Raw genomic sequence first — 115343 nt, 5'->3', positions numbered from 1 at the left:
ATTTTTGAGCTGAATGAGATCCATCCACGACCCAATGATGTTGTAGCCATCAACTAATAAGATTGCCTGAGAAGAGCTGTCAGCCATAGCAAGGACTAACGATAGGAACGTGAGGTATCTATACTTTTCATATTAGGCGATAGAACTCTGTAAGTGTGTCTGCATTGCTACGGCTGTTGAAGTTTGTGTTTGAGCCTTTGAGGGTCACCGCTATCGCTGAGCGTTCCCTTTTCTAATAGAAAGGCGCGATCGCAATAGTCTAATTCCGCTAATCGATGGGTCACCCATAGGGCGGTGAGTCCTCTACTTTTGACCAGCGACTGTACCTGCCTAACCAAGTCAAGCTGACTATCTGGATCGAGCAGAGCAGTGGGTTCATCTAGCAATAGAATTTCGCAGTGCTGGGCAATGGCCCCGGCAATCGCAACCCGCTGTTTTTGACCGCCGCTAAGTGCGTAGATCGGCCGCCGCTGAAACCGTAATAAGTTCACTGCCGAGAGTGCTTCTTCTACCCGCCGTCGCACTTGCTTGACAGTTAGCTTCTCTTTGACTAGGCCAAAAGCAACGTCTGCGCCTACAGTAGGCATCACCAGCTGATGGTCTGGGTTTTGAAACACAAAGCCAACTGGACCAGAGGTTTTGATGCTACCGGTTTGTCTTGGTAGCAGCCCGGCTAGCAGCCTGAGTAAAGTGGATTTGCCACTGCCATTGTTACCCAACAGCATACAAAATTCTCCAGGTGCGACGCTCAAAGAACAATCGCTCAGTACGGTCGCACCCGAAGGCCAGTTGAAGCTGACATGCTCAATCGCGATCGCCAGATTACTCACCTGCTAAGGCAAAAAAGCCAGGTGCTCGGCCCGAAGCGCCAGAACTCCCTGACTTTTCATAGATTTGCACAGCGGCTAGCTCGCTGACGGCGATCGCGACCTTTTTATCTGTTACCTTGTCGCAGGTCAGCTCTAATGTCACTGGATTACCAGACGAGAGCGCAGAGAGCACTTCTTTATAGGCTGCTTCAGCCCCTTCCTTATCTTGCTTTTGCACAGTTAAGGGAAGGGCGGTGTGCTTTAGCGCTAGTTCAACGATGTACATACAGTTTTACTTACAAATTTAAGGTCTGTTGAGTCCGCCCTCTAGTATAGCTATCGTGCGTATAAGCCTCCTCTTTCCCAGAGCTTTATGTCTTATTTAGAAGATTTTTAGGGAAAGTGATCCTATAATAATGAGAACAAGGGTAAAGATTAGTAAACGACCTTTATATTTTTGGTGACTCAATGGTATTTATTGCGTTCATCAGTCTTAGGCCGTGTCTTTACCCTGTCCTATATAAATGATCCAATTAGGAGATCCTTTTTATGACCATAGCAATGGGCCAAGCGCCCGCCGCGCGAGGACGGTTCGACGTTCTCGACGACTGGCTAAAGCGCGACCGATTCGTTTTTGTAGGCTGGTCCGGTTTGCTTCTATTCCCCTGCGCCTTTTTGGCTATCGGTGGATGGATGACCGGCACTACCTTCGTCACGTCGTGGTACACCCACGGCTTGGCTAGTTCATACCTAGAAGGCTGCAACTTCCTAACGGTTGCAGTCTCTACCCCTGCTGATAGTATGGGCCATTCGCTCTTGCTACTGTGGGGCCCCGAAGCCCAAGGAGACTTCGTTCGCTGGTGCCAGATTGGTGGCCTATGGGCGTTCGTTGCCCTACACGGTGCCTTCGGTTTGATTGGCTTCATGCTGCGCCAGTTCGAGATTTCTCGTCTAGTCGGCATTCGGCCATACAACGCGATTGCCTTTAGTGGACCGATTGCGGTGTTCGTCTCTGTGTTCTTGATGTACCCGTTGGGACAGTCATCGTGGTTCTTTGCGCCGAGCTTCGGGGTAGCGGCCATCTTCCGCTTCCTATTGTTCTTGCAGGGCTTCCACAACTGGACGCTGAACCCGTTCCATATGATGGGCGTAGCCGGCATCCTAGGTGGTGCGCTACTGTGTGCAATCCACGGAGCGACCGTAGAGAACACGTTGTTCCAAGACGATGAGAACGCGAACACGTTCAGAGCGTTTGAGCCGACTCAGTCAGAAGAGACCTATTCGATGGTAACTGCGAACCGGTTTTGGTCGCAGATCTTCGGGATTGCGTTTAGCAACAAGCGCTGGTTGCACTTCTTCATGTTGTTTGTTCCGGTAACGGGGCTATGGATGAGTTCGATTGGTATTGTAGGATTAGCTTTGAACTTGCGAGCGTATGACTTCGTATCGCAGGAGATTCGGGCAGCCGAAGACCCTGAGTTTGAAACGTTCTATACGAAGAACATTCTGTTGAATGAAGGTATTCGTGCGTGGTTGAGTCCGCAGGACCAGCCGCATGAGAAATTTGTATTCCCTGAGGAAGTTCTTCCTCGTGGTAATGCACTGTAAGCCTTAGTCTTTGATTGACTAGTTACATAATCCCTTCTAACCTCTTAGCTCTGTATTGGGCTAGGAGGTTTGTCATATTTGGCCTAGCGAATCTGGCCGGGTATAGCAGTGGCCGGATGCATATTCTGCGAGATGGCAAAGCCTACGGTCATTGCTGACCACTTAGCTCTTCATGCATCAAGGGTTTCAGCCCTAGAAAATGTGTAGATAGTTTATGTGCTTTCACATCGTTCTTTGAGCGCTTGGTTAAAGTCAAGATATTTTTGATAGCTCACGCAATAGATGCCTCGCAAAGCTAGATAAGGAATTAGTAGCCCAAAATTCTTGTGGCTTTGACTAAAGTAAGTTTCCTCTTTACTGATAGCTTCGAATGTAAACGTATGACGAACTGAAAAGAGGAAGGATGCTCCGAAATATCCCTTCCAGACAAAAGCGTTATATGGATCTATTGATAGAAAGGTGGCTTCCAACCAGTGCTGTCCGAACTGCTCAAGATCTTCTAGGAACTGGATCTTCTTTCCTACAACGAATTCAGCTTGAGCCTTACGTACAAAAGGATTCCACTCTGAATAGGCTTCAAAGTTGGTTACCTGATCCCAAACCATTTCCCGAGGGGCGTTAATCACAACCTCTGTCTCCCATCCATTCATTAGGGCCATTCGCTGGCGGAAATTAGGGTGTTGTTTAGCAGTTGGTGCTGGTTGCGCCATGGTGTTACCGCCACTTGTTCTTTCTTATTGAATATTGGACTGTTTTTATGTTCGTTCTATCGAAATACTTTCTACTTGACCAATTGAACAAAGGAGTCGTTGAAGATGAGTGGGTCGGACAGTTTCGGCTGAAATTGGCCTTCATAATGACTGTCATACCGAATAGCCTGCTGAGCTGATGCCATCTTCTTAGGACAGTCATGCTTTAACTGTGCGATCGCGCCTTCGAATCGTAAATGGTTTAGCTGAACAACCCCATCAGCTCCCCAGGCCGCTTCAAATGTCATACCGCTTCCTCTGGTTCTTTGCTGCAACCCCAAACGATCATACACATCAATCTCTGTACCTTCCTTGGTGTGACCAACGCCATCACCGCAATAATCAGCACGTACCATGCGGGTGCAGGCTTGGTGATAGTCCCGGAGCGATTCACCATCAATGCGCTTCCAGGGCATATAACCCCAACGAACACATTTAGCTAAGGCTCCGCTAGTGCAAGCAAATGTGATGCTGCTATCGTTGAGATGCGCTCCTGTTCTATCCCATCGTCCAGACAGCGGAATGGCTTTTGCTATGCCTTCACTGTCTGGGAAACACAGGTTTTGCCACTGTCCGTTAGCTTGCTGATACTCAACGGTATAGAGATAGATTTCTTCAGATGGATCTCGACTATCAATCTGAACATCTTTGATGTTGAGAATTTGCGCCTGCCCTTCCTCATTGAAGCTCGCAAGTGTTGCTCCAACTACTTCTTTTCTATATACAAAAGAATCACGGCTCGATCCTACAATAAGCAAGACCAACAGTATGAAAAAGATGCGTTTCGTCTGCATATGAGTATAGCCAAAGCAGCTGGTATTACTGAAAGGAAATTTTACTGCCATCAAGAACAACATTCTCCATCTCTTTGCTGGACATATTGATACTTGTATTGTCTGTATCGATCCAATCAGAAGGTATCTGTTCAACAGGTTGAGTAACGCTATTACGCAAAGAATCTCTATTCATTTCGAGTCCGTTTAGCTGTAGGCCGTTTAGCTGTAGTCCGTTTAGCTGCAGGCCGTTTAGCTGCAACCCTTGATTCACAGACTCTTTCTGATGATAAGTCCCAAGACTTGTTAGTTGAGCTACGGTGAATAAAAGACCTAATCCAATACTGAGATACAGAAACTGTTTTACATGTGCGATCATGATGCTCTCTCCACTTAAGCAGTATTTGCTGACTAACTTTTGTATGTATCTTAAAAGCTACTCTCTTGATGCAAGAAAGTAGAATAAATAGCTAGTGTCCGTTAGCGCAGCTTCTTCTACAAGAAAATGTATTCAACGGCGGCTACAGAAACCACGTGTCCCCATAGCTTTAACTCACGGCTGCATGTAGTCTTATTGCCGTATACAGTCATACATTAAGAGCCAATCGAGAAGAAATAGAGAAGTTGTCGTTTGTTTATCTCCTGCATTGTGAGCTGTATTGTTGCTCTGTGTACGGGCAGCAGCTGGTCTACTAGTGGCACGATTGGCATTGCGCTGATTGCAATTGGCAAAACGTTCAACGTTCCAGTAGGGATGATTGCTGGCGCAGTGATTTCAGGCGGTTACTTTGGCGATAAGATGTCTCCCCTATCGGATACTACTAATCTGGCACCGGCAATGGCGGGGACTGATTTGTTCACCCACATTCGTCATATGGTTTACTCATCAGGGCCAGCCATTGGACTATCTCTGATCGGGTTTCTGGTGCTCGGATTTTTCTATCAGGGTGATAGCTTGAGCGGGAACGCCATTGCTGATGTACAGACGGTCATTCAAAGCAACTTCAATCTGAATCTATTGCTGCTAGCGGTACCGCTGTTGGTCGTAACGATGGTGGCGCTACGGGTACCTGCTCTACCTGCTCTAATTTTTGGAGTGCTTTTAGGATGTTTGGCAGCGCTGCTTTTTCAGCGAGGCCTGCTAACTACGATGCTCGATGGAAACTTTACTTTGGGTGGAGCCTACAGGCTATTGCTAGAGATAGCTGCTGACGGCTTTAGCATCGAGACCGGCAATGCGGTGATTGACGATCTGTTTTCTAGAGGGGGCATGAGCAGTATGCTCAACACGATCTGGCTAATTATCACCGCGATGTTGTTCGGCGGCATGTTAGAAGCGTGTGGCATGCTACAGAAGCTGGCTAGCACTATCCTTGCAGGTGCAAATAGCGCGGGTACCTTGGTCGGATCAACCGTAGTCACCTGCCTGTTCATGAATGCCACTGCGTCGGATCAGTACATCGCGACACAACAACAGTGCCTTACTTGTCTTTTATCGCTGCTAGAAGATTGTAAGTCGGCATGCCAATCTCGATGCCCTTTTCGGTGAAGGCTCGCCGTACACGCAAGCGCAACTCTCGTCCGACCGCCCATTGCTGTAACGGTTCTGTTTGTATCCAGATGGTGATTGTTATACCGCTGTGTGATATCCCATCGATTCCTAGAACAGTTGGCTCAGCCAATATCTTGTCATGCCAGTCGGGATCGTCGTATAGCTTTTGAGCAACCTCTTTAAGTGTGCTCAAGGCTTCGTCGGGGTTTGTCTGATAGGCTACATCAACACTGAAATTAACTCGCGACCAGCTTCGGGTTAGATTCTTGACCTGAGCAATGCCGCTGTTAGGAATGGTCACTAGCTCACCGTCGCCGCCTCGAAGTTGCGTTACCCGCAAGTTCAGAGCTTCGACCAGCCCAGCGGCTGTACCGATATCAATTACATCACCGATGGCATACTGATCTTCCGCCAAGATAAAAAAGCCGTTCACCAAGTCTTTAACTAGGTTTTGGGAGCCAAAGGTAATAGCTAGGCCTGCCACACTACCAATGGCTACGACCGATCCTGTTGGCAGCCCCACTGCTGAAAGAGCTGATAATAACCCCGCTAAGATAATGATAACAGTGACTAATCCTTTAAGCGCTCCAGCAATGGTGGAAGCTCGCAGGTGACGTCGTTGAGCATCTCCGTAGGTCAGAAGGTCGCTTAGGTCAATTCCCTTTCTCTCAGTTGTGAAGTAGTCTATTAGAAAGCGGCAAAGGCGAATAGCCAACCCTGTGATAAACCAGATGGTTAACACCTGAATCAGTGACTCTAAGAACCCAAGGTAATTCTCCAGTAAGTAAGGTGAAACAATCGCAACTGTAGTAACCCCGCCATACCAAGCTAGAATAATCAACCAAAGCAGCAGCCATTGCACAAAGTCTAGTACAGAAAGCTGACGGTCTAGGTTAAACACTCGCTGCATTCCTTGCACGAAACTGGCTCGCTTCTGTTCTATCTGCTCTGGTAAGAGGCTGGGTTTAGTTTCCGCAATCTCGTTCCATTCAGCTTGCTGCGAGGCGGCTTGAACTACTTTTTTTCTCTGTCTAAGTACGCCCTGGCGCCTAGATAAGCTGTACTTTATTGCTACTCCAACGAACGTAACGAGGAGCAGACCTAGAACAATTTGAGTGACTTGTCTCTCTGCTGCTGGCAGTTTCATCAGACCGCTGCGGATATCTTCTTCTAAGATGTCGCGCCATTCGTTGGCTAGCTCATCGATGGGCTGACCGTTAAAATCAGCATCATTAGCAGTTACCGAAACTAAAACCAAAGGCCGAGGGTATTGCTCATTCTTAACATCGATAATGGCGATGTTATTCAGTTTTGATACCTCGAATACAAGCGTATCCGGGTTCATTTCCCGCCTTAGCAAAAGTAGGAGCTTGGCCTTAATTTCTTCAGCACGTTGCTCTACAGGTCGTTGTTCTAACGATGCATCGCTCTGTCGGTTATAAACTGTTGGCGAAGCGATCGTGAACAGCGGGTCAGGATTGAGCGGAGACCTTACGAGGATAGTTTCAATATGGCCATAACGGGTAACCTCTGACGGTGGACCTACGACGTCGCCTTGTCCAAACCCGTCGGGTAAAGAGAATTGGGCAAAGCCAGGTTGCCCAGTGAATCCAGCGACGACTAAGGCTAGCACAAACGCCAATCCTAGCTTGAGCCAGTGTCTAGACGGTAAACGCATTAATAGCATTAGAGTTATTTCTTAGGGCTCGAGTTTCTTTGAGTTCGGGTGTGATTTTACACTAGAGTGTGAACGACTAAAGTGTGATAGATGCGTCGAAGTAGGTAATAGGTAGACTATCGGTGAGCCCATTAGTCGCTCACAAGATGCATAACTCAATATCAAGGTGCGATCGCCCAAATTCTCTCGTTTTCGAAAACCGCTAGCTGCCCGCATAAAATAGTTTTAGCGTTCCCTTCTACGTCTAGAGATTGAATCAGCGCAAACAACAGCAGAGATTGCTTGAGTACTTTTTCCCAAGAACCCGCTGAGAAGGTCGTAATAAACCCTATTGGTGCGGTGGTTGGTACGGTGTAATTAGAGGCTTCAAAAGATAGACGACAGACGATCAAAAAAGTAGCTTCAGATGCTTACAGAGTACCTTCATCAACATCGCTGTATTGATAGTTGTAAAGCTCATCACCACTAACAACATTGATAATGGCAATGCGGCTCTGATCGCGATAATAAACTACCCTAACTTGTCCTTGCTGAGCGATGAAGGTGTCGGGCGCTGTCTGCTCTAGCGTATCGCTAAAGGCAAAGCCTCCATCTGTCACCTGAATATCGATCTCATCAGCATTTCGAACAGTAGTATAGGTTGTTGGAGAGGATGTACTACTGCTTGAACCACTCGAACTTTCTGAGAAAGTGTAGTTGTAGAACTCTTCTCCGGTCTCGTCACTGATGACCGTAACCCGTCCGGTATCGCGGTCATACATCACCCTTAGGCTGCTACTCGTTGCCTGAAACAGGTTGCCATATGAGCGTTGCAATATATCGTAGAAATAGAAATTACCGTCGGTAATCTGTACCGCAATTTCATCTGCGTTCTGTGGCGTCATGTACGTAACGGGCGTACGCTGCTCAATCATTTGCGCGATCGCAGTCTCTACTACCTGATCTGGCAGGTTTACTGCTGTTAGTCCACCTATTAAGGCACTAACTGAGAGCAGAGCAGCTCTAGAGAGATTTGTGTCAAGAGTTTCGTTGTATCTCATGTGTGGATTCGCCAAGCGATATAAAAATGCACAATAAGGAAGGGATTAAGCAGTTAGACCTTTTAGTTCTTGGAATCTTTGAAGTCCTACAATCTGCCATCGCTCGGAAAGATGATGAAATCACTGCGAATCCAGCCAATCGCGCCTGATTCTAGAAACTGCACACGACACCAGTTGAGATCGCTCGTAGCTGTATCAGTATCCTGTTCACAATTGAGAATATCGATCTGATCTCCAGCCAAACCGTAACCCAGCGCCCTTGAATAAATAGTGGGTTCACTCCGCAAGTTGATCTGAGATCCGCGCTCATGGGCAACTAACGTACCAACGCGATCGCCTGAAGCCGAAGACGTGCTTCCATAAGAACTGCTACTATCCCAATACAAATAAAGATGCGAGCCATCAACAAACTCAAAAATATTGCCAGCATCGCCTAGTCCGGCCTGTCGATAAACTGGGTTCCCATGCTGATCAATGTAGTTCCCTGGCTGGTCACCTATCGGATCGAATTCGTAGCGTACGCCATTTGCCTGTAGCTGAATGCCAATATAGCCCTGCCTTTGCGAGAACGTACAGTTACTAGAAAGGTAGGCATAGTCCTCTCCAGGTGCATATAGATCGCAGTGAGCAGCGGCGGTGTCAGCTTTTGCCATCAGCCCGAAACCAGCTACTAGCCCGGTGGCTATAGCAGACAGTAAGCCAGTCTGAAATGTCTTCTTCGTGTGTAGAGCCATAGCAGGGGGAGATTAGAACGAAAAGAAATAGGAGAAAGAGGTTACGGAATCAGGCACTAAAAGGAGTTCAAGTGCGAGCTTACGATGTGTAAAAACAGACTTGCACTACTTAGTAACAACCTTGAAAATTTTGTTCCAAGTATGACTATCACTAGCGACATCAATCATACTTGCACAATTTTTCCTGGTAAGAAGGGTAACTGTATTGGAGACACCTGCCTAGATAGAAGCATCTGTTTGAAGTGGTTAAGGGTTTATGTGATAATGCCGACCGGTACTTAGGGCTGTGATTTGTGGGGAAGATTATCGTGAAGATCGTATCATCATTAGTAGCGGCGATCGCAGGCAGTTGTCTGATTGGCTTAGGAGCGAGTGTATATGCTCAAGACCCGGCCCCCGGTTTACAGAATCTTGTGGGTGCGCGGGGCCGCGATGGTGAAATGTCTCTGCAAAACCAGGGCTATGAATTTCGTTGGGCCGATAACTCCAGCGGAGAAGCCGTCTATAGCTACTGGACCAACTATCAAACTGGACAATGCATTTCAGTACGAACAGAGGAAGGTCGTTACGCGAGCATTGTGACCTCCCCCGCCTTTGACTGTGACCAGGGGGACCCTGCCCATGTGGAAGATACTGGAAATACGGTAGATCGTCGGCTCGCTGACTTAATTGGCGTACGGGCTTCCTCTGGTGAAGCTGCTCTACAGGAGCGTGGATACAGTTACGTCAGCGGAGAAGAGTTTGATAGTTCTGTTGCAACTTATTGGATTGAGGGCAGTACCGGAGATTGCGTCGAAGTGATTACTTCTGATGGAGTTTATCAAGAAATTTTCGAAGCAGAGTGGTACTACTGTCAATAGCCTCGCTCTCTAGCTGACACTCTGATCTAAGCTATGCTGATACGGTTGCGCTCTCTATATCTTTCTAATTTCTATATCTTTCTAATTTGCTAGAGAGAAACAATCTACAAGAGTTCTTTCAATCTTGTTGTAAGTTTGTTTCTCTCTAAGGTAGAAGAGCTTAGAAAGCAGGACTTCAAGCACAGTAGTTCTTCAAGATCGGTTTCTTGTACTAGCTACCATCGAATATATAGTTAGAGAGATAGGCATAGGCCTAGTATGGTGCCCTAGCTTCAGCAAAATTCTACCTGCTATATTAGCCTCTTAGTCTTTCTGTATTCTGAAAAAGACTTTTGACAAAAGCGTCAAGTCGTTGCGATAGTTTCTCATCTTTGAAATTGCCCTCCGAATCGAAGGCATTCCACGCCTGACCGATGGCAACTTGCTCAGGAATCACCCAGGCATGAACCCATCTCATGATCACCCGCAGGTCATTGAGCGCATTGCTGTTTGACTGTCCGCCAAGCACGCTAATCATACCGGTGACTTTGCCATCTAAATGATCGAAGCTCATTAAATCTAGGGCGTTCTTGATAACGCCGCTAACGCTGCCATGATACTCAGGCGTGGCAATCACAAGTGCGTCTGATTCAGTTACGTGCGATCGCATCACTTCAACATCTGGATACTCAGGATAGTCGCTGCCGCCATCGCAAAAGGGCAAGGTCATTTCTTTAAGATCCAAAACGGTTACTTCAGCACCTAACAAACGCAGCCGCTCGGCGGCTAGCTCAAGCGCCTGCATGCTATAAGAATCTTCTCTCAGGCTACCGCCTATACAAACTACTTTCACGATTCAATCAGTCCTTTATCTTGATATGTCTGATAGCAGGTCGTTTCTAACAGGTGTGTCAACGTTTTTGCGATGCTTCAAGTTTGACCCACCTGACTACGAATCAACCGACAGACTTGCCTTTTGGAGGTCCATAAAATAGCACCGATCACTGCTAGGAGCACGCCTGTTAGACCATAGGTTGCGGTTAGGCCAAGGGCGTTGCTCACGGGGGCGGAGACAATCGGCGATAGAAATTGGCCTAGAAACATAAAGGTTGTTAGTCCGCCTAAGGCTCTTCCTCTCAGTGCATTGGGCACTTCGTTAGACGCCCAGACGTTGAGGTTTGGCATCACTAACCCCAGACCAATTCCAATAGGGACCAACACCAACAGCATTAGCTGATAGCTGCTGACTAGCCCAATCCCAATATAGCCTATCCCCATTAGTCCAAAGGCGATCGCCAAAATGCTAATAAAGCTGAAGCGCTGTTTGAACTTGCCATAGTTCATTGAGGCAAAGGCGCTGAAAAGTGTCGAAAGTGCGATCGCTAATCCGGTTTGAGTAGCCCCTGCACCTGTCAACTGCTCCAGATAAAACGGCATCTGCACCGGAATTAGGTAGAAAGCCAGCATTTGTAGAAAGGTTGCACCATAGATCAAGATCAACAACTTTACCGGAAACGCTACTTTGGCAGCTGGTTCTAGAGTATCTACTGGCTTCTTTGGGGTTCGATCTGGCTCGTACAGCGCAGAGAGTATAGTCGGCACTATCAGCCAAGAGAGTAGATAGATTAGGAACGGGAAGCGCCAGCTAAGATCGGCGATAAACCCACCGACCGAAAGAAATAGAACACCTCCAAATCCCATGAAAGCAGCTTGCAAGCCCATAAAGTTGGCTCTATCATCGCCTTGATAATAATCAGCGATCAGCGTTGTCGCACTGACCATAACTCCAGCCACCGCAATCCCTAGAAACGCTCTACCAACCAAAATCGCGAACACAGAATCAAGCCAAACGCCAGAGCTACCTGCTAGTCCATACAGAAGCGCTGAGCCGAACAAAAGCGGCTTTCGCCCTACCTTATCTACCATCTGTCCAGCAATCGGCGAACCAACCACAATAAACAGCGCAGGGACTGTCAGCACCAGCTTCACCCAAAAGTCAGCGTCGGTAACATCTGAGAAATGTGTCTGCATCGCCGGTAATGAAGGGGCAATAGTTGCACCTGACATTACCGTCAGCGTACTTGCTAGTAACAGAGTCGCTTTTATTAACCACGAATTTGATCTATTGTCTTTGGATCCGTCTATAGATCCACTGGAGGCGGATTCTGTCATAAGCGATGAATTGAAAGCTGATAGATGTGTTGTCACCACCTCTGATTAGTTATATCGATAGTCGCAGATTCTCTACTCTCTCCAATGGCATATGCATCAAGTGAATAGAAGCGTTTTTAAAGATAGAAATTTGTATGAATATAGAAAAGCGAGCGGCCACCCATGATTAGTAACCGCTCTATTCACGTATTCAGCTCGCCTATCTCGAAGACAGAGATAAAGGTTAGCCTTTGGTCTAACTTTCAGTAGCTAGTTCAGTACTGCCGCGACGCTGACCGCCTGTCAAGCTATTGAACAACATTACACCAACTGCCTTGATCAAGTTCCCTTCTAACTCTTTGAACAAAGCCATATTGATACCAAATGCATCATTTGCCTCTTCTACAATCGCATCGGCCATAGCATCGTCTACGGGCGCTTCACTCAATGAGGCTCGGTAGTTGTTCTTAAAAGCCTTCTCATCATCGATCGTTGGAAACTCGTAGAAAGCAACCCCGTCGCTACCTGATAGGTTCATTGCTCGCTGAGAGATAGTCTTTAGAATCTGTCCACCTGATAAGTCGCCCAGATAGCGAGTATAGGAGTGGCCCACTAGCAACTCAGGCTGAGTCGCAGAAATCTCACGAATACGATCGACATAGCGCTTACCAGCTTTGGTTAGCTGAATCTCATCACGCCAGTTAGGGCCGTAGTAAAAAGCGAGATCTTCTTCTAAACTCTTCTTACGGTTAAGTTCTGGAAAGTAAATCTTAGAAACAACAGGATGATCCTTGTGCTTTTCTAGTTCTTCTTCCATCGCGCAATAGATGAAGTAGAAGTTGCCTACTAGCTTGCGGTAAGACTTTTTCTCTACCACACCACGCAAAAAGCATCGAACAAACCCGACGTTCTCGGCCATAGTGTGAGCTTTTTTAGTGCCCTCACGGAGCTGGGTCGCTAAATTGTTGCTCATGTTTTTTAAAATCTCTAACTTAGTTGAAGAACTCAGTGGAGCTATCTACTTTTGGAAGTCGCGCCTATGAGCGTCGCATGCCAAACGACCGATTGAAAAAGCGCGAAGGTAGAAAAGCAGGTCAGCATTTTCGCTTAGGTTTAAAGCTTAGAATGCGCCTTGATCCTGAGAAAGATTTCGCAACATTTTGTCACGTTGAGCAAAACAAATGTTGCTTCGATCACAATGTTGCTTCCGTAGCTTAACGTTGCCTATTGCGAAGCCTCTCTATTCTTGCTAAAGCGCTTCAGTCGAAAGTAGATGAGCTTCGCAATAGATGAGCTTTATCAGTAGTTGAACTTTCCGCAGGCACTTGTCGTAGAAGCGCCTGCTTTCTTCTAAATATCAAGATCGGCCATATTTAATCTAGGACCGTAGGTTTCAATGAAATCGCGACGCGGGGCAACGCGATCGCCCATCAGTACGGTAAAGATTCGATCCGCTTCAGCCGCATCTTCGATCTCTACTCGCTTCAGCGTTCTGGTTTCAGGGTTCATGGTGGTATCCCATAGCTGCTGCGGCATCATCTCACCCAGTCCTTTGAATCGCTGAATGTTGTACTTCGCGTTTGTGGGCATAGCATCGATGCCGTCTTGTAGCTCTTTTTCGCTGTAGCAGTAGGTATGATTTTTGCCTCGCTCTAGCTTGTACAGCGGTGGACAAGCAATGTAGATATAGCCTTGGTCAACCAAATCACGCTGATAGCGATAGAAGAACGTCAGCAGCAAAGTGCGAATATGGGCACCGTCTACATCTGCATCTGTCATCAGACAAATGCGATGATAGCGCAGGGTGTCAGGCGCGAAGTCTTCGCCCTTAATACCGAGTCCTAACGCGGTAATTAGCGACTGGACTTCATTGTTCTTATAGATCTTAGCGTCGTCGGTTTTCTCAATATTGAGAATTTTGCCTCGTAGCGGCAGGATGGCCTGGAATCTGCGATCGCGCCCCTGCTTAGCGCTACCTCCCGCCGAATCCCCTTCGACAATAAAGATCTCCGATTCACCCGGGTCGCGAGAGCTACAGTCAGAAAGCTTACCAGGCAGTGTCGAAGACTCTAGGACTGACTTACGCCGAACAAGATCACGCGCTTTCTTCGCGGCCTCAGCCGCGTTGAATGCCTGAATTGCTTTTTCTAGAATCGCATCTGCCACACTAGGATTAAAATCTAAGTATTCAGTGAGCGCCTCTCCAACCAAAGAGTCAACAATTCCGCGTACTTCAGTATTGCCTAGCTTCGTCTTTGTTTGACCTTCAAATTCTGGGTCAGGCACTTTCACCGATACGACAGCTGTTAGTCCTTCTCGGATATTTTCACCTGCCATGTTCGACTCGGTATCCTTACGCTTTTTACGCTTACGCGCAATGACGTTCATCGTTCGCGTCAAAACAGTTTTCAACCCTTCTAGGTGAGTACCGCCATCGACAGTGCGAATGTTGTTGGCAAACCCCATCAAATTGTCAGAGAAAGCATCGCCGCACCACTGCAACGCGGCTTCTACCTGAACGCCATTCTTATCTGAGTTAACGTAGATAACATCGGGATGGAGCGGCTCTTTTTCATTGTTGATATATTCGACGTACTCTCTGATTCCGCCCTCATAGAAGTAGTGAGAAACTTGGGGCTTGTCAGCTTTAATCAGGTCGAGTCGATAGTCTGTGAAGGTGATATCAACACCTGCGTTTAAGTAGGCTAGCTCTCGCAGGCGTCTAGCAATGGTGTCATAGTCGAATTCGACCGTATGCGTAAAGATCGTTGCATCTGGCTTGAACGTTACCTGCGTGCCTGTCTTGGTGCTACCTTTGGATGTCTTGAGCTTACCGATGGGGTTACCTTGTTCAAATCGCTGCGTGTGAACTTTACCCTCGCGCCAGACCGTAACCTCTACCCATTCAGAAAGAGCGTTGACGACCGAAACCCCAACCCCATGCAAGCCACCTGATACCTTGTAGCCACTATCGCCGCCGAACTTACCGCCAGCGTGAAGGACAGTCAGTACGGTTTCTAGCGCTGATTTACCTGTGGTCGGATGAATGTCTGTAGGGATACCTCGACCATCATCAGTTACGGTGACTGAGCCGTCCGCATTTAGAGCAGCAGTAATATGTGTACAATGACCGGCTAGGGCTTCATCGACTGCATTGTCAACGACCTCATATACCAGGTGGTGCAGGCCACGCGGACCCGTACTACCGATATACATGCCTGGGCGTTTTCTAACAGGTTCAAGTCCTTCTAGTACCTGAATCTGCTGAGCGCCGTAGTTGTTTGCCATACGTGTTCTCCTGAGGTCAGTGGCGACCGGTTTCCTTAGGCTGGGTTTCCTTAGGTTGGTAGGTTCTGTGTTCTTTGCGATCTCTTCTAATAGCAGGCTGTTGACAGCAAGGCTGTTCTCAAGAGCTATCTCAATCTGTCAGCTCTACTAGGCCCTGATTGATCTCATTAAGGAGTCTAATTAAGCCCTTCTTATTTAGAGGTATTGAAGAGATATTTAGAGGTCATTATGAGTTTATAAGGAGTTATAATCGCTAATGCCTCGAGCGTTCTAAAACGGTTTTAACGGCTCATAAGGATAATGTGCCTATGAATTCTAGCACATTGGCGTTAAAAGCGATTTTAGAGCGGTTTTAGCACATTGATTAACAGAGGGATGCAACCCCTCATTTTAGAAGGGCAAAACTGTCCCGTAAATCTGACCTTATATATGGGCTCCAAATGCATGTATCTAATTAACCCCTCGATGCCAGTGCAGTTACCTACAGAATGCTGCTAAAATGCTGCCAATATAGTTCTTTTGTACTATACTAAACCACATCTAATCATTATTGTTGGACCTACGGCTTCCGGGAAATCAGGGCTGTCGATGGCGCTGGCAAGTCAATGGCCAGCAGTGATTTTGAGTGCTGACTCTCGGCAAGTTTATCGAGAGTTCGATATTGGGACTGCGAAGCCTCCGCTGGTAGATAGAAGGCAGGTGAAACACTACTTTGTCGATATCTGCGAGCCGACTGAAACGCTGACGGTAGCAAATTATCAGCAACAGGCGAGGGCGGTCATTGCGTCGATGCATCAGGCACAGAAGAAAATACCTCTACTAGTAGGTGGAACTGGGCTATATGTGAACGCGATCGCCAAAGGCTTAAAAATACCTAGAGTCGCTCCTCACCTAGAATTGCGATCGCAGCTCCAATCGCTCGGACAGCTACATTGCTATCAGCTTTTGCACCAGGTAGATCCTGAAGCAACTAGCCGGATTCATCTCAATGACCAAGTTCGAACATTGCGCGCGCTAGAAGTTTTTTATATCAGCGGTCGGACGATCTCTAGTCAGCAGGGTGAAAATCCACCGGACTATCCGATCTTATATATAGGACTTGCTTGCCAGCCAGAGGCACTGCGATTACGCATAGCCACTCGTACCCATCAGATGATAGAAATGGGCCTGGTTGGCGAAGTCTCTTCGCTAATCGAAAAATATGGCGTTGATCTACCTCTACTAAAAACCCTAGGGTACGCTGAGATAGTGCGCTACCTAGCCAGAGAATGCTCTTTAGACTCAGCTACTGAGGCGATCATTCAACACACTTGTCAGTTTGCCAAGCGTCAGCGCACCTGGTTTCAGAAAGAAAAGCAGATTGAGTGGTTCCCAGCCGAAGATCCAGAGCTGATAGAGAAAGTAAGTAAACGGGTCGAGGAATTCAGGCGAGAGTTATGCGTTGACTCTGCTTGATTTCTGATACAGCCAATATTCTGATACAACCAATGGTGAGCTGCACCCATCATCTGTAGTCATCTAAGGTCACAGTTCCTCAGTTTCTAGCTCAGGGATCACAACTGCCTGCCGCTTCAACGGCTCTAGCTCTTCGTTCTTTGCAGGGACCAATTCCTTTTGACGCTCTTCTAGCTGCTGTTTTTCTTCTAGTTTCAACGGTAGTTTGAGCGGTACTTGAGTCTCTACCTTCTTCGTCTTCGGTAGGCTTCTTTCCAGAGCACTTAGCGGTCTAGGAATAACCATAACGGAGTTCAGCTCACCAATGCGTTCGGCCTCATTCATTCCGGCTTCGACCGCGATCGCAACATTAGAAAGCGAGCCTTGAATAATAATCGTACACAGCCCACCACCAATCGTCTCGTGCGAGATCAGCGTGATCTCCGCCGACTTAGTCATCGCATCAGCCGCCCCAACCATCGCTGGAAAGCCCCTGGTTTCCAGAAGTCCGATGGCTTCACCTCCCATTAGGCTACCTGCCCCTTCCAAATCTTCTATTCGAGGCAGTAGCGGCAGCACCGCTTCAAGATTAGCAGGTGGCCTTGGGATCATAGAAGATGAGACAAACTGACCAAATTCTTTTGCCATCCGTTCACCCGCGTGAACTGCCATTCTGATATCAGCAACGCCTCCTCGAACGATCGCCGTACAGTGTCCTCCACCCGTTTTCTCGTAGCCCACCAAAAACACGTTAGAAGATTTAATCATGGCATCGGCAATGCCAATAATCGCTGGGAAGCTAGTAGTAGACACCATTCCAAGCGCTGTGTCCCGTAATGGATTACGCCGCTTGGCGGTTATTCTAGTGGCCTGATTTTGCGGAGAAGGGGTGGCGTCTGAGCGCATGACGAGCCTCTAAGGTGGCTAGCTGTCGTTGGGATAGTAGCTGTCGCTTTAGCGATCTAGCTTGCGGTTGTTGAGGTGCCCTGTAGATTATGAGCCTTTCAACGGATTATGAGTCCTTCAACGACTGCCGATTAGGAAATAAAGTGGATATAAGCTGACTGACCTGTTTACGGCCATAGATATAGCCATTCGACTGACCATCTGATTGAACAGTGATTGAGGACGAGCCGTTTTGTGACAGTCCGTAACTAGCGGCAGGACTGCTACTAGTCGAGCTGTTCAATTGTACGCCATTCGTCAAGGTACCGTAGCCGTTTTGAGTAGCGATTGACTCTCGGTATCGACCATCCTGATCGCTTAGATCTGGCGTTTCAATTGGCCTAGGTCCAATTGGAGGAGGTTCTACAAAGGTATTGGTAGACTCAGACAGCTCTGCGTATGCTGATCCTCCCCGAACACCTATCGGCTGGTCGAGCGGCTTACCTGAGGGTGGGGCTGCTACCCGGTTGAGCACAGAACAAGGCGGCACAATCGCACTTGGCTCAATTTGTGGATCGATCACAGTGCTGCTAGGGCTTACACAGGCATTCGTTCCCACTACCCCATGTCCAATAATGAGGACATTTGCCCCCAAACTAGCGCCTGCACAAATTGTGAGAATGCCCTGACGAGACTGCAAGCAGACGCCACCTGCTAAACACGCTCCTTTTTCGATAACGATGCGGCTGCCTGAAGATGCCTGCAAGACGACACCGGGTGCGATCGCTGCTGTCGAATCCACAGTCACATCACCCACCACACAGTAGTGAGTATCGCTAAGTGATCGTGGCGGCTGATATAGATGAGGATTCGACGGTTGCATTACGACCACACAGCATTAATCAAGCAATAGTAGGCTAAGGACGCTGAATAGTAGCCTCTAGAACGCGGCGCTTAGCTTGGGGGTCTATGCCCACTAACCGCACATACTCCCCCTGATGCCGAGCTAGCTGCTTACCCAGTGCGGAAATCGCTTCAGCGGGACGGCGCGCATCAATTGCTTCGCCTGTTTTCCAGATACCGCTGCGATAGCGCCGCTTATCGGCATATTCTACCGAGATCCTATGGCCCTGATTAATTAGCTGAGTCACCTGATCCATTACATTAGACTCTAAGCCACCGCTACTATGGCTATTGTAGCCGCTGCTCTGGCCATTACTATTGTAGCCACCACTTTGACCATAGCTGCTAGGCTGACCGCGAAAAGCCGGATCGTCATAGTGAGGGGGATTGCTGTTTATCGGATCGCGGCCTGTAGAAGTGACTCCACGGAAACTCGATCGGTTGTTTCGACCACCGCTTTGAACAGCCTGTTGACCCGGTCTTTGAATGGTTAGTTCTACGACCCGCCGCTTAACATTGGGATCGACGCCCACCAAACGCACGTAGTCGTTATTGTGCTGTGCCAGCTGCTTGCCTAAAGCAGAAATTGCTTCAGCCGGACGCCGCGCATCGATTGCAGGCCCGGTCTTCCAAATACCACTACGATAGCGCCGCTTATCGGCATATTCAATCGAAATTTTGTGCCCTTGATTGATGAGCTGAGTCACCTGATCCATCACTGTAGCGTCTATCCCACCGCCATTACTATGATTTAGGTAAGCCGGGTCGTCGTAATGGGGTGGATTCGCATTAATGGGTCCGCGAGCTGCCCTCCTACCGCTGGTCGAAACACCACGGCTAGAATCAGACTGTGAGCCAGATTGAGCACCGTTCTGGCCCGACTTTTGGCCGGGCTTGTGAATCGTAGTTGCCGCCCCACGTGTCTTGGTCTGAATATTGACGCCAAAGATTCGTACATACTTATCGGCGTTTTGATCTAGAAACCGTTGTAGCTGGTTAACTGCCGCAGACTCACTGCTAGCATTGATAGAAGGGGCTGTCTGCCAAATGCCGCTACGATAGCGCCGCTTATCGGCAAATTCTACTCCGACATGGTTGCCGCTGCGGATGATTCGACCCACCGCTTGGGCAACTTCGCCGCCTGCGTTTCCTCCACTTTGAGCGTAGCTTTGGCTCGGCTGGGCGTATCCGTTTCCATTACCCTGAGCCTGACTAGAAGCGTTAGCAACAGGTCTTGGATCGACTTCGATTGGCCTTCCATCCGCTCTTTGAATCGTGGTCGTAGCTGTACGGCTATTTGAGCCAGAATCAATCCCAAACATGCGAACATACTCACCACTGTGCTCATCTAAGCAGTGTTCTAACCGTGAGAAGACTTCTCTTTCGTTCCTAGAGTCGATAGGGGAACAGACTTTCCATACATTGCTGCGATAGTGACGCGGGCCTGCGTGCTCTGTTCCGATCAGGTAGCCACCACTGAGTAAATTACGAACTTCTTGGACTACGCCAGCAGGTAATCCTCCTTCGCTCTGGCTGGCCCCACCGCCACCGCTGTAAGACTGACTGCTATAAGACTGGCTGCTGTAGGATTGGCCACCATATGAGCCACCCGAGGACGCTGTTTTAGCAACTGGCGCATCGCCTGGTCGTTGCACAGTGACCATACCTACCCTTTGCTTTCTCGCTGGATCGATGCCGAACATCCGCACGTACTCGCCGGTGTGTTCTGCTAGACAATTTTCTAAAGCGCTAAAGACTGCCTGCTCTCTTGTGTCCTTGATTGGCGTACAAGTTTCCCAAACACCACTGCGATAGCGCCGCTTGTCTGCGTGCTCCATACCGACGCGATACCCTTGAGCAAGGTACGAGCGCACCTGCTGAACAATTTCGGATGAGAGTCTTTGGGCTTGCATGGCTGCTCCTTCAGTGGCAGTAGAGAATTGATTAGATTGGTGTGATGTATTTTTTGCTGCGTACCTAGATGTCTGTCCAGATGTCTGTTCAGACAGATTGCTAGAGACGTTTCTATAGCGGGCTCTAGACGATGAAGATTGACCCAAGCCGATGACCTCTCTGGCACATTCGAGATCCTCAGAGCGGACTTTGGGTAGCTGATCGGCTTGGTGTTGTGAGGTGATGATACTGCCGGAGGGCACACACCGACCAGGCGGAATCTCGACATCTTGGATGAGAGTGTGCATCATCACGATACAACCATCACCTAGTCTGGCATTAAATAACGTTGAGCGAAATCCAATGAAGCAGTTCGCACCAACAAAGGCAGGACTGCGGACGATCGATTTGTGGGCAACAACGCTGCTAGCACCTATGTAAATCGAATAGGCTTTACCCGCTTGGGAGGCGTCGTTAGCGTTCATTACCTGCGTACCCGCGATGCCTTCGACAAGCACCCCTGGCAACAGTTTGACGCGATCGCCTATCAAAACAGAAGCGCCCTGCTCTGCTGTAACAGCAGTTCCAGGCGCAACCATCGTCCCTGAACCGATACTGACATTGCCTTCTATAAAAGAGAACTCGTGTATATCGGCAGAAGACCCTACTTTTGGATTAGCAGAAAGGCTCAACCGTGGGATAGCGGGAGCCGGACTTTGCTTTACTCTCTGGGCGACCATTTGCCCCTTTAACCCCAACTAGAACGTCTTACCTAAAACTTTTGGTTACCTAGAAGCTAGCGATCGCTTACCTAAAATCTTCTCGCTTATCATAGAGCAAGCCCGTATCTAGACTAACCGTATCGATAATGGCAACAATTGCCGCATCAATCGGCTTTTGAAGGTGTCTCTGTTGCTGCCTAGCCGCACTACCACGGCTGACTAGCACCCACTCACCAACGCCTGCTCCAACCATATCAACGGCAACTTCACAGTCATCTTGGAGATCTCCAGAATCACTAATCAATTGGATTAGCAGCAGCTTAATCCCCATCAAACTATCGTCTTTTACGGTACTAACTACCGTCCCTCTCACCTTCGCTAGGCGCATAAACTAGAGCCTATCTACCGTAGGGACGAATACCACTAACGCTTTCACGGAACTGCTCTACCGCTTCTGTATAGCGAATTGGCAGTACAAACTCAAGATTCTCGTGTGGACGAGCAATGATGTGAGTTGACAGCACTTGACCACCGTTCACCCGCTTGACGTTCTCAACGCCCGCCGCGACAGAAGCTTGAACTTCAGAGACATCACCCCGGACAATTACAGTTACCCGACCACTACCAATCTTCTCATAGCCCACCAAAGTCACACGGGCTGCCTTTACCATGGCATCAGCTGCTTCAACCACTGCTGGAAACCCCAGCGTCTCAACCATACCTACTGCAATTGCCATACTCTCTTCCTAAATAACGATTTAATGCAACAAACGAAATGCTCTGCTGATCTCTCACAGACAGTCAAAGGCTACCTACACATGCCATCGGTTAGCACAAAGCTAAACATCGTGCTAACCCTACAAGAAATGCGTATTCGATACGCTTTTGAATAAACTTTCGAAGAAATTTGAACCAAGAAGTTTCTCAAAAGAATCTGCTATCTACGAACGGAATTGTTCTACTGCCTCTGTGTATCGAATTGGCAGAACGAATTCTAAGTTCTCGTGAGGGCGGGCAATGATGTGAGTAGAAAGCACTTCACCACCGTTGACGCGCTTGACATTCTCAACACCCGCAGAGACAGAAGCCTGAACCTCCGAAACATCACCACGGACAATGACTGTAACTCGACCACTCCCGATCTTTTCATAGCCGACCAACGTAACGCGAGCAGCTTTCACCATCGCATCAGCCGCTTCAACCACTGCGGGGAATCCTTTAGTCTCAATCATTCCAACAGCAATAGGCATTATCCAAAATCTCCCAAAATAGAGAAGCTACCAGGCGAATTTTTGATAGAAAAACCTTCGCTTGACCACGGAGATTCTAGTAGAGAGTGCGTACAAAATCAGCTGTTTCTACTTTTTAAAATTCTTTTAAGATCGCCTGGACAACTTCTTTGCGTCATAACTCAGAATAAAATGATGCTGCCGCTTTGACAATATAAGACTCAATGATTGTCCCTGATAAGCCTCATTGTTAAAACTTATGTAAATATCATTTCAATCCATGTTTATTTGTGAAGTTAAATGAAGAAAATTTGCTAGCCCGATAGTAGGGCATGCTTGAGCGCCCCAGCACTCAGGTATTATAGAACGGTATAGAGGAAGCTCTATGTGTAGGTTTAGTAGCTTACTGCCTTCCGCCAGTCGGCTTTCGGTAAGACGCTTAAAAGACGTCTAGTTTTTCTTTACTAGACGAATTAGCTAATACTAGTGATCTAGTCACAGAAATCTAAAGCACTGAAAGCAAGAGTATATAAAGCACAGAATTAAGAACAAAAGATTGAGACAAAGCCGAAGGTTTGATTTTTATAGAGCTGTCTTTAAGGCAAGGCCATCTTCTGGTTGTGGAATTTTATTTTCTTACGAGCTTCAGTCGAGTTTTAGTTATCTGTGCAGTTCTCTTTCCTCGATCTAAATGGATGGCTTATGAGCCTATTAGCTAGCTATCCAATTAGCTATCAGCGGTTGTGAACGACCGTTTCACGATTAACTATACGAACGGTCAAGCCTCTAGAGAATCGGGGCGACAAGTGAACTGATCCTTGGCAATCACTAAGTGCTGGTGAATAAATGCTGGCGAATAAGCGCTGGCGAACTGTTGAGCAGTTTGTGTGACCTCAGTCTCTGTGACCCCAGTCTTGGTGACATCAATGAGCTAGTTCCAATCATTTTACCCATACCGAGCTGGCCATCAGCTACTCGAAGTCAGTCAGTCGAGCCAAGTGTTGGTTTGGAGCGCTTGTCTGAAAGCCTTTTTAAGAAGTAATCACAATGCAGTTTTTAATTCAGTGGAGTTGGCTAATTCCAATGTACGGACTAGTAGGAGCACTACTAGCACTTCCCTGGGCAACTCGTTTGATCCGTCAGAGTGGGCCGAGGCCGGCGATGTACATAAATGTCTTGATGACGGCATTAGCTACCTTACACGGGTCCTTACTACTACAGGCTATTCAGTATACGGGGCCTCAAGTCGTCAGCTATGAGTGGCTGCAGGTCGCTGGACTTAATCTTTCCGCCTCTCTCGATCTTTCTCTGGTCAATCTAATTTTTTTAGAGCTAACTGCCGGACTAAGTTTGCTTGCTCAGATATACGGCATGGGCTACTTAGAGAAAGATTGGGCTCTGGCTCGATTTTTTGCGTTGATGGGCTTCTTTGAAGCTGCGATTAGTGGCGTTATTCTAAGTAGCTCTCTATTTTCTACCTATTTTTTGCTAGAGATGCTAACGCTTTCTACCTACTTACTAGTAGGCTTTTGGTACGCTCAGCCGCTGGTAGTCACGGCTGCTAGAGATGCTTTTTTAACTAAGCGGGTAGGAGATGTACTGCTGCTGATGGGACTAGTTGCTCTAAGTGCCTATGCTGGCAGCTTGAGGTTTGACGATTTGTACATCTGGGTCAAAGAATCCAACCTTGCTCCGATTGCAGCAACATTGACAGGGTTAGCTTTGATTGCAGGGCCAACGGGTAAGTGCGCTCAGTTTCCGCTCCATCTGTGGCTAGATGAAGCCATGGAGGGGCCTAGCCCAGCCTCTATCTTACGTAATTCGGCGGTGGTCACCTGTGGCGCTTACGTCTTGATTAAACTGCAGCCAGTGGTGGTGATCTCGCCGATTACGCTGGACGTTTTGATTGTGATTGGAGCGACCACAGCGATTGGTGCGTCTTTGGTAGCGCTGGCTCAAATTGATTTCAAGCGAACGTTTTCCTACTCTACTAGTGCCTATATCGGCTTGGTATTTGTTGCCGTTGGCACTGAATGGCCAGGAGTAGCGCTGCTATTGCTTTTTGCGCATGCGGCTGCTAGAGCGTTGATATTCATGAGTATTGGCGCGGTGGTTTACACCACACATAACCAAGACCTTACAGAGCTAGGTGGCATCTGGTCGCGGATGCCCGCAACCACACTGACCTATCTCACCGGCGCTCTAGGACTCACCGGGGTTCTCCCTTTTGGCTGTTTCTGGGCGTTTGCACTGGGCATCGACTTTCTGTGGTCGGAGCATCCCGTGCTGGTGGGAGTGTTTTTAGTGGTGAATTTCTTGAGTACGCTTAATCTCGTGCGGGTCTTTCGACTGGTGTTTCTAGGAGAGCCGCAGTTAAAAACCAGGCGCACCCCTGAAGTTGGCTGGCTAATGGCAGTACCGATGATGACGCTGTCTATTTTCGTACTAATATTGCCGGTTGGACTACAGCGCCTATCGTTACTCCCTCCGTCTGAATATTTCAATATGACCGCTCTGGTGCTCCTCATAGGCTCTGGCGTTTTAGGGACTGGGCTGGGATTCTATCTACCTTTGAACCGAGCGTGGTCGCGCTCTAGTGTGGCGCCGCTTCGTTGGTTTCAAGATTTACTCGGTAATGATTTCTATACCGAGAAGCTATACGAGCTGACGGTCGTGAAACTAGTCTCACAGCTATCCGCTCTAAGTAGCTGGCTTGATCGCTACGTTGTCGATGGAGCAGTCAACCTGGTTGGCGCGGCGTCTCTATTTGGAGGCGAAAGCTTGAAATATAGTGTATCGGGACAATCACAGAGCTACATTTTGACGATTGTGGCAGGGGTTGGGCTACTGGTTTTGATGACGACTTGGACTATGTGGTAGTGGAACAGGGTAGTTGAACACAGCGTTCACTCTTATGGCTTGCTTGCGAGGGAGCTGCTATGTCTATGCTGCTAGAAATACGCTCCGAAAACAGATGATCAAGAACAGAACTATTCAGAAGGTTAAGGACGAACAGTGATACTGAGTGCGCTGATATTGACTCCACTGGTGGGCGCTTTGCTCATTAGCGTTTGGCCTCAAAAAATCGAGAGTGATCAGATCCGAAAAGGTGCCCTGATTACGCTGGGTGTCAATTTGGTGATGACGACCGCGCTTGTCGCTCAGTTCGATATCACCGATTCTGGGTTTCAGTTTCTAGAAAAGATAGCTTGGATAGAGCCGTTGGGACTGACCTATTCACTAGGGGTCGATGGGATTGCGCTGCCTTTGATTGTGATCAATAGTCTGTTGTGTTTTGTCTCTGTTTATATCAGTCACGGTGTGAGGCGGCCCCGGCTGTATTATTCCTTGTTGCTGTTAATTACTAGCGCAGTGGCCGGGGCATTTCTAGCACAGAATCTGCTGCTGTTTTTCTTGTTTTACGAGCTAGAGCTAATTCCACTCTACTTATTAATCGCAATTTGGGGTGGAGAGCGGCGCGGTTACGCGGCAACTAAGTTTTTAATCTACACAGCGTTCTCTGGAATTTTGATCTTAGGAGCGTTTTTAGGACTGGTATTGCTATCTGGAACGGGGTCTTTTGACTATGACCCCTCATTGGCGCAGACGCTGAGTGTGGTTCAGCAGACGGTGCTGATGGGGGTTTTGCTCATCGGGTTTGGGATTAAGATTCCGCTGTTTCCCTTTCATACCTGGCTACCGGATGCTCATGTGGAGGCATCAACGCCTTTGTCTGTGCTGCTAGCAGGCGTGTTGCTAAAGCTAGGAACCTATGGGATGTTACGCTTTTGCGTCGGGCTGTTTCCACAAGCATGGATGGAATTATCGCCACTATTGGCCTGGTGGGCGGTGGTAAGTGTGCTATACGGCTCCCTTGCTGCGATCGCCCAAACCGATATGAAGAAGATGGTGGCCTACAGCTCGGTAGGTCATATGGGATATATCTTGCTAGCTGCAGCAGCGATTACACCGCTGAGTATTTTGGGGACGGTGCTACAGATGGTCAGTCACGGGCTGATTTCGGCGCTGATGTTTTTACTAGTAGGCGTTGTCTACAAAAAAACAGGCACTCGCGACCTAACGATCCTGCGAGGGTTAATGGCACCAGAAAGAGGGCTACCTTTTATCGGTTCACTCATGGTCTTAGGGGCGATGGCTAGCGCTGGCATTCCAGGCATGATTGGCTTCATCTCTGAATTTATCGTCTTTAGAGGAAGCTTTGAGAGTCAAGCGCCGCAAACGCTATTCTGCATGCTGGGCTCTGGCCTCACGTCGGTATACTTTTTGCTGATGATCAACCGGGTGTTTTTTGGCAGGTTAGATGCCGCACCTGATGGAACTGGTGGGACGATAGAAGTGACACTGCCCAAAGTTAGCTGGCGCGATCGCGTCCCGGCGATGACGCTTGTGCTGATCATTTTTGCGTTTGGGCTACAGCCAGCATGGCTTACCCGCTGGATGGAATCAACAACGAACAGCTTCGTACCAAACTATACCAACTATGCTAATAACCCAGGGAGGTTGGTAGGGAGAGGGTCAAATGACGCTGTGATTGCTGAATTGTTGCCACTCAATCAGCCGCTTGACATGCCAATTACTGTCTTACCAACTCACTAAGCCACTCACTAAGCCAGCTGACTAGCAGCTCCGTCTTCTCTAGCTTCCTATTTTTTCCTGCCAATGATCGCGACTTTCTCAGCCCCTCCTCTGCAGCCCGCCCCTCAGTATTCCATCGGCGACTATATCGATCGGCTGCTATCTGGCGGTACGCTACTACCTAACACGCCTGAGAATTTGTTAGAAGTAGTCGGTGTGCTACATGCCTATGGCATTGTGCTAGACGCCTATGCAATCAATTTGCAGCACATTGCTAACACCCAGTTTCTCAACCTTTTTCCAATTTTCAAGTACTTCGATGGCAAGATTAGCCTTAAAAAAATAGTCAAGCACTTGTGGCATGACCGCATCAACTACGAGTACGCAGAGTATGTTATGCGCACCATGATGTGGCACGGCGGTGGAGGACTAGATGCCTATCTAGATTCTGAAGCTTTTTTAGCCTACTGTAGCCCTGCTATTCAAGCCAAAGCTAAAACTAACCCGATTCTGCTAGTTTTTAACAAGCTTTTTCCCGACTATCTACCAGAGCAGGTTCGTCAGCTCGCCTACTATTCTGGTCTAGGACAGTTTTGGCGGGTGATGAGTGACATCTTTATGGATCTTTCAGCCACCTATGACCAGGGCAAAATCAAGACCATTGATCAGGTGATTGAGCTGATTAAAGCTGGACTAGTGGCGAATGCTAGCAAACCTATTGTCTACAAAGTCACAATTTCTGGCACTGAGTACGACATTCTTCCTCAGGAGGCTGAGCTTTCTTTCTTGTTTGATACCGCGGTTCCCTACGTCGAGTCGATTTTCTTTAGAGGCACTCCCTTTTTTGGAACCATTTCTTACAACGCTCAGGCACATCAAATTCCTATCGACCAGGGCCACTTTGACTATGGCGCGCTCTATGCCGATCCGCTACCGATTGGTGGGGCGGGCATTCCACCGACATTGCTAATGCAGGACATGCGCCACTATGTGCCCGACTATCTGCAAACAATCTATGCAAAGTCAGTCCGCGGGAAGGATGATGTGCGCGTACAGCTAGGACAAAGCTTTCAAAAGTCAATGTTCTGTGTCACTGAGGCGGCTGTGCGTGGGTTGATGCCCTTCCCAGCAGATACAAATAATCCAAAGGAACAGACGGCCAATCGAGATTATCTCAACGGGTGGATGAAACGGTTGTTCCAGTCGAGAATGAACTTGATTCAATAGCAAAAGCTGGTTGAATGCCGATAATTATCGATAGTTAGAACGACTAGCCGATTTCGCGCCGCCAAATAGAGATCACTTCGTCGCTACTAGCGGTGATCAGTGTTCTGCTATCTGGGGCAAAGGCGATCGCCTCTATCCCCCAGTCATGAGCTAGCTTCGCAACACAGTCATTACCCTCTATATCCCAAAGAGTCAGAATGCGATCCTCACTGCCAACCGCCAGATAACCATTGGAGCCCAGATAACCACTGGGACTAAGAGCGATCACCGTAATCAAATAGGAAGACCGATAGAGCGTGATAGGCGCAGAAATTTCTAGATGTCCATCAACGCTATACCAGAAAACTTCATTAGCAGTTGAGGCAATCACTCGATAGCCAGCAGCGTGATTGAACGATTGGATTGCCAGTGCTATCACGCTTTGGCTTATATTTGTCTGCGTCGCTACAGCCAAACTTTTAGCGAATCGAAATCGCCATTTCCCTTCTACTTGCTGACGTTTCCACAGTTTGATAGTCCCATCATTACCAGCACTCACTAGCAGATCACCTCGAGTAGAAAGCGCTGCTGCTGTTACTCGTTTTTGATGCTGTGTTAGCCGCTCAGACGGTAGCAACGTCTGAATATCCCAAACTACGATTTGGCCGTCGCTGTTCGGACTCACTAACTGAGTACCCTCAGGGGTTACTAATAAATCTGTGGGTGTCCAGCCAGAGGTCGGCATCGTATTGAGCAAACATCGCCGCGCACTGTCCCATTCCTTCATCGTGCCGTCTTCGCTAGCACTATAGAGGGCTCTGCCATCTGGATGGAATGCAAGCGCGGTCACTGCCGCCGCATGGCCTGAACCAGTAAGTAAGCGACGGGCAAACGTATGCACTAGCTCTCCACTCGATAGGGACCATAGCCGTACAGCACCATCTATGCCACCACTTGCAAAAGTTTGGCCATTTGCGCTGACAGCGAGCGATCGCACTAGCCCAATTCCCGGCGCTAGTCTATGTTGCTGTTGCCAAGTCTGGGGGCGAGTAATCACAGCAGGCGATGCTGCTTTAGAAAATCGCTGTTGGCTCGCAGACCACAAGCGCTTTAGAGCAGTGCCGCTTTCCAAGCTGAGGATACTTTCAAGACGTGGAACAGATTTCTTAGCGCGAGCGATAATGTCTTGAGAGCCCTTGATCAAAAAGTTTTGAGAAGATTGTAAGCCGAGGGCGACCTGGTCCATACTTTCGTAGCGCTGCTGTAAGGAACGCGCCACCATTCGGTTTAGCACCTGGGTAAATCTACTTTCAATCGGCGTCGGTAGGTAGTCTTGCCAGACCCAGCGATCTTCCATGGCAGAGTACAGATCAAAAGGGTGTAGCCCGGTTAATAGATAAAGGCAAGTTAGCCCTAGACCATACACATCGCTAGCGAAGGTTGCTTGGCCCATCGATTGTTCTGGAGCCGCATAGCCAGCACTGCCGATCACGGTTTTAGCGTCGCTGTGGCGAATGGACTTAGCTGCGCCAAAATCAACTAGCATCGGTAGCTTTGCTTGCCTACCATCAGCGCTATTGTCTGGGATTCTAGCAATGACAATATTGGCAGGTTTGATATCGCGGTGAATAATCTGCAAGCTATGAACGTATTGCAAGACGCCTACTAGCGAATCTAGCAGCGATCGCACCTGTGCTTCTGCCCATGGCCCATCGGCTTCTACCTGCTGCTGTAAGTTCTGGCCCGCTGCGTACTCCTGCACTAGAAAATGACCTTGCTCAGAGGCAATCGCTTCAAACAGTCTAGGGATTTGAGGATGCTCTCCTAATCGCCGTAGCCTTTCAGCCTCTGCGCTAAATTTAGCGTTTGAAGAGTCTGAGCTAGAAGGACTTAGATAGATCTGCTTGATCACACACCGCGATGGGCGATTTTGACCAACCGGCGCTGTCGTCAGCTGCGTGGCTAAGAAGGTCCGACCAAATCCACCTCTCCCTAAAAGCGACTGCAAGCGATAGCGATCGCCTACCGTCAGAGCACTTCCACAAGTCTGACAAAAAATCGCGCCGCCAGGATTCTCAGGCTCTGGACAAACAGGATTAGGACAATAGACCATTATCCTTCCAGCATGCCACGTATCTTCGTCCTACCGCTCTTGCTTTTCTATTGCTCTTGTCTAATATCGCTTGATCTTTGCTAGCTACTGTTCTACCAACGCTTGTCTAACAGCGCTTACAAAATAGCCACTAGGTAGGAACTGCTTCGCCAGGACGTAGCCTAGCCCACTTCCCCATATCCTTAGAAAAGCTATCGCAGCCTACGACGTCATATTCAAAGCCAAACTCGTTTTCCTGAACAATCTGATCACCGTTTACCTCTACCTTTGGCAGCATGATGTTGGCATTGATTGTGGGATTGTTAGGTTCAAAGCTAGGTAGTTCGCTCAAGTGAGGCTGCTGGTGATTAGTCTCTACCGCATGGTAGGTAACACAGCTATCGACGTAATGGCAGTTCACGCAAATACACATAGGCCCAGACCTCTGGTCGCTTTGTTTTACTTTAGCGTAAGTTTTTCTGGAATAGCGCTCTCTCTCCACGGTTCCATAGACGATGGCGATAGAATAACAAACTGTTGTTTATGATGGCGGACCACAGACGCTGTGGTTACTGTCCTTGCATGTCTCCTTTTGTTCCTGAAACTTGGCCTTTTTCTATCGACGAGCTGCCTGATGAAACCTATCTAGTCGGCGGTAGCGTTCGCGATCAGCTTCTGCAACGGCGCTCTAACTATCTAGATTTAGATTTAGTGCTGCCCTATCAGTCGATAGAAACCGCTTTAGCCTTAGCCAAGCGATACAAAGCAGGATTTGTGGTTTTAGATGAAGCCAGACAGATTGCCAGAGTCGTATTCGACCAGGTGACGATCGACTTTGCCCAACAGCAAGGTGATCACATCGAAGACGATTTGCGACGACGCGATTTCACCGTTAATGCGATCGCCTTCGACCCCCATAGCCAGGAACTGATCGATCCACTCGATGGTCAAATCGATCTCGATAACAAGATCCTACGTATGGTCAGCTACCAAAATCTAGCTGACGATCCCTTGCGATTGATGAGAGCCTACCGTCAGGCCGCTCAGCTAGATTTCACATTAGAAAACGAGACTCAAACTGCTATTGGACAGCTCTCACCTAAGCTGCAGCAGATATCAATGGAGCGAGTTCGAAGTGAGCTTGATGCACTACTTAGCCTTTCAGCTAGCAGCGCTCAGCTTAACGCTATCTGGGAGAATCGACTATTAGCGTTCTGCCTACCCCATTTTGATCGCAGCAGTATTCAGCGGGTTATGGCAATTGAGACGACGATTGCGCAGCTTCAAGCAACTTATCCCGCTTTCGCTCAGAGATTAAGCGGTTGGGTTAAGCCCGTTCCGGTGGGCTGCTATCGTAGCTGGATAAAAGTGGCTAAACTTAGCTGTTTACTTAGCCCGGACGTTGCTTGCGCCGCTCAAGAACTTGCTCAGCTCAAATACAGCCGCTCAGAAGCGAAGAGTATTCTCAAGCTTGTACAAGCCGGCCCAGCGATTACTCAGCTTTGCAGCGGCCCGATGGATAGAGCCCAGCAATTCTTCTTGTTCAAGCTAGTAGGGGATGCTTTTCTAGCAGTTGCCTTACTCGCTTTAGCTCGGGGTGTGAAGATGCCGGTACTAAAGCCGATGATCGATCGGTTTCTAGATCCAGAAGATACGGTTGCTCATGCGCAGTCTCTACTGAATGGAAATCTATTGATGCAGCAGCTAGGAGCCTCGCCCGGCCCTCAAATTGGCAAAATATTAGCTGCGGTCGAGCAGGCTCAGGCAGAAGGTCAAATCAAGACCCAAACAGAGGCGATCGCCTGGGTTAAAAAGCACTATATCCTAGATGCCTAGCTGTCATTAGAAGGGGCTAACTCTCTAGCTCTATTAGGCCCTAGTTCTATAGCGCCTTAGTTCTATAGCACCTCAGTTCTACAAATTCGAGCTTGCTAGAACCGTTCATACACCGCAGGTGCGACCCTATGTACGATACCGTACTTGGATGGACTACATCGCAACTACATCGCCGACCGATGACGCACATCCATCTCATGCGCCAAACTCTTCTCACTCCAGTCCAGGGCATGCATCTCGCTAGCGGGTACCACACTGACCACTGGCTGTCGACGCCGACTAACCGCACGGCGAGTACTTCTCACGCTAGGTCGTGACTGCTGCGAGCGCGTGTTAGAACGCGCCACCGTTGCTCGAGATACCAAGGCCCGCTTACTCTTCCTGTTAGATCTAGCTGATGTTCGAGCTGCTTGTCCGGTCGTAGAGCGTGTTCGTTGCTTCGAACGAAGCTCAGCAGCAAGACTTCTAAAGTTTGGCAGAGAAACGTCAGCGGCTGTTTTAGCTGTTGTCCTAGCAGTCGGTTCAGCGTTTGTCATACTGCGTATCGGCGCCTTTCTAACTGGATAGCCCGCAGCACTCCCGGCTTTACTACCCAATTTACTAGCAACAGATTTACCAGTCGCCGCTTGGTTGACACTACGCTTGCGACGAGTAGGCACACTCATGTTTGAACCGCTGCGCAAACCGCTATGGGCCTTGCGAGCTCGCGCTCTAGCAACGGCCATCTTCATCGCTCGTCGCCTTGAGATTACAAAGCAACCCACCACACAGGAGCTAATTAGTAAAACAAAGGGCAGCGCCAAAGACAACTGTTCGCTAGTTGCCGTGTCGGAAGGTGATAAACCAGCATTCCTTTCAGTCGCGCTTTGAACAGTATCAGCAGGAGCAGGCTTTGGAAGCGCCTTAGTCAGTCTTACCGGACTTAGCATGCCTCCTAGTGCTAGCGTGCCAAGCCCCACTGAAGATATCCAAAAGCCCAAGACTAAAACCCAAGGTCGAACTAACAGCAGCGTAAGTACTATTCGATAGGCACTTTTTTCGTTCTTTTTCCTTTCAATCTTGCGGTTTTCGTCTTTGGTATGAGTGGGCCTTCGGGGATAACCTAGGTCAGCTTTTTCAGAAGGAGATAGCCTTCTAGCAGTTCTCCGGGCAGTTCTCTGGAAAGGGCTGAGGCATAGAAGCTTCACTTTATTAAAGTTGGCTATCGTCGGAAGCTTCATACGTTTTAATCTCTTTTTTGCCTGCTAAGGTACCGTACAAAGAGTTTCTATAGAGAGCCTCTTTCCTATAAAGTTATCGGAATTGTAAAGGTATATCGAACGATTGGCTAGTTTTCGATCGGGTTTTCTTTGGAATAACATCAAAACGCTCCAAAACCACTCCGTAAAATTAACGGAGTTCTAAAGCCGGAAGATAATCACCAGGATCTTGAGCAACCCATCCTGAGGGTGAATTGCGACGGACCTCGAAATACAGATAAGTTGGCTGACTATCTCCAACCTCGCCTACCGTTGAACCAGTCGATACAGACTGTCCCACAGAGACTGAAATCTCATTTAGATTGGCATATCTGGTCTGCAACCCCTGCTCATGGTTGATTACCAGCAGTTGTCCATAGCCTTCACGCTCCCCCGCAAATGCAACAATGCCCGTTCCTACCGCCTTCACTTCAGTCGGAATAGGCACACCAAACGCTAGACCGCTGTTAAATACGACTTCGTCTCGGACAGGATGCGGCTGCCAACCATAGCTCAGTTGGATAGCGGCAGGCTCGGCTAAGGGATAGCCGGATAGCTGTGGTGCGATCACATCCTGGTTAGCCGCTACCGTTCTACTCATACCTCTACTAGCACCGGGGATAAAGACGCGGCTAGGCACTTGGCTAACGCAGCCGTTTAGCTCAAACAATAGATCTGGTTGGCTGTCGTATCTTTCAGCTAGGCTCTGCCAGGTATCGCTAGAAGCACCAGCGACCACTTGACCATCAAAAGGAGGAATGACTACCTCGTAGCCGCCAGGCACAGCAGCACTTGGGGAAGGATTTAGACCTCCATTGAACCTAGCAAGCGTGTCGGAGCGCAAACTGTAGCGCTCAGCTATCGTTGCTAAAGTTTCACCAGAAGTAGCTTGGTGACGCTGCAATCGTGAGAGTGCTGCTGGACAGCTAGCCGCCACAGCGGAAGCCATCACTGACGAGATAGATAGCTGTGCGATCGCAACAGAAAAGATAGTCAATAGACGCCGCATAAACATTTTCGGTCGAAAGCTAATAATGGAAACAGGTAGTCATTCTGATGGTAGCTAATCCCTAATTTGCTAAATTTAAGTCGAGGAACGAGCGAAGAGCTTGTGATGCACTGACTTGATGCCCTTAGCTCAACGCACTGGACTGAATGCACTGGAATGAACGCACTTGACTAGGCAGCGCCGGATTGAACGCCCTGAACTCAGCGTAAGAATCCTAAGAGAGCCTAATCTTATCTTCAGTGAGCGGCCTTGTCTATCAGGAAATAGAAGATAGAAAACGTCGGCTGATGGTCACTCTCAAAGACGACAGAACTCGTTAAAGTAGTGGGAACGCCTTCATATTTTTGGCATCAAACATCGTTTCTAGGCAGTGAGCATGGGGATTTCTCCTAAACAATTAGGGCTGGGTGGATTCCTATTACTGCTAGGCTTAGGAGTAGGCTGGACAGGGCATGCATATGTTCAACAGACAGCGTCTGAGCCTTTCAATATCTTTGAGCCGGCGATCCCTAATCAGGTACAGAACCCTACTACCATTCAAACTGCTCAAGAAACTGTCACTACGCTGCCAGTACCTGCTAGCACCCTGCCTAGTGAAGCCAACTTTATTGCTAGCGCGGTCGATAGAGTCGGCCCTAGCGTCGTCAGAATTGATGCCTCTCGATCGGTTAGCAGCTTGAGCGATCCCTTCGAGCGTCGTCTGTTCAATCGTTTTTTTGAAGAAGAGGATAGCAATTCTCAGCTTCCTCGTACTCCCCAACTTCCAGAGCGATTAGAACAGGGAACTGGCTCTGGCTTCATTTTGAGCCCCGATGGCAAGCTGATGACCAATGCCCATGTCATCGAAGGGGCTGACAGGGTAGAGGTTACGCTTAAGGATGGCCGCACCTTCACAGGAGAAGTCATTGGCGCTGATCAGATTACCGATGTCGCAGTCATCAAGATCGATGCCAATGACTTACCGAGCGCACCATTAGGGACAACAGACAATCTATCACCCGGACAGTGGGCGATCGCCATCGGTAATCCGCTCGGTTTAGACAATACGGTCACCGCTGGCATTATTAGTGCTCTAGATCGATCGAGTACTCAAGTTGGTATCGCCGACAAGCGTGTCCAGTTCATTCAAACTGATGCAGCAATTAATCCAGGAAATTCTGGTGGTCCATTGCTCAATGCTAGTGGTGAAGTCATCGGGATGAACACGGCAATTCGAGCGAACGCGCAGGGGCTTGGCTTTGCAATTCCTATCGAAACGGCTAAGCGAATCTCAGATCAGCTGTTTGAAACGGGCGAGGTGCAGCATCCTTATCTTGGGATCCAAATGGTGGATCTAAATGAGCAGATGCGCGATCGCCTTAACCAGGATGAAGATCTTGACGTCAATATTAGCGCCGTTCAAGGCGTGGTTATCGTTCGAGTGATGCCTGGTACGCCAGCCGAATCTGCTGGCTTAAAGCGAGGCGATTTGATTACGAAGATTGGCGGCAATGCAGTAGAGAACGTTACCGACGTGCAGTCCCAAGTCGAAAACGGTGGCATTGGCGAAGAGCTAGAGGTTAGCGTTATTCGCGCCGGGAAGACTCAGCGGATCAGTGTTAAGCCAACCGCTTTACCGGAGGACCTGTAGCCGCGCTGATCTCGTAGCACTTCTCGTACTCGCTGGGAAAGAGGCAAATCCAAGTTGCACTTGGTATCGCACCTGGTATCGCATCTGACTGGGAGAGGCTAGTGTCACAAGTGGAACTGCTATCGCGAGGGGAACTACTCTTCAGCTTTGCGTTTATCGGTTGGATCTAGGTCTGGGCCCAAGGAGCCGGAAAGGTTGGTTTCTAGTTCCATCCTTTGCTCCATTCGTCGTAAGAAATAACCTGTCATCATTGCTGAAGCCAGTAAGCCTGCGAGGTTTTCTCTATCGGTGCTGACCTGCACGTTGAACCCGTCCGCAGGTAGCACGCCTACCAATCCTTGAACGTTGTGAGAAATAATTTGTCGGATTTCACCGCTAACAGACTGCGCCACTCTGCTTAGCACTTCGGGAGGCTGATGCTGTAGGTAGTCCAACAGCTCATTCGTCATACTCTCTTCCGAGTTGAGATTGGTGAAGTCTGCGCTCTCAGGATTGAAAACCATATGAATGAGGAATAACTAACCTTAGCTTAACCGTGGGAAACGCTCTTAAAACTGGTATGTTCCCCCACAAATGCCCTGTCTATAAAATTTCCTATGAACTATTAAGGAAATCTATGGTTACTAACTATACACAGCTTAACGAATAATACTGTGCTTAGGTAGCTTCTGGAGCTTCTGAAGCAGCCTCTTCTGGCTTCTTCTCTTCTGCTCTAGCTGCTAGCATCGCTTGTGAAGCTGAATCAACAGCGCTAGGATCACGGCTTTGGCTAGCCTCATGCGTTGCTTCACTATCGGGGTGGTGATCTTGGTGGGTAGCTGGCTCAGCTTTCTGCTTTGGCAGCCGCAGCGTCGAAATCTGAGGTAGCTTATCAATCTCGAAATGCTGGTAGAACTTTTCAGTCACCTGTAGCCAAGAAGAGCGGCCATCTGCCTGACGCCTTTTTTTGACAAAACCCTGATCGACCAGATCGGGAACATGTTGATATACACCTGAGCCACGCACGTCAACTAACTCACTTTGAGCGATCGGCCCACGTAACGCGATCGCAGCGAGTGTCCGCAGAGCCCCTAGGCCAATGTCCAAAGGCACAATGGTATCGACCAAAGGTTTATACACTTCTCGTAGCTGTAGCGCATAGCCTTCTTCTGTCTCAGCAATCTCAAGCGCGCCTTCACGATGGGCGTACTCATTCATTAAGGCAATCAAGCCTTCTTCTGCTGTTTCGCGATCACAGTGAGCAAATTCCGCAATCTGGCTAATCTTCAAAGGCTGAGCCTTCAAATATAGAATTGCCTCAATCTTATTTGCTAGCTGAGACATCACTCACCTCTCTTCTCATATACTCGCACTCAGTTGCGCGGGCTACGCACTTAGTTACACTCGCCGTTATACTCGCCTCTGTTACACGCCTTTCTAAACTCTATTCAACCTTTGGCCTAGAGTAGTTGTTCGTAGCTGTTCTCAGTTCTGCTCGCCCAGAATCAGTCTAGGTTTCGCCCAGTCAGCTCTACAAAGATGTCTTCTAAATTGGCAGGCCGTGTCATCATTCCTGTTTTGTCTGGCTGCTGATCTAGATACTGGTTAGCTGCAGCTAAAGAGGGGAAAAACAAGTACTCCCATCTATCGCCTTTTTGCTTCATAACAATACCTTCGCCATGCTTCTGCCGTAGTTCACCCAAGGTGCCGCTTTCAATCAGTACGCCTTTGTCCATAATGCCGATGCGATCGCACAAGTATTCCACTTCTTCCATGTAATGCGTCGTTAGCAGCATCGTCATCTTGTGCTCACGGTTCAGCTCTAGGATAATTTCCCACAGTCGCCGCCTAGTCTGCGGATCTAATCCTACTGTCGGCTCATCTAGAAACAAAATGCTAGGCTGATGCAGTAGCGCTCTGGCAATCTGTAAACGGCGCTTCATCCCACCAGAGAGCGTTTTCGCTTTATCATTGGCGCGATCACTTAAGCCTACATACGCTAGCCAACGGCGAATTTCCGCTTGTCGCCTGGCCGCTGGGAGATGATGCATCCGTCCGTGGAACTCCATATTCTCCCAGACGGTCATGTCGGCATCCACGCTAACCTGCTGTAGCACGACACCGATTTGACGGCGAACTTCGGTAGGCTGACGACTGACGTCATAGCCCGCTACTACAATATCGCCTTGCGTCTGCTGTGCCAGGGTTGTCAGCATCCGAATCGTCGTTGATTTGCCTGCCCCATTGGGTCCTAAAAGTCCGAAAATCTCTCCTGGCTCAATCGCTAAGGACAGATCGTTTACCACGCAAATATTGTTATAGACTTTGTGAACGTTTTGCAGAGAGACTGCTGCAACCATCAGTTTGAAGCCCTATCAACTTACCTACTCAGCCTATCTCAATCGGCTAGACTTTCTTCTACTTCCCTACTACAGATATCCATCGCCTCATGCGAGCTAGAATAGAAAATGGTGTCCTCTTTGTACGTAACGAAGATGTCCCGCCCTACAAAAAGACCGGATCAGTGGTCCGTAATAGCTATTTTTGGGCACTTAAATCCATTGCTGATCGCGCTCCGTTTCGAAAAGATTGGGAATTTGAAGAGCGCGTATGGATTGCCTTAACACGGATGCTCACTTCATTTGCTGAGTCGGGCTACTTAGGCCTCAAAGAAACTCAACTAGAGTTTTATTTGGACGAAGAAATTCCTGCTGAATTGAAAGCTATGTCGACTTGGCTAGCGCCTGATGCCGAACAAGCGGACACAGAATAGTTAAGAAGACTAGAGATAGTCAAGAAGACTAAAGTAGACGAACATTCGAAGGCTTGACCTGACCTGGCCCATATGCAGTAGCCTCTGTGACGTAAGATTGCGGCTGTGTCGAGCGCAGTGGCGAACGCGATATCTCAAACAAAACCTTGAATAAAGTCTTGAATAAAAAGGGACTCGCAAAGATTACGAGTCCCTATACCTTTTTAAGCTCAATTTTTAAACGTTCTATTTATTGTATTTAATGCGTTCAAACGAATCTCTACATCAAGCCAAGCTGACTCAAGATACCTTTGCCAGTTGCAAATTCGACTGCGATCGCAGAGACGAACCCAATCATTGCTAGTCGACCGTTCCAGGTCTCAGCAAATTCCGTGAATCCTAACTTAGCTGGTTCGTTTGTAGTAGGTGAATTTTCCATTGTTCGTTTCCTCAATTAGCTATTTCCTTCGCCTCAAGATTTGGAGCATTAGCACCAACATCTTTAAGCAATGTAAACACATGTTAACGAATTCAACAAAACCTAACTGTATCTTCCGATATATTTTGGGATATCGAAGGACATTCACTCTGCAGTATGGGGTGCAATCAGGCTAGAAGACCGCTTTTTTGCAGAAAACTCCTCAGTTTTTCCGACGCTATCTTTTCAACTCTGTTCACGACATCTGCTCAGAAACAGCTAGCTCAGCCACTTCGCGCTCCTTGTCTAATCTACGCTTTCGGGCATACAACTGAATCGTGATCACGAACGATAAAATTAACCCTGCTATCAGCCATGTTGTCGCATTCGTCGGAAAGCTGTTTTGAAAAACGACTAACATCACTATCGTTACTAGCAGCAGCGTAGGGGCTTCGTTGAGCGCTCGCAGCTGCTTCGGGCCCCAACCACATTCACCAGCCGCTAGCTGTTTACGAAGCCTGGCGCAGTACATGTGATAGGCGGCTAACAGCACCACAAATCCCAACTTAGCGTGCATCCAGCCCTCGTGCAGGACATCTGGACGCTGCCATAGTAGTCCTCCCGCCATTGCTAGTGTCAGCAGCATACCCGGCGTTGTAATGATCTTCAGCAGCCGAGTCTCCATAATCTCGTACTGCTTTTTCAAAATGCTACGAGCAGGTTCTGGCTCTTCTTCTGCTTCCACATGGTAGATAAATAGGCGCACCAGGTAAAACAAACCTGCAAACCAAACCACCACACCAACAAGATGAAACGCTTTGAACCAGTAATAAGCCATTGAATATCTTTGCCTGTTTCATTAGGAGAGCGATAAGAGCACCAACGAAAGCCTGGACCACTAACTCCAACTGGCAGCCAAACTTTCTTCGGGACTGTGCCCTTTATTTTCCGCTAGCAGCTTATATTTTGATCGCATAGCTCATAGGTTCTTAACGTTACTATTCATTTGGACACTTACTCATGCCTGGACCCACGCCCAGCCCAGCTCACGACTCGCATTCTGTCTCCTGGAAACCGATCGGGACATACGAAGATATTCTGTACCACAAAGCTGATGGCATGGCGAAAATCACTATCAATCGCCCCCACAAACGCAACGCCTTCCGCCCCAAAACAGTCTTTGAAATGTACGATGCCTTTCATGACGCAAGAGAAGATACGACTATCGGCGTCGTTTTGTTGACTGGGATGGGACCACACACTGATGGTAAATACGCCTTCTGTTCTGGCGGCGATCAAAGCGTTCGTAGAAAGGCAGGCTACGTCGGAGAAGATGGTATCCCTAGGCTCAACGTCCTCGACCTACAAAAGCTGATTCGCTCTATGCCTAAGGTTGTCATTGCGCTAGTTGCAGGCTACGCCATCGGTGGTGGACATGTACTACATTTGGTCTGTGACCTCAGTATCGCAGCTGATAATGCCATTTTTGGCCAGACTGGACCAAAGGTGGGCAGCTTTGATGGTGGGTTTGGCGCTAGCTATCTGGCCAGAGTCGTTGGGCAAAAAAAGGCACGTGAAATCTGGTTTCTTTGTCGTCAGTATGATGCCCAGCAGGCCTTGGATATGGGTCTAGTTAATACTGTGGTGCCAATCAACCAGCTAGAGAGTGAAGGCATCAAGTGGGCACAAGAGATTCTGCAGAAAAGTCCCATTGCTATTCGATGCCTAAAGTCGGCATTCAACGCTGACTGCGATGGACAGGCAGGACTGCAAGAGCTGGCGGGAAATGCAACTCTGCTCTACTACCTCAGTGAAGAAGGTGCTGAAGGGAAACAAGCCTTCTTAGAAAAGAGACAGCCGGATTTCAAAAAGTTTCCTTGGCTACCCTAAGCAGTCATCAAGGAAGAATTAGCTGCTCTTAAAAATACAGTTAGCCCTAGCTACACAGCTACAAGTTAGCGAAGAATCAAAGTTAAAAAGATAGTTTCTATTAAAAACGACTATGTCGTCATGAGAGACATAGTCGTTCGCTGTCTAATTTCGACCTAACTTAATCTTGATCTCACCTAATTCTTGATTTGCGATCGCTAAGGTGATTAGACAATCAAAACTAAGCAACGGGATCAGGTGGCTAGATTAGTCAGTGATCGCTGAACAAACGGTCTTTTTAAAAGTACTTGTAGAAGCATTAGCAGAAAATAAAACTGAATTAATCTGTCTAGAGCTAATCTGCTCAGGTGGTGTCATCCACTCTGCGATCCCCGATGGGGGCTGTGAGCTGTCTGCAAAAGGAGCATCCGAGAAGCAGCAGGCACTCCAGCGAGCATTCACAGGGGCACTCAGTCGACTGCATTGTCCGCCGCGTCTGCCTTCATGGGAATAGAATCTGCACAGCCCACAGCGACTTATTTCACAGTTTGAAGCAGCCATAATTGAGTTTCTTAAGTTTATAGTCTCGAACTTCATAATGACTTAATTAAAGAAGCCATTTTCCAACATAAAAAAACCCGAATCTATTGCCAGCATGAGTGAATCAATAAGAAAAGGACTTGTTCTATGTTTACATTTTCTTCAGATTTCAGTAAAGAAGTGAAACATGGTTGCCCACGGGAGTTTCAGCCATCTTGAAGAAACAGCCATCCTCGGGGATCACCTATTTAGACTTGCCATTCACAAGAGAAAAAGCTCATAGATTAGAAGAACTGTAATCTTTCGCAATGAGGGGATTCTTATCATTAAAATCAATCAAAAATATGCCCAGGAAGGGATGATTTTTAATTGGCTTAATAGAGATCGATGAAAAAATACAAACGGCTTTCGATGGACATATAGCAAGGTGCGGATGCATTCGCACCTTGCGAGTCACTTAGCCTGTTGAAACACAAGGGTTATAGCCAGTGACTATGCCGTAAGCTAAGTGACCAAAGCTATAGTACGTAGGTAGAGTACTAGACGTCGGGAAAGTACTACGGCATGATCCCGCTGATGATAGACTTACTGCCATTGTTTGCTTGCACATAGGGCACAAACAGACCACCGATCTAATTCTCCTTGTGGGCATCGGCACCGACAGTTAGGGCATAGCGACTGACTCTGCTGCATTCGTTGAATCAGGTGAGCCCATCTTTCATACGCTTCCATAGGGGTCGTTGCTTTAGTGTCGAAGGGCTGAGTTGTTTGTCCGGTATGGCTAGGGTGTTGGAGGCTGGTTTGATTAGGTAGGCGCGATCGCGCTGATTTGGCTTCAGGCGTAGTCCATTGCGCTGTAGAGAATCGGATGTTTTTGATAGGTTGGCTCTGATAGCGATTTAGCTTTCGTAGAATTTTGAATCGTTCGTAGGTAAGTGTTTGAGCCCATACAGGCGTAGCCGTTGCAACGTAGAGTTCTGCTCTACATATTCTGACGGGTTTGGTTTGTCTAGCCACGGCAAAGCCAACTGCCTTCGGCCAATGCGCTAGCACTAAGCGAAACTGTCGTTGCGTCTGCCAGCTATCTTGAGTCTCTAGCCCCTTGATTAGGCTATTTAGGCCTTCTAGTCCCATAGTTAAACTGGGTTTAGATGTATTGGTTTTTGGGTTGGGTTCAGCATTGATACATCAAGATATGATGTTATTTCGCTTGGTCACATAGGGCACCTTCTATTAACTATTACAAATGAAGGGGTCTGTCATGGCGACGCAGCGTACTACTCATGAATTATCGGCTCGGCTAGGTGCTGTACTAGGCAGCGTTGATATCAGTCTAGACGCTGAGCTAACTCGGTATCGTCGTAGTCGTCGGCTCACAGGATTGAGTGGAGAAGATATCTGCCGAGAAGATGCCTATAGAAACACACAGAGCGATCCGGCTTCTGATGTGGAACCAGTCGAGGCGACTCTAGTAAGTACCCCACCGCCAGTTCCGCCTAATAGAAAGCTAATGGCCGCTGGTTACTATGATCGTGACAGCCAAGACGCTAATCCGCCATCGATCCGCTTCTGGGCGCAGCAAAAATCTAGTAACTCATCTAATGAGCTAACCAGTCATTCAGCAAGCATATCCACATCCGCCTTACTAAGCTCACTGACTGAAGCCGATCAGACTAAAGCCAAAGCTGTCGGCAGTGGAATAGTTCCTACTATCGCTCCACAAACTCATTCCCCACTAAGTCAGGTCACACAGGCTCACCAGCCGGGGGAATCTGCGCAAACTCTATCTGGAATAAGCACGCCTAGCAGCTACCTAGCCTCTTCTACAAAACTCATCGGAAGCCTAGAGGACAAATCAGCACAGCCCAACCCAGCTGAGCTTGCAGCTACTGGTCAATCTAGACGTAAAACCGTTTCTCTACTAGCTGGCGCAGTGCTGGGCTGCTTAGGACTCCTAACCGGATTGGGGGCTAGCTACGTCATGTCAAATTCGCTTGCCGAGCAGCGTCTAGCCAACGAACTGGCTGATCCTAGTCCGGTTCTTGGTATAGAAAACACCGCTGCTGCGACGTTTGACCCGCCTGGACCAGACCTATCGAGCGCTGAATTCGTCCAACTTAAAATTGACAATCTTAGCTCGCTGCAGATGCCCAAAAGTGACCCTATCATTCCTAGTACTATTAGCGCAGGGCAGCCACCGACGACGCCTTCTCATCCATCAGGGCTATCTTCGGCGGGACCAGTAGAGACCGTCATACCGTCTGTGGCTAGACCTAACTCAGCTTCAGTAGCGACTGAGACACAGGCCGCTGTATTGCCGATTGGGCAAACCTACTACGTCACGGTTCCTTTCAGATCAGAGCAGGGTCTCTGGCAAATTAGACAATCTATCAGTGAAGCTTTTGTCCGTCGGTTTGCCGATGGTAATCGGATTCAGGTAGGAGCTTTTAGCAACGCTCAATCCGCAGAGCAGTTTCTTGAAAAATTAAAAGAGAATAACATTGTGGCTGAAGTGTATGGTCCTACGACAGAGTAAAGAAACTTGCCATATAGCGTACGAGTGTATCCAGCGCTATCTTTAATTCAGTAAGTTCACTGGAGAGCTCTACCGATGGGACTGCTTGATCGCATTTCGCGCTTGGTTCGCTCTAATGTCAATACGCTAGTAAAGGGGGCTGAAGATCCTGAAAAGATCCTGCAGCAGACGCTGCAGGATATGCAGCGTGATTTAATCGCTATGCGTCAGGCGGTGGCTCATGCGATCGCCACCCAAAAGCGCACTGAAAGGCAGTATGAGCAGGCTGGGCGTACGGCTCAAGAGTGGTACAACAGAGCCCAGCTTGCCCTCCAAAAGGGGGACGATCCCCTCGCCAGAGAGGCCCTCGAACGCCGCCAAACATATAGCCAAACCGTTCAAACGCTCGAGCCCCAAATCGCTCAGCAAAAAGAAATCGTTCGGCAGCTAAAGTCTAATATGAGCCTATTAGAACGAAAGATTTCTGAAGCCCGTACAAAAAAAGATATGTATATCGCTAGGGCTAGAGCTGCTCAGTCGAGCGTTCGACTACACGAGATGCTGATGAGTAATTCGCCAGGATCTACCGGCGCGTTCGAAAAAATGGAAGCGCGAATCATGGACCTAGAGGCGCAGGCAGAAGTTGCCGGAACGTTAGGCGCAGACGATGTCGAACGACAGTTTGCACAGCTTGAAGGACAAGGCAGCATCGACGCGCAGCTAGCCGAGATGAAGACAAAGATGATTGAAGGGCACTAAGCCCTGCGTGTAACTTCCAAGCATGTATAGCGATCTGCACTGAGCGTATAGCCTGTTCAAACGCTACAACCCTTAACCTACAAAGCGTCGTATCAACTCCCATTGGTTCCTCGATACACAGGCAAGGTGAAGTGAAAACAGCTGCCCTCGCCCTGCTTGGAATCAACCCAAATTTCTCCATAGTGGGCCCTGACTACTTGCTGACAAAGCGCTAGACCCAGACCATATCCATCTTCAGCGCGATCGCGTTTTAGCCGAAAGCTTTCCTCGAAAATTTTCTTCTGGTTTTCTCGAGGAATTCCCGGACCATTATCTCTAATGCTAATTTGCACCTTTTCGGTTGTTCGATGCAGGGCTGCGATGCCAATTTTTCCTGCCACAGGCGTGTATTTAACTGCGTTGTCGACTAAATTACTAAGGACTCTTTGTACTTGATCCGCATCGGCATAAACGTGGGGCAGATCCTGCGGTAGGTCAGTCTCGATAGTCTGCTTTTTAGCCGATAGTTTCGGTGCAAAAAACTCGATTACTGTCATGCACAGATCGTTTAGGTCTAAATCTTGTGGCGAAACTTCTATGTTGGTATCAGAGCCTCTAGCAGCCTTCAAGATCTCGGTAATCATGCTGCTGACCGCTCGAATCTGCGTCTTAGTGCTCTGGAGCAGGTGAGCAATTAGCTCTGGCGTAAACTTATCTGCTTTCGCACCGTTCGGTTCAAAGGCTAGCTCCAAAGTTTCTAAGGCAATCGAAGCTGCTGTCAGTGGGTTTCGTAAATCATGAGCCATCATCGCAATAATGCGATCTTTAAACTCGATCTGAGATAATAGCGTTTCTTTTTCCTGTTCTAGCCGAAAGATGTCATCAGAGAGCCTAATCACCTCGGTGGATTGATCGACCGCATTGACTTTGACACCATCAGATCCAGATAAAGACAAAAGGGAAACCACTTTGTCGTTTTCTGACGACTCATCGAGGAGCTCTTGATTCCACCGTGGCCACCAGTGTGCCAATTTAGTAGCCACATCACCACCCGCCAAGATTTGGTAGCTGTCCTCTGAAACCTTAATCAGTGCAGGCGTGGCCACCAGCTTGAATCGCTCCGCTAAATAAGGTTGGTTATTGACATCAACAATCTCTAGACCAACCTCATCCGGTGCACAGAGCGCCTTTACCTGAGCGCGAATTTGCCGAATTTGTTCGGCTGAGTTCGGTCGTTTGTCAACAAAGAACAATAGTTTGAAGGGTCTACTATCCTTAGGCAAAACCGGAGTGCGCCCCTCCATTCAGCTTCCTACCATGACGTGTTTGGATAAGTCTACATGATACATTCCACAAAATGAGTCTACAAGCACTGGGCTAAGAAGCCGATGAAAAGCCCAGAAGACATTGATAGATCGCCAGACTAGGATTAATTGGAATTGCAATCACTAGTTACTCACGAATATTTGGCCGCTACAATAAATGAACTGAATTCAGTGAGGTGATGTGAACGCAGCCGAACAAGCATCAACAATCGAATTTGCTAGTAAGATTGCAGCAACGATTGGACTCTTTAAGTCCGAGTTACCCGACCTAAGAGCAGACCTCAAACCCTGGTTGAACGATTCTACAACGCGAGATTTAATCGACCCGGATTCAGTCGATATCGGATTTCACTTTCCAGGCGTTAGTCGTCTATTTCAGTGCCGTAGTCTATTGATTCAAATTCGTCTTCATCAGGATACTGAAAGCGATCGGCGCCGTGCCATCGGCCTTGAAATCGCAGGATTTGATCATCAGGGGCAACGGTGGCGGCTATCTACCATCGATAACTGGCAGTTTGAAGGCGCTATCATACCCGATCCAGCTTCAGGAGAATCTTTGAGAAACTGCTGTCGTCGGGTGTTCGAAGTTTTCAATCAAGAACTACCGGCAGCTTGAGTAGAGTACCATCACAACCAGGCCATTGATCTGCAATGTTGCCACCAAGCGCGATCGTCAGCATTATGATCCGAGCGTCTACTGCCTTACTTTCCTGCTGGGACGCTCCCGTTCCAAGGTTGATTGAAAAAGCAGGATAGCAGGCGGCGCTTAGGCTCAGGCGCAAAGACTCTCCAGGAAAGAGGCTAAAGCAAGTGGGGTGTAGTGGTAGTGAGACGGATCTTCCTTTTAAGCTCTGGCCGGGTGAGTTCTGGCCTACTAGCTCCCGGTCTGCCAAGTGCTGAAATCGCCCGTACCCTTGTGTGAGATTGTAGACGTTGCCCCGGACGACTCTAGAGAGTATGGCGCAAAGATCGTAGCTGGTCGTTGACGCGGCGATCGCAATCACTACTTTTGGCACGCCTACCACCCGCAGTTCCTCGGCGAATGGCGCTGATGTATAGGTCAGTACATCCCCTCGCGCATCCACCGCCGTGCGCTCAAACACCCCGGCAGGAATTGAGCTGTGACCACCCGCAGCAGGACAAGGATTCCACGGATCATGTACGAGCGTATCGAACTGCGGCATCTGGGTTAATGACTCACTGAGCACGCCGCTGTCCTCACGAACATTTGCGAGTCCATCGCTATAGAGAAAATAAGTTATTGTGTTGTTTTCTGGCTTGGTTTTGTCTTCTGATCTGGAGACTGCTGAGTTTACCGCCAGCTGCTCAGTCGTTTGCTCAGTCATTTGCTCGGTTGGCCAGGCATCGAGCGATCGCCACTGATTTCGGCCCATCTCAAATAGGTTCACCGGCGGCGACTGCCGCAGCTTAGCCATATTCTCTCCTTTCAAAATTCCATCAAACCACTGGAGCTGTAGTCGATCAATTGGACTAGCCGCAGCAGGACCAAAATCCATCGCGCCTACTTTTCGGCCCCAGGGGATATGAATCCAGGGTCCAACCCAAAAATGATGCAGATATCGACTACGCGCTGCCATCTCCAGGTATCGCCGCAAGTCCCCTCGCAAATACGGATCAAACCAGCCTCCCACATGCAGCATGGGTAGATCGACTTGGTCGAGCTGCGGCGTTAGCTGCTGCCAATAGCGATCGCCTTTGGGCGCACTCACCCAATCGTGAAAAAAGGTGTCTACATCCGCTAGGACCTCACGCCAACCTGGGGTGGACTCATCTGTCGGCAGAGTGCGAGCCGCCGCTACTAGCTTCTGATAAGTCTGACTATCGCCCTCTATTTGAGCAGTTTGCGCTGCTAGCTGGATTGCCCACACTAGTCCTAGATGAAAGCACAGCGCTCCATTTTCATAAGCCCAATCTTCATAGAGATGATAGCCAGTCATTGCTGGCACGATTGTCTTAAGCGCCGGGTGAGCTGACTGCGCCGCCTGTAGCTGAGTCATACCTTGGTAAGAGAAGCCGTACATCGCTACTTGGCCATCGCTCCCTGGGAGCCGCGCAGCCCATTCAACCGCGTCTTCCCCATCTAAAACTTCGTAAGCAAATAGTGAAAACTCACCCTCAGAGGTTCCTCGCCCTCGAACGTCCTGAATGGCGACGATATAGCCATGCGCAGCGTACCAGCGAGGGTGGGCATAAACAACGGTAGAAGCGATCGCTCGCCCGTATGGCTGCCGCATCAACAAAACCGGAAACGGACCGGCTCCTTTGGGGAAGTAGACATCTGCATCGAGCCGCACACCGTCGCGCGTATACATAGAAAGGGTCTGCTGCGCCTGAATAGAAATCATAGTTTGGGGTATGGTTTTGAATACTGAGGAGATAATAGGGATAAGCAAGGGGATGGCATGGAACCCATTTTGATCATTAGTAACCTGGTGCTAGTTGGATTAACAGGAGCCTATGTATGGCTAACCAATAAAAACCTCAAACAGCTAAGGCAAGAGAGCAGCTACTATCGCAACGTCGTAGAAAAACGGCTCAGTCTCACTGCCCTGCCCCATCTTTACTGGGACTTACAGCCAACTACAGACTCAGAAGGGCATACTAGTCTTGCCCTTGAAGTCTTCAATATCAGCAATGTTCCTGCCTACGATGTTCACGTCAGCCTAATTGGCGCGTACACCGAGGAAGCACTTGGCATTGCTACCTTTATGCGAACTTATGTTCAGCCCCGCCACCGCAAGTACCCGCTTCAGCCAGATAAAGTCGGCTACTATGGTGTGCGTAAGGCTGTGCGTCTCTCGTTCCTACCAACCCAGCAGAAAATTGCGCTTTCGCTGCCCTTTCCTATTCAGCCTGCCGATGTCTATACCCTTGTGCAATACCGTGAGCTCTCGGGAGAAAACTACTATCAGGTCTGCTGCTTTAGTGCTATCGATGAATCAGGAGCCTATAGAGCCAACATTCTAGAGCCCTTTGAAGTCGATACGATGGAGCGATTACACTTATTTGATCTAGAAGATTTTGTCATACCCGAAAGAAAAACAGATGGCTCGGATGAGCTGCCCTACTACTTAGTCGATTTCGTTGACTTGTGGAACCATTCTATTTCCAGCCGTCTTATTTTAGAAGCGCCTCACACTCCGTCTAGCTCGTCGGAAGAGGATATTCCTGTTCAGGCCGCTTATGACTTCTAACGCATCATCTACGCCATATCTAAAGCTAGGAGCGTCGACTCGTCAGAGTTTGATAGCTCATCCGGTGACGCTGACCGATATTCTGTTAATCGACGATGATCCCTATATTTTGCAGGGCTTACAGCGGCTATTACAAAAGCATGGTTATCGTGTGGAAACCGCCAATGACGCAGATAGTGGCCTTCACAAGGCGATTCACTTAGCCCCTTCTGTTGTTATCTGCGATCTGCTCTTGCCTGGCGGTTCTAGCGGAATTGATATCTGCTGCCAAATCAAGCAAGATCCTCAGCTAGCGACCACTGCTTTTTTGATCATGACTAGCCATAGCGATCTTGCCAATCGAGTAGAAGCATTAGAAGCTGGCGCAGATGATCTACTCATCAAACCTATTGATACAGCCGAGCTAGTCGCTAGGGTCAATTCTGGGCTACGACTTCACAAGCTCATGCAAGCACTCAGGGCACAAACGCGTAGATTAGAGAATGAGTTAGCGGAGGCAGCTACCTACGTTACATCGCTTCTACCTCAAGATACGCCGGCAGATGCTAAAAACTGTATCTCAATCACGTCTCGATTTATCTCTTCTCAAGAGCTAGGGGGAGATTGTTTTGATCACTACTGGCTCGATCCTGACTATTTGGTCATGTATCTGCTAGATGTATCAGGCCATGGCCTAGGAGCGGCGCTATTGTCGACCTCGGTTCTAAATGTATTGCGATCGCAGTCACTTCCCGGGGTGGATTTTCGTCGTCCCGAGACCGTTCTAAAGGGGCTGAACGAAACCTTTAAGATGACCGAGCAAAACGATAAATACTTCACTATTTGGTACGGCGTCTATCACCGAGTGACCAGGCAGCTCGTCTATGCCAGTGCTGGTCACCCCCCGGCACTACTGGTTGAGCCTGCGATGCGTCCTCATTCCGCTTCAAACAGTGTGGTCAAACTACAGCAGCTGAGAACCCCTGGCATGCCGATTGGCATGATGAACGACAGTATCTATCGATCGGAGAAATGCACTATCCTAACTGGCAGTCGTCTATACATCTTCAGCGATGGCATCTACGAAATCTATCCAACCAAACCACCGATAGATTCGGTTAAGCCACAGCTAGGTCTAACAGGTCTGGTCACTATCTTGACTGAGCTAGAGACGCAGCAACAGCTCACCATCAGTACCCTCATCGAACGAGTCAGTCGCTTTGGAGGCGATCGATTTGACGATGATCTCTCTTTGTTAGAAGTTGACTTTCAAACCTGATTGCCTGTCACAATCTAGTCCTTAATTAAATTAAGTACTCCTGCTTCGTCCTCGATCCTTAACCTGCTCGATCTTCAGCCTTATAAATTGAGATCAGATATTGAAGTTGGCTCAAAAGTGAGCCCAAATACTTGTTCAAACTGTTCGATCAAGGTTTGTTGGACCTGTTTCAAGCTGATGTCTGGAACAAACTGCGCAATCGATCCCACAGACTTCCCCTCTAAACCGCAGGGAACAATGCGCTCAAATCCACCCATATCCGGACACACATTTAAAGCAAACCCGTGCATCGTAATCCAGCGGCTTACTTTGATACCGATCGCTGCCACCTTATATCCATCCACCCATACGCCTGTCATCCCTTCAAGGCGATCGCCGCGTAGCCCATACTCAGCTAGCACCAGAATAATCACTTCCTCAAGCTCTCTGAGATACCAGTGCAGATCCATTCGATGCTGTTTCAAATCTAAGATAGGATAGCCTACCACCTGACCTGGACAGTGATAGGTCACTTCCCCACCCCGCTCTACTCGATGAAGCTCGTAGTGCTTAGAACCAGGCGCAAACTTCAAAAATCTGATATCAGCGCCTTGACCAAGCGTATAGACAGGCGGGTGCTGAAGCAATATCAGCGTATCTCTCATACTACAACCGGCACGCTTATATCTCGTGACGAGCTGCTGCTGCCATCGCCAAGCCCTTACATAGGGTATCGCTGTCTCTAGCGAGACTACATAGCCCAATCGTTTATTCACCGTTTATTCAACTGTTCTACTATTATTCAGCTGTTCTACTAAGCTTTGCATTAAACCGTTGAGCAGCTTATAGTCTTTACCTTTCTACCCACTAGCACTTTTTTTACATATCGGATCCTAGGCTCAAGTCAAGATTTATCAACGGATGCTTAAAAAGTTTGACAGTTTGATACTCGGCCAAAATGCCGATGCTAGGCTTAAAAAGCATAAAACTAAACCGCCACAGGGGAGGCTACTTCATGAAGCTAGTAATCCAGGGGAAAAACATCGAGATCACTGACGCCATCCGTAGTCATGTACATCAGAAAATCGAAAAGGCAACCGCTCACTTTCAAACACTTATCAACAAAGTAGATGTCTGCCTGTCTGTCCAAAACAACCCCCGAATTGCCCCGAAACAAACCGCAGAAGTCACTGTCTTCCTCAACAATGTCGTTGTTCGCGCTGAAGAGAGCAGCGAGAGTCTATATGCCAGCATCGACATGGTGACCGATAAGCTTACCCGCCAGCTTAGGAAATACAAAGAGAAGCGTCGCGATCAAGATCACGCTACTGTACGGCCAACAGACGTCGATGCCACTATCAACGCGCCTGATATTACTTCTCACAATGCCGATATTAGCGAAGTACTCAACCACCAGCCCAAACTACCTGACACAGTTGTACGCAGCAAGTACTTTGCGATGCCGCCAATGACTGTACAGACTGCCCTCGAGAATCTAGAGCTCGTTGGACATGACTTCTACATGTTCCGCAACGTAGAAACTGGAGAAATTAATGTTATCTACGAGCGCAACCACAAGGGCTACGGTCTGCTACAGCCTCGACAGAACCACCAAACCAAAGTTGCTCAAAATAACAACCACAAAGAGAACAAGGCAAGCAGGTTGACTCCTGTTGCAAAAGCTATCTAGCGAATTTCTGTTGCCTTTTCCCTTGATTGCTCTTTGCTTTCTATCGCCTCTTACCAAAGGTGAGCTTTCGAAAGATAGCCCTCTTCCTAGCCTATAGAGAGAGGGCTACTTCAACTGAAATTAATCGAGAGCTAGGCAGCTTTCAATAAACTATCCAATTTGCCCTTGCGCTCAAGCGCGTGGATATCATCACAGCCGCCGATGTGACGCTCATCGACAAAAATTTGAGGCAGCGATCTTCTCCCAGCACGTTCAGCCATCTTGCTACGGGCCTCTTCATCGCCATCAATGCAATACTCCGTATATTCGACGCCTTTCCTATCTAATAGAGACTTAGCTCGAATACAGAATGGACAGCGACTCCAGGTATAAATCTCAATCTTAGGCTGCATACTTTTCCTCTAAATAGCACCGTATGTACCTCTAGTCTAAAATGTTCTTTGCAATTCGACTGTATCAAGAAGCAAGGTCTATAGAAGAAGACCTATAGAAGACATCTAGAGAACGCCTAATACTGATGCAGATCTTCTTAACTGGAAATCTTAGGTGGAAATATGCACTGTAAAAGAGGTATCTTCTATAGTCACGATATCCTCGTCATATAGCTTACGACCCCTTCTAAGTTCCATCTCACCGTTCACTAAAACTTCTCCACTGCGGATAATTAGCTTCGCTTCACCGCCAGAGCGGACGACGTTGATTATCTTCAGAAATTGGTCGAGCTTGATGAAGTCTGCTGCCATCACCCTATAAGCATTGCATATAACCTGTAATACTATAGCAACCTGCACTTAGCCTATAGCATGTTCAAATGCTACAAACCCTCGTCCTACGAAGCCTAAGTGCATAGCCTCACTTGCCTTGCAAAAAGCAAGAGCGCTGTTAATGTGACCTCGCTTTGGTTCCCAGCTTTTGAAGGGGACTAGCTTAGAGGTTAGGAGAGTCTTAGACCAGAGCGGGCTCTGGTGAGCTAAGGGTTTCAATCATCTGCTGAGCAAGCGTTATCTTACGCTGCTGCTCTGCCTTCGCTTCTTGCCACTGGCCAACCGCTATCGAGACTTCCTCTAACACCTGTTCAAATCCGCCTATATGCCCTTCCATAATCGATAGCATAGACTCGTATAGCATAACCTGGCCCTGCAATTCACCGACTACTTGATATTGGGCTCGACAGGCCAAATCTGCGTCAGCGATCTTCTGTCGCTGCTTATCCGTAGCCTGCTGCTGCTGCTGCCGAGTCTGCTTCAGTGTGTCTAGCTCAGACTGTATCTGGGCAATCTCCGCTTCTAGCTGCTGGATCTGCTCATCTAGCAACGCCCGCAGCTTGTCAATCTCATCTAAAACTGGCTCCAGTTCAGTCCCTGTTCCTTCCTCGTCAGCGGCTAGCCCCTGACGGCGTAGTAGCACGGCTTGATGTTGGCTTAGCACTTCCTGACGCTCTAGTAGATTTCGCCTTTGGCCTACCAGCGTTCGGGCCAGCATCACGTGGCGATCATTCGCTTCTTCGATCTCTGTTTCTAGCTGCAGCCGGTCATAATCATTTACCTCAGTCAGCTTACCTTTAAGCGCATCAATTTCATCTTGCTGAAGCTTCAGCTCTTCTTCTTGATCGTTGACGAACTGAATCATTTTTTCTAAGTCTTTCTCTAACTTAGTCACTAGTGCCTGCAGCTCTTCCTCCGCCATCGCTTCCAAGGATGCAACGTCTACCTTCTTGCTTAGCCTCACTTTGTCAGTAGCACTTAGTAGCTCGTATACCTGCTGATGCAGCTCAGTTTGGTTCTTTAACTGCTCCGTCAAGAGGTGATTGTGCTCTTGTTTGGTAACAAGCAGGGACTGCTGCTGCTGCAAATGAACCTGGGTATTGTGAAGCTTTAATTCAGCTTCTACCAGCGATTGCTTCATCGCCAGCAGGTTCTGGGTTTGAGCGTCTAGCTCCGCTTGTGCCGCCGTCAGCTCAGCCTGTCTTTGTTCGAGGTGCTGTCGTTCCTTATCTAGATCGGCTTGATGTCCAGTCATTAGCTCAAAAGCATTTGTCACCTTACCGGCGACAGTCGAAGCAATTGAATCTGGCTGGCCAAGGTCCGCAAGCGCCGAATTGATTTGAGCAGTCTGCTCATCGCTAAGGCTACCTCCGCGATGATGCTCCGCTTGAAATTCTTCTTTTCGCTCCTCAAACTGCTGAATTTCGCCATTTAGATGTGCCCACGCACCTTTTAACTCGGCGTTCTTACGAGCTAGATCTGCTTGTAGTTGGTCTACTGCAGCCTTCTGTTCCTCTATCTCCTGCTGCTGTGCCCTAACGCTTTCTAAGTCAGCTTCAGCTTGCTCTATCTGTTCTCGCCTGGTCTCTATTTCCATCTCTCGACGGCTCAAGGCCTGGCTCTGATAGGTCAACGACTCCTTCCACTGTTCTATCTCTTCACCTTGAGACTTAAACTTCTTGTTCATTCCAGAGAAGTTCTGCAAGACGCTCACTAGCGGCCGGCCAGCTTCTTGATGACGTTTCACCTGGCGGTTGCTAGTGAGCTCTACCATCACCAGAACTCCGTTGGCATACGGCGCGTCATCGGGTGCAGGAATTAGCTCTTCATTCGGCACACCTGTCCAGTCATGCTCGGATCTTTGGGCAGCAATCAGCTTAAAAGTAGCTTTGCCACCACCCATAAATCCACTCTTCCTTTGTGTCTCGGCTAGATAAAGCACGCTGGTAATTCCCTTTACTTGTGCAGGCTATCGGGCTCCCAGTATGCCCAGCATTCGCTGAGCGAGACACATCTGTACTGACACTCATCAAGCAAAAGGCAAGGTCAAAAGTTTTTGAGGAATCTACCAGCTGCTATCCCATAGTTGATAAATAAAGTTAGCGCTTAGGCCATCAACCGGTACTTTGATGACAACGTAGGGAATGATTGACCAGCAAGCTGCACGGGTGCTGTTAGATATTGTGATGCCCAATCGGATGCATCCGAGAAGCGCGAGCCAAGCAAAAGGTTGAAGGACTTCGTCCTCACACCTAGGCGGAGAAGATCTATGTATACAAGAAACTGACAACATTCGCTATGGTAGAGAATCCTGACTTTCAGGCAACAGAAGGAAATCATCAAGCTTCAAAGCCTCAGAAAGCTGAGACGCGCGAGGGGGAACTTCACCTGCGTTTTTTTGTTGCAGAGGGGAGTGAATTTGCACTGCCGGCTACGGGAATTCGTCGAATCATTCAACATGCCCCTGATTACATCACCCCAGTACCTAATGTTTCGCCTCTTCTACTAGGGACACTCAACCAACAGGGACAAGTCATCTGGGTCGCGGATTTAGGTCAATTCCTAGGCTGTGCCAAGTTGATGAACACAGACTGCGCCGAAATTCCAGTTATTGCTGTAGAAGAGCAGGGAATAGTGCTAGGTCTAGCGGTCGACAAAGTGGTAGGCACAGACTGGCTAGATCCTGAATCGCTTAAGGCAACCACAAACCCATCAGACGGAATGGCACCTTTTTTGAAAGGAGAATGGCTTCTAGGCTCAGGCAGTCCTTTGAAACTACTTGACCATGTTGCTATTTTGCACTCAGCTCGATGGGTGGCTTAGCAGTAGTCCTATCATCCGTGATACCCACAAATTTTGCATCAGGATTTCAGAGTCGGCAAGAGGAAAGGAACAATGACATCGGCTACGGACTACGCACAAACATATCAAGCAGCAGAAATAGCATATATGCAAGGTCGCTTTGAAGAAGCTGCTCAGGCGATTGATGTGTTGGCAGAGGACTATCCAGATGACGTCAGCGTGCTGTTACTCAAGGGCCATATCTATTGCTATGGCCTACAAGAGTACGAAGTAGCTAAGCAACAATACAAAGCTCTCTTGCATATCTCTTCTGATCCAGAATTTGCCGACTATGCTAATAACGGCTTGGCCTATGCTAATCAATCTATCAAACAGAGTGAAGGAAGCTACTCAGAAGAAGATCTCTTCGATGAAGAACAACTAGGAGAGGTAGTGCCCTCTCCCATGCCGGAAGAATTCGACGATGGCCTCCTAGAGCCTATAGCTGAGGTCGATATCCAACCAGAGGATTTCACTTCAAATGATATGGACAGCCAGGCAGATACACTAGCCTGGTCTAAAGAGTATAAAGCCGAAGCTCGTGGCGATGAATTAAGCGAATTCGGCGACTTGACAGACGATTTTGATAGCGACTACGACGGGGACGACTTTGAGAACACAGGGTCGTGGGTAAGCAGTGATGGCAATCCTTTTGAACTTTCTGCTGACCAGCTAGATATGGAAGGTGAGGATCCTTCGTCAGCATTAAAGGATGGGGACAATCCGTTCGATCTAAATGGCGTGGCAGAGAGCAGCGTGGCAGATGATCCGCTAGCGGCGACCTCAGATAGTCCGTTTGGTATGCCCTTTACCGATGAAGTATCTGGCGGGTCTTCTGTAGAGGACGATATGTCTGTATTGAGCGATGACGCTGATGTTGACTTTGACATAGCAGAGTTCGATGAAGCTTTTGGCGATGCCGGAGAAGCTAACGAGCGAGACTCACTATTGGCAGTGGGCCAAAACTCAGGTACTGGTGCTGATGAAACGTCTGAATATGAATCTAATAGTTCTCCAACGCTTGATAGTGATGATTCTTTGGATGAAGAAGACGATGGTTCGTTTGAGGGAGTATCTTTTGAACCTCAGATAGAGGCTCAAGCAGAAGAAAACACCTTCTTGATGGGGGATAAGCGTGATGATTCTTTGGATGAAGAAGACGATGGTTCGTTTGAGGGAGTATCTTTTGAGCCCCAGATAGAAACTCAAGCAGAAGAAAACACCTTCTTGATGGGGGATAAGCGTGATGATTCTTTGGATGAAGAAGACGATGGTTCGTTTGAGGGAGTATCTTTTGAGCCCCAGATAGAAACTCAAGCAGAAGAAAACACCTTCTTGATGGGGGGCGATAAGCGCATAGATAACCGATTGGAGGAAACCGACTCAGACAAAGTAGCCGCTACAGATAAGCAAACGACCCTCGCCTCTGATGGGTTACCAGGGGAACTACCTGAGTTATCTGATAGTTTTGATGACTCTGACAACTTTGAGACTATTCCAGAGTTTGCGCTTGTGGATAGTTCTATGAACTCTACGACTTCGCCTGCAAGGATTGAACCTGAACAGGTTGACGGACTTGAGGACAATTTACCTGACGCGATCGCACCAAACAGTACCGATAGCTCTAATAGTACCGATAGCCCCGATAGTACCGATAGCTCAGATAGGCAAAGTCCAGTTATGCCTAGCTTCGACAACACAACGAGCAGCTCGAAGCTTCAAGAGCAAAGAAAGCCGAGCTTTCTAGGAAATGCTCCAATGAGGACCAAACGGCTGATACTAGCAGGATCAGCAGGACTTTTGTCTATGGTTGCAGTTGGCACCGTTGGGCTACTGATGATCCCTTCAGCAAGTGGAAATCCAACAGGACAAAGAGGTTCTAGCCCTGCCGCACCGCTGGCGGTCAGTGTAGCCGCAGGGCTAGTTAGTTTTGGCAGCGTCTTCGGCTTAGGCTCCCTGATGGATAGACATGCCAAAGAAAGCGTAGAAGCGCTACGAGAAAAATTCACCCAACTCTCAACCGGAGATTTCAGTGCAAGAGCAACCATCTCAACCAAAGATGAGTTTGGGCAGCTTTCTAAAGAATTTAACTACATGGCTGGCGCTATTTCTAAAACAACAGAAGAAGCGCAGCTCAAGGCACAAGAGCAAGAACAAGCCAAAGAAGACTTGCAGCGTCAGGTGATTCGCCTACTAGACGATGTAGAGGGCGCAGCCAGAGGTGATCTAACCGTAAAAGCTGAGGTAACCGCCGATGTGCTAGGAGCGGTAGCCGATTCGTTTAATCTAACAATTGAAAATCTACGTGAGATCGTTAAGCAAGTCAGCGTTGCAGCAAGACAAGTCAGCCAAGGCTCGACAGAAAACGAACAATTTGCCAAATCCCTATCCGCCGATGCTCTTCGGCAGGCTGAAGAGCTAGCTGTTACGCTCAATTCTGTCCAGATAATGACTGATTCTATTCAACGGGTTGCTGAAAGTGCTCGCGAAGCCGAAGAAGTTGCTCGCACTGCCTCTGAAACAGCCCTGCGAGGCGGTGAAGCGGTAGAAAGAACCGTTGCTGGCATCCTAGATATTCGAGAAACTGTGGCGGATACCACTCGTAAAGTCAAACGTTTGGCGGAATCTTCTCAGGAAATCTCTAAGATTGTGGCATTGATCTCACAAATCGCATCTCGAACTAATTTGCTTGCGCTGAATGCCAGTATTGAGGCGGCAAGAGCCGGAGAAGCGGGTCGTGGATTTGCCATTGTCGCTGACGAAGTCAGACAGCTTGCCGATCGTGCTGCCAAAGCATCTAAAGAGATCGAGCAAATTGTGATACAAATTCAAGGTGATACAGGGGGAGTAATGACTGCTATGGAAGAGGGCACGCAGCAAGTGATTGAAGGGACTCGCTTAGCAGAACAAGCAAAACAGTCGCTAGAGGATATTATCCAAGTATCTAACCGGATTGATGTCTTAGTACGCTCGATTACGGCAAATACTGTTGAGCAAACTGAAACCTCAAAAGCGGTTGCTCAGGTGATGCAATCTGTAGAACTGACTGCTCAAGAAACCTCGCACGAATCCCAGCGAGTATCAGGATCAATGCAAAATTTAGTCGGCGTTGCTAGTGACCTATTAGCTTCAGTTGGTAAGTTTAAGCTGGGTACGGCTGAAGATACCTAAGCAGACAAATCAGTGTTAGTTTCGACAAGTTAGTTTCGACAACACCTGTACATACACGTCTGATAAAGACATAGATGGAGAGAACGCGGCTATGCTGCCTGAGCAACAACAGCGCATCATGGGATACTTCATTGAGGAGGCCAAAGACCATCTCAATACCATTGAGCAAGGGTTGCTCAACCTTCAAGCTACTATTGAGGATTCAGAGAAGGCCAATGAGATTTTTAGAGCAGCGCATTCAGTAAAAGGCGGCGCGGCGATGCTCGGATTAGAGAGTATTCAAAAAACGGCCCATCGCCTGGAGGACTACTTCAAGGTTCTAAAAGAGTCGACGCTCCAGGTCGATAGGACATTGGAAACTATGTTCTTGAAGGTTTCGGATGGACTACAAGATCTCGTAGAACAGCTAGAAGGTTCTTCGGGGCTCACTTCTGAAAAAGCCCAATCAATCACGGCTGAGATCGATCCAGTGTTTGTGCAGATAGATGCGCACCTAAACGCCTTGATCGCGGATAATCAGGATAGTGTCTCCCCAACCGACAGCAGTCGTGATAACAGCTCGGCAAATGTAGAAGCGATACAAGTTAGCTTTGGGCAAGATGTCGCAGCGCTACTACGACAGATGCTGAGTTTGTTCAAACAGCCAGATTCGCCAGAAAGTAGGCAAGAGCTTCAGACCGTGTGTAGCCAACTAACTGCGCTCGGAGAGAGGTTTAGGCTGATTGGCTGGTGTGAACTATTAGAAACTGCTAGGCTAGCCACGACTAATCTTGAGAAAGCGTACCGAGTTCTAGCGCCCACTCTGATTAAAGAGATCAAGAATGCTCAAGACCTAGTCCTTGCAGGTCGCGAGTCAGAGATTGTGGCTTCTGATGCGATGCGATCGCTACTTCCTAGAGACGTTCTAGAAACTGAGCAAGCAAGCAGTCTGCCTGAGACTGATCACTCTGGTGCTGATGAATTAGATTCTCTAGACCTTACTGACCAGGAACTGGACTTCGACGAGGTTCCTTCAGAGCTTTCTACGCTTGATCTTCATAGCGAAAGGAAGGAAGAGATAGATGAATCGCTTAGCGCACTATTCGCGACAGAAAACAGCGTTGCACCAGACATCGGCAGCGAAGGGCTAGAAGATTTTGCAGACCTGTTTGAGGATAAGCTAGAAAAACTCGACGATACATCAGAGAGTCATGTTTTGATGCCTGAAAAGGCACAACTAAATCCTGAAAACCTAGATCAACAGGAACAAGATGACATCGCAGATCTATTCACCGAGGTTTCTTTGGGCGAAGCGTCTAGCAGCGATCAAATAGAATATGCTTCCCCTGCGAATGATCTGTTCGATGAAACATTTTACGAGAATTCGAACATATCAGAGTCTGACGATGAAGTCGCTAATTCAGAAAGCCTATCAGAAGCTTTTGATCTACCTGCGTTTGACCAAGAACTACTAACAGCCGAAGAAATAACAGCTGAAGGCATCACTTCAGAAACTTTGTCTTCGGGATTTCTTTCAAATCAACCGACCAGCCCTAGCAAGGAAGAGATTGAATTTCCAACGTTGACAGGAATCAAACTAAATGAGGCGGAAGAGGATGTTGATAGCTTTTTCTCTGAAAGTGATGATTTTGCGCAAGCTGACTTACTCGCAGAACAGAGTAGCCGTTCCGTAGCAGGCGATGATGGCGACGCTAGTGCTAGTACAAATGAGGATTTTGATCGCCTTTTTGCTTCAGTAGACGACGTTGCCGAAGATGCTGTCGAAGAAGATATCGAGGATAGCGCTTTCAGTTTCGATGAGCTATTGCCAGAAGACCTTCTAGAGTTCGAAGAAGCCTTTGGGAAAGAATCTACTGAAACCACGGAAACTGACTCTACTGCAACAGAGATCTTTCAAGCAAATAATCTGCTTGAAGATTCGTTTGAAGCGCTACCTGAAGCAGATCGTTCAAAAGAGGACTCCTCAGACGATTTTTTAGAAGAGGTTTCTTTATCCGAAGAACAGAGTGTGTCTGAGAATTCTTCATCAGATGTTGAGGCGCCTTCAAACGAACCTTCCGTCGCTCCTATCTCACAGACAGATAGTTCTGCTGATGCAATCGAGCCTAATAGTAAAACCGAAGATTTTGAAGGCGGTGATTTTGAAGATTTGGAGCGGCTGCTATCAGACGATGGAGAAGGTAAGCTGCGACAATCGCCAAGCCCTACCCCTAGTCATCACTCAGGGTCTGGAGCAGTCCAAAGAAAGCACAGTACACACGAACAAACGATGCGTGTGCCAGTTGAGCAGTTAGACAACCTGAGTAATTTGGTTGGAGAGCTGGTGGTCAACCGCAACACGCTAGAAAAAGATCAAACTCGGCTGCGGCACTTCCTTGATAATTTGATGTCTCAGGTGCAGCAGATGAATGAGGTGGGCCAGCAGATGCGCGATCTCTATGAGCGATCGCTTCTAGAAAGTTCTTTAGTAGCCAGCCAAAAATCCTATGCTGCGGTGACCAGCAGTACCGCGCCCAAGGCAGAAGGCCATGCCACTGGAGCGACTTTTGACGCGCTGGAGATGGATCGCTTCACCGGCTTCCATACCCTTTCTCAAGAGATGATCGAGCTAATCGTTCGGTTACGAGAGTCGGCTTCTGATGTGGGATACACTGTAGAATCGACTGATCAAGTTACCCGTCAGTTCAGGCACGTTACGACTGAGCTACAAGAGGGATTGAACAAAGCTCGCATGGTGCCTTTCTCTCATGCGTCAGCTCGATTGCCCAGAGCAGTACGAGATATATCGATAAAGTGTGGAAAAGAAGCCACGCTAGTGATAGAAGGCGAAGATACCTTAATCGATAAGATGATCGTAGAGCGCCTCTATGATCCGCTGACGCATCTTGTTAATAATGCCATTACCCATGGGATCGAAACGCCTGAACAAAGAGTGGCAGCAGGGAAGCCCCCTGAAGGGCAAATTACAATCAAGGCATTCTACCAAGGGAATCAAACCTTAATTTGTATCTCAGACGATGGCAGTGGAATCGATCCTGACCTCGTCAAACGTAAAGCAATCGAGAAAAAGCTGATCACTCAAGCTGAAGCCGAGGAGCTTTCCCTAATCGAAGCGTATGGATTAATCTTTCAGCCCGGATTTAGCACAAGGGATTATGCGGATGATTTTGCTGGCCGAGGGGTGGGCATGGACGTTGTGCAGACCGCTCTAGCAGAGCTTCATGGCGTGGTTACGATTGATTCAAAGCTAGGTAGCGGTACGAAGTTCACCATTCGACTGCCATTGACACTGAGTATTTCTAAGGCGCTGTGCTGTATCAGCGCTCAGGCGCGGATTGCCTTTCCGATGGATGGGGTTGAGGATATGCTCGACATCGGGCCTTATCGCTTGGTTAAAAACGAAGAAGAGCAAGACTGTATCCGCTGGCGTGAGAGTTTGCTACCCGTTCGCCCAGTCGCTGATTTATTGAGATTCAATCGAAAGATAGGCCGCAGCCAAGTATACGGCAGCAGGCTAGACGACGAGATGCTGTCGATTGTGGTGCTCAGAAGCGCCGATACCTTTGTGGCTGTTCAAGTAGATCAGGTATTGGGCGAAGAAGAGATCGTGTTTAAGCAGTTAGAAGGGCCGGTGCCTAAACCGATTGGCATCTCGGGTGCCACAATACTAGGCGATGGCCGGGTGATGCCGATTGCAGATGTTTTAGAACTAGTTGATATTGCAACCGGACGGTTACGTCGTGAGCCAGTTTCGCTGCGGTGGTCAGAATCAGACGAGACCACTGAAGAGACAAAGCACGTTCCTACGGTGCTGATTGTCGATGATTCGATTACCGTACGCGAGTTGCTCTCAATGACCTTTAGCAAAGTCGGCTATCGGGTCGAGCAAGCGCGTGATGGCAAAGAAGCTTGGACAAAGTTGCAATCTGGACTCCCTTACGACTTGGTATTTTGCGATATAGAAATGCCGCGAATGGATGGATTGACGCTACTTTCACGCATGCAAAAAGAGCAGACTCTCAAGCAAATTCCGGTGGCAATGCTGACCTCGCGCGGCGCCGATCGTCACCGTCAGCTAGCACTAGCGCTAGGTGCGAGTGGCTACTTTACCAAGCCGTATCTAGAAGAAGCGCTCTTAGAAGCCGCGCAAGAGATGCTCGCGGGCGAAGTTCAAACAAAAGGGCAAGGTAGCTAAACACTTCTACGCTAGGATCAAAGGGATATTCATCCGCTTAGGTTCAGCCCTTAGAATCGCTATGGTTGTCGCTACAAATGCCTTTTCTGCTAAGAGTACTTCTGCTAAGCGAGATTGGCGACCGGTGGTGCAGGCTTTTGAGAAGCTGCTAGATGCTAATCGGGTGATGCGGCGCAAGGAAGAGCTGCTGGTGTATGAGTGCGATGGGCTATCTAGCTACCGTCAGCGGCCAGCGGTGGTGACGCTGCCAAAGACAACTGAAGAAGTCGCAGCGCTCGTGCGGCTGTGTCATGAGCAAGAGATTCCTTTTGTGACCAGAGGGGCAGGGACCGGGCTTTCAGGTGGGGCGCTGCCGATTGAAGAATGCGTGCTGATTGTGACGACCTGCATGCAGCAGATACTCGATATTGACTACGACAATCAAAGAGTGGTTGTACAGCCAGGTGTAATTAACAACTGGATTACTCAGGCGGTCAGTGGGGCAGGATTTTACTATGCGCCCGACCCATCTAGTCAGCTTGCCTGCTCGATTGGGGGCAATGTCGCCGAGAACTCCGGCGGCGTCCACTGTCTGAAGTATGGGGTGACTACAAACCACGTTTTGGGACTGAAGCTGGTATTGCCAAATGGCGACATTGTAGATACCGGTGGAGCGGTTTCTGAGATGCCTGGGTTTGATCTGACGGGTGTGGTCGTGGGCTCGGAAGGAACGCTGGGAATTGTGACTGAGGTGACGCTACGGATTTTGAAGTCGGCTGAGTCTGTGCAGGTGCTTTTAGCCGACTTTACCAGCGTTGAGGCGGCAGGAGGGGCAGTATCAGACATCATTCAAGCCGGGATTATCCCAGCGGGGATGGAAATGATGGATAACTTTAGCCTTAATGCGGTAGAAGATACGGTGGCGACGAACTGCTATCCCAGAGATGCGATCGCCATCCTGCTAATAGAAATAGACGGCATGCCCGCCGAGGTCGCAGCCACTGCCGAGCAGATAGATCGGTTTTGTCGTAAAAACGGCGCTCGGCAGATTATCCAGGCAACTGATCCAGATGAAAGAGCCCGTCTATGGAAAGGGAGAAAAGCGGCCTTTGCGGCGATGGGCCAGCTTAGCCCTGACTATTATGTGCAAGATGGGGTGATTCCCCGCACAAAGCTGCCAGAAGTGTTGCGTGAGATTGGAGAGCTAGGGGAAAAGCATGGCTATCGGGTAGCGAACGTGTTTCATGCCGGTGATGGCAACTTGCACCCGTTGATTTTGTATAACAACAGTGTGCCGGGTGAGCTAGAAGAAGTAGAAGAGCTAGGTGGCGATATCTTAAAGCTGTGTGTGCGAGTGGGAGGGAGTATTTCGGGTGAACACGGCGTGGGGGCAGACAAGCGCTGCTATATGCCAGATATGTTTAGCGAGACGGACCTAGAGACGATGCAGTGGGTGAGAGGGGCGCTGAATACGAAGGGATTAGCAAATCCAACAAAAATATTTCCAACACCGAAGACCTGCGGAGAATCAGCGCATGCTAGCAAGGGACAGTTTGCTGATTTGGAGAACTTTTAGCATGGCATTCAACACTGAGCTTTCAGATTGAATTCTCAGAGCCAAGCAACCTAGAGAAGTTTTTACAACAAGTTATTTTGATGTGTGAGTGGGAAAGATAGTGCTGTTGTAGCTCTGTGGGAGGATCGCTTGTAAAAATTCTTTTAGGTACCGGTAAATTACGGATTAATTTTTGTTGGAAGTATTCACGCTTGTGTATATCAGCTGACTGTTCAAGTTTTCTTGAGGGGCAGATTAAGTTGGGAGCGGAAAGCAAGTCACCGATTGTACGGGTTGACTAAAAATCCAACTGCACAGAGAGTTTCAATCGTCTTTGAGATTCCTTATGCATGCAGATGGACAAGCTTGCCCTTTAATCATACGCAACTTACTTCAACCATCACGGAGACAATCATGACAACTAACTTAAAAGCAAAACTGCTTCAGCACTTTGCAAGCAAAAAGGCCAACGGCGGTTTCACTCTCATCGAACTTTTAGTTGTAATCATCATTATCGGTATCTTGTCGGCGATCGCTCTGCCTTCTTTCTTGAACCAAGGAAACAGAGCCCGCCAGTCTGAAGCTCAAACCTATGTTGGTTCTATGAATCGCGCTCAGCAAACCTTCTACCTAGAGAACGGAGAGTTCACAGGTACAATGGACGACCTAGGATTGGGCATTCCAGAGGAAACAGAAAATTACTCATATAGTGCTGACGCAGCTACAGCAACTTCAGCAGCTGATCAGAGAGTAACCAACATAGCGGAAGCCAGAGAATTAGCCCTTAGAGGGTACGCTGGAGGCGTTGGGTTAGAGGAGGTCGGAGATAACTTCACATCCTTATCTATTGTCTGTGAAGCGGATGCTGCTGGAACAGATACGCCTCCGGTCGCAGTTTACAGTGGTGCTGGAAATCTGGTATGCGGTACCGGCATGACACAAATCGGCGGCTAATAGGACGATAGCTAGGCATTCAGATACAGCGAAGCTCGTTCATCCCTTCAATTCGGCGACGTCCAGCAATTAATTAAACAGATGTTTCTCTTCACAGAAAAACATCTGTTTCAAGTAGATTAGTCGGTGAGAGTATTTGTCATATTCTCACCGATTTTCTTCCATCAATAGGTTTTCAGAAAACAGATAAGCACATAAAAATGCGTCTACAAAAAAGAAGAAAGCATTTAAAGAGTCTATTGATCCTTACCGCCTCTTTTTGCTGCGTGCTGATCGCAATGCTTCAGACTAGCGAAATTCGACAGTCAAAGTCTACCGGGCTTCAAAGCGACCCTCGGATAAACGCAGTCGGTCTGAAAAAGCGCCTAATTGTACTGCGAAATTCTCCTACTTTTGGATTTAGAAACTTGTTAGCAGGCGGCACTTTTCTAAACTTTCTTCAATACTTTAGTGATACCTTGACATACCCTGACGATAGTAAGAGCCTAAGTCCTGACTTTTTTGATACCATTCTCACGTTCGAGCCATTCTATACCCCCTACTATCTCTTCCTATCAACTAGTACAACCTTCCACGCGGCCCGACCTGAGAAGACAATCGAACTGATGAAAAGAGGTTTGGAGCAGATAGAGCCGACTACGGTAGCCGACGGCTTCTATATCTGGCGCTATAAGGGGATCGATGAGCTATTGTTTCTAGGCGATGGCAAAGCCGCTCAGCACTCCTTTGAAACCGCCGCTGACTGGGCGGCGCAGTCTGACTATGCGGACAGTGATGTGATCGAAAAAGCGTCTAGACAGACTGCTGAATTTCTTGCGCAGAACCCAGAAAGTGAAATCGCCCAGATGAAAGCATGGAGTAGCCTTTTGGCAAGCGCCTTGAACCAGACAACTCGGCAGCAGGCGATCGATCAGATCGAAAAACTAGGTGGAAAAGTAACTATCACTGAGAATGGACAGTTCAAAGTTGAATTCCCTACTGATAAGTCACGCTAATCAACACTTGAAAGAGCATAAGCCAGCTCATTTGTGTGGATGACGCTGTAAAAGCAGAGCGTGCTAAATCCCCATGGGACAACACAGCCTGCTTCGACAAGCTTTTTAGGAAAGTGATCGTCTTTCTGTGTTCAATCTATCAATCTCTCTATCTAGTTGAGGGAAAGTTCTTGGTGGTTCTTGATAGAGCTCTAAAGGATCTAGAAAAAAGCTGGTTTGAAGAGCACCTGGATATAGGGACTGCTTGATTTGGTTAGCGTACAGATTTCGATAAGCAAACCCGACCATATGACGTTCTTGAGGAGGCACTACCCGCTGGACAGAATTCATCCACGAGCGAATATCTCTGTGTTTGTTGATGTTTTGAATAACCTGGTCTTTTTCTTGTTGGGTTCCTTCAAAATCTTTTAGATAGTTTGACAGGTACTGGTCCGGTAGTAACCAAGCTTGTATCAACTGTAGGCTAGAATCGTCAGGCGCTTGGTCGACATACGTTTGTATAGTGTTAGCGGCTATCTCAGGATTACTATCTATTTCTATGAGAATCTGAACTATCGGACTCAAAGAGGTGACATCGACTCCTTCTATTAGCCTCTGGTACCACCAGCTAAGCAGGGCTAGCTGCTCGTTCAACCAGCTGAAGTGGTCTGAGAGAGGATTGGTCTGGGCTAAAATCCGACGGTAGCTATGGATAGTTTGATCCAAAACAGAGGGTAGCAGCTCTGAGAACGGTTCGCTCATCCATATATTTGTGGTCAAAAATTTTGGATTAGATAAGGCTTCTAATGAGAACGCTGAAGTAGCTTGGTTAGTTTTTCCTTGGTCTAGGTAAGACAGACCTAGCGTGTAGTAAGTGTAGTTGCGGCTACGTGGGATTAGTGATACGGCCCGCTCTGCATAGCTTTCTGCTGCTTCCGCTCTGCCATTTTGGATCAATAATGTCGCTATATTTTGGTTAAACCAGGGGTCATTGGGCGCTGATCTGATTGCTGATTCTAAATACTCAATCGCCGATGCTGTCAGTATGTCTTTGTCTTTTTGGTTAGCAGCACCTTTTCTAAGCTTAACCAATCGCTCTGCTGCTAGCACAGCATAGGTGGGATCCCAACCCACCACATCAGAGGCTCTAGACCATTTGGCATCGGCTGAAACGACATTTCCATTCTTAACATCGTTTGCAGCCGCTAGGCTTAGATATAGACCCGTATCAAATCTTGCCCAAGCTTGGACGTTGATGCCAATGAAAACAAAGACTGATAGGCTGATGATACGACGTGATCGGCGCGATAACTCAATGCTTAGATCCGGTTTCTGAATGTACGCATCTCCAAGTCTGACCAGCAGTGCGGTGAGGATGAGCAGCGAGCTGCTAATTCCTATATTCTCTAGCTGATAGTCTGTCAGACTAGAAAAGCCATATCCTACAAAGCTAGCAGCGATACCATAGAGTAGGTATCGATCTGTAGAGTCGGTTACTTTTGAATAGATTCTGCCAGTCATTCTGATCAGCCAGACTAACCAGCCAATATAAACCCCAAAGCCAAGTGCGCCTAACTCAGCCAAAATCTGAGCTGGCGTATTGTGCAGCTGTTGAATTAGGGCCATTCCACCACCAGCTTCTATAGGACGGTACAGGCTATAGACCCGAGATAAGTTGCCTGGACCAACACCTACGATGGGATGTTCTAAGAAGATGTTTCTAGCCGCCTGCAGCATAAACAGGCGATCGGCAGTTGGGCCGTCTGCTACAACAACGGATGCTGTCTCATCGACTTCTGGTGAAGTTGAAAATTCGAACAGCTCACTCATACGCGGATTGCTGAAAGCAAGTGCTAGGGCTGTCAAAAGTATCAAAACACCGCCAACCAGATAACTTTTTTGGACTTTTCTGCGATGCTGCCAGAGTTGAAAGGGCATTCCTAGTAAAAGCAACATAAGCGCGCCTACCATGGCCCCTCTAGAGCCACTGACGTATAAGCCGACGCCGATGACGCCGCTAAAAAGAATACATACCCACCTTTTCCATCCTTTCTGCGTCACGCAAAGACTAAGCGAGATTGGGAAAATTAGCAGGTTGTAGCCACCGACAAAATTGTGATGTCCTAAGGGCGAAGAGTTACGCAAAGCGCTGTGAAAGTTATCTGAGAGCCACATATCAGGATTGGGCTGCCATAGCCATAGGCCGACGACAGTGGTGACCGTTCCAGATACTACAGTTGAGAACCATAGAAAGGTTCTAGATAGTCCGCTTCGAAGTAGATGAACTAAGAGATATAGAGCGACAATGTAATTACCAAAAAGTAGAAAGTTCCAAACCGCTACTGCTGTAAAATCAGCATTTGCAACGGAAAAAAGAGTGACAGCTAGCATGGCAGCTACTATCCAATCCAATCCGTATCCAAGGGCGAAAAAAGGTGTCGAAAACTTTCGAAGACTCCCTATGGTACATAGACTCAATAAGAGAAAAGCAACTTGCCATATCAAAATGCAGGGCCAGCCAACCATCGCAGAATAGCTATTCGGAATCCAGCTAAAGCTGAGCAGAAGAAACAGGCCGAAGTAGCCTAGCCAATGGCTGCGTAGAGTGAGCCAGGATCGTGCTGGCGTAGCAGCGAGAGATAAAGCACCATTCGTAATTTCCATATCTCCTATTGGGATAAACTGATCTGGCTTAATATGCCCCTTTTCCTAAACAAACTATTTTGATGGTTTCTAACAAAATTTCTAGATCTAGGTTGAGCGACCAGTTATCGATGTAGTGAAGATCTAGCCGAATCGCGTCGTTGAATGTTTTGATATTAGCCCGACCTGAGACCTGCCACAGTCCGGTGATGCCAGGTAGCACCTGATGGCGAACATGGTGCCATGACTCGAATAGCAATGTGTCTCTAATCGGTAGCGGGCGCGGACCGACGATACTCATCTGTCCTAACAGCACGTTGAACAACTGCGGTAACTCATCTAGGCTGGTGCGTCTAAGTAGCTTTCCAATAGAGGTAATGCGTGGATCGCTAGCGATTTTGAACATAACGCCGTCTGTATGTTCGTTTTGCTGCTCTAAGCTAGCTTGCAGATCGGGCGCATTGACAACCATCGTGCGAAACTTCCAGGCATAGAAGAGTTTGCCATGCAGTCCAGTCCGCTCTTGACGAAAAAATATAGGACCTGCTGAAGAGACTTTGATCGAAACCGCAATGGCGAGGAAAAGCGGCGACAGCAGAATAGTTGCAGTCACAGCAACCAAAAAATCTAGCCCGCGCTTTAGCTGGTAGTCGGCGCCTCTAAAAAAAGAGGATTCGATTCTAAGGGTTGGTAAGCTAGCAAAGATTTCTGGCATACCGCGTCGATAGATCATCTCTCGGCTAGACGGCAACAGCCTTAGCACAACGCCAATGCTCCGTAGCTGCCAGAATAGGCTAGAGGCAAGCTCTGCCTCAGGAATATCTTCGGCCAACACTTCTTCTGGACGTAGCCGCATGATCGATTGCCAAGTGGTGGCTGAATGGGCAGTAGATGCGATCGCTGCTCCAACAACAAGATAGTTATGCTGCTTGTCTACTATCTGGGAAAGTGTTTTTAGCCTATGGGCGGGTGCAATCAAAAAAACGGTTGCGGGTCTGTGCCAGGATTCTAGCTTCGTCAGCCATAGGTTAGTCAGGAACCGGAAGCAAAAGATGCTCAGCACGCTGCCTAACCAAGCTGAGAGAAAGAGCGAGCGGGGCAGATTCAAATGAGGATCGTAAAAGTAGATGACAATCAGCGAGCCTAAGTAGATATAGCTAATTAGCTTTGCGGCTTTGGTGTAGTCTTGAACGGCATTGCTGTGGCTATATAGTCGGTAGTGCGCAAATGTGGTGATAGTAGCTAGAACTAGCAGCCAAAATAAGCTTGGCAGCCCTAGCCAAGTCCACCAGATGAAGACGTGGGGTATTGGCGAATAGAATTGATTGAGAAATTGGGCTAGTTTCCAGGCAATAGCGATCGCGCAGACATCTGCAAGAACCAGACTAAACCCTTTTATCCACGGCTGTCTGGTGCTTCGATGTCGGTGATACTTACGAGATGCGCGAATATCGCTTTGCAACCCAAGCTTTTGAACAGTGGTCGGGCGCGAACTCATAAGTTAACTATCAAGAACTACAACACAGATACGCTGTATCTCGTGGGTTGATATACCGATCAGCTTTGCGGTTTTTGGATGCGACTGTGACCCAAATAGCGACTTAGATGATGCTGCAGTAGCTGGCCAGAGAACAAAAACACAAAGGCAAGGTTGGTGAACAAGTAACGCCGCCAGAGCCGTTTTGGTTCTTGCACGAGTCGAAAGCACCATTCGAGACCTGATCTCATCATCCACCTCGGCGCTTGGGCAACTTCACCACTATGAAATTGAAAAGCAGCGCCCACACCAATCATGACGGCATCTAGCTTACCCATCTGACGGTACATCCACTCTTCTTGTTTTGGACAACCTAGTCCAACGAAAACAACATCAGCACCAGACTGCCTAATCCTCTCGACGTCGGCCGCTTCCTCTGCCGCAGTCAGCGTTCTGAAAGGGGGAGAATAAGTGCCTACAACTTCAAGCTTTGGAAATCTGGTTTGGAGTCTATCAGAAAGCTTTTGCAGGGTTTGCGGTGTGCTTCCGTAAAGATAGATAGGAAGATTTGTAGCGGCAGCGCGATCGCACCAGGCAAGCATCAGATCTGGGCCATACACGCGTGACTGACGCTTGGCTCCTAACCAACGCATACCTATCACCAAAGGCATTCCATCTGGAGTGACAATAGCAGCATGGTCAAGAATATTTCGGTATTGAGCACACCAAAGAGCAGTCATGACAACATGCACATTGGCAGCAACGATATAGCTAGATTGCTTGGCCTGGACAAGGGTTTGAATGCGATCACAAGCTTCACTGTAGCTAGTATTATTGATTCGGACGCTCAGAATTTCTGAAGAGATTTTCTTTGCACGCATAGCGAGAACCATTGCAGATACATAGCTGATAGTTCACGAATTTGGCTAGAAAACCTCACCCTTCCATAATTGAATTTGGCGCACAAAGCGGTAAAGCACTCATTTTCTTATCTGTAATTGCTTGATTGTAAATTTCAATTAGAGCTTTATAGTTAGCATAGGCACTGTAATGATTTTCGAACTCCCGTCGCGCCAGCTTTCGCATTGAGGTCCAGATCTCTGAGTTGTCTACCATCCATTGCACTTGCCGAACTAATGAGTTAGTATCGCCAGCCGTAAAATGTAATCCGTTGACTTTGTGAGTGATCATGGTAGACATTGCGCCTAGATTAGAACTAATGATAGGGGTACCTTTTGCAAGAGATTCAACAATTACCAGGGGCATACCTTCATACCAAAGAGAAGGAAAAATAAGCGCTTTGGCCTTTCCCATAAAGTAATTTACCTCTTCAATAGATCTACGTCCCAAGTACTCTATGCCAGAATTTTCTCGCGCAGCAATTTGAACAGATTCTTTCAAAGGCCCATCACCTATAACGCGAAGAGGAACAGAAGAGCCAAGTATTTTCCACGCTTCAAGTAGCGTCGTTATCCCCTTCTCCGGAGAGAGCCTTCCAACAAAAACAACGCCATTTTCTGACCCACAGCCCTCAGATGGAGTAGGAGAAACAAAGTTAGGCTTTAATACAATTTTTTCCTTTGGAAGACCATTCTCAGAGTATTTCTGTCTCGCGAATTCTGTAAGAGTGATAAATAGATCAACTTTTCTCTTATATGTATTTAGCAGCCTATGGAAGACAAGTGAGCTAGCTAAAACAAGTGAAGCGATTCGGCTCTTACGATAGCACCTGCGATACACACCTAACCATGGAACCGGCTGGTGCAAACAGTCCTCACAGACTTTCCCAGAACGAAAGAGATAAGCGTTCAAGCAGAACAATCTGTAATTTTGCAGAGACTGAACGACGGGAACATCTTCTGCCCCTGCTGCATAGTAGATAGCTGGTGAGATTAAAGGGAAATGATTTTGTATATGTAGAACATCTATTTTTTCTTTCCGAATTATTGCTCGCACGTTTGCATAATCTTGTTGACTCCAAAACGTTCGAAGTGCTAGCCGTAACTTCGGGATATCTTCTATGTCTTTATTGTTTCTGACGTAGCGAATGACTGTATTCCCGTACTGCTCTAGTAGACTGCATTCGCGGTCAAAAGACTCGTCCTCTCCACCACGATTCTGATATCGATTGTGAGCCATCAGTATCTTCATTCAAACTCATCCTGTCGTTGATATTAGTAATCAAGCATCTGCTTATTCACTTTTTAGGCACTCAGCTTCAACACATTTTCTTATTAGTCATATTTGAATGCGATCGCCTGCAATGCTGCGCCCATTCCAATTTTTGGCGCAAGGTCGTATAAAAATCTGACTAGCCTTCTAGCAAGCTCTGGCCAGTCTTGTACACTCTCAATAACTTGAGGACTGCTCGATAGGATAATGGTTCTATCAAATCCAGCTTCCTGTAGTGCATGCCGCAAAGAATCTGAAGAGAAATACACAATATGCTCTGGTGGGATTATATGAGACCACTTAGGTCCTCGTATGCGCGCTCCCAGGCTACCGATATTAGGCGTTTCAACAAACAAGACGCCTTGGGATGACAGCAGCTGATAGCACCGATGAAGCATACCTACTGGATCGATGAGATGTTCAATAACGTGGTAGCTGGTCACTAGATCGTAGGAATCTACTGGAAGATCAAGAGAAAGGATATCGCCCTCTAATACAGAATTATTCGTCTTCTGATTAGCTGTTTGAACTGCGGTTTTAGCTAGCTCTGTGCCAGTCACATCCCACTGCGCACGTTTCGCAGCACGGAGAAAGTCTCCTGTGCCACAGCCGACATCTAGAAGGGACCTTTTAGGTTTGCCTATCAGTGAAGAGGCGTGTGCCGTCAATAGTTTTTCTAGTGACTGATAGCGAGTTTCAGCAAAGAATTCACCCACCATTCTACTCTGACTGAAATCGTCATGATATCCATTGTTGTAAAAATCGCTTAGCTCTTGCTGGGTAGGCATAGGTGAGAAGAATACAACGTGGCATACCTTACAAACCTTTAGGTCTCCTCTTTCTAGTTGATGCAGTTGCTTGCTCTTTTTGTGATGACATACCGGGCAAACCACAGAGTTCATACTCATCTGATAGTGCGCCTCACCGTATCTAACTAGTTAAGTTTGCCCAGCGACAGCATTAAACCTACTTTCTTTGATTCAATACCTAACGATTGACCGGATCTTTCTATACAGACGAAACAATAAACCAAACTGATAAAACTGAGTAAATCGATCAGCTTGGTCATTTCTCAAGACGATAGAAGGATGCTTCAGAGGAAATGTCATCTCTGTAGTTGACATATTTGAAAAGGGAGACTTTGCGTAGGTCAGATGGGTTCCATCAGCCGCGAAGCCAATGTTTGATACTAGATTATTCTTTGGTAATATACATAGTCCGCTTTGTAACCAACAAGCCAAAGTCCATACATAATCCCAACTATCTATGTCGCCAGTATAAGTTCGTTGAAATATACTGTGCCAGTAACTAATTGCTGTTCTACCATAGAAAATATCTTTCAATCGATTGTCTTGTTTAACTTGAGGCCAAAACTGCATATCAGCGTCATAGTGTCGCCAAGCACGCTTCCACGTTGCCCAGCCCCAACAGTGAGGATAACGAGAAAAGTAGTAACTATCCTTCGTTCTTTCGCATCCAAACTGAAAATTATTCCCCGATATCGCCATGACTCTTTCGTCATTTTCGTAGTAGTCCAACAATTCGCTGCAAAACCGAAAAAAGGAAGCATCTGGAAGGCAGTCATCTTCTAATATGATTGCTCTATCAATTTCTTCAAAAGCCCAGCTCAGCCCACTTTCTACACGCGCCTTACAACCCAAATTTGTCTCTGAAAAGTTCCTAAAGACTTGGCAATCCCAATCTACCTGCTCAGCAATTCGGCGCGCTTCTTTGCATCTCTCTTTGTCTTCAAACCTATCGAGTCTTGGACCATCCGCAACGATAAATAGTTGCGATGGTTGAGCTTCTCGAATGCGTTCAAAAACTTTTTTGGTGGTTTCTGGCCTGTTGAATATCAAGAATATGACTGATTCCATAGTGTTCTGATCTATTTGCAAGACGCACAAGATTGCTCGCACCCGCGTCGTAGAATTTCTGTTTGACCTAAATGTCTTTCTTTCTAGCACAGTGAATAAGATACTTCACTGCTACTTTGAACAGTGGTGGAATGTAGCTTTTGATTAGGGTCCGGTTGTAGATCATTTTCTCGTAGAATTATAGAGGCAGACTAAGTCGCTTTATCTTCGGATCGGCTTAAGATAATTAGTCGATAGGCTGCTCTACAACTCAAACAAGCTAAGGAAAACTCTAGCTGAGTAATACGAAAGATCTTGTTATCATGTTTCTCGTTTTACGAAGAGGTTCAAATAGAAAGCAAGCTCCATGTACAGCAACCCAATACGAGAAAACTGTTGCTATAGCTGCACCAAATGCACCATGTTTCGGTATTAGAAGGCAGTTTAGAAGGACGTTAACGACACTAGCTACCAGAACAGTCTTTAAATGAATCTTTGTCCAGTTCATCGAAACCATAAACGCACTTTGCGCAGTGCCTAAAGTTACGAACAGGACGCTCCATATAAGCAAAGTAAGAATAGGTGCTGCTTTGGCGTAACTGGATCCATACAAGATGCCCAAAAGTTCTCGTGAAAATATGGATACGAATACGATGAATGCATAGCTTATCAAACTAAGCTGGTTGTATAGTTTTTGAAGATTACTATAGAACGCACTTTCGCCTTCTTCTTTTAAGCGGACGATTCTAGGAAAATTGGATCTTATGAACGCAATCGGAAAAAGATAAAATACTTCTGTCAACTGGACTGTGGCAGAGTATAAGCCTAGCTCTGTGCTACCTACCAGAGTATTGATCATTATTTGATCTATCCTCATATAAACTGTGATAGCAATTCCTGAGAAAATAAGTGGCCAGCTATCGGAAAGAACGTTTGTCATTCTAGATAGTGAGATAGCAGATGTATTAAGAACTTGCCTTCGGTATATATAGACTGAAATGATAGTGATAAAGGCAATTAAATACTCGCTACAGGAAGCTACAGCCAATACAATAATTGATTTTTCTGTTGCTACAGAAACTACTATCAGGGCGGTAGCCAAAGCGGACGCAATACTTTTAGAAAAGGTGATAGCTCCATATTTTAGCTTTGATTCGAAAGAGAACTCTATCGCTTCAGATGATCTGAAAATCATTTGAAGTGAAAATATGACTATCAGCAACCTAACCAACACATCTGAAATGAATGCGAAGGCTGTCCCAATAGCTAAAAGAAAGAATAAAAGCCCAGACATAATTCTAAAGAAAAATGCTGAACTGACTATCTCTCCGCCAGACTGTGGCTCTTTAATAAGCTCTCTTCTAAAAATTTGACTAGTTCCTAAGCTTGAAACTGCTACGAAGAAGCTAGTAAATGCCAAAGCATAGTTGTAGATGCCATACTGTTCGGGCTGAAGGTAGCGAGCTATAAGAATCCCAGATATTGCAGCTGAACATAGTCGAAGGAATTTCTCGATAATCTGCCAAACTGTACTTGCTATGATGCTTGTCGATTCAGATTCTCTAGCTATCCACGAAAAGAAATCCCTGAACCTTCGACGCAATAGATATTTGGCCATGTACTTGCATCAAAGATGAGGTAGATTAACTTCTTCATGGTGCTGAGGTAGTTGAAACATTGGCCCCGTCAGTATTTCGTTGTCTCTTACTATCGGAATCTAGTCAACACTAGGCTGTGCACTTCTCCGTACAAATTATCAGCAGTAAACATCGTGTATCCTTCAGTTAGTTAATCTTCTAGCATCTGAAGTTGATTACGAGCTTCAGCAATAGGTAAATTCAACAATCTGATTCACGAAATTACCCAGCCCAGAATCACTCGGATAGAGCGATAGATAGATTCAACTATCCACCTAAGAACAAACGAGTTGTAAAAAATTTCAACGGCGTAGCTCATCAGTCCAATTATTCGAACAGTTTCATAAGGCACTAGAAAACTTATCTTGCATGCCTAGAGTGCCCTAGCAAGACAGAGTTCTATCATGTTTTCTTGATAAGGCTTGGTTGGCTGTTGGATGATAAATTGCATTTAGAGGCGATCGCACTTCCACGATCCCACCTCACCAAAATCAAGCTAGCGCAACTAACCAAGCTTGCTGACAAAATCCTGGTGAGATGAATGATTAATTCCCCGCCTCAAAGTCTCCAGTACCTGAGCAAGATCACCCGCAACAAAAGCCTCACTATCAAGCCACAGTCCAGGAAAGGCAACACTCCGCAAAATACCTGCCTCATCTGGAGTTAGGACCTCGTATCTTCCAGCCTTTAAACTGAACCAGATAATGGATTGACTGCTAGCCTGCCAGACAAGGTATTCCTGCACTCCGTTTCGTCGATAGACTTGCTTTTTATCATGCAGATCATAAGAAGCGCTACTCGCAGCAATTTCTACGATTAGCTCTGGTGGCCCTTCTATATAATCGTCTTCGCTAATGCGTGATCGTCCGCCCTTGTCCGCATCAATCCGCAACAATATATCTGGCTGCGGTTCATTATCCGCATCTAATCGAACGGTTGTATTATCACAACCCATCACTCCTGGCCTTAGGGCTTTGTATGTACCTAGCCAGGTAATTAGATCGTGGTGTGGCTGACCGTGTTTTTTGACGCGAACTGGCGAGGCCAAATACACAACTCCTTCTATCAACTCTGCCTTCTTAAGATGAGGCATATCTTCATAACGCTTCTCAAACTCATCGCGAGTCAATCTATCCCCATTCTCTAGAGGAAGCGTTTCTTGAGTATCGCGAATAGTTGTGACCATCGCCGCTGAGCCAAAATTCCTGTTAGCGCTGACTATATTCTATCTAAAACCAAGCCTGTTCCCCTTTGCGCCAATCGCTCTACCTATCACCTTTTGCCAAGGTACTGATGCCATCCGAAATAAGTGCAACGAGGCGTGATCTTTGAGTAGTTGATCTCTAAATGGCGTGTGATATCATTGAGAACTGCTACATCCACATTTTGTCTAATCACTTACTAAGTCACCACCAAGCGTATGGCTCTGCTACAAGAACGCAAACAAGAAATTATCACTGAGCACCAGGTCCACGAGACGGACACGGGATCTGCAGACATCCAGATCGCAATGCTAACCGATCGGATCAACACCCTCAGTAAACACCTTCAAAAAAATAAGAAGGACTACTCCTCTCGCCGTGGCCTGCTAAGGATGATTGGCCAGCGTAAGCGCCTATTGGCCTATCTGATGAAAAAAGACGCCGAGCGCTACAGAGAACTCATCAAGAAGCTAGGCATTCGCCGCTAAGCTTCTGGCAAAATCGATTGCTAAATCGGCATAGCTAGAATCAACTCGCCATTGAATGAGGCATTGAACAGTTAGGTGGACAGTTAGATTTATACTCCGCTGAAACTCACAAGCTGCTAGTTACTTCACACAAGGACAAGATGGCCTCCAAGTCTGGGCGCGGTGCTAAAGACGAAAAGAAAGGCGATCGCGCGCCGCTACCCTTTGAACCCGGACGCGATCGCAAGAAAGTTAGCAAATCCGCTAGCAAAGCACGTGCTGACCAGTCATCGGCAAAATCATCCCGCGCAGCATCAGCGAAGCCTAGCAAATCTAATCAGAGCGCGTCTGATCAGGGCAGCGCCGGCATATCCGCTCGGGCGCAGGCTAGAGTAGATGAAATCAGAGCCAGCAATCGCAAGAAGGCAGAAGCCAAAGCAAAGGCAACCAAGGTCAAATCATCTGGCCAAAACCAAGCAGACGATCGAGGCGCGATCCCAGCAGCCGTCAGCAAGCGTATGCTTCGGCGAATGGCAGTACTGGCACTCAGTCCGATTGCCCTAGGCGTCGGTATCTTTTTTCTGTCTTACTATCTACTCAGTCGTGAGATTGTCGAATTTGCCCCAGTGGTCGTGCTTCTGACCACAATGGGCTGCTTTGGCCTTGGCGTTGTAGGTCTAAGCTATGGCATGCTATCAGCCTCTTGGGACGAAGCGCCTGGCAGCCTGATAGGAATGGACGAATTCAAGCTGAATCTAGGCAGAATGAAAGACGCTTGGCAAGCGTCACGGCAGTCTAAAACCTAAGCCCTAAATTAGCCTAGACCCTATGCACAGACGGCTGGGCACAAATAGCTAGACGCGATAGTCAAGAAATTAGAGCAGTAGAAATCAAAGCAGTAGGAAAAGCAATAGAAATCAACTACCAGGCTCAAGCATTAGCACTCGATACCCGGGCCGCCTGCGCTAGCAAATATAGCTCTGCCCATTGACTTGTGACCTGTTTCGGCGTGAGACCAAAAGACTGGGCAATCTTCTCTATGGGCTTGCCCGCTTTGAGGGCAGTGAGTATCTTTTGCTGGTGGGGATCAAGGCTCTCCCAGTAGCGATCCCACTCTTGCGAAGTTAGACCCAGATTATGCTGAATTAAAGACGTTTTTAGCCAGGAGAAAACCAGATCTGGCTGCTCTTTGAGCGTGAAGATGCGAATAGCATGGTAGCTGACTTTCTCACGCAGACGATAAGCCTCACGCACAGTAAGCCCAAGCTGACGAGAGATACTTTCTTGAGCGTAGCCTTGCAAATGCAAATCTAGCCACCCGGCAGCAGTATCCCCTAGCTTCGTCTGCAGATAGTCAGAAAACTGCTGCTTGACTAGCTGACGGTTGGCCTGCTGATTTTCCAGCGCCTGTTGAACCTCGTAGCGGTCTAACGCCTCAAAATCCAACAAGCTCAAGGTGCCTTCAGAATCATCAGTGCCGAGTTCTTCTGAGATTAGCTGAATGAGTTCATCGCTAGGAACCTGGGTCATGCCACCGCGCTGCGATCGCCGCAGGTAGTTGACAAACCGATACACCAACAAAGGCTGATTGCGAATAGGTCTCAGGCAATATTCTTCGATCGTGGCCAAGGTCAGCAGATTTCGTAAGCTAGACCTGTCGGTGCATTCGCCAATCCACTGAGCCTGCGATCGCAAGAATTTATCGCTTTGCAGCATCTCTTGGATCACCTCTTGCAGCACATCCTTAACGGCTCGTTTGCGATCGCGGCTCAGGGCGATCCAGGTTCGCACCTTACTACGAATCAAAAACAATCCCCCGAGCTTTTGCAGCAGTCGCTGATAGCCCCGCGCTGGCGATAGCCCCCAATAGCGCGAAATCAAGATGCGATAGCGATAATCCATCGCCTTGCAGGCCAGTTTGATTTCAGCCGCACTCATCGGCTCAAACCGAGCAGGATCACCGATTAGCCACTGAGCGATCGCATCATGCGTGTGTTCAGGCTGGTCAGGCAGATCGCTCTTGAGCTGACGCTGCCAGGAAGACAATATCTGAGAAGAGTCATTCTGGGGAAGTTGATTTTGAGCACTCTTTTGCTGGCTATTGTCCTGATGAGTGCTCTGATAACCATTAGTATTCGCTGGTATCACCTGTTTTCCCCGAACCAAACTATTGCCTACTTTAACCCAAGATACAAACCCCCCGAACTCCTAGGCTCTAGCAGTTGCAGGTATTCTCTGATACGGCAGTTTCTAGCGAGCCTCATTATTCTTCTATCAACGCTCCGTCAAACAGGCGCTCTCTAGAAAAGCGACTTGACCTTTACGAGCAGGTTTTCTAAGATAGCTGCCTTGAGCGATTTTTCACAGACCGAATAGAAGCCAGTCCAGTAGATGCAGTAGTGTCGCCCATCAAAGCTTTAAGCCGTCAAATCGGCGTTCAGCTATAGCTAGACGTTTCCTTTGGCCATAGCCACTCCGAACGAGAGTATTCATGACACGTAGTATCTTGCGCAGTAAGCAAAAACAGGGCTACGCCCCGTCTGCTCCCCATGCTTCCACCCGTTCTACTTTCAAACGAGCGCTAGATATTACGGGTGCGCTAGTAGGGCTAGTGATCTTAGGTGTGCTGCTAATTCCAATTGCGATCGCGATTCGCCTAGACTCCGAAGGGCCGATCTTCTATGCTCAAGAGCGCTTTGGCCTACAGGGCAAACCGTTTACTATCATCAAGTTTCGCTCTATGGTAAACAACGCCGAAGCGCTTAAAGCTACTGTCGAAAATGAAGCCAACGGTCTGCTCTTCAAAAATACTGAAGATCCTAGAATCACTCGCGTGGGTCGCATCCTGCGTCAGACGAGCCTAGACGAGTTTCCCCAATTTTGGAACGTTCTACGCGGTGATATGAGCCTAGTAGGGACTCGTCCACCGACCGCTGACGAGGTAGAGCATTACACAGCTCACCACTGGCAACGTCTAGCCGTACGCCCGGGACTCACCGGCCAATGGCAAGTGAATGGACGCTCGGAGATCAAAGATTTCGAAGAGGTGGTCGCATTAGATTTGGCCTACCAGCAGCTATGGACACCGTTCTATGATGTGAAGCTACTAGTTAGAACCGTAGTGATGCTACTCTCTAGACGTTCTGGGGCATATTAGGGGTTCCGAACTCCCCTGTTAGCTCTAGTCGCTATTAAGCTTGCTCTGTCGCTCTGGGCTGTCAATCTGAGCCGATTAATCTAGCCAGCGAGCGACATCTTTGGCGTGGTAGGTCAAGATCAAATCCGCACCCGAGCGCTTAAAGCTAGTCATTGTTTCCATGACCACTTTTTCCTCATCGATCCAGCCATTGAGCGCCGCAGCCTTCACCATCGAGTATTCACCCGACACGTTGTAGGCAGCAACCGGAAGATTAGTCGCCTCTTTGACCCGCCAGATGATGTCCATATAGGCCAGAGCAGGCTTGACCATCAGCATATCTGCGCCTTCAGCGATATCTAGCTCAATTTCTTTCAGTGCTTCTGTGCCGTTACCAGGGTCCATCTGATAAGTGCGGCGATCGCCAAACTGCGGGGCGGATTCGGCGGCGTCACGAAACGGTCCGTAGTAGGCAGAAGAATATTTAGCAGCGTAGGAAAGGATAGGAATATCTTCAAACCCACCGCTGTCTAGCCCAGTCCGAATCGCTTGGACAAAGCCATCCATCATGCCAGAAGGAGCGATAATATCAGCGCCTGCGTTGGCCTGGGAAATAGCTGTCTTCTTTAGAAGTTCTAGGGTGGGATCATTGAGAACGCGGCCAGACAGATCCCCGACCTCTAGGTAACCGCAGTGGCCATGGTCGGTATACTCACAAAGGCAGGTATCGACGATCACGACTAGATCAGGGACGGCTTTTTTGATCGCCTCGGTAGCTTTTTGAACAATGCCATGGTCGTGCCATGCGCCGGTGGCTTCGGTGTCTTTTTCAGTGGGGATCCCAAAAAGGATCACTGCAGGAATGCCCAGGTCGTAGACTTCCTTAGCTTCTTCAACGATCTTATCGACAGAGAGCTGGTAGACACCTGGCATAGACTGGACTTCTTGAGCAAAGGTATCGCCAGGAACCGCAAACAAGGGATAAACCAGATCGCTAGTAGTGATAATATTTTCGCGGACCATGCGACGAATGTTGTTGTGCGATCGCAGTCTGCGGGGACGATGGGAAGGAAACATAGCGGCAAGCCGTAGCAAGGTAAATGGAGTATTGCAACTGTAGCGATTTGCACCTAGCTTAAGCCATTTCTAGAAGCGGTAATCCTGGTGCTATATAGCGCTAAGCGCATCGCAATCCACTAATGCATCAGCGGATTGCTATCAGTGTAAAGCTTGCGTCAGGATGAATTAGTGAGAACTACGCAAAAGTAATCTTCTGTAAGAAATGACCTAAGATCTGGGTATTAGGATTGTGTTGAGACAATGGTGAGCTGTGTTTGCCCCTTCTGAGCTACTTTGGGCAGTAATCGGGCTGATTTTGACAATCGGATGTACGTGGATAGAAGCTTTTGTCTTCGGTCTGCCGATTAGCGAATGGCTACAGGGTGAAGGAGGTGGTATTGAGGCCATTTCCTTAGGCGTGTCCTTTCAGGTAGGCGCAGTCTTATTTACCGGCTGTATGGGCGGGAAAAACGCAGCGGCCCTCTCTCAGATCGCCTATATCGCCTTAGGCGTCTTGCTATTTGAGTTCTTTGGACTCGAGATATTCGCGCATGGAGCGGGAATAGAGTATGTACAAGAGCCTAGCTTTGGGTATTTGCTAGGATTTGTGCCAGCGGGATGGCTATGTGGACTGCTGGCCTTTCGTTCGAAGCGATCGCTCGAAAGAATTGGGTTTGCAGCGCTATGCGGACTGGTGCCAGTGCATCTGTGCGGGATGGCTTATCTGATTGTGGGATATTTGTTTCGGTGGCTGCCTGCTCCACCGGGCCTAGGGACTGCGATAATGAGCTATTCGATCGTACAGATTCCAGGACAGGTGATGGTGAGCTGTGCGATCGCGCTGATCGCCTTCGGCCTACGCAAGCTGCTGTTCTATTAGCTGTTAGCTGTGCAATCAACAGACATCTGATAGACAGCTAACGGAAAGACATCTAACGAACACCAACCCACAAAATTACCCATTCAGACAAAATCGCCCATTCAGAAATGAAGCCCAAACATGAAGTCTAGAAGAATAAAGCCCAAGAACGGACTGTTTTGGCTAGTGGCAATCGTCGGCGTCAGTCTCGATCAGCTCACGAAGTTTTGGGTAGTGCAAAATTTTGAGCTAGGTGAAAGCATTCCCATTCTGCCTGGGGTGCTGCTCTTTACCTATGTCACCAATCCGGGCGCGGCCTGGAGCTTGTTTAGCGACAGTGGGGAGTGGCTAAAATGGCTTTCGATGGTGGTGAGCGCAGGGCTAGCGCTATACGGCTGGTTTGCTCGGTTGCCTAATCGATGGGAAGCGGCAGGCTATGGATTTATCTTGAGCGGTGCATTCGGCAACGGCATCGATAGAGTGCTGTTTGGAGAAGTGGTTGATTTTCTCCATGTGTTTCCAGTAACGAGATTCCCCATATTCAATCTGGCCGACGTATGGATCAATGTGGGCATTCTCTGCCTGTTGTTCGTCGCCATATTCTTTCCCGAGCCGCACTCTGGAAAGCGCTAGCCAACTTTGCTAAACCTCACCTTCTAGCAGTGACTTTGGGTGGGTCGCGCTCGCCTTAGAAAATCCCTAGTTCCGAGATATGGTTCCGAAATATCCGACATTTTCTGTGTTGATTCCTATACTGTAGACACTTCAGAACCAAGCCACCTGCGCTTATGACCTCTCCCCCCCCGAAGCGGCCACCGAAGCCATCTTCAAAACTACCTAAGACATTTTTAGGGCCGATTACCCGGGCATTTCATACCGTTCAGGCCAATGTAGATTTCTCCAAGGTTCCGCTCAAGCCGGATGCTAGGGTGCCGAAGCTGGTGGTGGAGACCGACGCTAATGGCAAGACCCAAGAGTATCCCCTCGTCGGTGAGCACTACCTGCTGGGCCGGTCTTCTAGAAATGACATCGTCGTGCGATCACCCATCGTTAGCCAAACGCATCTGGCCCTAACCCGCGATCACGGCCTGCCCGGTCGGCCTTTCGTGCTCAAAGACAAAGGCTCTACTAACGGCATCTATCGCAACAAAAAACGCCTTTCAAAACGACCATTGCGCCACGGCGATACCTTGACGCTAGGGCCGGCAGAACTCGCTGATGCGGTGACTGTTCGCTATATCGATCCACCGCCTTGGTATATCACTACGCTGCGTTATGGCGTCTATGGAGCCACGGGGTTCACTAGCCTTTTGGCCCTTTGGATCGTGGGTATAGAGTGGCCCAAACTGTCTATCCATCCGCTGCCAGAATCCGTACAAGGTCCGGTACTAGTCACTGCTGAAGACGAAACCGGCCGCACGCCGCTAAACGAACTGCCCAGCATTACTCATAGAGAGAATAGTCAGCTACGAGACTACTCTCCTTTTTTGCCCAAAGCCGTTGTCGCTTCTGAAGACTCCCGGTTTTACTGGCACCTCGGCGTAGACCCCTTAGGGATTGTGCGCGCGCTCAAAACCAACGTCGAAGAAGGTGGTATTAGAGAAGGCGCTAGCACGCTCACACAGCAGCTAGCTCGTAATACGTATCGAGACTATGTCGGCATCGAAGACAGCGCTGCTCGCAAGATTCGAGAGGCCATTGTGGCGCTAAAGCTAGAGACTTTCTATAGCAAAGACTCGCTGATGCTGCTCTATCTCAACCGGGTCTATCTAGGCAACAATCTCTATGGATTTGAAGACGCTTCGCAGTTTTACTTTGATAAAGATGCTAAGGATCTCAGCATTGGTGAAGCTGCAACCCTAGTAGGCATTTTACCTGCACCGAATGCGTTTAACCCAGTACAAGACTATCAGGCGGCAGTCGATTACCGCGATCGCGTCATCGAGCGGATGGTCGGCCTAGGCATGATCAGCGCCGAAGAAGGCAGGCGTGCTAGGCGATCGCGCATCGAAATTAGCCCAAAGGCCAGAGAACAGCTCAAAAGCGCCGTTGCCCCCTACTTCTATAGCTATATCTTCGAAGAGCTTAGAGAAGTCCTCGGTGAAGATCTCGCCGGTGAGGGAAACTTTATCGTCGAAACCAGTATCGACCTAGAAGCTCAAACCACCGCAGAAAGTGCGCTACGCGATACCGTCGCAACTCAAGGCGCGGCCGATGGGTTTTCTCAAGGCGCACTCGTTACCCTCAACACCCACAACGGTGAAATCGAAGCCCTTGTTGGCGGCGTAGACTATAGCCAAAGTCAGTTCAACCGAGCCAGTCAGGCCTTGCGTCAGCCCGGCTCTACCTTCAAGGTCTTTGCCTACGCCGCTGCCCTAACGCAAGGCATCTCGGCGGGAGAGAGCTTCTCGTGCAGTGACCTCAATTGGAAGGGTCAATTCTATGCAGGCTGTCGGTCAGGCGGCGGCGCGCTTGATATGTACGCTGGCTTAGCTCGCTCAGAAAACGTAGTTGCGCTTAGAATTGCTCAGACAGTCGGACTAGGATCGGTAATAGACCTAGCGAAGCAAATGGGCATCAGCTCAGAGCTGCGAGCAGAGCCAGGACTGATACTCGGTCAAAGTGAAGTCACCCCCCTAGAAATTACCGGCGCCTTTGCAGCCTTTGCCAATGGCGGCATGTGGAATCGACCCCACGGCATTCAGCGAGTGCTTGACAGTGGCGATTGCGTCGACTTTGACGATCCGTCTACTTGCCGGGTGATCTACGACTTTTCTCAGTCGGCAGAGGCAAACGTGCAGGTATTAGACGCGTCTGTAGCTGACACGATGGTCAGCATGATGCGAGGTGTGGTGCAAGGTGGCACTGGCAGCAATGCCTATATTGGGCGGGGAGAAGCCGGTAAGACTGGAACCACGAATGACAACGTTGACATGTGGTTTATTGGCTATGTGCCCAGCGATGAGATGGCTACTGGGATATGGCTTGGAAATGACGACAACGCCCCTACCTATGGCAGTAGTGCTAGGGCCGCAGCACTTTGGGGAGACTATATGGGCAAAGTATTGCGATAATCTCCCGCTTGAGTCAGCACTCAGGGTTCTAATCTCTCAATACAGAAATATCAGCGGAGAGCTGTTGATTATAAAGTTGCCAATATAGAGAGTGCTTATGGCCTAGCGACAACCGAGCTTTGGATAGCTTCAATGGTAGGCGCAAGATCTTCTATCTCGTCGGTGCTGCCAACGGCCAGCAGTCTTATGTAGAAGTTGTCAGGCAGAATCCTTAGATACTGAAATACCGTAGAATCAGAGATAGAGGCCTGAATTAGGTAGCCCTCTCCGCCTGCAAATTCAGTCGGCGATCGCGCTGTGATAGTCGCCTCGGCAAACCCTTCTGTACTCAGTAATAGCTGACTAGAGAATGTATCGATATCAAAGGCTGCGAGTTCAGCGCCCAGAATAGGGCTCACCGAACTAGCAATAATGATGACGGGTGCTTCTCCAGAAGGATCAGGCTCGCCACCGGGACTCAACAAGACAGTCGAGCCTAGTAAAACTTCGAAAACTTGAAACGGAGGCGCGGGCACAAAGGTGAAAGGAAGCTCGGCGACCTTTTGCTCGATAGAAAGTGCCGGAGCGACCTCTACCGACTTAATCGTTTCAACAACCGCTTGTTCACTTAGCAAAGCCGGATCAGTGACATTAAAGGTTAGCAATATCGTACTTTCTGTGCCGAACAGTGCAAAATACTTATCGATTTGTGTGCCTCCGACAGTCTGAGTGCCTTTAACAAACGGGACCTGGCTTCCTTCGACTAGAACGCTAGAGATCGTCTCTACCTCCAGCACGATTCCCCGCGCTGCGAAAGCGTCGGTCACAGCCTCTGGCGTAGAAGATAAAATAGACGAGAGTTCTGTGTAGGCGTCTGGGGGCAGCTCAGCCAGCACAATACTCGCAAGACTTTCTTGATTGACCAGCCCTGAAAACTGATCAGAAACTACAAATCCAGCTGGAGGAAGTAGTGAAACGCTACTTCCTGGAATCGAGATCCGATCCATGTCAGCTGTAGCATCTAGGGCAGGCGAATCAAGCTGGGCTAAGTCCCAATGGGCTTGATCCTGGGAAACGTGAGAACCGGATATTTCGTCTGCATAGGCAGCTAGCGCCAGGGGGGTTGTAGCACTAAGCGCGAGAATGGTCGCAAATAGCCGGGGTGATAGAGGGTAGGGCATTGAGGAAAAAAGAATTTTGCAAGGCGTCTATAGCGTTTATCACGATAGGAACACTTGGCTCAAGTATAGTTTTCTAGCTGAAAGCCATGCGAAACAGCAGTAGGGTCCCACGTCGCTTTGCGGGGCTAGAGAACGCCTACTAAGACAACAGGCCAATTGACTCACATTTCTCGTAGGCGTAGCCTCTTGTGAGTATGCATCAGAGAAACCCTATAAATTGCGATTTACAGCAATCTATAACAGCTATCTAGCTATCCGTACTATCCATAGTGGAGCGAGCATTCTCGAAGAGATAGCCAGTATCTCCAAGATACTTTCGCATAAAGATGCCGCCCCTATCGACACCGATTCTCGAAGACTAGTGCTTGAAGACTAGTGCTTGAAGATTAGAACTGAAACAATACTTTTAGCTCTCCACTGTGCGATCGAATATCACCGCCGAATTCTCCATCGTATCGGACGCCAACGGTGGTGCTATCAGAAATGGCTAGCCCAGCTTCTGCGCCGACCAAGAAGCTGTCATCGTTGGCGAAGGGGGCTGCTGTGCTAACAGTGCTATTGGCAAGCTGACCATCGAACTGAATGGTGCGATCGCCCAGCGCTCCGGCATACAGCAGATCCAAATTGAGTGACAGAAGCCCAGCACCCGTGTCAGTTTGGCCGCCGACCCGGACTCCAAACCCAGCGTTTACTTGGCTGATACCTTCACCGTCGTAGTTGACTGCGATCGCACTCCCTTCCGAATCAAAGCCGCTATAGCCACCGAATGCCACTCCTACTTGACCCAATGGCCCGACGATGAAGTTATCGCTCCGGCTCAAGTTGTAGAATCCTTCAGAAGAGGCGACAAAAATATTGCCGTTGCCATCACCAAAGTTGCCGTTGCCAATGTCCAGGTAGCTGTAAGATGCCGCAACGTTACCCGTCAACGGACCCCTGGCCCCTTCGAAATAAGCGCCGAGAGAATAAGCGTTGATGTTTGCTGAGTCGCCTGTCCCATCTACGTCGGTATTGAAATAGCCAATCCCGACACCGACCGCAGCCAGATTGCTGCCAAGCCTAAGTGCGCGATCATAGCCCACGGCTAGACCATAGGTACCTGAATTGAAGTCGGTGGAAAATTCATTATCATCAACATCGACCGCACCACCAAAGCCAGACACCCAGACGCCATTGTTCGCGTCTTCCTCAACAATTTCAATACCATCAGCTTGCTTCGTGGCGATCAGCACAGGCGTCGTAACACCAGCGGCTGTAGAGAGATTACGCCTAGCATCGCTGCTGTTGGAAGGGAGCAGAACGCTATTGAAGAGCGCAGCTGCTCGAACGCCGCTGGCTGCAGTTTGTGCTCCAATTTCTCCAGAAATTCGAGCAACGAGCGTCTGCGCTTCTTCTATGCTGGACGCTTGCGCAATCAGCTCATCGAGTGCGGCTTGCTGTTCGGACGTTCTTGTACTGTCAGCGGCTAGCTCATTGAGTGCATTTCCAAAGCTGCGGGCATTCTCACCGCTTGCCTCGTTGGCAAAGTCTGACTCTATAGCAATCTCGCCCCGCCTGGTTTCCTCATTGTTGGCAGCGGTTCCTCTAACGAAGCCAGAACCTGTGCGGACCCGAGTGCCGCCTTCAAAGCGGGTATTGCTAAACTGCTGGGTTGCTTGCGGGCCTGTTCTGTTTTCGGTGCGAACGTTGGCGGTAGAGCCAGGGGCGAAGCGAGTGGTACCGCCTTGCTGACCAGAGCCTGAGCCCTCTTCCGTATCTGGCGTGACGTCTGCTGTACCGCCTTCTTGTACATTCACCCTGCCACCTTCACGGGCATTGATTTGATTGCCCGATTGGTCGTCGGTCACCTCGAAGGTCGTTTCCTGACCATTGGCAGGGTCTTCAGGATTGTTGTTACGACCAACGTTGGTCATCTCAAATCCGCTGTACTGCGTAGAATCGTTCGGCTTGCCGTTGCTAAGGTTGAGGGTATCCATGCCGCTGCCTCCTGAGGCCAGTATGCCGGGACCTTCAATGGTTTGGCTGGAATTATCGTTGAGGGTGTCGTTGCCCTCTCCAAGATCAATCACTGGGCTAGCGCTACTTGCTCGCACCGTTCCATTGACCGTGACCGTGTCGTCGCCTGCGCCTAAGTCCAATACAGGTTCAGAAGATCCGCCAAAGACCGTACCATCTACAACGACTGTTGTGTTGGTCATGCCTCGATCGACGATGGCTTGGGCTCCTACGGCGTCGATATTGCCACCGCGTTCCACGTTGACAGTGGCGGTGGCAGCCATTTCGTCAATCAGGACAGCTTGTGATTCGGAGGAGGAAGTTTCTATAATGCCGCGCGATCGCACATTCAGCTCCGCTCCGTTACCCAACATAACGCCTTGACTTTGAGACGATGACGCTGTCACCGTGCCATCTAGATTCACAGTGCCGTTATCCCCCGACACAATTGCCGCCGAATTACCCGAAGATATTTTGACCTCACCCCCATTTTCAACGGTGATAATCGCGCCTGTACTGGTTATCTCAATCGCATTGGAATTGGAAGATTGCGCCGTGACTACACCGCCATCTTGAACCGTGATAGTAATATTTTCAGCCGTACCGAAGATGGCAGTGGCGTTTCCTGAAGATGAGCGCACATCGCCCGCTACCGTAACTGAGCTGCCTGCCCCATCGACTTGTATAGGGTTAGACATGCCACTGGAGGTGGTAACGATGGCCTCTGATCCGACCGTTAGCTTACCGTTCTCACCCGCTAAAACAATCGCATCAGAATTGGAGTTGCCCGTTTCAATTCGAGCATTCCCTATGATCTCTACTGTAGAGTCTGCGCCAGCTGAAATTGCCGGGGATTCACCGCCGCCTGTCCGAACGGTGCCGCCATCTACTGTAATCGTCGCATTCTCACCAGTTGTCACACCAGGAGAAACTTCACCAGAGGTTGAAACAACGCCATTGATCGTAATGGTTGCACCCTCTAAGACATCGATACCGGTGGCGCTATCGCCAGAGGTATTAATCGGGCGGCCGGGGCCTTCAACGGTGATTGTTGCGCTGTTACCTAGGAGGATACCAGGTTGCCCTGTAACAGAGATGCCGCCAGCAGGAGCCTGAATTTGGACGGTGACCTGATTGGCTGCTGGGCCGTTGACGCCAGCGTTATCCAAATTGTTAGCGCAGACGATGGTTTGACGTGATGTGGGGTTGTTGCCGGGTGTGCCTTCGCTTTCTGCCGTTTCCGTATTTTCGACGATGCAGGCGGCGATCGCTCTATCAGTAACAGTTAGGCTGGGTATAAAAGCGCTTCCTAGACAAACCAAAGTAAATACAGATAGGCGGAAGCGTTGATTCATGACTTTTTGAAAAAAGTAACGATAGTTGAGATCACAATTGATAAAAAAATCTACGCTGAAGGGGCAGTGCGAGCGCAGCCGTTATATAGCAGAAGCAAACGTATGAGAGTTTGTTGCTTTCGTAAGCATGCACACTCTCGTACTTCGAGTATGCCCATTCACACTGAAAAAACCGGCCTTTGGAAAATCTCAAAGACCGGTTAGATATCACCAACATACCCAGATAGCTTCGTTTGTCCTGCAAGCACCGCCCCGCAAGCCCTATTGAGCACACACCGGGGAGACAGAGCCGATTACCGAACTCACCTAAGCAGCCTTGACTACAGCTTATGCATCAAAGATAAGGCGTACGCCGATAGCTGGGCAGAAGGTTATGAACAAGCAGGGAATAAGCTGCATGTCAACGTAGGTATCAGAATGGGATCATTTCAATACGGGTGTTCTACACATTAAAGATCACGCTCTTTACGCTTGAGAGCTTAGCCTGCGGAAGCATCAGCGGCGAGAGTATTTCGCCCGTTTCATTTCTCTTTAACTCTAAGCTGACTGAGCTTGATCTGCTTCGCGACACACTCAACACAAAGATAGAGAGACTTCACTAGCTCAGAGTCTTCTTCATACGCGGCAGGTACTAAGTTGGAAAGCCGCTGAGTTTGGCTGATACTGTCCATGTACTCCCACTCTTCAGCGCTGCTGTCTTCTGGGTAGATACCAATAGATATCCCACCGTACTGCTTCATAACATCGAAGCAAGGTACGTCAGAAGCGCCGTCACCTACGTAGATTACCTGGCTAAGCGGAATATGCAAGTCTGCCTGAGGGAAGCTAGAGTAGTTATAGATTAAGTCGTTGCTGTCCTCGGAGTCTTCGATTCCTTTGGAAAGGTAGTACAGATAGCGCGTCTTCTCGGTATGCGTCATCTGCTTTTTGATAAAGTCGACTGCGCCCGTCTCGTCGTAATGAAGCTCGCAGCCCCACATGCGCTTGAAATCTTTAGCGATCGCCGTGTTGCGTGAAATATCTACAAAGCCGCCCGAAATAAGATAGAACTCAAGCTCAATATTGCTACTAATCCGATGAATGGCCTGCTGTAATCGTTCGAAAAGCTTATCTGTCCCTTCATATAGAGGAATGTTCTGGCCTACTTTAGCTAGCAAATCTTGAGTAATCTTATGGTCGCGTCGGTGAGACTCCTGAATCAAGCTATAGGCCCTAGCTAGATACTTTTCCCATCCTTGCTGCACCAGAGCCTTGACTCGGTTCTCTTGAAATTCTTGCGAATTGAGTCCGCAACTTTCTAGCAGAACTGCAAAGCTATCTCTTGGGGTCAGCGTTTCGTCGAAATCAAAAACAACTGCAATTCTGTTAGTGGTTACTCTGGTTATCTGTCTCATGGTTTGAATGGGAGTGAATAAAGCAAGTGCCTAGTAGATAAACTACTAGGCACTCTTTTGAGACAATCTATCTAGAAGAGTGCGATGGCACTACCACTATAAGCTACATCGCATATAAGCTACATCGCAGAAGGATAGACTTCGTCAGCAACGAAGACAGGCTTTTCAGTGTATTCTGCTTCTACTTGCTCTTGCACAGACAGATCCCAAGTGAAGTCATAATCGGTCTCGAATTCTGCCTTCTCATAAGGGCGCAGCACACCTGTGACCGTTACTTTTTCTCCATCGTTCGCCTGTGGCGATGCCATCGTCGATATAACTAGCAAGTCTTCACCACCAAAGAGTTCCTCTTCGTCTAGCGTGAAGGTATTACCATCGAGCTTATCTTCTACTTCACCAGCAACAGCGATTCTTTTGTTGTAGTAGGCTTCTGGGTTAGCCGTGATATCACCTGGGTCTGGAGAGAGTGCGATAGATTGAGCAACGACGACAGGCCGATCTTCGTAATCAGCGTATAAGTTAGGATCTAGTGATAGTTCGTATTCAGTTTCAAACTCAGCAACCACAAGCTGCTGCACCTCGCCAGTTACTTGTACTTCAGTGTCATCGCCTTCGGCTAGCACGAATGGCTCTCCAGATACATTGATAACCAAAACGTCCTCACCACCAAAGAGCTGATCGTCTTCTAGTAGAAAAGAAGTATCATCCACGGTTTCTTCAACTTCTGCACGCAGAGAAACCATTTCACCAACTAGGCCTTCCGCGCCACTAGAAAGCTCTTCGGTGGTGACGTTCTCGGTTGCCTCTTCCTGAGTGGTTGTCTCTGAAGGTGTTTCGCTACAGGCCGCAACTGCAGTCATAGAAGCTGCTAGCAGTAGCCCAACTGTGCGTTGCCAAGAAAGCTTTCTCAAGAGAATTGTCATTTGTATTCGGTCCCTTTCTATGCGTTCTACTTGAGCGTACGCAACAATAGTGCCCAAAGTTTTCTATCAATAGAAAGACAAACTGTGTGGAAATTCGAAAGTTACAACAATGTAATGCAGAAGCTCGAAAGTTACAACAATGTAATTAAGCCTTTGCATTTCGATAGTTCCAAATTTAGAGAATATTGTCAGCGAACTAAATGTTCAACTCACCTGGATGTTTGGCAACTAAGCAACTGTCTGACCTCACGAGATAAACTCTACGTTTCGCTATCACCACTTGCGAGCGTAAAGAGCGTCATTTCCGGTGGACAAAATATTCTTACTGGGATAATACTCATCCCAATACCTACGTTGACATAGAGGTTATTGCCGGCCTGTCCATAGTCTTGTATCCAGCCGTCGGCAGTCACTTCGTCGCCTTGAGTGAATTTCAGCCAAGACCACTGGGGAGAGTTGGGTATTCGCATTTGTCCACCGTGGGTATGACCAGCAACGGCTAAGGGTGCCGTGTTCGGCGGAAAGCGTTCGAAGCTGTCTGGGTTGTGCATTAATACGACTCTAGGGCTGCTTTCAGGAACTTCGGCTAGGGCCGCGTCCGCATCATCTCGATTGGCCCAAAGCGAACCGACAGCCACAAGGTAGAGCGGTTCGCCACCATCCGCTAGCTGCATTTGGGTAGATTCGTTCTGGAGGACCACTATGCCAGCGGCCTCTAGCTCAGCTGTTAGGGTGCTAGCTAGCTGCTCTCTGGGGTCTGCTGTTTTACTGCTCATGCCGTAGTCGTGGTTGCCGAGTACTGCATAGGTTGGAATGCCCGCATCCACTAGTGGCTCGACGATACTGACGGCGGTTTCTATCTCTTTTGTGGGGTCAGAGCCAGCGTGGTAGATAAAGTCGCCGCTAACCAGGACGGCGGCAGGGTTTGCCTCAATTGCCTGCTCAACGCTGCGACGCGCAGTACCTGGATTATCAGCCCACATGCCGATCTGAAAGTCTGAAATCTGGACAATTTGTTTACCTTCCCAATCTGCCGGTAAGTTGGGAATTGTAGCCGTCTCTTCTTTTGTGTTTAGAAGACGCGGTTCAATAAGCCCCCAAACAGCAAGCAGGGCGATCGCGCTACCAAGTCCGATAGCGACGTATTTAATCCTCTTTAAAACACTCATATAACTCTTTTTATTGCTACAGAGATGAGAAGTTAAGAGATATCTCTTCTCTCCTAATAACTCTCTACATCCAGAGTAGGTTTCTTTTCTCTCTTTTGTCTCTCTATCTTTTGAAGTAGACGTTGATTGCGATTCAAAGTCTGCTATTCTGTTGAAACATTCAAGCTTTTTACCTGTTTTCGGTATTTTTCATCCTCTGCATTGCAATGGGTAGTCTGAAGATGTCGTAAATACTTTGTTCTTTCTCGCTTTTGAAGAGGCGCCATGGATTATCGGTACAGTAATACCAATTGATGGTGAATAAACTAATCTTCATCTCATGTATAGCAATGCTTCTAAGCTTGTGACACTTCGTTACAGCCACACCTGCACTGAGCGGTTTGGCAATTAGCATTTTCGCAGTAAGTTGAGCAGCACGGACTCCGAATACAATTGCGCTAACCTCGGCGCCTAGCCTTACTCATCATCTTTTGAGACAGACTAAGCTGTAGCTGCTCTCTAGCAGCCCAGTCTTGCAAGATACGATAGAAAATTTGACGATCGCGGCTTTGCAAAACAGCCGTCTGATCGGCGGTTTCAATTGCGTAGGGATACCCGTTGCCAACGATCACCTCAGCGCGGACCTGATTGATCACCGTATCAGCTAGCCCAGCCTCCCAGATCCATTTGGGCAACTCTAGGCGAGCGGGGTAGCCAGTGTTTGTTTTCAGGTAGGTAAAGGCAAGGCGATCGCGCATTTCTCGATAGTCGTTGAGAATGCCGCCGCGATCACAGATCATCATTGGAGTGTGATCGCCCCACTGCATCATTGGGCTCAGCAGCTTGGCGTCATAGATAGCACGAGATTTATCTAAATCGTGAAAAGTCCGTAGCAGCGTGATGATGTCGTTTGATTCAGGCGTATCTACATAGCCCACTAGGGGCACCTGGTACTTTTCGCTAGCCTGTAGCAGTGTTAATACCTGCTCTACATAAGGGGTACGGATATTATCTTCGAGCATAGAGGCAAAAGAAAGCACTAGCGAACCATCACAAAAGACCAGACATTTCTCTGGATCGCGGCCTTGCTGGAGCGCTCTATCTTTCGCAGTCTTGATATAGTCAGTAAGCCGCTGCATCTCCATCGAGAACCGCCGCATATTGATCCACCGATCCATGGGCTGCGACCTGTCAGCGACCAAATCTTTCGGCGTCATTACATCAAGCAGGATATCTTTCTCGTATGTGCCCGCTACCGAGTGATGATTCTCAAACCAGCCAATTTGAACTAGGGCGATTGGAATGGAAAAATCCTTTTGGGGAAACACCTGCGAGCCATCTACTGCAAAAGTCGTGACATCGCTAAGGTGCTGCTTGACCCATTCTAGGCTCTGCTCTCTGTTATCCCATTGCAAATGGCTGCGCATAATACCATGGCTCTTAGCGCTAATTGGCTCTAGGGGCCGCACACCGATGTCACTAGACTGCGCTTGGATCCACTGCGATCGCTTTGTAGAAGGCAGCGCTATCCACTCATCCCAAGCCGTTCGATACTGAGTTAGATAGCTAGAAGTACTGGCATCAAAGCTAGAAAAATCAGCCCGCTTGCTGTTGAGTACTGACTGAATTTGAGACGGTTTGATAGCCATAGAATCCTAGACTAAGCAGATAGAACAAGAATACTAAAATAATCCAATGTTTCACATTGCTATAACTCTTTAAGCGATCAGCCAGACTGAAGTGGTTACTCTTACTGAATGTAAACCAGTGTTGCAATCTGCTTAACATTAACGGGGTTTCAGTACTTTCGCATAAGTGACGGTGATACGATTCTCTCCATAGGTTTTTTTATTACGTGGAGCATAAGCCCTTGGCACTTCGGGTTGCGGTTGTAGGCGGTGGTCCGGCGGGTTCTTCCGCTGCGGAAACACTTGTAAAAGCTGGTATTGAAACGTTTTTGTTCGAGCGTAAGCTAGACAATGCGAAACCATGTGGTGGGGCCATTCCTCTGTGTATGGTTGACGAATTTGATCTACCCCCTGAGATTATCGATCGTCGAGTTCGCAAGATGAAGATGATCTCACCCTCGAATGTTGAAGTCAACATTGGTGAGACTTTACATAACGATGAATATATCGGCATGTGCCGCCGTGAAATCCTAGATGGGTTCCTTAGAGACCGAGCTGAAAGGCTAGGGACTAAGGTAATCAACGGAACGGTTCATAAGCTGGAGATTCCTGGAAACGACAAAGATCCTTACGTCCTTCACTACGCTGATCATTCACACGGTGGCTTGCAGGGCGAGGCGAAGACGCTCAAGGTAGACATGGTAATTGGCGCAGATGGTGCCAATTCTCGGGTGGCTCGGGCAATTGATGCGGGTGACTATAACTATGCGATCGCTTTCCAAGAGCGCATTCGCCTACCCGAAGACAAGATGGCCTACTACGAAGAGCTAGCCGAGATGTACGTCGGCGATGATGTCTCTCCTGACTTCTATGCCTGGGTCTTCCCCAAATACGATCACGTGGCTGTAGGCACAGGCACTATGCGCCCCAACCAGGCTCGCATCAAGGAGCTTCAGCGCGGCATCCGTCAGCGCGCAGCCAAGCGTCTAGAAGGCGGCGAAATTATCAAGGTAGAAGCTCATCCCATTCCTGAGCATCCCAGACCGCGCCGCGTCGTTGGCCGGGTCGCACTAGTCGGAGACGCTGCAGGTACTGTGACCAAATCTTCTGGCGAAGGTATCTACTTTGCAGCGAAGTCTGCGCGGATGTGCGCCGAGACCATCGTTGAATTTTCTAACAGTGGCGAGCGGGCACTCACAGAAGATGAGCTAAAGCTCTATATTAAGCGTTGGGACAAGGAATACGGCCTCACTTACAAGGTGCTCGATATCTTGCAGCGTGTCTTCTACCGCAGCGATGCATCGCGCGAAGCGTTCGTCGAGATGTGCTCTGATATCGATGTACAAAAGCTGACCTTTGATAGCTACTTGTACAAAACTGTTGTCCCTGCTAACCCGCTCACTCAGATGAAGATTACCGCCAAGACGGTCGGCAGTTTGCTGCGTGGCTATGCGCTTGCGCCCTAGCCTGCACCCAGTGAACTTCTGTTCAACAATTTCTAGCTAACCCTGCGTTATTCTCTTTGTTCAAGCGTCCTTTAGTCATTTAAAGGACGCTTTTTTTATTCTTGAAGCGAGCTGAGTTTTGTGTTAGCACTTGAGTCAGTTTCACCTTAGCGGCAGTTCGGGTTAATGGCCCTATCCTAGGTGAAGATCAGGAGCGAAGACCAGGCTTTTTAGATGGGTTGATCACCTACTCCCACCCATCATCTAAAAAGCCTGGTCTTCAAAGCTTGACATATCGGAGGATACGGTTTGATTAATTTCGTCAATCTCAGCGTACCTATCGTCCCTTTTACGCTCTTCTTATTTCAAACCGACATTTAGTTGAGTACGTCCCATTACACAACTTTCGAAAGGGTTGAGAGCCAGAAAAGACTTTCGAAGCTAGTTGTACGACTAGCAGCGCTATTCAAACAAAAAGTTAAGGTTCTGAGTTTAGAGGATTTCGATTAAACATTCAGTAGTAAGTTCTCTGCCTAACCGGTGGTCGTCGTTTGACGTTCCGATAGAGTCAATGCGTGAACAGCAGGATCAGTTACCTTTGTCACTTTGCCTGGAACAGTTTGAATAATAGGTATGTGAATCGTAAATTCTGTACCCTTACCCAAGATAGAACGACATTCCAACTCCCCATGGTGGCTTTCGGTTACAATTTGATGACTGATAAATAGCCCTAGACCAGTGCCCTTTCCTACATCTTTTGAGGTGAAGAAGGGATCAAATATGTGGGTGCGGATACTATCGGGTATTCCACATCCATTGTCCAATATCGATATGGTTACCTGGTTATGAAGGAGACTTACCGTCCGAATCGTAATCTGGCCGGGTTTAGTTTCCATCTCCTCTAGAGCTCGACTGGTGTTGGCATATTCAATCGCATCGATGGCATTAGCTAATAGGTTTAAAAACACCTGATTCATCTGACTGGCGTAGCATTCCACTGGCGGTAAACTTCCATATTCTCGAATAACCTGAATAGCTTGATGCTCTGGACCATTGTTCAAGCGATGCTGCAGAATCAGTAGAGTACTATCAATACCTTCGTGGATGTTCACAGCTTTATATTTTGCTTCATCTTTACGAGAGAAGTTGCGAAGGCCTAACACTATATCGCGAATGCGCTCGGTTCCCATCGTCATAGAAGATAAAATCTTAGGCAGGTCAGCTTGAATGAAATCGATATCTATATCTTTATCTTTAGCAGTAGCTTCAACCTTTGATGATGTCTGAGGGTAAAGGGTTTGATAAAGCTTCAAGATATTGAGAAGATCAAAAGTATGTTCCTCAACGAATTTTAGATTGCCATAAATAAAGTTAACTGGGTTGTTGATTTCATGAGCTACACCAGCCACCATTTGTCCTAAGCTAGTCATCTTTTCTGCGTGAATCAACTGAGATTGCGTCTGCTTTAGCTGCGATAGTGCTTCTTGCAAAGAAAGATTTTCAGACTCTAACTCCACATTTGCCGCCGCGATTTGCCCTATCTGAGCTAGCACCCCAAAGCTTTCGTAATAGCTTACAAACCGGATTGCGACGGCGACAGTCAAAAGGTCAAATAGCGTTTGAATTCTGGCCCACTGACCGAACCCTAGCATTCCAAAACCCTGCATTCCATGTCCTAAGGCGCAGCTAGAGAAAATCAGAACGATAGTCGCAACAACCGAATTGATGCCCGCTTTTCGGTTTTGCCAAATACCATAGGAAATACCACTCGCAATCATGGCGTAGCAGCCAGAGATAATGAAGTTTTCTAAAGCCAGCAAGACCGGAAGATATGGAGTAATAGAATCCACCAGTAAAAACATGATTCGTTGGATAAGAGGATACGGATATAGAGCAGTCTTGGATCCTCAAAGAAGTTCTTCGAAGATGAGATTTGAAGAAGGCAGTGATAGCTATCTCAAAGTGTAGAATTCCCAAATAGCGCTTCTGGGTCGAACTTTCAGTTGCAAAGCCACGAAGGAGTTCGGCCGATGAGAACTATATGACGAGCTCGTTATATAGTTCTCATACTTATTCAGCGTTTGACTCGTGCTTAAGTATCCTTGTGCCATAGCGATACAATAATTTGAGCGGAGTAAAAAGAAGGTAAGCGGATGACAGGTAGGTTAATTAGGGCAACAGCAGCAGATGGAGGTATTCGTGTTATAGGGGTTACGACGACTGAGCTGGTTCAGGTTGCGCGTGATCGCCACCAGCTTTCTTATGTAGCGACGGCAGCTTTGGGTAGAGCCATGACAGCCGGACTGCTACTGGTATCGAGTATGAAGAAGACAGAATCACGGGTGAGTATTCGGATTAAAGGTGATGGTCCGTTACGAGGGCTGATGGTAGATGCAGGGCTAGATGGGACGGTGCGGGGCTACGTGGAAGAGCCGCAGGTGGAGATGCCGCCAAGTGCAGACGGAAAGCTGAATGTAGGTGCGGCGATCGGACGAGAAGGGTATGTGAATGTGATGCGAGATGTGGGCTACGGTCAGCCGCATGCCAGTACAGTGGAGCTAGTCACAGGCGAGATTGGCGACGATTTGACTCACTATCTGGCGACTTCTGAGCAGACACCTTCGGCTTTAGTTTTAGGTGTGTTTGTTGGTGCGGATGGTGTAGAAGCAGCAGGTGGATTGTTGTTGCAGGTGCTGCCAAAGGCAGCTCGCGATGAGGTGCTGATCTCTCGACTAGAGTCTCGGCTGAAGAGTTTGACAGGCTTCACGCCACTGCTGAAAGCAGGGAAGACACTACCTGAGATTTTTGAAGAGCTAGTAGGCGATATGGGACTAGAGATCTTGTCGGAGTCGCAGGATGTACGGTTTTATTGTCGGTGCAGCCGCGATCGCATGATGGGCGCCCTCAAGCTGCTAGGGACAACCGAACTTACTGACATGATCAAAGTAGACGATGGCGCAGAAGCCACCTGTCAGTTCTGCAACGAGGTTTACCATGCTAATAGCGATCAGCTTCAGAACTTGATTGAAGAGCTTCAAGCAGGCAGAGTATTGTAAAGCATTCGCCACTGGCTACCGAAACCTTGCTTGCAAGCTGGATTGATTCTAGGGCGTTTCCTATAGCCATCCTAGATGATTTGTGAAAACGAGCCGTACATGTGCATCTTGGGAAAGTCGAAGACTTCCAGCGACAAGAATTGCTCGAACAAGAACTTGACGCCTTTGAATGATGGCTTCAGTCCTGCCAATCGTCGCACACTGTTCTTTGCCTGTAGCCAAACATCTTCAATCGGATTCTGAGTCGGGTCGTTGGGCGCAAACTGAATGCAGTGAATCGGCCACTGCGACGCTGGTAGGCCGTCGTTGGTCCGTGCTAGGAAGTCTCGAATCTCATGAGCTCTATGGTAGCTCGCCCCATCCCATAGCAACAGTAGTCTTTGCTGTGGGAACTGCACTTGTAAGTACCGCAAGTAGGCGATGGTGTTAGCCGTGTTGCCAGCGCCGTAAGCCCCAAACAACACGCGCTTGCTCAGCAAGTCGAGCGCACCGTAGTAAGTTTGCCGGTCGCGTTCGTTCACAATCGGCACCTCGACGCGCTGACCTCTAGTACCCCAAACGTAGCCTTCCAGGTCAGCACTCATCAGGTGACATTCATCCATGAACAGCACTCTGAGCTGCCCACGCCCTATCTCGTCTCGGTAGTGCGCCAAGCAGCGCTCGATGTCGGCTTTTTTGCCGCCACCGCCTCAGCATCGCCCTTCGGGTTGACTTTGCTTGTCTTCTTCCAGGTGATACCCGCTGACTCGAACAGGTCGTAGTAGCTCTGTTTCGAGGCATAGACCACATCGTAGTCTTCTGCCAGATGACTCTCTAGCTCGCCGAGCGTCCAGATACGTTTGCTACCTAGCCAAGCCAGCACCGCTGCTTTCTCAGCACCACTTAGAAAGCTCTTCTTGCCCTTGTGCTGGGGAACAAACCCAGCTAGCCCGGACGCTTCGTACAACTGCTTCCATTCGCTGATAGCGCCGAGCGATACATTCAGAACATCGACGACGCCTTGATAGCCGTGCCCTTCGTACAACAGTTTGACCGCCAGCGCCTTCTTCACCTGACGCGCATCTCGTTCCTTACGGATGAACGCTTTGAGCTCGGCTATCTGCTCAACTTTATCAACAGCCGCAGTCTCTCGAACAAACGCCTTATCCATCGCTGTAACCACGCATTAGAGCATTGCTAACCCTATTCTATTTCTCCTTGTTCGGGTTAGTTCGACCGCTAGTGCAGCTTTTCGCTTTTTATACCGGATGGCTATATATCTATTGATTGCGCTAGTTGTAAATTGTTGCTTTGCTTTCGTATTTTCAAGTTAGCCTCACAGTTAGCCTTCGTGCGAATAGAGAAGACTACGGTTGCTGTCACTATTTCTACTGTTCTCTCGCAGCTGTTTCTGATAGGGAATAGCCTGTCGTTTTCGCTTAAATATTGGATAATAGAGGAAGATTCAAACAGCCTTTTAAGCTTGGCTGTGCAAAGGTTTAGGCATGATTCAAACCACCCTATTTCCAGATACTTTTAGGCAGATCTTTTCTCTTTCTAACGATCAAATTGCGCTTGCATTTGAGCAAGTCGCAGACCTCTTAGAAACTCAAGGGGATGACTACTACCGCATTCGTGCTTATCGCAAAGGAGCGCAATCTATTCGCGCTCAAGATCGTCCTGTAGTGGACATCTTTGAAGCTGAGGGTGTAGTTGGCTTAGAAAAACTTCCCTACATTGGCAAACGGTTAGCCGCCTCAATCAAAGAGCTGGCACAGACTGGTGAGCTAGGTTTGTTGGCTCGTTTGCAAGTAGAGACATCTCCAGAACGTTTGTTTACCAAAATTCCTGGTATTGGCCCAGTTTTAGCGCGTCGCATTCATAAGATGCTAGAGATCGACTCTTTAGAGGCACTAGAGCAGGCGGCCTATGACGGCAGCTTAGCTCAGCTTTCTGGCTTTGCAGAGGGACGAACAATGCTAGTCCGTGATTCGGTCGGTGCCATACTAGATAGAGCTGCTGTCCAACAGCTACATAGAGTAAGGTCCAGAAAGATGTCACCATCTGCTGCCCAACGCTCACAGGCACGCAGACCGACCGACCAAACGCTAGAACAGGTCATAGACTCGCCCTCTACTAAGCTACTGTTAGAGGTAGATGCCCAGTATCGTTACTTGGCAAAAGCTGGTCAGCTCAGGATGATTACACCCCGTCGGTTCAATCCGGAAGGCAAACCCTGGCTACCGGTGATGAGCTTGCAGAAAGAAGGCTGGTCATTCAACGTTCTCTACTCCAACACGGCTAGGGCACACGAGCTAGGTAAAACGAATGATTGGGTTGTTGTCTACTACGAGAAAGTGGACGGAGCCGACAGCCGACAGGGGCAATGTACTATTGTGACTGAGTCCTATGGGTCGTGTAGGGGCGATCGCGTAGTCAGAGGCGAGCTAGCAGCGGCATCGTAAACGGATAGAAAAGCGATAGGCAGCTTGACGAGTCACTATTCCCAGGGGAGTAGTAGGCTTGTCATGATGTAGCTGATCAGCGTACAGATTAGGATGGACGCTGCGCTAGAGAGTCGAGCGAGGTGCTGGCGAAGCTTTGGATTGTACTCTAGTGAGTCACCGACTATCTCTAGGGTCGGTCGGTAGTTTTTGCCATCAGTGACTTCGGCATCAATGGCCAACTGATGGGTATGGAGGGCTAAGTCTCTAAGGATGCGTCGCAGCCAGAAGGTAAGGCCAATAGTTCCACCGAGCGCCAGCATTGATACGAGAACAGGATGAAGAATGATGTTGATAGTGGCGATCGCCCTTTCGGAAAGCTGATAGCGAACTAAGCGTAGTACCGCCCAAATCAAACCCGAGATGCCAGTTTTGTAGAACAAAGATAGGTAGGCGCTTCGATCTTCTTCTTGGAAGCGGCGGGCGATCGCAACTTCTACGGTCTCGGGCGCTGCCTTCAGTGTCTTGGCAGGTGTGCTGTTAGATTTGGCCTTTTTGCTTTTTCGAGCTGGTTTTGTGGCGGTAGAGTCGCGAGAGACTTTTGGACTAGACACTTTAAGCCGAGAGTTGGATCGAGAGGTCCGCGATTTGCGCTTTGATAGACCGGTTGCGATCGCTGTCTTGCCTATCGCACCCCCGTCATCAGCTCGAATAAGTCCCAGCTTACTAGCTCGTTCAACGGGTTGGACTCCAGCGGATTGGGCTCCAGGGATGGCCGAGATCGGTGGAAATTTATCGGCTTGTCTATCGTTGCTTGCTAACGTTGTATCTCTTGCGTCAACCGACTTTCTCCCAGGTTCCTCATCCGGCTTGGGGGAATTTCCGAAGGGGCTTTGACCGTAGGTTTTAGAGTCGTATGCCATGCTTGGTTGAGATGCGTCTTGCTTGCGGTCTTACTGCGGTCTTACTTTAGAGGATGGCGGCTTAAGGTGCGGTCGTAGATAGCCTATCAGTCGCCTCTTCAAACACCTCTAACGGCGTGTTACCCGGAAATAAGAAGCTCTGGTCTGTGTTCGTGACCAAAAAATTAGGGGTGCCACGTATTTCCAAGGCTTTCGCTAGCTGAATATCTTGATTGATGGCAGCTTCAGCTTCAGGGCTGTTGCGATCTTGATTAAACTTTTCGATATCTAGTCCAATCTGCTCGGCTAGCTCTACGTAATAGTCTTCGCCAAGCCTATCTTGAAAGGCAAAGAGGCCGTCGTGATACAGCCAAAATTGCCCCTGCTGCCCCGCGGCCCAACTCGCTTTAGCGGCTGGTTCGGCTTCAGGGTGAATGCTGACGAGGGGAAGTTGCTTGTAAACATAGAGTACGTCCTCGTCGTGCGCCTCAGCGAATGTCTTCATGCTGGCAGCGGCAACGGCACAGTAAGGGCATTGAAAATCCGAAAACTTCAACACCATCACTTTTGCATCGCGAGGTCCTTTAGTCGCAGAGCTAGCTATCAGCTCATCGCGAGGCGTTTCGTCTACTACCGATTGCACCTTCGCCATGCGAGCTTCCCATTCTGCTCGCATGGCAGCGACTTCTTCCTCAGTAGGCGCTGCTTCAGGAGAGGCCTCCTCAGTAGGCTCTACGACTTGACTGCTAGCTACATCTTCGGTGGATGGATTGCCACAGGCAGCTAACCCGAGCAAGGTCAGTGCGATCGCATACCGACCCGCTGACCGAACTACGCGCCGAACCGTCGACAGTGCGGATTGCCAAGAGTCTGCCCAAGCGTAAGCCATAATCAATATCCTGATAGCGAAGGGTCCTACCCTCCTAGACAATAACAAGGGATGACTATGCAGGTGTAGCACTAGACGAAAGATACTTAAGGCATCCTTAAAGAACAAGCGACTCCTGCATGCTGGCTAGTCAACCCAGCCGATATCGTCATCGTTTAGCATGCTGTTGTTCTGCCCACCCACGGGGGTACCCCTTTGAATGGCATATTCGGGAATAGATTTGTAGCTAGAGTATGGACGTCTCACGCTCAAACCGCTTTTTTTCTCCGCTTTGGCTTTCGCAGCTTTCTCTTCGGCGGCTTGCTTTTCGGCGGCTTTTTGCTCAGCCGCTTTTTGTTCAGCCGCTTGCTGCGCTATAGCTTGTTTTTCGGCATCAGCTAGTCGCTTTTTCTCTGCTGCTTGACGTTCGCTAATTTTGAGAATGGTCTGTCTAGCTTCCTTGAGCTGCGCAGTCACTTTCTCCAAGTCAGCATCTTTTGCTCTATGCTTGCTTTCGGACTTCTCTAAACTATCCTTCAGTTCAAAGATACGATTTTGATGGGTTTCGACATCATCTTGTAGTGCGCTAATTTGAGATTCTGCTTTGATCAACGCGGTCTCTAGAGTCTCAATTTTCTGGTTTAGCTGAATAGTGTTTGCATCCGCTGCTTTCGTTTTTACTGTGGTTGCTTTTGAAGTAGCAGCTTTTGAAGTAGCGGCTTTTGAAGTAGTTGACTTATTCGCTGCAGCCTTTGTAGATGAAGCCTGAGCTGAAGGTTTGGCCGTCGCGGTCTTGGTGGCTGATGCTTTCTTAGCGGATGGTTTGCTAGCAGTCCGCGCAGTTTTGGCTTTTGTCTCGGCAGTCGGTCCGTCGGCGCTACTTTCAGCGCTTGAGACTGGCTTTTCGACTTCTTCTTTGAGCAGGTCGGCAATCCGCTTTTTGGTCATGAGTCTTTCCAGTCCCTTTTGATTTCGTTGGCAACTCGGTTGTAATCGGCTTTCGCTTCGGTAACGTTTTTACCTTTTAGCTGGGTGATCGAGACCCCTTCTAGCGCAGCTCGTTCGTGGGCTTTGTAGGTTCTAACAAAGGCGTGGCAAGCGGGAATGTCTAGCTCCATCAGCATTGTCTGTGCTTCTAGCGCCTCACCTAGAGAGCGAGAATCTACTTTGGTGAGTAAGACTCGGTGAGCAACGCCAACAGGAACGATAGATTGTTTGACTGTATGCACTAAAGCAGCAATGTCCATCGGGGCCGGAGGTGTCGGCAGTAGTAGATAATCGGCTAGCGGAATGACGGCAGCAAGGACATCTGAGTTGAGTGCAGGCGGGGTGTCTACGACAATCAATTCGTAGCTGTCTATCTCTTTTAGTTTACCAAGTAATGCTGGATCGCTTTCTTGGCTGACGTCGTAGCCTAGGGTGCGATCGCCTCGATTGGCCCACCAAGTTGCCGAGCCTTGTGTATCCGCATCGACTAGCAAAACAGATTGGGTTTGGGCGAAGATGGCGGCTAGGTTGACGGCGGTGGTGGTTTTGCCGACGCCGCCTTTACCATTGAAAACAACTAGGATTTTTGGAGACATACAAGGGGCTGTTGAGAGAGTCGCTAGCTTGATCAGCCGACGTGTTAAGAATAAGGGCTATTGCCACTATCTGCTGATTTTGTATAGTTCCTGTTACGACGGGGTTGGGGATCGGTGCTTGTGAGCATTATCAATAGCGGGGAAAGATGCAAGCCTTCAAGATTTTGGGAAACACACTATAGATAGATCCCTGGCCCGGAGCCTCTATTGCGTCTTCCCCATGCCCCTCCTTATGCTGAGAGACTTTACAGTCTGCTTGGGGGCTGCACGTGGCCTCCCCCAACCCCCCGAAGAAGAGACTTCAGGTAAGAAGGGTTAGAGGTGATTTCTTGTTTACCTTTGTCTTTGGTTCTAGAAATCTAGGTTGTCTGGTGTGCGGGGAAAGGGAATGACATCGCGGATGTTGCTCATTCCAGTCATGAATTGAACGAGTCGCTCAAAGCCTAGGCCAAACCCTGCATGGGGGACTGTGCCGTAGCGGCGAAGATCTAGGTACCACCAGTAGTCTTCTTGGGGTAGGCCGGCTGCTTTGATGCGGCGCTCTAGCACGTCTAGTCTTTCTTCTCTTTGGGCACCACCAATGATTTCGCCGATGCGAGGCGCTAGTACGTCCATGGCAGCAACTGTTTTGTTGTCGTCATTCAAGCGCATGTAAAAGGCTTTGATTTCGGCTGGATAATCGGTAACAATGACAGGTTTTTTGAATAGTTCTTCGGCAAGATAGCGTTCGTGCTCGGACTGCAGGTCAATCCCCCACTTAACGGGGAATTCGAAGGTTTTGTCGCCGTTTTCAATGGCGCGCTCTAGTTGGGCGATCGCGTCGGTATAGGTGATGCGCTCGAAGTCGTTGTCAATAATATTTTCGGCTGTCTCTAGAACGGTTTTGTCAATGCGCTGATTGAAAAATGCCATGTCGTCTGCGCAGTGTTCCATCACGTAGCTAAAGACATATTTCAAGAAGGCTTCGGCTAAATCCATGTTGCCTTCTAGGTCACAAAAGGCCATTTCGGGTTCGACCATCCAAAATTCAGCGAGATGGCGAGCGGTGTTAGAGTTCTCAGCGCGAAAGGTGGGGCCAAAGGTGTAAACGTTACTAAAAGCCATCGACATGATTTCGGCTTCGAGCTGACCGCTAACGGTGAGATAGGCAGGTCTGCCAAAAAAGTCTTGGCCGTAGTCGGCTTTACCACTTTCGGTTTTCGGAATGCTATCAAGGTTGAAGCGGGTGACGGTGAACATTTCACCAGCACCTTCGCAGTCGCTAGCAGTCAGTATTGGTGTGTGCATCCACAGAAAATCACGTTTCCAGAAAAACTCATGAATAGCGGTGGCACAGGCGTTGCGGACTCGAAAGACAGCACCGAGTGTATTTGTACGACTTCGTAAGTGACCGATAGTGCGCAAAAATTCAAAGGAGTGGCGTTTTTTCTGCAGCGGATAGGTTTCGCCATCCGACTCGCCAAAAACTTCGATCTCACTCGCTTGTAGTTCTACCCTTTGCCCTTTTCCAGGAGACTCAGCGAGAGTACCCGTGATTTGAACGGAGGCACCTGTGCTAATGCGCTCTATCTGTTTCTCATAATCTGGAATATCTTCAGGTGCAATTACCTGAAGACCATTCATAGAAGAGCCGTCATTGACTTCTATAAAGGTGAATTTCTTTGCGCTGCGTTTCGTTCTTACCCATCCTTGAATAGTTAGGCTCTCGCCTGGTTGACCTGATTTTAGAATATGCTTGATGCGCTGGGAGATAGTCATAGAAAGAGCAGCAGCTCGGGTTTTCTGGTATCGAGTGTGCTTACTATTCTATGCGCTCAAGCCTCTATGCTTTCAACTCTAGTTGCTTTCTATGACTGCTTTCTCCGGTTGCTTTCCAGGTTTTCTATTTTACCAACCAACTCTCTTTAGCCACCTAAAGCGAACTTCTAGACCAAACTAGCCGACTAGATCACCTAGCCATAGATGCAAAAACCAACCGATGACAATGCCTAGGCCAACAAAACGAACGACTTGCCAGAAGGGTTCTCGCAGCTGCCGCCAAGACAGTAAGTGGCTTTCTAAGGTCACTTTGAGCGCCTCAATGCGATCTTGCATGTGAGCGAGATCTTCACTAGGCAAATTACTCAGATCGCTCATAGCCAGCTTTTCGTATTTGACTTTGGCACGGCGAATGGCAAAAAAGCGATCGCGTAGTCGCAAAAAATCATCGGCCGTCTGCTTCAGGTCTTTCTCAAAGCTAGCCAACTCTTCATCACTGGGTAAATGAGGTAGCCTAGTAGACGCCTTTCTGAAAAATTTCATATATGCTGCAAAGGATAGAAGGACGTTACGGTATAGAACGATGACCACTTCCAGTCACCCCCCAATCCCACCAACTCATCAAGCTCCAAGCGAGGAGCTCGAGACGAAAGAGACCACCAGGCAAAAGCTTAATAGCCAAAAACTTAGTACTAAGGAACGTACCCTGCTTCAGTCGTTGAGCGCTGAGGTCTTGGCTCAGACGCTAGCTGAGAAGCTTGCTATCTCAAATCACGATTGGCACAAGCTCAGCGCTAATCGTAATGTCCGCGCCAAAGAGCAGGCTGCTGCCGCTCTAGTGTACATGCTTAAAGACAATCCCGAAGAAGCCTTACCTCGTCTGACACAAGCGGTCGGCTGGCTAGACAAGACACTCAAAGCACCTCCTTGTCCTACGCATGGAAAGCGCAAACGCACTGCAGAGCCTGCGCCCGCTACAGACCTTGGATAGAAGCCGCAGACCACCTATGCCACCACAGCTCAATCCGCTTTATAAAAAGGGCTGGGCTAGCTATCCCCAACCAGGGTAGAGGTGGCTGAATTTGCTTAGCAAGCTGAATCTCTTTGCCATCATTACTCCAGCGGACCTGATCGAATACCTGATGCAATATATAAAGGCCACGACCACAATCGCTGATCATTTGGGCCTCTAGCAAGTAGCTGTCGCCAGCCGGACAGGGACAGGCAGTGGGCTTTTCAAAGCCTTTACCTTGGTCGGATACAATCCACCAGTAATAGCCGTTCGCTTTGGCATAGCGCACCGATACAACTTTGCTAGGATCTAGCTGATTTCCGTGCTTAGCAGCGTTTACTAGCGCTTCTTGCAAACCCAACCGCAGCTCGTCATGTAGCAGTCCGGGCATAGGCGCTAATAGCGCATCTAGAATGGGACGAAGATAGAGTGTTGAGGAAAAACTAAGGCTATCCCACCGCTTTACAGTACAGGGATCAGTACTTAAATCCGTAATAGAAGACCACTGGTCATTAACAGATTGCTTCCGAGAAGATGGTGCATTGTCGCGCACTTAAGCAACTCTCCTACAGGCTTGAAAACTACGTTAAAGCGAGGCTTAAAACATACGTTAAAACGAACAAATTATTAAAACAGTTAGATGAATCGGCCAGCTAATGTTCTCTTAAGCAATTAGCCCTGCAGACAACTGCCTCAAGCAGCTGATGCTCGTATTATCAAACAGAATTACTTTTGAAGCAATAAAAATGAGTTCTATTTTAATCATTCTTGATATGATCATATTCTATCAGAAGATTTGACTAGATAGCTAAAACATAGCTAAAACGTGAAAAATATCTGTGCTTAGCCTCATGGATAGACAAGGTTGGTGAGTCTGTTGAAGACGGTTTCAATCAAGTTCTTTTTAGCGAGGAAAGTATCTGTATCTAGAGCAATTGCAGTTAGTCAAAACCCATCCTCACTGCCTCCTGTCATAGAGTTGAGCCCTCTATTAGCCTTCTCGATTACCCGTTCAAATTCGGAAGATTGGGATTTTACAACAATCGATAAAAGTTGAAACTTATAACTAGAAGTAGATTAAAACCAGAACTTCATTTCCACTCGTATAAACACGCAAATGACTATGTTATTTCAAACTTTTTAAGTTGATACCATACTCATAATTCAGCTATCTCAAGGGCTAATTAGCTTATCTTGATAGCAATTTACTATAGCAATTCACTAGATGCATACTCAATAAGAAGGTTACCCCTACAGCAGCTGGCTAGGCCTTTAGTTTGATTCGGCAACCGTTATGACTCCTGATAGTAGAGCACGCTGAGTGCGGACTGCTTGCGTGCGGGCTGCTATAAAGACTGCGGCCAAGTTGAGTAAAGCGATGATGTCAATTACCGTGAGTTACTCAGAGGTCTGGTGACTTTTAGCAGTTTCAGCTACTAGGTCCGATTTATCGTTTGCGAGGGTTTGTAGGGCGGCTATGGCGTCTGGATGTTGAGCGAAGTGACCTAGCGCTTGGGCTAGGCGGTGTCGAACTTGCCAGTCGTCGTTGTCTACATAAGGGAGTAGCAGAGGAATAGCGCGCTCGTCTTGCAGCTCACCAAGCGCACCCATAGCCGAGACTGACACCAGAGAGTTCCCTTCTTCTAAAGCGGTTTGAAGCAAGTCAAAAGCACGGGGATCGCCCATTTCTCCTAAGCAAGCGACAACACTCATCTGGACTAGCCACTCAGATGTGTTTTGGTACAGCGTTTGCAAATCGGAAAAAGCCTCAGTGAGTTTGAGCGCCCCTAGAGAGTCGGCGGCGGCGGCCTGTACGTCTGGTTCGGGATCGACGATCGCGGATTTTAGTAGGTTGAGTGCAACGGTAGGATCTTGCTCTCCTAAGGTAGAGAGTTGACTAACAGCGGCGTAGCGGACGCGAGTGTTGCTATCTTGACAGAGCGGTTGAATCAGCTTGAAGGCTGTGGCTGGCTCGATGTCACGCAATAGATTGATTCCTTTGATGCGATCGCCAAAGTTCTCTGAGTTGAGCAGGGGTCGAAGTTGCTCAGGCGTAGGGGCAGAAGACATGGCTTAGCAAGGTAGATGGACGTTTGGCTACTTGTTCAAGCGGCTACTTGTTTAAGCATAGAGGACTAGCTAGCTCTGAGGTTAAATGATTTGGGTGTTGTAATGTGGGCGTTGTAATTTCAGCGGTGCTACCCATCGCACTAGTCGCGCTGTGTGGCGTCTGGGTAGGCCGGGCTTTCTTACTAGATATCAAAACGCTAACCCGGCTAAATATCTACGTACTCTTACCGGCCCTGGTTCTAACAGGAGTCTATAGCAGCAGTCTAGAGATTGACACCACAGCGCGGATTGTAGCGGGGTTTTTGTTGAATTGCGCAGTGCTTTATGGGGTAGCGATCGCAGTAAGTAAAAAACTTCGGCTGCCTGCTGACACCCAAAAGAGCCTAATTGCCACCACCTTGCTCGCCAACACAGGCAATATTGGACTACCCTTTATCCTCTTTGCCCTAGGGGAAGTCGCCCTAGAGCGAGCAATCGTCTACTTGGTAGCATCAGCTATATTCATCACCAGCGTTGGACCTACTTTCTTGAAGGGCCAAGGTATCAGATCTGGGCTCAAGATCACTGTCAATCTGCCGGTATTTTGGGCGACGCTAGCTGGGATCGGATTGCAGACCTTTACGTGGGAAGTGCCGGTAGCGGTTGATAGAGCCTTAGAACTAATGGCAGACGCCGCGATTCCGATTGCGCTGCTACTGCTTGGCATTCAGCTATCTCGTATCCCTGTAAAGATTGGCCTGTACGAACTGATGGCCACCGGACTACGTCTGGTCGTTTCACCGCTGAGCGCCTATGGAATTGGTCGACTATTGCAACTCGAAGGAGTAGATCTCGCAGTCCTAGTTATGCAGGCATCTATGCCCGTCGCCGTCAATACTTTGATTTGGGTAACAGAGTTCGGAGGCGATTCCGTCCGCGTAGCCAAGACAATTGTCCTATCGACCCTCTTGAGCTTTGCCACTTTGCCAACGGTACTCTGGCTGATCACAAGATAGACGTCACTAAGATAAGAGCTAGCACCGCTACCAGTCTCCAAAGGACCTTCATCTAGCACACCTTCATCTAGCCCATAGAAACATAGGCTAAGAACAAAATTGTAGAGCGGCTATCTTTGGACCACAGAATTAGTTCTAAAAAGCCAGATCTTCATAATTTAGTCAGATTTGGGCTCTATCCTAGTAGTTGTATAGCAAAGTAAGGATGCATTCTTACTTTGCAGGTAGAGCTGCCCGTTGCCCCATAAAGGTTTTAGCCAATGAGCATGTCCTGAGCAACTCTACGAAAGCTATCACGGGTTTTGGGGTTATGCAATACATCTACTACTTCGCAAATACCAGCCTAGTGCTGCGCCTTTTGACCTATCTCTCTGGGCAAGCATTTATTTGCTTAGATTCGGCTACGGTGATCCATTTAGTGGACAGATGGGTCGTCAGAATAAAGCTAAAAGATTATCTTCATTCGCCGCAGAAACAAGACTTTTTGGCATTTCTCAATGAAAATGGGACGCCCTTCAGTTTGACGACTAGAGTAGCAAGTGCGATCGCTCACTTGGATGCGGGTATCAGCATTTCTGAAGTGATGAAACAGTATCATCTAGTGATTGTCTCTCATGGTGAGATCCAACCTGCTGACTTGACAGAATTCCGGACTAAGTTTGTTCAGGAACTAGGCTACTGCCCACCTAGCTTGGTGTAAGGACATGCCTAAGAGCGCATAGCATCCTATGAGCATCTGGCACATAAGAACGTACAGCAGTAGCAGTAGCTCGCTATGCTATGCACTCACTAGCGGCTGACAGGTCGGACAGTAGTAGATCCGACGATTGCTGACCATCTCCTTGATGATGGGCGTAGCGCAAGCGTAGCAGGGTTGGTTGACTCGACCAAACACCCGGTATCGATATTCGCGGTAGCTTAGTCCCTTTGCTTTCAATCGGTTTGCTAAATCGAGGTCGTTAGTAACGCCTTTATATCTGTAAGATTGATACGCAATAGAAATAGAAGCATTCGCCAAAGTAAATAGCTGTTCGTCAGTGCAGTCTATAGGCCGCATCTGAGGATGAAGCTGGGCCACAAACAGTATTTCACTGCGTAGATAGTTGCCGATTCCCGCTAAGAAGTGCTGGTCTAAGTAAAGCGTCGACAGGCGACGGCAGCAGTGCTTTTTAGCGCTTAGCAAAGCCTGCAAGACCTCTGGCTTCAGCTGCTTACTGAGTACATCAGGGCCTAATTTGCTCAAGAAGGGATGATTTTCTATTTCTGATTGGCTGCTTAAAATTTGAATGTCGGAGGCGCTATAGAGTAGCGCTGATTTCTTTTCATTGTGGATGGCAAACCGGAGCTGCCGATTGGTTTCAGGAAAGTCGTGAGCCTTTCGAACCATCCATTTACCATATAGCTGGTTGTGGGTATACACGCTGAGTCCATTGTCAAAATGAGTCAGCATAGCCTTGCCGCGCGTTTCGACCTCGGTGACCCGACAGCCTGATAGATCAGCCTCGAAAGGCTTGAGATGATCGAAGGCAAAGAAAACTTCAGTAGTGGGATAGGGTCGAATGGCGCGCTGAATCTTGTCGGCGGCAATGCGGATTTCTGGACCTTCAGGCATTAGGGAAGTGTGGGAATGAGGAGGTTGGGGAGTTTAGAGAGTTTGGGGAGAGAAGAAAAATTACGAAACCAACGAGTAGTGGCTAGGCTAGTTAGCGGATTGCGGTATCGTGATCATAGGTTAATCATGGCCCCATTGTTTTAGATAGCGCCTCTTGTGTATGACTTCAGCCAATCTTTCGGCAGCTAATCTTTCTGCTCGGCCGCACAGCAAAGCAAGACCGCTTAAGCCGGGTGCGGCCAAGCTGCAAAAGAACGATGCAGTGAATGTGGTCTTTGCGATACGTCCTATATTCACTATGTGAAAGATGCCTGCGCATTCTTGAATCAGCAGGTAAGTGATCTAGAGGCAGCAAATCACGGTCGCGCCAGAGATTTAGATAACGTGGACGAGCTGTATTTTGGTGTGCATCAGAAGATGGTGGCTGCGCGAAAGCTAGCGCCGATTGAAGGCGCACAATGGACAGGAATTGTCAGCACTTTAGCAATTGAGATGCTGGATCGTGGCCTGGTAGAGGGCGTGGTCTGTGTGCAGAACACGGAAGATGACCGCTTTCAGCCGATGCCAGTGATTGCTAGAACGCCAGAAGAGATTTTAGCAGCAAGGGTAAATAAGCCGACGCTCTCTCCGAATCTATCGGTGCTCGACCAGATAGAGCGTTCGGGCATGAAGCGAGTGCTGGTAATTGGTGTGGGCTGCCAGATTCAGGCGCTGCGAGCGGTGCAAGATCAGATCGGGCTAGAGAAGCTGTACGTGCTGGGGATGCCGTGCGTAGATAACGTGACCCGGGCGGGCCTGCAGAAATTTCTAGAGACGACCAGCCGTTCGCCAGAGACGGTAGTAGCCTATGAGTTCATGCAGGATTTCCAGGTGCATTTCAAGCATGAGGACGGCTCGGAAGAGAAGGTGCCGTTCTTTGGCCTAAAGACCAACAAGCTGAAGGACGTGTTTGCGCCCTCTTGTATGAGCTGCTTTGACTACACCAATTCGCTAGCGGATATCGTCGTGGGCTATATGGGGGCGCCTTTTGGCTGGCAGTGGATTGTCGTGCGTAACGAGACAGGCGCACAGATGTTTGAGCTGCTAGATGGCATTATTGAGACGCAGCCAGTAGAGAGTAGCGGCGATCGCACCCAAGCAGTCCAGAACAGCATCCCCGCCTACGACAAAGGCGTCACCCTACCAATGTGGGCCGCTAAGCTTATGGGCGTCGTGATCGAAAAAATCGGCCCCAAAGGACTAGAATACGCTCGCTTCTCGATCGATTCGCACTTCACCCGCAACTATTTATATACTCGGCGCAACCATCCTGAGAAGCTAGCAGCGCATGTACCCGAATTTGCCAAGCGCATCGTAGGGCAGTACAAGCTACCTAAAGAATAGATTCTCTTCAGATAAAAACTGAAGGAGAAACGTTGAATCGATTGGCCAGAGCACGAATGTGGTGAAGCTCTAGCTCTTCTTGCCTAGCGAGGATCTTAGTAACAGCTACTTTCTCGCCGAGTTCTGGCAGGTCTGACTCAGTAAGCGCATGTTCTTCCATCAAATAGGATAGTACTTCTATTCCATCACTATCTGGAATGGCATGATGCGTCTCTTCGTAGGACTGTATGACAAGGCTTAGAGTCTCTAAGAGGGTATAGAGAGGATGCGTTTCATCGGTACCGACTTCATCTACTAAGCTGTTCAAACGCTCAATACTATGGTCGTAGTCTTGTTCTGTGCGGATAGTAAGAATCGGCGCGATCACGCTCCACTGCTTTCGAATATCAGATGCAATAGCTGTCATAGTTTCCACTTCCCTTTGTTGTATTCCTTATGCGTCAAGA

General features: G+C 48.4%; 100 protein-coding genes and 1 pseudogene (1 of these 101 running past the window's edge). 37 read left to right on the top strand and 64 right to left on the bottom strand.

Going from position 1 to position 115343, the window contains the following annotated elements; translation table 11 throughout:
* From S7335_RS07150 to S7335_RS07140, 3 genes are all read right to left on the bottom strand, one after another.
* On the bottom strand, positions 1-87 hold the 5' end (the start) of the coding sequence (locus S7335_RS07150) for an NYN domain-containing protein (protein WP_006457420.1). It extends 459 nt beyond the left edge of the window; 87 of the gene's 546 nt are visible here — the first part of the coding sequence; it begins with the start codon at positions 85-87; its stop codon lies off the left edge, out of view.
* Positions 88-167: 80 nt separating this feature from the next.
* A complete protein-coding gene (locus S7335_RS07145) occupies positions 168-830 on the bottom strand; it encodes an energy-coupling factor ABC transporter ATP-binding protein (RefSeq protein ID WP_006454659.1) in 663 nt (220 codons plus the stop codon).
* Positions 823-1095, bottom strand: a complete 273-nt coding sequence (locus tag S7335_RS07140) for a hypothetical protein (protein ID WP_006455641.1) — start codon at positions 1093-1095, stop codon at positions 823-825. Before S7335_RS07140 ends, S7335_RS07145 begins: the two co-directional genes overlap by 8 nt.
* 263 nt (positions 1096-1358) lie before the next feature.
* On the opposite strand from S7335_RS07140, the gene psbD reads away from it, so the two are divergent.
* Positions 1359-2417 (top strand): photosystem II D2 protein (photosystem q(a) protein), encoded by a 1059-nt coding sequence (gene psbD, locus S7335_RS07135; protein WP_006453491.1) that lies wholly within the window; start codon positions 1359-1361, stop codon positions 2415-2417.
* 212 nt (positions 2418-2629) lie between these two features.
* On the opposite strand, the gene S7335_RS07130 is transcribed toward psbD, so the two are convergent.
* From S7335_RS07130 to S7335_RS07120, 3 genes are all read right to left on the bottom strand, one after another.
* Positions 2630-3127 (bottom strand): SRPBCC domain-containing protein, encoded by a 498-nt coding sequence (locus tag S7335_RS07130; RefSeq protein WP_006457285.1) that lies wholly within the window; start codon positions 3125-3127, stop codon positions 2630-2632.
* Positions 3128-3198: 71 nt separating this feature from the next.
* Positions 3199-3960: an ADYC domain-containing protein gene (locus S7335_RS25810; RefSeq protein WP_157620116.1), complete on the bottom strand. Its 762-nt coding sequence runs from the start codon at positions 3958-3960 to the stop codon at positions 3199-3201.
* A gap of 25 nt (positions 3961-3985) precedes the next feature.
* Positions 3986-4318, bottom strand: coding sequence for a hypothetical protein (locus tag S7335_RS07120; RefSeq protein ID WP_006454280.1), 333 nt, complete (start codon positions 4316-4318; stop codon positions 3986-3988).
* 270 nt (positions 4319-4588) lie between these two features.
* Between S7335_RS07120 and S7335_RS07115 the strand changes: the two genes are divergently transcribed.
* On the top strand, positions 4589-5488 hold the full coding sequence (locus tag S7335_RS07115; protein WP_050765801.1) for a Na+/H+ antiporter NhaC family protein: 900 nt from the start codon (positions 4589-4591) through the stop codon (positions 5486-5488).
* Here the strand turns inward: S7335_RS07115 and S7335_RS07110 are convergent.
* The 4 genes from S7335_RS07110 to S7335_RS07090 form a co-directional block, all read right to left on the bottom strand.
* Positions 5421-7178, bottom strand: coding sequence for a mechanosensitive ion channel family protein (locus tag S7335_RS07110; RefSeq protein ID WP_006455866.1), 1758 nt, complete (start codon positions 7176-7178; stop codon positions 5421-5423). The two genes, S7335_RS07115 and S7335_RS07110, sit on opposite strands and share 68 nt — an antisense overlap.
* Before the next feature lie 152 nt (positions 7179-7330).
* Positions 7331-7561 (bottom strand): hypothetical protein, encoded by a 231-nt coding sequence (locus S7335_RS07105; RefSeq protein WP_006456476.1) that lies wholly within the window; start codon positions 7559-7561, stop codon positions 7331-7333.
* Positions 7562-7579: 18 nt separating this feature from the next.
* Complete coding sequence (locus S7335_RS25805; protein ID WP_006456186.1) at positions 7580-8209, bottom strand: hypothetical protein; 630 nt, start codon at positions 8207-8209, stop codon at positions 7580-7582.
* A gap of 86 nt (positions 8210-8295) precedes the next feature.
* Positions 8296-8943, bottom strand: coding sequence for an SH3 domain-containing protein (locus S7335_RS07090; protein WP_006456791.1), 648 nt, complete (start codon positions 8941-8943; stop codon positions 8296-8298).
* Positions 8944-9251: 308 nt separating this feature from the next.
* Here S7335_RS07090 and S7335_RS25800 point away from each other — a divergent pair, with 308 nt between their 5' ends.
* Complete coding sequence (locus S7335_RS25800; protein WP_006455080.1) at positions 9252-9803, top strand: hypothetical protein; 552 nt, start codon at positions 9252-9254, stop codon at positions 9801-9803.
* A 295-nt stretch (positions 9804-10098) separates the two neighbouring features.
* Here S7335_RS25800 and S7335_RS07075 read toward each other — a convergent pair whose 3' ends face one another.
* The 4 genes from S7335_RS07075 to gyrB all read right to left on the bottom strand — a co-directional run bounded on the left by S7335_RS07075 (position 10099) and on the right by gyrB (position 15221).
* The gene (locus S7335_RS07075; RefSeq protein ID WP_255346455.1) at positions 10099-10635 is read right to left on the bottom strand and encodes an NADPH-dependent FMN reductase; all 537 of its coding nucleotides are present in this window, start codon (positions 10633-10635) and stop codon (positions 10099-10101) included.
* A 77-nt stretch (positions 10636-10712) separates the two neighbouring features.
* Positions 10713-11954 (bottom strand): MFS transporter, encoded by a 1242-nt coding sequence (locus S7335_RS07070; protein ID WP_050765797.1) that lies wholly within the window; start codon positions 11952-11954, stop codon positions 10713-10715.
* Between the two features lie 235 nt (positions 11955-12189).
* Positions 12190-12906 carry a heme oxygenase (biliverdin-producing) gene (locus tag S7335_RS07065; protein WP_006454203.1) on the bottom strand — a complete coding sequence of 239 codons (717 nt, stop codon included), beginning with the start codon at positions 12904-12906 and terminating at the stop codon, positions 12190-12192.
* Positions 12907-13283: 377 nt separating this feature from the next.
* Positions 13284-15221: a DNA topoisomerase (ATP-hydrolyzing) subunit B gene (gyrB, locus tag S7335_RS07055; RefSeq protein WP_006456327.1), complete on the bottom strand. Its 1938-nt coding sequence runs from the start codon at positions 15219-15221 to the stop codon at positions 13284-13286.
* A gap of 519 nt (positions 15222-15740) precedes the next feature.
* Between gyrB and miaA the strand changes: the two genes are divergently transcribed.
* Entirely contained in the window at positions 15741-16676 is a 936-nt protein-coding gene (miaA, locus tag S7335_RS07050; protein WP_038015837.1) for a tRNA (adenosine(37)-N6)-dimethylallyltransferase MiaA, read from the top strand.
* A 69-nt stretch (positions 16677-16745) separates the two neighbouring features.
* On the opposite strand, the gene S7335_RS07045 is transcribed toward miaA, so the two are convergent.
* The 6 genes from S7335_RS07045 to S7335_RS07020 form a co-directional block, all read right to left on the bottom strand.
* Complete coding sequence (locus S7335_RS07045) at positions 16746-17561, bottom strand: carbon dioxide-concentrating mechanism protein CcmK (protein WP_006457256.1); 816 nt, start codon at positions 17559-17561, stop codon at positions 16746-16748.
* 106 nt (positions 17562-17667) lie between these two features.
* Positions 17668-18423 (bottom strand): hypothetical protein, encoded by a 756-nt coding sequence (locus S7335_RS07040; RefSeq protein WP_006454531.1) that lies wholly within the window; start codon positions 18421-18423, stop codon positions 17668-17670.
* Between the two features lie 34 nt (positions 18424-18457).
* On the bottom strand, positions 18458-21076 hold the full coding sequence (locus S7335_RS07035) for a ribulose bisphosphate carboxylase small subunit (protein ID WP_006456485.1): 2619 nt from the start codon (positions 21074-21076) through the stop codon (positions 18458-18460).
* Between the two features lie 67 nt (positions 21077-21143).
* A complete protein-coding gene (locus S7335_RS07030) occupies positions 21144-21446 on the bottom strand; it encodes a EutN/CcmL family microcompartment protein (RefSeq protein ID WP_006455568.1) in 303 nt (100 codons plus the stop codon).
* Between the two features lie 10 nt (positions 21447-21456).
* Positions 21457-21795, bottom strand: a complete 339-nt coding sequence (locus S7335_RS07025; RefSeq protein WP_006454499.1) for a carbon dioxide-concentrating mechanism protein CcmK — start codon at positions 21793-21795, stop codon at positions 21457-21459.
* 204 nt (positions 21796-21999) lie between these two features.
* Positions 22000-22308 (bottom strand): carbon dioxide-concentrating mechanism protein CcmK, encoded by a 309-nt coding sequence (locus S7335_RS07020; protein ID WP_038015833.1) that lies wholly within the window; start codon positions 22306-22308, stop codon positions 22000-22002.
* 1026 nt (positions 22309-23334) lie between these two features.
* Here S7335_RS07020 and S7335_RS07015 point away from each other — a divergent pair.
* From S7335_RS07015 to S7335_RS07005, 3 genes are all read left to right on the top strand, one after another.
* Positions 23335-25167 carry an NAD(P)H-quinone oxidoreductase subunit F gene (locus S7335_RS07015; protein ID WP_006454586.1) on the top strand — a complete coding sequence of 611 codons (1833 nt, stop codon included), beginning with the start codon at positions 23335-23337 and terminating at the stop codon, positions 25165-25167.
* Positions 25168-25302: 135 nt separating this feature from the next.
* Complete coding sequence (locus tag S7335_RS07010; RefSeq protein WP_227499959.1) at positions 25303-26904, top strand: NADH-quinone oxidoreductase subunit M; 1602 nt, start codon at positions 25303-25305, stop codon at positions 26902-26904.
* Positions 26905-26967: 63 nt separating this feature from the next.
* Positions 26968-28110 (top strand): CO2 hydration protein, encoded by a 1143-nt coding sequence (locus S7335_RS07005; RefSeq protein ID WP_006455956.1) that lies wholly within the window; start codon positions 26968-26970, stop codon positions 28108-28110.
* A gap of 43 nt (positions 28111-28153) precedes the next feature.
* On the opposite strand, the gene S7335_RS07000 is transcribed toward S7335_RS07005, so the two are convergent.
* Both S7335_RS07000 and S7335_RS06995 read right to left on the bottom strand, forming a co-directional pair.
* On the bottom strand, positions 28154-30202 hold the full coding sequence (locus S7335_RS07000) for a serine/threonine-protein kinase (RefSeq protein ID WP_006457045.1): 2049 nt from the start codon (positions 30200-30202) through the stop codon (positions 28154-28156).
* Between the two features lie 130 nt (positions 30203-30332).
* On the bottom strand, positions 30333-30614 hold the full coding sequence (locus tag S7335_RS06995; protein ID WP_006456921.1) for a Ycf34 family protein: 282 nt from the start codon (positions 30612-30614) through the stop codon (positions 30333-30335).
* A 149-nt stretch (positions 30615-30763) separates the two neighbouring features.
* On the opposite strand from S7335_RS06995, the gene S7335_RS06990 reads away from it, so the two are divergent.
* Positions 30764-32017 carry a CCA tRNA nucleotidyltransferase gene (locus S7335_RS06990; RefSeq protein WP_006456280.1) on the top strand — a complete coding sequence of 418 codons (1254 nt, stop codon included), beginning with the start codon at positions 30764-30766 and terminating at the stop codon, positions 32015-32017.
* A gap of 164 nt (positions 32018-32181) precedes the next feature.
* Here S7335_RS06990 and S7335_RS06985 read toward each other — a convergent pair whose 3' ends face one another.
* Together S7335_RS06985 and S7335_RS06980 are read right to left on the bottom strand one after the other, a co-directional pair.
* Complete coding sequence (locus S7335_RS06985; protein ID WP_006455848.1) at positions 32182-33237, bottom strand: hypothetical protein; 1056 nt, start codon at positions 33235-33237, stop codon at positions 32182-32184.
* A 169-nt stretch (positions 33238-33406) separates the two neighbouring features.
* Positions 33407-34264 (bottom strand): M23 family metallopeptidase, encoded by an 858-nt coding sequence (locus tag S7335_RS06980; RefSeq protein ID WP_227499958.1) that lies wholly within the window; start codon positions 34262-34264, stop codon positions 33407-33409.
* 370 nt (positions 34265-34634) lie between these two features.
* Here S7335_RS06980 and S7335_RS06975 point away from each other — a divergent pair, with 370 nt between their 5' ends.
* Entirely contained in the window at positions 34635-35894 is a 1260-nt protein-coding gene (locus S7335_RS06975) for an HhoA/HhoB/HtrA family serine endopeptidase (RefSeq protein ID WP_369791678.1), read from the top strand.
* Positions 35895-36028: 134 nt separating this feature from the next.
* Here S7335_RS06975 and S7335_RS06970 read toward each other — a convergent pair whose 3' ends face one another.
* From S7335_RS06970 to S7335_RS06960, 3 genes are all read right to left on the bottom strand, one after another.
* Positions 36029-36397, bottom strand: a complete 369-nt coding sequence (locus tag S7335_RS06970; RefSeq protein ID WP_006454885.1) for a DUF760 domain-containing protein — start codon at positions 36395-36397, stop codon at positions 36029-36031.
* A gap of 154 nt (positions 36398-36551) precedes the next feature.
* Positions 36552-37217, bottom strand: coding sequence for an SMC-Scp complex subunit ScpB (gene scpB / locus S7335_RS06965; RefSeq protein ID WP_006456321.1), 666 nt, complete (start codon positions 37215-37217; stop codon positions 36552-36554).
* Positions 37218-37378: 161 nt separating this feature from the next.
* The gene (locus S7335_RS06960) at positions 37379-38233 is read right to left on the bottom strand and encodes an ABC transporter ATP-binding protein (protein ID WP_006456416.1); all 855 of its coding nucleotides are present in this window, start codon (positions 38231-38233) and stop codon (positions 37379-37381) included.
* 89 nt (positions 38234-38322) lie between these two features.
* Between S7335_RS06960 and S7335_RS06955 the strand changes: the two genes are divergently transcribed.
* On the top strand, positions 38323-38646 hold the full coding sequence (locus S7335_RS06955) for a hypothetical protein (protein ID WP_006456955.1): 324 nt from the start codon (positions 38323-38325) through the stop codon (positions 38644-38646).
* A 259-nt stretch (positions 38647-38905) separates the two neighbouring features.
* On the opposite strand, the gene S7335_RS06950 is transcribed toward S7335_RS06955, so the two are convergent.
* Positions 38906-39064, bottom strand: a complete 159-nt coding sequence (locus tag S7335_RS06950) for a chlorophyll a/b-binding protein (RefSeq protein WP_006454757.1) — start codon at positions 39062-39064, stop codon at positions 38906-38908.
* Between the two features lie 235 nt (positions 39065-39299).
* Entirely contained in the window at positions 39300-39881 is a 582-nt protein-coding gene (gene hemJ, locus S7335_RS06945) for a protoporphyrinogen oxidase HemJ (RefSeq protein WP_006454376.1), read from the bottom strand.
* Positions 39882-40063: 182 nt separating this feature from the next.
* Between hemJ and menB the strand changes: the two genes are divergently transcribed.
* Both menB and S7335_RS28385 read left to right on the top strand, forming a co-directional pair.
* A complete protein-coding gene (gene menB / locus S7335_RS06940; protein WP_050765795.1) occupies positions 40064-40933 on the top strand; it encodes a 1,4-dihydroxy-2-naphthoyl-CoA synthase in 870 nt (289 codons plus the stop codon).
* A gap of 253 nt (positions 40934-41186) precedes the next feature.
* A complete protein-coding gene (locus tag S7335_RS28385) occupies positions 41187-41426 on the top strand; it encodes a hypothetical protein (RefSeq protein ID WP_006456698.1) in 240 nt (79 codons plus the stop codon).
* A 611-nt stretch (positions 41427-42037) separates the two neighbouring features.
* Here the strand turns inward: S7335_RS28385 and S7335_RS06930 are convergent.
* On the bottom strand, positions 42038-42586 hold the full coding sequence (locus S7335_RS06930) for a DciA family protein (RefSeq protein WP_006457392.1): 549 nt from the start codon (positions 42584-42586) through the stop codon (positions 42038-42040).
* Between the two features lie 127 nt (positions 42587-42713).
* On the opposite strand from S7335_RS06930, the gene S7335_RS06925 reads away from it, so the two are divergent.
* Both S7335_RS06925 and S7335_RS06920 read left to right on the top strand, forming a co-directional pair.
* Complete coding sequence (locus tag S7335_RS06925; protein ID WP_006457042.1) at positions 42714-43988, top strand: SPOR domain-containing protein; 1275 nt, start codon at positions 42714-42716, stop codon at positions 43986-43988.
* Between the two features lie 75 nt (positions 43989-44063).
* Positions 44064-44726, top strand: a complete 663-nt coding sequence (locus S7335_RS06920; RefSeq protein ID WP_006456409.1) for a PspA/IM30 family protein — start codon at positions 44064-44066, stop codon at positions 44724-44726.
* A gap of 92 nt (positions 44727-44818) precedes the next feature.
* On the opposite strand, the gene S7335_RS06915 is transcribed toward S7335_RS06920, so the two are convergent.
* Entirely contained in the window at positions 44819-46009 is a 1191-nt protein-coding gene (locus S7335_RS06915) for a histidine kinase (RefSeq protein ID WP_006455387.1), read from the bottom strand.
* Positions 46010-46211: 202 nt separating this feature from the next.
* Between S7335_RS06915 and S7335_RS06910 the strand changes: the two genes are divergently transcribed.
* On the top strand, positions 46212-46646 hold the full coding sequence (locus S7335_RS06910) for a hypothetical protein (RefSeq protein ID WP_038015827.1): 435 nt from the start codon (positions 46212-46214) through the stop codon (positions 46644-46646).
* Here the strand turns inward: S7335_RS06910 and S7335_RS06905 are convergent.
* Positions 46621-48396, bottom strand: coding sequence for a CocE/NonD family hydrolase (locus S7335_RS06905; RefSeq protein ID WP_006455369.1), 1776 nt, complete (start codon positions 48394-48396; stop codon positions 46621-46623). The two genes, S7335_RS06910 and S7335_RS06905, sit on opposite strands and share 26 nt — an antisense overlap.
* A 57-nt stretch (positions 48397-48453) precedes the next feature.
* Between S7335_RS06905 and S7335_RS06900 the strand changes: the two genes are divergently transcribed.
* A complete protein-coding gene (locus S7335_RS06900) occupies positions 48454-49245 on the top strand; it encodes a hypothetical protein (protein WP_006454047.1) in 792 nt (263 codons plus the stop codon).
* Complete coding sequence (locus tag S7335_RS06895; protein WP_006456753.1) at positions 49235-50503, top strand: PP2C family protein-serine/threonine phosphatase; 1269 nt, start codon at positions 49235-49237, stop codon at positions 50501-50503. Before S7335_RS06900 ends, S7335_RS06895 begins: the two co-directional genes overlap by 11 nt.
* 80 nt (positions 50504-50583) lie before the next feature.
* Here the strand turns inward: S7335_RS06895 and lipB are convergent, their stop codons facing one another.
* Entirely contained in the window at positions 50584-51258 is a 675-nt protein-coding gene (gene lipB, locus S7335_RS06890) for a lipoyl(octanoyl) transferase LipB (protein WP_038015824.1), read from the bottom strand.
* A gap of 239 nt (positions 51259-51497) precedes the next feature.
* On the opposite strand from lipB, the gene hpf reads away from it, so the two are divergent.
* A complete protein-coding gene (hpf, locus tag S7335_RS06885) occupies positions 51498-52172 on the top strand; it encodes a ribosome hibernation-promoting factor, HPF/YfiA family (protein ID WP_006454986.1) in 675 nt (224 codons plus the stop codon).
* A 131-nt stretch (positions 52173-52303) separates the two neighbouring features.
* Here hpf and grxC read toward each other — a convergent pair whose 3' ends face one another.
* From grxC to hmpF, 3 genes are all read right to left on the bottom strand, one after another.
* Positions 52304-52564: a glutaredoxin 3 gene (gene grxC / locus S7335_RS06880; protein ID WP_006455447.1), complete on the bottom strand. Its 261-nt coding sequence runs from the start codon at positions 52562-52564 to the stop codon at positions 52304-52306.
* Between the two features lie 150 nt (positions 52565-52714).
* Positions 52715-52915 (bottom strand): RNA-binding S4 domain-containing protein, encoded by a 201-nt coding sequence (locus S7335_RS06875; protein WP_006457422.1) that lies wholly within the window; start codon positions 52913-52915, stop codon positions 52715-52717.
* Between the two features lie 202 nt (positions 52916-53117).
* Positions 53118-54878: a pilus motility taxis protein HmpF gene (hmpF, locus tag S7335_RS06870; protein ID WP_038015821.1), complete on the bottom strand. Its 1761-nt coding sequence runs from the start codon at positions 54876-54878 to the stop codon at positions 53118-53120.
* A 356-nt stretch (positions 54879-55234) separates the two neighbouring features.
* Between hmpF and S7335_RS06865 the strand changes: the two genes are divergently transcribed.
* The 6 genes from S7335_RS06865 (at position 55235) to S7335_RS06840 (ending at position 66626) form a co-directional block, all read left to right on the top strand.
* Positions 55235-55759, top strand: coding sequence for a CheW domain-containing protein (locus S7335_RS06865; RefSeq protein ID WP_006455120.1), 525 nt, complete (start codon positions 55235-55237; stop codon positions 55757-55759).
* Between the two features lie 72 nt (positions 55760-55831).
* Positions 55832-58948: a methyl-accepting chemotaxis protein gene (locus S7335_RS06860; protein ID WP_006457085.1), complete on the top strand. Its 3117-nt coding sequence runs from the start codon at positions 55832-55834 to the stop codon at positions 58946-58948.
* 91 nt (positions 58949-59039) lie between these two features.
* Entirely contained in the window at positions 59040-63143 is a 4104-nt protein-coding gene (locus tag S7335_RS06855) for a response regulator (RefSeq protein WP_006454544.1), read from the top strand.
* Positions 63144-63204: 61 nt separating this feature from the next.
* A complete protein-coding gene (locus S7335_RS06850) occupies positions 63205-64698 on the top strand; it encodes an FAD-linked oxidase C-terminal domain-containing protein (RefSeq protein WP_006454897.1) in 1494 nt (497 codons plus the stop codon).
* A gap of 393 nt (positions 64699-65091) precedes the next feature.
* Positions 65092-65631, top strand: coding sequence for a type IV pilin-like G/H family protein (locus S7335_RS06845; RefSeq protein WP_006457297.1), 540 nt, complete (start codon positions 65092-65094; stop codon positions 65629-65631).
* Between the two features lie 278 nt (positions 65632-65909).
* Positions 65910-66626, top strand: coding sequence for a hypothetical protein (locus S7335_RS06840; RefSeq protein WP_157620112.1), 717 nt, complete (start codon positions 65910-65912; stop codon positions 66624-66626).
* Positions 66627-66731: 105 nt separating this feature from the next.
* Here S7335_RS06840 and S7335_RS06835 read toward each other — a convergent pair whose 3' ends face one another.
* The 8 genes from S7335_RS06835 to S7335_RS06800 form a co-directional block, all read right to left on the bottom strand.
* Positions 66732-69269 (bottom strand): O-antigen ligase family protein, encoded by a 2538-nt coding sequence (locus tag S7335_RS06835; RefSeq protein WP_006455585.1) that lies wholly within the window; start codon positions 69267-69269, stop codon positions 66732-66734.
* A gap of 28 nt (positions 69270-69297) precedes the next feature.
* The gene (locus tag S7335_RS06830; protein ID WP_006453395.1) at positions 69298-70746 is read right to left on the bottom strand and encodes a sugar transferase; all 1449 of its coding nucleotides are present in this window, start codon (positions 70744-70746) and stop codon (positions 69298-69300) included.
* A 59-nt stretch (positions 70747-70805) separates the two neighbouring features.
* Entirely contained in the window at positions 70806-71606 is an 801-nt protein-coding gene (locus S7335_RS06825) for a WecB/TagA/CpsF family glycosyltransferase (RefSeq protein WP_038017333.1), read from the bottom strand.
* Positions 71607-71661: 55 nt separating this feature from the next.
* Complete coding sequence (locus S7335_RS06820) at positions 71662-72876, bottom strand: glycosyltransferase (protein WP_006456359.1); 1215 nt, start codon at positions 72874-72876, stop codon at positions 71662-71664.
* An 83-nt stretch (positions 72877-72959) separates the two neighbouring features.
* Complete coding sequence (locus tag S7335_RS06815) at positions 72960-73685, bottom strand: bifunctional 2-polyprenyl-6-hydroxyphenol methylase/3-demethylubiquinol 3-O-methyltransferase UbiG (RefSeq protein WP_227499957.1); 726 nt, start codon at positions 73683-73685, stop codon at positions 72960-72962.
* A 192-nt stretch (positions 73686-73877) separates the two neighbouring features.
* On the bottom strand, positions 73878-74774 hold the full coding sequence (locus tag S7335_RS06810) for a hypothetical protein (protein ID WP_006455890.1): 897 nt from the start codon (positions 74772-74774) through the stop codon (positions 73878-73880).
* Positions 74775-75045: 271 nt separating this feature from the next.
* Positions 75046-76371: a flippase gene (locus S7335_RS06805; protein WP_006457157.1), complete on the bottom strand. Its 1326-nt coding sequence runs from the start codon at positions 76369-76371 to the stop codon at positions 75046-75048.
* A 524-nt stretch (positions 76372-76895) separates the two neighbouring features.
* The gene (locus S7335_RS06800; RefSeq protein ID WP_006456688.1) at positions 76896-77576 is read right to left on the bottom strand and encodes a Uma2 family endonuclease; all 681 of its coding nucleotides are present in this window, start codon (positions 77574-77576) and stop codon (positions 76896-76898) included.
* A gap of 234 nt (positions 77577-77810) precedes the next feature.
* On the opposite strand from S7335_RS06800, the gene rpsO reads away from it, so the two are divergent.
* Positions 77811-78080, top strand: a complete 270-nt coding sequence (gene rpsO, locus S7335_RS06795; protein ID WP_038015816.1) for a 30S ribosomal protein S15 — start codon at positions 77811-77813, stop codon at positions 78078-78080.
* 140 nt (positions 78081-78220) lie between these two features.
* Positions 78221-78865, top strand: a complete 645-nt coding sequence (locus S7335_RS06790; RefSeq protein WP_006456549.1) for a PAM68 family protein — start codon at positions 78221-78223, stop codon at positions 78863-78865.
* 124 nt (positions 78866-78989) lie between these two features.
* Here S7335_RS06790 and S7335_RS06785 read toward each other — a convergent pair whose 3' ends face one another.
* Positions 78990-80225, bottom strand: a complete 1236-nt coding sequence (locus S7335_RS06785; RefSeq protein ID WP_006454736.1) for a HetZ-related protein 2 — start codon at positions 80223-80225, stop codon at positions 78990-78992.
* A 325-nt stretch (positions 80226-80550) separates the two neighbouring features.
* On the opposite strand from S7335_RS06785, the gene S7335_RS06780 reads away from it, so the two are divergent.
* Positions 80551-81216 carry a sugar transferase gene (locus tag S7335_RS06780; protein ID WP_006454630.1) on the top strand — a complete coding sequence of 222 codons (666 nt, stop codon included), beginning with the start codon at positions 80551-80553 and terminating at the stop codon, positions 81214-81216.
* A gap of 75 nt (positions 81217-81291) precedes the next feature.
* Here the strand turns inward: S7335_RS06780 and hemB are convergent, their stop codons facing one another.
* Positions 81292-82272 (bottom strand): porphobilinogen synthase, encoded by a 981-nt coding sequence (gene hemB, locus S7335_RS06775; protein WP_006456046.1) that lies wholly within the window; start codon positions 82270-82272, stop codon positions 81292-81294.
* 253 nt (positions 82273-82525) lie between these two features.
* Here hemB and S7335_RS06770 point away from each other — a divergent pair, with 253 nt between their 5' ends.
* From S7335_RS06770 to S7335_RS06760, 3 genes are all read left to right on the top strand, one after another.
* Entirely contained in the window at positions 82526-83134 is a 609-nt protein-coding gene (locus S7335_RS06770; RefSeq protein ID WP_006456982.1) for a biotin transporter BioY, read from the top strand.
* Between the two features lie 120 nt (positions 83135-83254).
* Positions 83255-83746 carry a signal peptidase II gene (lspA, locus tag S7335_RS06765; RefSeq protein WP_006454038.1) on the top strand — a complete coding sequence of 164 codons (492 nt, stop codon included), beginning with the start codon at positions 83255-83257 and terminating at the stop codon, positions 83744-83746.
* A 155-nt stretch (positions 83747-83901) separates the two neighbouring features.
* Entirely contained in the window at positions 83902-86187 is a 2286-nt protein-coding gene (locus S7335_RS06760; RefSeq protein WP_006455829.1) for a transglycosylase domain-containing protein, read from the top strand.
* Positions 86188-86282: 95 nt separating this feature from the next.
* On the opposite strand, the gene S7335_RS06755 is transcribed toward S7335_RS06760, so the two are convergent.
* From S7335_RS06755 to S7335_RS06725, 6 genes are all read right to left on the bottom strand, one after another.
* On the bottom strand, positions 86283-87347 hold the full coding sequence (locus S7335_RS06755) for a hypothetical protein (RefSeq protein ID WP_006454658.1): 1065 nt from the start codon (positions 87345-87347) through the stop codon (positions 86283-86285).
* A gap of 386 nt (positions 87348-87733) precedes the next feature.
* Positions 87734-90697, bottom strand: coding sequence for an autotransporter domain-containing protein (locus tag S7335_RS06750; protein ID WP_006454236.1), 2964 nt, complete (start codon positions 90695-90697; stop codon positions 87734-87736).
* Positions 90698-91218: 521 nt separating this feature from the next.
* Positions 91219-92091 carry a haloacid dehalogenase-like hydrolase gene (locus S7335_RS06745; protein WP_006454314.1) on the bottom strand — a complete coding sequence of 291 codons (873 nt, stop codon included), beginning with the start codon at positions 92089-92091 and terminating at the stop codon, positions 91219-91221.
* Positions 92092-92210: 119 nt separating this feature from the next.
* Positions 92211-93014 (bottom strand): hypothetical protein, encoded by an 804-nt coding sequence (locus tag S7335_RS06740; protein ID WP_038015812.1) that lies wholly within the window; start codon positions 93012-93014, stop codon positions 92211-92213.
* A gap of 260 nt (positions 93015-93274) precedes the next feature.
* The gene (locus tag S7335_RS06735) at positions 93275-94183 is read right to left on the bottom strand and encodes a metallophosphoesterase (RefSeq protein ID WP_006455797.1); all 909 of its coding nucleotides are present in this window, start codon (positions 94181-94183) and stop codon (positions 93275-93277) included.
* Between the two features lie 437 nt (positions 94184-94620).
* Positions 94621-95811, bottom strand: coding sequence for a DNA double-strand break repair nuclease NurA (locus S7335_RS06725; RefSeq protein WP_006457683.1), 1191 nt, complete (start codon positions 95809-95811; stop codon positions 94621-94623).
* A 221-nt stretch (positions 95812-96032) separates the two neighbouring features.
* On the opposite strand from S7335_RS06725, the gene chlP reads away from it, so the two are divergent.
* Positions 96033-97256 (top strand): geranylgeranyl reductase, encoded by a 1224-nt coding sequence (gene chlP / locus S7335_RS06720; RefSeq protein WP_006454039.1) that lies wholly within the window; start codon positions 96033-96035, stop codon positions 97254-97256.
* A 512-nt stretch (positions 97257-97768) separates the two neighbouring features.
* Here chlP and S7335_RS06715 read toward each other — a convergent pair.
* Positions 97769-99097, bottom strand: a complete 1329-nt coding sequence (locus tag S7335_RS06715) for a sensor histidine kinase (protein ID WP_006456166.1) — start codon at positions 99095-99097, stop codon at positions 97769-97771.
* A gap of 291 nt (positions 99098-99388) precedes the next feature.
* Between S7335_RS06715 and hslO the strand changes: the two genes are divergently transcribed.
* Positions 99389-100291, top strand: a complete 903-nt coding sequence (gene hslO, locus S7335_RS06710; protein WP_006457199.1) for an Hsp33 family molecular chaperone HslO — start codon at positions 99389-99391, stop codon at positions 100289-100291.
* A 71-nt stretch (positions 100292-100362) separates the two neighbouring features.
* On the opposite strand, the gene S7335_RS29430 is transcribed toward hslO, so the two are convergent.
* Positions 100363-101441 (bottom strand): IS630 family transposase gene (locus S7335_RS29430; RefSeq protein ID WP_369791677.1). Its coding sequence is split into 2 segments (ribosomal slippage): positions 100363-100970 and positions 100970-101441, totalling 1080 coding nucleotides; the frame shifts between segments, so codons are not numbered across the junction.
* 334 nt (positions 101442-101775) lie between these two features.
* Here S7335_RS29430 and S7335_RS06695 point away from each other — a divergent pair.
* On the top strand, positions 101776-102735 hold the full coding sequence (locus S7335_RS06695) for a helix-hairpin-helix domain-containing protein (RefSeq protein ID WP_006454473.1): 960 nt from the start codon (positions 101776-101778) through the stop codon (positions 102733-102735).
* Positions 102736-102770: 35 nt separating this feature from the next.
* Here the strand turns inward: S7335_RS06695 and S7335_RS06690 are convergent, their stop codons facing one another.
* From S7335_RS06690 to S7335_RS06665, 6 genes are all read right to left on the bottom strand, one after another.
* Entirely contained in the window at positions 102771-103637 is an 867-nt protein-coding gene (locus S7335_RS06690) for a hypothetical protein (protein WP_006454834.1), read from the bottom strand.
* Positions 103638-103698: 61 nt separating this feature from the next.
* Positions 103699-104505, bottom strand: coding sequence for a DsbA family protein (locus S7335_RS06685; protein ID WP_006457637.1), 807 nt, complete (start codon positions 104503-104505; stop codon positions 103699-103701).
* 126 nt (positions 104506-104631) lie between these two features.
* On the bottom strand, positions 104632-105432 hold the full coding sequence (locus S7335_RS06680) for a hypothetical protein (protein ID WP_006456219.1): 801 nt from the start codon (positions 105430-105432) through the stop codon (positions 104632-104634).
* Positions 105429-106067, bottom strand: a complete 639-nt coding sequence (locus S7335_RS06675; protein WP_006456896.1) for a ParA family protein — start codon at positions 106065-106067, stop codon at positions 105429-105431. Before S7335_RS06675 ends, S7335_RS06680 begins: the two co-directional genes overlap by 4 nt.
* A gap of 351 nt (positions 106068-106418) precedes the next feature.
* The gene (asnS, locus tag S7335_RS06670) at positions 106419-107825 is read right to left on the bottom strand and encodes an asparagine--tRNA ligase (RefSeq protein WP_006456769.1); all 1407 of its coding nucleotides are present in this window, start codon (positions 107823-107825) and stop codon (positions 106419-106421) included.
* Positions 107826-108002: 177 nt separating this feature from the next.
* Positions 108003-108368 carry a hypothetical protein gene (locus S7335_RS06665; protein WP_006453945.1) on the bottom strand — a complete coding sequence of 122 codons (366 nt, stop codon included), beginning with the start codon at positions 108366-108368 and terminating at the stop codon, positions 108003-108005.
* Between the two features lie 40 nt (positions 108369-108408).
* On the opposite strand from S7335_RS06665, the gene S7335_RS06660 reads away from it, so the two are divergent.
* Entirely contained in the window at positions 108409-108816 is a 408-nt protein-coding gene (locus S7335_RS06660; RefSeq protein WP_369791676.1) for a DUF6439 family protein, read from the top strand.
* Here the strand turns inward: S7335_RS06660 and S7335_RS06655 are convergent.
* A complete protein-coding gene (locus S7335_RS06655; RefSeq protein ID WP_006453528.1) occupies positions 108800-109390 on the bottom strand; it encodes an anti-sigma regulatory factor in 591 nt (196 codons plus the stop codon). The two genes, S7335_RS06660 and S7335_RS06655, sit on opposite strands and share 17 nt — an antisense overlap.
* A gap of 845 nt (positions 109391-110235) precedes the next feature.
* Positions 110236-110907, bottom strand: coding sequence for a phycobilisome degradation protein NblB (gene nblB / locus S7335_RS06650; protein WP_006457711.1), 672 nt, complete (start codon positions 110905-110907; stop codon positions 110236-110238).
* Positions 110908-111011: 104 nt separating this feature from the next.
* Between nblB and S7335_RS06645 the strand changes: the two genes are divergently transcribed.
* Together S7335_RS06645 and S7335_RS06640 are read left to right on the top strand one after the other, a co-directional pair.
* Positions 111012-111902, top strand: coding sequence for an AEC family transporter (locus S7335_RS06645; RefSeq protein ID WP_006454985.1), 891 nt, complete (start codon positions 111012-111014; stop codon positions 111900-111902).
* A gap of 310 nt (positions 111903-112212) precedes the next feature.
* A complete protein-coding gene (locus tag S7335_RS06640; protein WP_038017314.1) occupies positions 112213-112602 on the top strand; it encodes a hypothetical protein in 390 nt (129 codons plus the stop codon).
* A 78-nt stretch (positions 112603-112680) separates the two neighbouring features.
* On the opposite strand, the gene nei is transcribed toward S7335_RS06640, so the two are convergent.
* Positions 112681-113514: an endonuclease VIII gene (nei, locus tag S7335_RS06635; protein ID WP_006457278.1), complete on the bottom strand. Its 834-nt coding sequence runs from the start codon at positions 113512-113514 to the stop codon at positions 112681-112683.
* A gap of 160 nt (positions 113515-113674) precedes the next feature.
* Here nei and S7335_RS06630 point away from each other — a divergent pair.
* A pseudogene (locus S7335_RS06630) lies at positions 113675-114897 on the top strand (Coenzyme F420 hydrogenase/dehydrogenase, beta subunit C-terminal domain).
* A 7-nt stretch (positions 114898-114904) separates the two neighbouring features.
* On the opposite strand, the gene S7335_RS06625 reads toward S7335_RS06630, so the two are convergent.
* Entirely contained in the window at positions 114905-115303 is a 399-nt protein-coding gene (locus S7335_RS06625; protein WP_006455053.1) for a type II toxin-antitoxin system HigA family antitoxin, read from the bottom strand.
* Positions 115304-115343: the final 40 nt, after the last annotated feature.

Source organism: Synechococcus sp. PCC 7335 (assembly GCF_000155595.1).
Lineage (GTDB): Bacteria > Cyanobacteriota > Cyanobacteriia > Phormidesmidales > Phormidesmidaceae > Phormidesmis.
This window is presented reverse-complemented; position numbering and strand designations above follow the sequence as displayed.

What these genes read in the sequence shown, in the direction of transcription:
- S7335_RS06800 (WP_006456688.1), bottom strand. Translation starts at nt 77,576, where the DNA reads ATGGTCACAACTATTCGCGATACTCAAGAAACGCTTCCTCTAGAGAAT.
- hpf (WP_006454986.1), top strand. Translation starts at nt 51,498, where the DNA reads ATGAAGCTAGTAATCCAGGGGAAAAACATCGAGATCACTGACGCCATC.
- S7335_RS06850 (WP_006454897.1), top strand. Translation starts at nt 63,205, where the DNA reads ATGGTTGTCGCTACAAATGCCTTTTCTGCTAAGAGTACTTCTGCTAAG.
- S7335_RS06985 (WP_006455848.1), bottom strand. Translation starts at nt 33,237, where the DNA reads ATGAAGCTTCCGACGATAGCCAACTTTAATAAAGTGAAGCTTCTATGC.
- S7335_RS06780 (WP_006454630.1), top strand. Translation starts at nt 80,551, where the DNA reads ATGACACGTAGTATCTTGCGCAGTAAGCAAAAACAGGGCTACGCCCCG.
- S7335_RS06840 (WP_157620112.1), top strand. Translation starts at nt 65,910, where the DNA reads ATGCTTCAGACTAGCGAAATTCGACAGTCAAAGTCTACCGGGCTTCAA.
- S7335_RS07000 (WP_006457045.1), bottom strand. Translation starts at nt 30,202, where the DNA reads ATGGTCTATTGTCCTAATCCTGTTTGTCCAGAGCCTGAGAATCCTGGC.
- S7335_RS06905 (WP_006455369.1), bottom strand. Translation starts at nt 48,396, where the DNA reads ATGATTTCTATTCAGGCGCAGCAGACCCTTTCTATGTATACGCGCGAC.
- S7335_RS06830 (WP_006453395.1), bottom strand. Translation starts at nt 70,746, where the DNA reads ATGAGTTCGCGCCCGACCACTGTTCAAAAGCTTGGGTTGCAAAGCGAT.
- S7335_RS06915 (WP_006455387.1), bottom strand. Translation starts at nt 46,009, where the DNA reads ATGGAGGGGCGCACTCCGGTTTTGCCTAAGGATAGTAGACCCTTCAAA.
- S7335_RS06895 (WP_006456753.1), top strand. Translation starts at nt 49,235, where the DNA reads ATGACTTCTAACGCATCATCTACGCCATATCTAAAGCTAGGAGCGTCG.
- S7335_RS06900 (WP_006454047.1), top strand. Translation starts at nt 48,454, where the DNA reads ATGGAACCCATTTTGATCATTAGTAACCTGGTGCTAGTTGGATTAACA.
- nblB (WP_006457711.1), bottom strand. Translation starts at nt 110,907, where the DNA reads ATGTCTTCTGCCCCTACGCCTGAGCAACTTCGACCCCTGCTCAACTCA.
- S7335_RS06755 (WP_006454658.1), bottom strand. Translation starts at nt 87,347, where the DNA reads ATGCCCTACCCTCTATCACCCCGGCTATTTGCGACCATTCTCGCGCTT.
- S7335_RS06735 (WP_006455797.1), bottom strand. Translation starts at nt 94,183, where the DNA reads ATGAGTGTTTTAAAGAGGATTAAATACGTCGCTATCGGACTTGGTAGC.
- S7335_RS06665 (WP_006453945.1), bottom strand. Translation starts at nt 108,368, where the DNA reads ATGAAATTTTTCAGAAAGGCGTCTACTAGGCTACCTCATTTACCCAGT.
- S7335_RS25810 (WP_157620116.1), bottom strand. Translation starts at nt 3,960, where the DNA reads ATGCAGACGAAACGCATCTTTTTCATACTGTTGGTCTTGCTTATTGTA.
- S7335_RS07025 (WP_006454499.1), bottom strand. Translation starts at nt 21,795, where the DNA reads ATGGCAATTGCAGTAGGTATGGTTGAGACGCTGGGGTTTCCAGCAGTG.
- rpsO (WP_038015816.1), top strand. Translation starts at nt 77,811, where the DNA reads ATGGCTCTGCTACAAGAACGCAAACAAGAAATTATCACTGAGCACCAG.
- S7335_RS06725 (WP_006457683.1), bottom strand. Translation starts at nt 95,811, where the DNA reads ATGGCTATCAAACCGTCTCAAATTCAGTCAGTACTCAACAGCAAGCGG.
- S7335_RS06955 (WP_006456955.1), top strand. Translation starts at nt 38,323, where the DNA reads ATGCGAGCTAGAATAGAAAATGGTGTCCTCTTTGTACGTAACGAAGAT.
- menB (WP_050765795.1), top strand. Translation starts at nt 40,064, where the DNA reads ATGCCTGGACCCACGCCCAGCCCAGCTCACGACTCGCATTCTGTCTCC.
- S7335_RS06865 (WP_006455120.1), top strand. Translation starts at nt 55,235, where the DNA reads ATGGTAGAGAATCCTGACTTTCAGGCAACAGAAGGAAATCATCAAGCT.
- S7335_RS06745 (WP_006454314.1), bottom strand. Translation starts at nt 92,091, where the DNA reads ATGAGACAGATAACCAGAGTAACCACTAACAGAATTGCAGTTGTTTTT.
- S7335_RS07005 (WP_006455956.1), top strand. Translation starts at nt 26,968, where the DNA reads ATGATCGCGACTTTCTCAGCCCCTCCTCTGCAGCCCGCCCCTCAGTAT.
- S7335_RS06660 (WP_369791676.1), top strand. Translation starts at nt 108,409, where the DNA reads ATGACCACTTCCAGTCACCCCCCAATCCCACCAACTCATCAAGCTCCA.
- S7335_RS07120 (WP_006454280.1), bottom strand. Translation starts at nt 4,318, where the DNA reads ATGATCGCACATGTAAAACAGTTTCTGTATCTCAGTATTGGATTAGGT.
- S7335_RS06825 (WP_038017333.1), bottom strand. Translation starts at nt 71,606, where the DNA reads ATGCGTGCAAAGAAAATCTCTTCAGAAATTCTGAGCGTCCGAATCAAT.
- S7335_RS07030 (WP_006455568.1), bottom strand. Translation starts at nt 21,446, where the DNA reads ATGCGCCTAGCGAAGGTGAGAGGGACGGTAGTTAGTACCGTAAAAGAC.
- S7335_RS07045 (WP_006457256.1), bottom strand. Translation starts at nt 17,561, where the DNA reads ATGCGCTCAGACGCCACCCCTTCTCCGCAAAATCAGGCCACTAGAATA.
- lspA (WP_006454038.1), top strand. Translation starts at nt 83,255, where the DNA reads ATGAAGTCTAGAAGAATAAAGCCCAAGAACGGACTGTTTTGGCTAGTG.
- S7335_RS06810 (WP_006455890.1), bottom strand. Translation starts at nt 74,774, where the DNA reads ATGGAATCAGTCATATTCTTGATATTCAACAGGCCAGAAACCACCAAA.
- nei (WP_006457278.1), bottom strand. Translation starts at nt 113,514, where the DNA reads ATGCCTGAAGGTCCAGAAATCCGCATTGCCGCCGACAAGATTCAGCGC.
- S7335_RS06740 (WP_038015812.1), bottom strand. Translation starts at nt 93,014, where the DNA reads ATGACAATTCTCTTGAGAAAGCTTTCTTGGCAACGCACAGTTGGGCTA.
- S7335_RS06815 (WP_227499957.1), bottom strand. Translation starts at nt 73,685, where the DNA reads ATGCCTACCCAGCAAGAGCTAAGCGATTTTTACAACAATGGATATCAT.
- S7335_RS07035 (WP_006456485.1), bottom strand. Translation starts at nt 21,076, where the DNA reads ATGGTCGCCCAGAGAGTAAAGCAAAGTCCGGCTCCCGCTATCCCACGG.
- S7335_RS06995 (WP_006456921.1), bottom strand. Translation starts at nt 30,614, where the DNA reads ATGTGTATTTGCGTGAACTGCCATTACGTCGATAGCTGTGTTACCTAC.
- S7335_RS06970 (WP_006454885.1), bottom strand. Translation starts at nt 36,397, where the DNA reads ATGGTTTTCAATCCTGAGAGCGCAGACTTCACCAATCTCAACTCGGAA.
- S7335_RS07040 (WP_006454531.1), bottom strand. Translation starts at nt 18,423, where the DNA reads ATGCAACCGTCGAATCCTCATCTATATCAGCCGCCACGATCACTTAGC.
- S7335_RS06805 (WP_006457157.1), bottom strand. Translation starts at nt 76,371, where the DNA reads ATGGCCAAATATCTATTGCGTCGAAGGTTCAGGGATTTCTTTTCGTGG.
- S7335_RS06860 (WP_006457085.1), top strand. Translation starts at nt 55,832, where the DNA reads ATGACATCGGCTACGGACTACGCACAAACATATCAAGCAGCAGAAATA.
- hslO (WP_006457199.1), top strand. Translation starts at nt 99,389, where the DNA reads ATGACAGGTAGGTTAATTAGGGCAACAGCAGCAGATGGAGGTATTCGT.
- S7335_RS07140 (WP_006455641.1), bottom strand. Translation starts at nt 1,095, where the DNA reads ATGTACATCGTTGAACTAGCGCTAAAGCACACCGCCCTTCCCTTAACT.
- S7335_RS07065 (WP_006454203.1), bottom strand. Translation starts at nt 12,906, where the DNA reads ATGAGCAACAATTTAGCGACCCAGCTCCGTGAGGGCACTAAAAAAGCT.
- S7335_RS07015 (WP_006454586.1), top strand. Translation starts at nt 23,335, where the DNA reads ATGCAGTTTTTAATTCAGTGGAGTTGGCTAATTCCAATGTACGGACTA.
- S7335_RS06835 (WP_006455585.1), bottom strand. Translation starts at nt 69,269, where the DNA reads ATGGAAATTACGAATGGTGCTTTATCTCTCGCTGCTACGCCAGCACGA.
- S7335_RS06715 (WP_006456166.1), bottom strand. Translation starts at nt 99,097, where the DNA reads ATGTTTTTACTGGTGGATTCTATTACTCCATATCTTCCGGTCTTGCTG.
- S7335_RS06855 (WP_006454544.1), top strand. Translation starts at nt 59,040, where the DNA reads ATGCTGCCTGAGCAACAACAGCGCATCATGGGATACTTCATTGAGGAG.
- psbD (WP_006453491.1), top strand. Translation starts at nt 1,359, where the DNA reads ATGACCATAGCAATGGGCCAAGCGCCCGCCGCGCGAGGACGGTTCGAC.
- scpB (WP_006456321.1), bottom strand. Translation starts at nt 37,217, where the DNA reads ATGTCTCAGCTAGCAAATAAGATTGAGGCAATTCTATATTTGAAGGCT.
- S7335_RS06750 (WP_006454236.1), bottom strand. Translation starts at nt 90,697, where the DNA reads ATGAATCAACGCTTCCGCCTATCTGTATTTACTTTGGTTTGTCTAGGA.
- S7335_RS06820 (WP_006456359.1), bottom strand. Translation starts at nt 72,876, where the DNA reads ATGAAGATACTGATGGCTCACAATCGATATCAGAATCGTGGTGGAGAG.
- S7335_RS06675 (WP_006456896.1), bottom strand. Translation starts at nt 106,067, where the DNA reads ATGTCTCCAAAAATCCTAGTTGTTTTCAATGGTAAAGGCGGCGTCGGC.
- S7335_RS06685 (WP_006457637.1), bottom strand. Translation starts at nt 104,505, where the DNA reads ATGGCTTACGCTTGGGCAGACTCTTGGCAATCCGCACTGTCGACGGTT.
- S7335_RS07110 (WP_006455866.1), bottom strand. Translation starts at nt 7,178, where the DNA reads ATGCTATTAATGCGTTTACCGTCTAGACACTGGCTCAAGCTAGGATTG.
- gyrB (WP_006456327.1), bottom strand. Translation starts at nt 15,221, where the DNA reads ATGGCAAACAACTACGGCGCTCAGCAGATTCAGGTACTAGAAGGACTT.
- S7335_RS07130 (WP_006457285.1), bottom strand. Translation starts at nt 3,127, where the DNA reads ATGGCGCAACCAGCACCAACTGCTAAACAACACCCTAATTTCCGCCAG.
- S7335_RS06625 (WP_006455053.1), bottom strand. Translation starts at nt 115,303, where the DNA reads ATGACAGCTATTGCATCTGATATTCGAAAGCAGTGGAGCGTGATCGCG.
- S7335_RS06920 (WP_006456409.1), top strand. Translation starts at nt 44,064, where the DNA reads ATGGGACTGCTTGATCGCATTTCGCGCTTGGTTCGCTCTAATGTCAAT.
- S7335_RS06680 (WP_006456219.1), bottom strand. Translation starts at nt 105,432, where the DNA reads ATGACCAAAAAGCGGATTGCCGACCTGCTCAAAGAAGAAGTCGAAAAG.
- S7335_RS06980 (WP_227499958.1), bottom strand. Translation starts at nt 34,264, where the DNA reads ATGCGGCGTCTATTGACTATCTTTTCTGTTGCGATCGCACAGCTATCT.
- S7335_RS06640 (WP_038017314.1), top strand. Translation starts at nt 112,213, where the DNA reads ATGCAATACATCTACTACTTCGCAAATACCAGCCTAGTGCTGCGCCTT.
- S7335_RS07070 (WP_050765797.1), bottom strand. Translation starts at nt 11,954, where the DNA reads ATGACAGAATCCGCCTCCAGTGGATCTATAGACGGATCCAAAGACAAT.
- S7335_RS06695 (WP_006454473.1), top strand. Translation starts at nt 101,776, where the DNA reads ATGATTCAAACCACCCTATTTCCAGATACTTTTAGGCAGATCTTTTCT.
- S7335_RS06930 (WP_006457392.1), bottom strand. Translation starts at nt 42,586, where the DNA reads ATGGGACTAGAAGGCCTAAATAGCCTAATCAAGGGGCTAGAGACTCAA.
- S7335_RS06925 (WP_006457042.1), top strand. Translation starts at nt 42,714, where the DNA reads ATGGCGACGCAGCGTACTACTCATGAATTATCGGCTCGGCTAGGTGCT.
- S7335_RS25805 (WP_006456186.1), bottom strand. Translation starts at nt 8,209, where the DNA reads ATGAGATACAACGAAACTCTTGACACAAATCTCTCTAGAGCTGCTCTG.
- S7335_RS06990 (WP_006456280.1), top strand. Translation starts at nt 30,764, where the DNA reads ATGTCTCCTTTTGTTCCTGAAACTTGGCCTTTTTCTATCGACGAGCTG.
- S7335_RS06950 (WP_006454757.1), bottom strand. Translation starts at nt 39,064, where the DNA reads ATGGAAAATTCACCTACTACAAACGAACCAGCTAAGTTAGGATTCACG.
- S7335_RS06960 (WP_006456416.1), bottom strand. Translation starts at nt 38,233, where the DNA reads ATGGTTGCAGCAGTCTCTCTGCAAAACGTTCACAAAGTCTATAACAAT.
- S7335_RS06760 (WP_006455829.1), top strand. Translation starts at nt 83,902, where the DNA reads ATGACCTCTCCCCCCCCGAAGCGGCCACCGAAGCCATCTTCAAAACTA.
- S7335_RS07090 (WP_006456791.1), bottom strand. Translation starts at nt 8,943, where the DNA reads ATGGCTCTACACACGAAGAAGACATTTCAGACTGGCTTACTGTCTGCT.
- S7335_RS06690 (WP_006454834.1), bottom strand. Translation starts at nt 103,637, where the DNA reads ATGGCATACGACTCTAAAACCTACGGTCAAAGCCCCTTCGGAAATTCC.
- S7335_RS06845 (WP_006457297.1), top strand. Translation starts at nt 65,092, where the DNA reads ATGACAACTAACTTAAAAGCAAAACTGCTTCAGCACTTTGCAAGCAAA.
- grxC (WP_006455447.1), bottom strand. Translation starts at nt 52,564, where the DNA reads ATGCAGCCTAAGATTGAGATTTATACCTGGAGTCGCTGTCCATTCTGT.
- asnS (WP_006456769.1), bottom strand. Translation starts at nt 107,825, where the DNA reads ATGACTATCTCCCAGCGCATCAAGCATATTCTAAAATCAGGTCAACCA.
- hemB (WP_006456046.1), bottom strand. Translation starts at nt 82,272, where the DNA reads ATGTTTCCTTCCCATCGTCCCCGCAGACTGCGATCGCACAACAACATT.
- S7335_RS06875 (WP_006457422.1), bottom strand. Translation starts at nt 52,915, where the DNA reads ATGGCAGCAGACTTCATCAAGCTCGACCAATTTCTGAAGATAATCAAC.
- S7335_RS06790 (WP_006456549.1), top strand. Translation starts at nt 78,221, where the DNA reads ATGGCCTCCAAGTCTGGGCGCGGTGCTAAAGACGAAAAGAAAGGCGAT.
- S7335_RS07020 (WP_038015833.1), bottom strand. Translation starts at nt 22,308, where the DNA reads ATGCCTATTGCTGTTGGAATGATTGAGACTAAAGGATTCCCCGCAGTG.
- hemJ (WP_006454376.1), bottom strand. Translation starts at nt 39,881, where the DNA reads ATGGCTTATTACTGGTTCAAAGCGTTTCATCTTGTTGGTGTGGTGGTT.